General features: G+C 72.5%; 103 protein-coding genes and 1 riboswitch (1 of these 104 running past the window's edge). Of the genes, 44 read left to right on the top strand and 59 right to left on the bottom strand.

The features are described from left to right. On the bottom strand, positions 1–763 hold the 5' portion of the coding sequence (locus tag GRQ65_RS13925) for a sulfatase-like hydrolase/transferase (protein WP_202388096.1). It extends 1,559 nt beyond the left edge of the window; 763 of the gene's 2,322 nt are visible here — the first part of the coding sequence; the start codon lies at positions 761–763; the stop codon falls past the left edge of the window. 123 nt (positions 764–886) lie between these two features. Next, positions 887–1,264, bottom strand: coding sequence for an STAS domain-containing protein (locus GRQ65_RS13920; protein WP_237448263.1), 378 nt, complete (start codon positions 1,262–1,264; stop codon positions 887–889). A gap of 233 nt (positions 1,265–1,497) precedes the next feature. On the opposite strand from GRQ65_RS13920, the gene GRQ65_RS13915 reads away from it, so the two are divergent. From GRQ65_RS13915 to GRQ65_RS13905, 3 genes are all read left to right on the top strand, one after another. Further along, entirely contained in the window at positions 1,498–2,853 is a 1,356-nt protein-coding gene (locus tag GRQ65_RS13915; RefSeq protein ID WP_160878580.1) for a CNNM domain-containing protein, read from the top strand. Beyond that, positions 2,846–3,886, top strand: coding sequence for a CNNM domain-containing protein (locus GRQ65_RS13910; RefSeq protein ID WP_160878579.1), 1,041 nt, complete (start codon positions 2,846–2,848; stop codon positions 3,884–3,886). Before GRQ65_RS13915 ends, GRQ65_RS13910 begins: the two co-directional genes overlap by 8 nt. 196 nt (positions 3,887–4,082) lie before the next feature. After that, positions 4,083–4,790, top strand: coding sequence for a response regulator (locus tag GRQ65_RS13905; RefSeq protein WP_160878578.1), 708 nt, complete (start codon positions 4,083–4,085; stop codon positions 4,788–4,790). 78 nt (positions 4,791–4,868) lie between these two features. Here GRQ65_RS13905 and GRQ65_RS13900 read toward each other — a convergent pair whose 3' ends face one another. Next, complete coding sequence (locus GRQ65_RS13900) at positions 4,869–5,720, bottom strand: glycosyltransferase family 2 protein (protein ID WP_202388095.1); 852 nt, start codon at positions 5,718–5,720, stop codon at positions 4,869–4,871. A gap of 297 nt (positions 5,721–6,017) precedes the next feature. On the opposite strand from GRQ65_RS13900, the gene GRQ65_RS13895 reads away from it, so the two are divergent. Beyond that, positions 6,018–6,266 (top strand): DUF3263 domain-containing protein, encoded by a 249-nt coding sequence (locus tag GRQ65_RS13895; protein ID WP_160878576.1) that lies wholly within the window; start codon positions 6,018–6,020, stop codon positions 6,264–6,266. A 418-nt stretch (positions 6,267–6,684) separates the two neighbouring features. On the opposite strand, the gene GRQ65_RS13890 is transcribed toward GRQ65_RS13895, so the two are convergent. Next, entirely contained in the window at positions 6,685–7,773 is a 1,089-nt protein-coding gene (locus tag GRQ65_RS13890; protein WP_337191727.1) for a potassium channel family protein, read from the bottom strand. Positions 7,774–7,806: 33 nt separating this feature from the next. Beyond that, the gene (locus tag GRQ65_RS13885; protein ID WP_160878575.1) at positions 7,807–8,829 is read right to left on the bottom strand and encodes a YihY/virulence factor BrkB family protein; all 1,023 of its coding nucleotides are present in this window, start codon (positions 8,827–8,829) and stop codon (positions 7,807–7,809) included. A gap of 17 nt (positions 8,830–8,846) precedes the next feature. Here GRQ65_RS13885 and GRQ65_RS13880 point away from each other — a divergent pair, with 17 nt between their 5' ends. Next, the gene (locus tag GRQ65_RS13880; protein ID WP_160878574.1) at positions 8,847–10,541 is read left to right on the top strand and encodes an acyl-CoA dehydrogenase family protein; all 1,695 of its coding nucleotides are present in this window, start codon (positions 8,847–8,849) and stop codon (positions 10,539–10,541) included. 76 nt (positions 10,542–10,617) lie between these two features. Here the strand turns inward: GRQ65_RS13880 and GRQ65_RS13875 are convergent, their stop codons facing one another. Then, entirely contained in the window at positions 10,618–12,000 is a 1,383-nt protein-coding gene (locus tag GRQ65_RS13875) for a cation:dicarboxylate symporter family transporter (protein ID WP_160878573.1), read from the bottom strand. Positions 12,001–12,124: 124 nt separating this feature from the next. Here GRQ65_RS13875 and GRQ65_RS13870 point away from each other — a divergent pair, with 124 nt between their 5' ends. Both GRQ65_RS13870 and GRQ65_RS13865 read left to right on the top strand, forming a co-directional pair. Beyond that, positions 12,125–13,738, top strand: a complete 1,614-nt coding sequence (locus GRQ65_RS13870; RefSeq protein WP_160878572.1) for a sensor histidine kinase — start codon at positions 12,125–12,127, stop codon at positions 13,736–13,738. Next, a complete protein-coding gene (locus GRQ65_RS13865) occupies positions 13,735–14,406 on the top strand; it encodes a response regulator (RefSeq protein ID WP_160878571.1) in 672 nt (223 codons plus the stop codon). The genes GRQ65_RS13870 and GRQ65_RS13865 overlap by 4 nt, the downstream gene beginning before the upstream one ends. Positions 14,407–14,518: 112 nt before the next feature. Here the strand turns inward: GRQ65_RS13865 and GRQ65_RS13860 are convergent, their stop codons facing one another. Beyond that, on the bottom strand, positions 14,519–15,964 hold the full coding sequence (locus tag GRQ65_RS13860) for a glycine hydroxymethyltransferase (RefSeq protein ID WP_160878570.1): 1,446 nt from the start codon (positions 15,962–15,964) through the stop codon (positions 14,519–14,521). 346 nt (positions 15,965–16,310) lie between these two features. Here GRQ65_RS13860 and GRQ65_RS13855 point away from each other — a divergent pair, with 346 nt between their 5' ends. The 3 genes from GRQ65_RS13855 to GRQ65_RS13845 all read left to right on the top strand — a co-directional run bounded on the left by GRQ65_RS13855 (position 16,311) and on the right by GRQ65_RS13845 (position 19,789). Further along, on the top strand, positions 16,311–18,041 hold the full coding sequence (locus tag GRQ65_RS13855) for a nitrite/sulfite reductase (RefSeq protein WP_160878569.1): 1,731 nt from the start codon (positions 16,311–16,313) through the stop codon (positions 18,039–18,041). Between the two features lie 190 nt (positions 18,042–18,231). Continuing rightward, positions 18,232–18,981 (top strand): phosphoadenylyl-sulfate reductase, encoded by a 750-nt coding sequence (locus tag GRQ65_RS13850; RefSeq protein ID WP_160878568.1) that lies wholly within the window; start codon positions 18,232–18,234, stop codon positions 18,979–18,981. Positions 18,982–19,045: 64 nt separating this feature from the next. Further along, positions 19,046–19,789 (top strand): CbiX/SirB N-terminal domain-containing protein, encoded by a 744-nt coding sequence (locus GRQ65_RS13845; protein ID WP_160878567.1) that lies wholly within the window; start codon positions 19,046–19,048, stop codon positions 19,787–19,789. 28 nt (positions 19,790–19,817) lie between these two features. Here the strand turns inward: GRQ65_RS13845 and GRQ65_RS13840 are convergent, their stop codons facing one another. From GRQ65_RS13840 to GRQ65_RS13770, 15 genes are all read right to left on the bottom strand, one after another. Continuing rightward, positions 19,818–20,216, bottom strand: a complete 399-nt coding sequence (locus tag GRQ65_RS13840; protein WP_160878566.1) for a DUF3037 domain-containing protein — start codon at positions 20,214–20,216, stop codon at positions 19,818–19,820. Next, entirely contained in the window at positions 20,213–21,010 is a 798-nt protein-coding gene (locus GRQ65_RS13835) for a HipA family kinase (protein ID WP_160878565.1), read from the bottom strand. The genes GRQ65_RS13840 and GRQ65_RS13835 overlap by 4 nt, the downstream gene beginning before the upstream one ends. Then, positions 21,007–21,855 carry a PPK2 family polyphosphate kinase gene (locus tag GRQ65_RS13830; protein WP_160878564.1) on the bottom strand — a complete coding sequence of 283 codons (849 nt, stop codon included), beginning with the start codon at positions 21,853–21,855 and terminating at the stop codon, positions 21,007–21,009. The genes GRQ65_RS13835 and GRQ65_RS13830 overlap by 4 nt, the downstream gene beginning before the upstream one ends. Before the next feature lie 37 nt (positions 21,856–21,892). After that, positions 21,893–22,393, bottom strand: coding sequence for a phosphoribosyltransferase family protein (locus GRQ65_RS13825; RefSeq protein ID WP_160878563.1), 501 nt, complete (start codon positions 22,391–22,393; stop codon positions 21,893–21,895). Between the two features lie 28 nt (positions 22,394–22,421). Further along, positions 22,422–22,928 (bottom strand): regulatory protein RecX, encoded by a 507-nt coding sequence (locus GRQ65_RS22850; protein ID WP_337191726.1) that lies wholly within the window; start codon positions 22,926–22,928, stop codon positions 22,422–22,424. A 232-nt stretch (positions 22,929–23,160) separates the two neighbouring features. Further along, the gene (recA, locus tag GRQ65_RS13815; RefSeq protein ID WP_160878561.1) at positions 23,161–24,201 is read right to left on the bottom strand and encodes a recombinase RecA; all 1,041 of its coding nucleotides are present in this window, start codon (positions 24,199–24,201) and stop codon (positions 23,161–23,163) included. Positions 24,202–24,403: 202 nt separating this feature from the next. Then, positions 24,404–25,213 carry an S-methyl-5'-thioadenosine phosphorylase gene (locus tag GRQ65_RS13810; protein ID WP_337191725.1) on the bottom strand — a complete coding sequence of 270 codons (810 nt, stop codon included), beginning with the start codon at positions 25,211–25,213 and terminating at the stop codon, positions 24,404–24,406. Then, positions 25,210–25,404, bottom strand: a complete 195-nt coding sequence (locus tag GRQ65_RS13805; RefSeq protein WP_160878560.1) for a DUF3046 domain-containing protein — start codon at positions 25,402–25,404, stop codon at positions 25,210–25,212. Before GRQ65_RS13805 ends, GRQ65_RS13810 begins: the two co-directional genes overlap by 4 nt. Positions 25,405–25,437: 33 nt before the next feature. Then, positions 25,438–25,980, bottom strand: coding sequence for a cupin domain-containing protein (locus tag GRQ65_RS13800; protein ID WP_160878559.1), 543 nt, complete (start codon positions 25,978–25,980; stop codon positions 25,438–25,440). After that, positions 25,977–26,933, bottom strand: a complete 957-nt coding sequence (locus tag GRQ65_RS13795; protein WP_160878558.1) for an amidohydrolase family protein — start codon at positions 26,931–26,933, stop codon at positions 25,977–25,979. The genes GRQ65_RS13800 and GRQ65_RS13795 overlap by 4 nt, the downstream gene beginning before the upstream one ends. A 61-nt stretch (positions 26,934–26,994) precedes the next feature. Beyond that, complete coding sequence (locus GRQ65_RS13790; RefSeq protein WP_160878557.1) at positions 26,995–28,125, bottom strand: methyltransferase domain-containing protein; 1,131 nt, start codon at positions 28,123–28,125, stop codon at positions 26,995–26,997. An 82-nt stretch (positions 28,126–28,207) separates the two neighbouring features. Then, entirely contained in the window at positions 28,208–29,032 is an 825-nt protein-coding gene (locus GRQ65_RS13785; RefSeq protein ID WP_337191723.1) for an ABC transporter permease, read from the bottom strand. Beyond that, positions 29,029–29,853, bottom strand: coding sequence for an ABC transporter permease (locus GRQ65_RS13780; protein ID WP_160878556.1), 825 nt, complete (start codon positions 29,851–29,853; stop codon positions 29,029–29,031). The genes GRQ65_RS13785 and GRQ65_RS13780 overlap by 4 nt, the downstream gene beginning before the upstream one ends. Next, positions 29,853–30,806 (bottom strand): ABC transporter ATP-binding protein, encoded by a 954-nt coding sequence (locus GRQ65_RS13775; RefSeq protein ID WP_439331864.1) that lies wholly within the window; start codon positions 30,804–30,806, stop codon positions 29,853–29,855. Before GRQ65_RS13775 ends, GRQ65_RS13780 begins: the two co-directional genes overlap by 1 nt. A gap of 71 nt (positions 30,807–30,877) precedes the next feature. Continuing rightward, positions 30,878–31,099 carry a hypothetical protein gene (locus tag GRQ65_RS13770; RefSeq protein WP_160878555.1) on the bottom strand — a complete coding sequence of 74 codons (222 nt, stop codon included), beginning with the start codon at positions 31,097–31,099 and terminating at the stop codon, positions 30,878–30,880. Between the two features lie 53 nt (positions 31,100–31,152). On the opposite strand from GRQ65_RS13770, the gene GRQ65_RS13765 reads away from it, so the two are divergent. Next, positions 31,153–35,760 (top strand): ATP-dependent helicase, encoded by a 4,608-nt coding sequence (locus GRQ65_RS13765; protein WP_160878554.1) that lies wholly within the window; start codon positions 31,153–31,155, stop codon positions 35,758–35,760. Continuing rightward, positions 35,760–36,563, top strand: a complete 804-nt coding sequence (locus tag GRQ65_RS13760) for a DNA-formamidopyrimidine glycosylase family protein (protein ID WP_160878553.1) — start codon at positions 35,760–35,762, stop codon at positions 36,561–36,563. Before GRQ65_RS13765 ends, GRQ65_RS13760 begins: the two co-directional genes overlap by 1 nt. Positions 36,564–36,848: 285 nt before the next feature. On the opposite strand, the gene GRQ65_RS13755 is transcribed toward GRQ65_RS13760, so the two are convergent. Together GRQ65_RS13755 and GRQ65_RS13750 are read right to left on the bottom strand one after the other, a co-directional pair. Next, the gene (locus GRQ65_RS13755; RefSeq protein WP_160878552.1) at positions 36,849–37,133 is read right to left on the bottom strand and encodes a helix-turn-helix domain-containing protein; all 285 of its coding nucleotides are present in this window, start codon (positions 37,131–37,133) and stop codon (positions 36,849–36,851) included. Positions 37,134–37,387: 254 nt separating this feature from the next. Continuing rightward, positions 37,388–37,873: a CinA family protein gene (locus GRQ65_RS13750; protein WP_337191722.1), complete on the bottom strand. Its 486-nt coding sequence runs from the start codon at positions 37,871–37,873 to the stop codon at positions 37,388–37,390. A 76-nt stretch (positions 37,874–37,949) separates the two neighbouring features. On the opposite strand from GRQ65_RS13750, the gene GRQ65_RS13745 reads away from it, so the two are divergent. Beyond that, on the top strand, positions 37,950–39,737 hold the full coding sequence (locus tag GRQ65_RS13745; RefSeq protein ID WP_160878551.1) for a glycoside hydrolase family 15 protein: 1,788 nt from the start codon (positions 37,950–37,952) through the stop codon (positions 39,735–39,737). Positions 39,738–39,758: 21 nt separating this feature from the next. On the opposite strand, the gene GRQ65_RS13740 is transcribed toward GRQ65_RS13745, so the two are convergent. From GRQ65_RS13740 to GRQ65_RS13720, 5 genes are all read right to left on the bottom strand, one after another. Continuing rightward, positions 39,759–42,524, bottom strand: a complete 2,766-nt coding sequence (locus tag GRQ65_RS13740) for an ExeM/NucH family extracellular endonuclease (RefSeq protein ID WP_160878550.1) — start codon at positions 42,522–42,524, stop codon at positions 39,759–39,761. Between the two features lie 133 nt (positions 42,525–42,657). After that, complete coding sequence (gene pgsA, locus GRQ65_RS13735; RefSeq protein WP_337191721.1) at positions 42,658–43,299, bottom strand: CDP-diacylglycerol--glycerol-3-phosphate 3-phosphatidyltransferase; 642 nt, start codon at positions 43,297–43,299, stop codon at positions 42,658–42,660. Further along, the gene (rimO, locus tag GRQ65_RS13730; RefSeq protein ID WP_202388108.1) at positions 43,296–44,669 is read right to left on the bottom strand and encodes a 30S ribosomal protein S12 methylthiotransferase RimO; all 1,374 of its coding nucleotides are present in this window, start codon (positions 44,667–44,669) and stop codon (positions 43,296–43,298) included. Before rimO ends, pgsA begins: the two co-directional genes overlap by 4 nt. Before the next feature lie 38 nt (positions 44,670–44,707). Further along, complete coding sequence (locus GRQ65_RS13725) at positions 44,708–46,477, bottom strand: RodZ domain-containing protein (RefSeq protein WP_160878549.1); 1,770 nt, start codon at positions 46,475–46,477, stop codon at positions 44,708–44,710. Then, positions 46,477–49,269 (bottom strand): FtsK/SpoIIIE family DNA translocase, encoded by a 2,793-nt coding sequence (locus GRQ65_RS13720; protein WP_160878548.1) that lies wholly within the window; start codon positions 49,267–49,269, stop codon positions 46,477–46,479. The genes GRQ65_RS13725 and GRQ65_RS13720 overlap by 1 nt, the downstream gene beginning before the upstream one ends. A 91-nt stretch (positions 49,270–49,360) precedes the next feature. Between GRQ65_RS13720 and GRQ65_RS13715 the strand changes: the two genes are divergently transcribed. Beyond that, positions 49,361–49,789 carry a hypothetical protein gene (locus GRQ65_RS13715; RefSeq protein WP_160878547.1) on the top strand — a complete coding sequence of 143 codons (429 nt, stop codon included), beginning with the start codon at positions 49,361–49,363 and terminating at the stop codon, positions 49,787–49,789. Between the two features lie 97 nt (positions 49,790–49,886). Here GRQ65_RS13715 and GRQ65_RS13710 read toward each other — a convergent pair whose 3' ends face one another. The 8 genes from GRQ65_RS13710 to gcvT all read right to left on the bottom strand — a co-directional run bounded on the left by GRQ65_RS13710 (position 49,887) and on the right by gcvT (position 57,812). After that, positions 49,887–52,313, bottom strand: coding sequence for an immune inhibitor A domain-containing protein (locus tag GRQ65_RS13710; protein ID WP_160878546.1), 2,427 nt, complete (start codon positions 52,311–52,313; stop codon positions 49,887–49,889). A 398-nt stretch (positions 52,314–52,711) separates the two neighbouring features. Beyond that, positions 52,712–53,605, bottom strand: a complete 894-nt coding sequence (gene dapA, locus GRQ65_RS13705) for a 4-hydroxy-tetrahydrodipicolinate synthase (protein WP_160878545.1) — start codon at positions 53,603–53,605, stop codon at positions 52,712–52,714. Positions 53,606–53,646: 41 nt separating this feature from the next. Next, positions 53,647–54,120: a dihydrofolate reductase gene (locus tag GRQ65_RS13700; protein ID WP_160878544.1), complete on the bottom strand. Its 474-nt coding sequence runs from the start codon at positions 54,118–54,120 to the stop codon at positions 53,647–53,649. 13 nt (positions 54,121–54,133) lie between these two features. Beyond that, positions 54,134–54,943, bottom strand: a complete 810-nt coding sequence (locus GRQ65_RS13695) for a thymidylate synthase (RefSeq protein WP_160878543.1) — start codon at positions 54,941–54,943, stop codon at positions 54,134–54,136. 23 nt (positions 54,944–54,966) lie between these two features. After that, the gene (locus tag GRQ65_RS13690) at positions 54,967–55,833 is read right to left on the bottom strand and encodes a PhzF family phenazine biosynthesis protein (RefSeq protein ID WP_160878542.1); all 867 of its coding nucleotides are present in this window, start codon (positions 55,831–55,833) and stop codon (positions 54,967–54,969) included. A gap of 138 nt (positions 55,834–55,971) precedes the next feature. Further along, the gene (locus GRQ65_RS13685; protein WP_160878541.1) at positions 55,972–56,304 is read right to left on the bottom strand and encodes a VOC family protein; all 333 of its coding nucleotides are present in this window, start codon (positions 56,302–56,304) and stop codon (positions 55,972–55,974) included. Between the two features lie 132 nt (positions 56,305–56,436). Then, on the bottom strand, positions 56,437–56,691 hold the full coding sequence (locus GRQ65_RS13680) for a hypothetical protein (protein ID WP_337191718.1): 255 nt from the start codon (positions 56,689–56,691) through the stop codon (positions 56,437–56,439). Positions 56,692–56,693: 2 nt separating this feature from the next. Then, positions 56,694–57,812: a glycine cleavage system aminomethyltransferase GcvT gene (gene gcvT / locus GRQ65_RS13675; RefSeq protein WP_160878540.1), complete on the bottom strand. Its 1,119-nt coding sequence runs from the start codon at positions 57,810–57,812 to the stop codon at positions 56,694–56,696. 31 nt (positions 57,813–57,843) lie between these two features. Here gcvT and GRQ65_RS13670 point away from each other — a divergent pair, with 31 nt between their 5' ends. After that, entirely contained in the window at positions 57,844–59,391 is a 1,548-nt protein-coding gene (locus GRQ65_RS13670) for a leucyl aminopeptidase (RefSeq protein ID WP_160878539.1), read from the top strand. Between the two features lie 213 nt (positions 59,392–59,604). On the opposite strand, the gene GRQ65_RS13665 is transcribed toward GRQ65_RS13670, so the two are convergent. Then, positions 59,605–59,973 (bottom strand): hypothetical protein, encoded by a 369-nt coding sequence (locus GRQ65_RS13665; RefSeq protein ID WP_272917690.1) that lies wholly within the window; start codon positions 59,971–59,973, stop codon positions 59,605–59,607. A gap of 70 nt (positions 59,974–60,043) precedes the next feature. Here GRQ65_RS13665 and lpdA point away from each other — a divergent pair, with 70 nt between their 5' ends. The 3 genes from lpdA to GRQ65_RS13650 all read left to right on the top strand — a co-directional run bounded on the left by lpdA (position 60,044) and on the right by GRQ65_RS13650 (position 64,715). Continuing rightward, positions 60,044–61,426, top strand: coding sequence for a dihydrolipoyl dehydrogenase (gene lpdA, locus GRQ65_RS13660; RefSeq protein ID WP_337191716.1), 1,383 nt, complete (start codon positions 60,044–60,046; stop codon positions 61,424–61,426). 73 nt (positions 61,427–61,499) lie between these two features. Then, positions 61,500–63,407 carry a 2-oxoglutarate dehydrogenase, E2 component, dihydrolipoamide succinyltransferase gene (gene sucB / locus GRQ65_RS13655; protein ID WP_160878537.1) on the top strand — a complete coding sequence of 636 codons (1,908 nt, stop codon included), beginning with the start codon at positions 61,500–61,502 and terminating at the stop codon, positions 63,405–63,407. 393 nt (positions 63,408–63,800) lie between these two features. Continuing rightward, a complete protein-coding gene (locus GRQ65_RS13650; RefSeq protein ID WP_160878536.1) occupies positions 63,801–64,715 on the top strand; it encodes a TIGR01777 family oxidoreductase in 915 nt (304 codons plus the stop codon). Between the two features lie 16 nt (positions 64,716–64,731). Here the strand turns inward: GRQ65_RS13650 and GRQ65_RS13645 are convergent, their stop codons facing one another. Next, positions 64,732–65,256 carry a hypothetical protein gene (locus GRQ65_RS13645; protein ID WP_160878535.1) on the bottom strand — a complete coding sequence of 175 codons (525 nt, stop codon included), beginning with the start codon at positions 65,254–65,256 and terminating at the stop codon, positions 64,732–64,734. An 86-nt stretch (positions 65,257–65,342) separates the two neighbouring features. On the opposite strand from GRQ65_RS13645, the gene lipB reads away from it, so the two are divergent. The 3 genes from lipB to GRQ65_RS13630 all read left to right on the top strand — a co-directional run bounded on the left by lipB (position 65,343) and on the right by GRQ65_RS13630 (position 67,844). Further along, positions 65,343–66,077 carry a lipoyl(octanoyl) transferase LipB gene (gene lipB / locus GRQ65_RS13640; protein ID WP_160878534.1) on the top strand — a complete coding sequence of 245 codons (735 nt, stop codon included), beginning with the start codon at positions 65,343–65,345 and terminating at the stop codon, positions 66,075–66,077. Positions 66,078–66,143: 66 nt separating this feature from the next. Next, positions 66,144–67,082: a lipoyl synthase gene (gene lipA, locus GRQ65_RS13635; protein ID WP_160878533.1), complete on the top strand. Its 939-nt coding sequence runs from the start codon at positions 66,144–66,146 to the stop codon at positions 67,080–67,082. Between the two features lie 48 nt (positions 67,083–67,130). After that, positions 67,131–67,844 carry a DUF4191 domain-containing protein gene (locus GRQ65_RS13630; protein WP_160878532.1) on the top strand — a complete coding sequence of 238 codons (714 nt, stop codon included), beginning with the start codon at positions 67,131–67,133 and terminating at the stop codon, positions 67,842–67,844. A 183-nt stretch (positions 67,845–68,027) separates the two neighbouring features. Here GRQ65_RS13630 and GRQ65_RS13625 read toward each other — a convergent pair whose 3' ends face one another. Further along, the gene (locus GRQ65_RS13625; RefSeq protein WP_160878531.1) at positions 68,028–68,912 is read right to left on the bottom strand and encodes an SCO4651 family lipoprotein; all 885 of its coding nucleotides are present in this window, start codon (positions 68,910–68,912) and stop codon (positions 68,028–68,030) included. A 59-nt stretch (positions 68,913–68,971) separates the two neighbouring features. Next, the gene (locus tag GRQ65_RS13620; protein WP_337191715.1) at positions 68,972–69,385 is read right to left on the bottom strand and encodes an RDD family protein; all 414 of its coding nucleotides are present in this window, start codon (positions 69,383–69,385) and stop codon (positions 68,972–68,974) included. A gap of 191 nt (positions 69,386–69,576) precedes the next feature. On the opposite strand from GRQ65_RS13620, the gene glnA reads away from it, so the two are divergent. The 3 genes from glnA (at position 69,577) to GRQ65_RS13605 (ending at position 75,510) form a co-directional block, all read left to right on the top strand. Then, positions 69,577–70,995, top strand: a complete 1,419-nt coding sequence (glnA, locus tag GRQ65_RS13615) for a type I glutamate--ammonia ligase (RefSeq protein ID WP_160878529.1) — start codon at positions 69,577–69,579, stop codon at positions 70,993–70,995. A gap of 132 nt (positions 70,996–71,127) precedes the next feature. After that, entirely contained in the window at positions 71,128–74,301 is a 3,174-nt protein-coding gene (locus GRQ65_RS13610; protein ID WP_160878528.1) for a DUF3427 domain-containing protein, read from the top strand. A gap of 180 nt (positions 74,302–74,481) precedes the next feature. Further along, positions 74,482–75,510 carry an Atu2307/SP_0267 family LLM class monooxygenase gene (locus GRQ65_RS13605; RefSeq protein WP_160878527.1) on the top strand — a complete coding sequence of 343 codons (1,029 nt, stop codon included), beginning with the start codon at positions 74,482–74,484 and terminating at the stop codon, positions 75,508–75,510. 28 nt (positions 75,511–75,538) lie between these two features. Here GRQ65_RS13605 and GRQ65_RS13600 read toward each other — a convergent pair whose 3' ends face one another. Beyond that, complete coding sequence (locus GRQ65_RS13600; RefSeq protein WP_160878526.1) at positions 75,539–76,696, bottom strand: ROK family protein; 1,158 nt, start codon at positions 76,694–76,696, stop codon at positions 75,539–75,541. A gap of 240 nt (positions 76,697–76,936) precedes the next feature. Between GRQ65_RS13600 and GRQ65_RS13595 the strand changes: the two genes are divergently transcribed. The 6 genes from GRQ65_RS13595 (at position 76,937) to GRQ65_RS24065 (ending at position 85,468) form a co-directional block, all read left to right on the top strand. After that, positions 76,937–80,377 carry a glycoside hydrolase family 3 C-terminal domain-containing protein gene (locus GRQ65_RS13595; protein ID WP_160878525.1) on the top strand — a complete coding sequence of 1,147 codons (3,441 nt, stop codon included), beginning with the start codon at positions 76,937–76,939 and terminating at the stop codon, positions 80,375–80,377. Positions 80,378–80,534: 157 nt separating this feature from the next. Beyond that, positions 80,535–81,185, top strand: a complete 651-nt coding sequence (locus GRQ65_RS13590) for a hypothetical protein (RefSeq protein WP_160878524.1) — start codon at positions 80,535–80,537, stop codon at positions 81,183–81,185. Between the two features lie 86 nt (positions 81,186–81,271). Then, the gene (locus GRQ65_RS13585) at positions 81,272–82,507 is read left to right on the top strand and encodes an MFS transporter (protein WP_160878523.1); all 1,236 of its coding nucleotides are present in this window, start codon (positions 81,272–81,274) and stop codon (positions 82,505–82,507) included. Continuing rightward, a complete protein-coding gene (locus GRQ65_RS13580; RefSeq protein ID WP_202388091.1) occupies positions 82,504–83,565 on the top strand; it encodes an LLM class flavin-dependent oxidoreductase in 1,062 nt (353 codons plus the stop codon). The genes GRQ65_RS13585 and GRQ65_RS13580 overlap by 4 nt, the downstream gene beginning before the upstream one ends. Next, entirely contained in the window at positions 83,562–84,416 is an 855-nt protein-coding gene (locus GRQ65_RS13575; protein WP_160878521.1) for an alpha/beta fold hydrolase, read from the top strand. Before GRQ65_RS13580 ends, GRQ65_RS13575 begins: the two co-directional genes overlap by 4 nt. Continuing rightward, positions 84,413–85,468: an asparaginase domain-containing protein gene (locus GRQ65_RS24065; RefSeq protein WP_160878520.1), complete on the top strand. Its 1,056-nt coding sequence runs from the start codon at positions 84,413–84,415 to the stop codon at positions 85,466–85,468. Before GRQ65_RS13575 ends, GRQ65_RS24065 begins: the two co-directional genes overlap by 4 nt. Positions 85,469–85,715: 247 nt before the next feature. Here GRQ65_RS24065 and GRQ65_RS13565 read toward each other — a convergent pair whose 3' ends face one another. Genes GRQ65_RS13565 through GRQ65_RS13555 form a run of 3 tightly spaced genes read right to left on the bottom strand, consistent with a single transcriptional unit; the run spans position 85,716 to position 88,411 of the window. After that, positions 85,716–86,693 (bottom strand): ABC transporter substrate-binding protein, encoded by a 978-nt coding sequence (locus GRQ65_RS13565; RefSeq protein ID WP_160878519.1) that lies wholly within the window; start codon positions 86,691–86,693, stop codon positions 85,716–85,718. Between the two features lie 15 nt (positions 86,694–86,708). Further along, entirely contained in the window at positions 86,709–87,548 is an 840-nt protein-coding gene (locus tag GRQ65_RS13560) for an ABC transporter permease (RefSeq protein WP_160878518.1), read from the bottom strand. Continuing rightward, positions 87,545–88,411: an ABC transporter ATP-binding protein gene (locus tag GRQ65_RS13555; RefSeq protein ID WP_202388090.1), complete on the bottom strand. Its 867-nt coding sequence runs from the start codon at positions 88,409–88,411 to the stop codon at positions 87,545–87,547. Before GRQ65_RS13555 ends, GRQ65_RS13560 begins: the two co-directional genes overlap by 4 nt. 155 nt (positions 88,412–88,566) lie before the next feature. Here GRQ65_RS13555 and GRQ65_RS13550 point away from each other — a divergent pair, with 155 nt between their 5' ends. From GRQ65_RS13550 to GRQ65_RS13525, 6 genes are all read left to right on the top strand, one after another. Next, the gene (locus GRQ65_RS13550) at positions 88,567–89,382 is read left to right on the top strand and encodes an IclR family transcriptional regulator domain-containing protein (protein WP_160878517.1); all 816 of its coding nucleotides are present in this window, start codon (positions 88,567–88,569) and stop codon (positions 89,380–89,382) included. 92 nt (positions 89,383–89,474) lie between these two features. Beyond that, positions 89,475–90,422 carry an acetaldehyde dehydrogenase (acetylating) gene (locus GRQ65_RS13545; protein ID WP_160878516.1) on the top strand — a complete coding sequence of 316 codons (948 nt, stop codon included), beginning with the start codon at positions 89,475–89,477 and terminating at the stop codon, positions 90,420–90,422. Further along, entirely contained in the window at positions 90,419–91,444 is a 1,026-nt protein-coding gene (gene dmpG, locus GRQ65_RS13540; protein WP_160878515.1) for a 4-hydroxy-2-oxovalerate aldolase, read from the top strand. Before GRQ65_RS13545 ends, dmpG begins: the two co-directional genes overlap by 4 nt. After that, a complete protein-coding gene (locus GRQ65_RS13535) occupies positions 91,441–92,994 on the top strand; it encodes an AMP-binding protein (protein WP_160878514.1) in 1,554 nt (517 codons plus the stop codon). Before dmpG ends, GRQ65_RS13535 begins: the two co-directional genes overlap by 4 nt. After that, entirely contained in the window at positions 92,991–95,246 is a 2,256-nt protein-coding gene (locus GRQ65_RS13530; protein ID WP_160878513.1) for a CoA transferase, read from the top strand. Before GRQ65_RS13535 ends, GRQ65_RS13530 begins: the two co-directional genes overlap by 4 nt. Beyond that, positions 95,243–96,034, top strand: coding sequence for an enoyl-CoA hydratase-related protein (locus GRQ65_RS13525; RefSeq protein WP_202388089.1), 792 nt, complete (start codon positions 95,243–95,245; stop codon positions 96,032–96,034). Before GRQ65_RS13530 ends, GRQ65_RS13525 begins: the two co-directional genes overlap by 4 nt. A gap of 44 nt (positions 96,035–96,078) precedes the next feature. Here GRQ65_RS13525 and GRQ65_RS24060 read toward each other — a convergent pair whose 3' ends face one another. From GRQ65_RS24060 to GRQ65_RS13485, 8 genes are read right to left on the bottom strand one after another with little or no spacing between them, the layout of a single operon-like run. Further along, a complete protein-coding gene (locus GRQ65_RS24060; protein WP_160878512.1) occupies positions 96,079–96,870 on the bottom strand; it encodes an IclR family transcriptional regulator domain-containing protein in 792 nt (263 codons plus the stop codon). Positions 96,871–96,911: 41 nt separating this feature from the next. Further along, positions 96,912–98,210 carry a peptidase dimerization domain-containing protein gene (locus GRQ65_RS24055; protein ID WP_160878511.1) on the bottom strand — a complete coding sequence of 433 codons (1,299 nt, stop codon included), beginning with the start codon at positions 98,208–98,210 and terminating at the stop codon, positions 96,912–96,914. After that, on the bottom strand, positions 98,207–99,208 hold the full coding sequence (locus GRQ65_RS13510) for an alcohol dehydrogenase catalytic domain-containing protein (RefSeq protein WP_202388088.1): 1,002 nt from the start codon (positions 99,206–99,208) through the stop codon (positions 98,207–98,209). Before GRQ65_RS13510 ends, GRQ65_RS24055 begins: the two co-directional genes overlap by 4 nt. Next, on the bottom strand, positions 99,205–100,089 hold the full coding sequence (locus GRQ65_RS13505) for an alpha/beta fold hydrolase (RefSeq protein ID WP_160878510.1): 885 nt from the start codon (positions 100,087–100,089) through the stop codon (positions 99,205–99,207). Before GRQ65_RS13505 ends, GRQ65_RS13510 begins: the two co-directional genes overlap by 4 nt. Continuing rightward, entirely contained in the window at positions 100,086–100,298 is a 213-nt protein-coding gene (locus tag GRQ65_RS13500; protein WP_160878509.1) for a hypothetical protein, read from the bottom strand. The genes GRQ65_RS13505 and GRQ65_RS13500 overlap by 4 nt, the downstream gene beginning before the upstream one ends. Before the next feature lie 39 nt (positions 100,299–100,337). Next, positions 100,338–101,243 (bottom strand): alpha/beta fold hydrolase, encoded by a 906-nt coding sequence (locus GRQ65_RS13495; protein WP_160878508.1) that lies wholly within the window; start codon positions 101,241–101,243, stop codon positions 100,338–100,340. Continuing rightward, positions 101,240–102,211, bottom strand: a complete 972-nt coding sequence (locus tag GRQ65_RS13490; protein WP_160878507.1) for a DODA-type extradiol aromatic ring-opening family dioxygenase — start codon at positions 102,209–102,211, stop codon at positions 101,240–101,242. Before GRQ65_RS13490 ends, GRQ65_RS13495 begins: the two co-directional genes overlap by 4 nt. Before the next feature lie 23 nt (positions 102,212–102,234). Then, entirely contained in the window at positions 102,235–103,482 is a 1,248-nt protein-coding gene (locus tag GRQ65_RS13485; protein WP_160878506.1) for a Rieske 2Fe-2S domain-containing protein, read from the bottom strand. A gap of 262 nt (positions 103,483–103,744) precedes the next feature. Here GRQ65_RS13485 and GRQ65_RS13480 point away from each other — a divergent pair, with 262 nt between their 5' ends. From GRQ65_RS13480 to GRQ65_RS13470, 3 genes are read left to right on the top strand one after another with little or no spacing between them, the layout of a single operon-like run. Next, complete coding sequence (locus tag GRQ65_RS13480) at positions 103,745–104,752, top strand: NAD(P)/FAD-dependent oxidoreductase (RefSeq protein ID WP_337191713.1); 1,008 nt, start codon at positions 103,745–103,747, stop codon at positions 104,750–104,752. 34 nt (positions 104,753–104,786) lie between these two features. Then, positions 104,787–105,128, top strand: a complete 342-nt coding sequence (locus tag GRQ65_RS13475; protein ID WP_160878504.1) for a 4Fe-4S binding protein — start codon at positions 104,787–104,789, stop codon at positions 105,126–105,128. Continuing rightward, entirely contained in the window at positions 105,125–105,889 is a 765-nt protein-coding gene (locus tag GRQ65_RS13470; RefSeq protein ID WP_160878503.1) for an SDR family oxidoreductase, read from the top strand. Before GRQ65_RS13475 ends, GRQ65_RS13470 begins: the two co-directional genes overlap by 4 nt. Positions 105,890–105,906: 17 nt before the next feature. Here GRQ65_RS13470 and GRQ65_RS13465 read toward each other — a convergent pair whose 3' ends face one another. The 3 genes from GRQ65_RS13465 to GRQ65_RS13455 all read right to left on the bottom strand — a co-directional run bounded on the left by GRQ65_RS13465 (position 105,907) and on the right by GRQ65_RS13455 (position 108,558). Further along, positions 105,907–106,707 carry a 2-keto-4-pentenoate hydratase gene (locus GRQ65_RS13465; protein ID WP_202388087.1) on the bottom strand — a complete coding sequence of 267 codons (801 nt, stop codon included), beginning with the start codon at positions 106,705–106,707 and terminating at the stop codon, positions 105,907–105,909. A gap of 196 nt (positions 106,708–106,903) precedes the next feature. After that, complete coding sequence (locus GRQ65_RS13460; protein ID WP_160878502.1) at positions 106,904–107,914, bottom strand: CU044_5270 family protein; 1,011 nt, start codon at positions 107,912–107,914, stop codon at positions 106,904–106,906. Continuing rightward, positions 107,911–108,558 (bottom strand): RNA polymerase sigma factor, encoded by a 648-nt coding sequence (locus GRQ65_RS13455; RefSeq protein ID WP_160878501.1) that lies wholly within the window; start codon positions 108,556–108,558, stop codon positions 107,911–107,913. Before GRQ65_RS13455 ends, GRQ65_RS13460 begins: the two co-directional genes overlap by 4 nt. 129 nt (positions 108,559–108,687) lie before the next feature. Here GRQ65_RS13455 and GRQ65_RS13450 point away from each other — a divergent pair, with 129 nt between their 5' ends. Together GRQ65_RS13450 and GRQ65_RS13445 are read left to right on the top strand one after the other, a co-directional pair. Continuing rightward, positions 108,688–108,861, top strand: a complete 174-nt coding sequence (locus tag GRQ65_RS13450; RefSeq protein WP_160878500.1) for a hypothetical protein — start codon at positions 108,688–108,690, stop codon at positions 108,859–108,861. A 99-nt stretch (positions 108,862–108,960) separates the two neighbouring features. Next, on the top strand, positions 108,961–110,940 hold the full coding sequence (locus tag GRQ65_RS13445) for a KUP/HAK/KT family potassium transporter (RefSeq protein WP_160878499.1): 1,980 nt from the start codon (positions 108,961–108,963) through the stop codon (positions 110,938–110,940). On the opposite strand, the gene GRQ65_RS13440 is transcribed toward GRQ65_RS13445, so the two are convergent. The 3 genes from GRQ65_RS13440 to GRQ65_RS13430 form a co-directional block, all read right to left on the bottom strand. Continuing rightward, positions 110,888–111,658: a DUF4118 domain-containing protein gene (locus tag GRQ65_RS13440; RefSeq protein WP_160878498.1), complete on the bottom strand. Its 771-nt coding sequence runs from the start codon at positions 111,656–111,658 to the stop codon at positions 110,888–110,890. The genes GRQ65_RS13445 and GRQ65_RS13440 overlap by 53 nt on opposite strands. Further along, entirely contained in the window at positions 111,655–112,185 is a 531-nt protein-coding gene (locus tag GRQ65_RS13435) for a hypothetical protein (RefSeq protein ID WP_160878497.1), read from the bottom strand. The genes GRQ65_RS13440 and GRQ65_RS13435 overlap by 4 nt, the downstream gene beginning before the upstream one ends. A gap of 106 nt (positions 112,186–112,291) precedes the next feature. Continuing rightward, positions 112,292–113,479, bottom strand: a complete 1,188-nt coding sequence (locus GRQ65_RS13430; protein ID WP_337191712.1) for an epoxide hydrolase family protein — start codon at positions 113,477–113,479, stop codon at positions 112,292–112,294. 73 nt (positions 113,480–113,552) lie between these two features. Between GRQ65_RS13430 and GRQ65_RS13425 the strand changes: the two genes are divergently transcribed. From GRQ65_RS13425 to GRQ65_RS13415, 3 genes are all read left to right on the top strand, one after another. Further along, positions 113,553–114,185, top strand: a complete 633-nt coding sequence (locus tag GRQ65_RS13425) for a TetR family transcriptional regulator (RefSeq protein ID WP_202388086.1) — start codon at positions 113,553–113,555, stop codon at positions 114,183–114,185. Further along, positions 114,182–114,580 carry a TIGR03618 family F420-dependent PPOX class oxidoreductase gene (locus GRQ65_RS13420; protein WP_160878496.1) on the top strand — a complete coding sequence of 133 codons (399 nt, stop codon included), beginning with the start codon at positions 114,182–114,184 and terminating at the stop codon, positions 114,578–114,580. Before GRQ65_RS13425 ends, GRQ65_RS13420 begins: the two co-directional genes overlap by 4 nt. 30 nt (positions 114,581–114,610) lie before the next feature. Continuing rightward, positions 114,611–114,828, top strand: a riboswitch (cobalamin riboswitch). Between the two features lie 39 nt (positions 114,829–114,867). Continuing rightward, the gene (locus GRQ65_RS13415) at positions 114,868–115,158 is read left to right on the top strand and encodes a hypothetical protein (RefSeq protein WP_160878495.1); all 291 of its coding nucleotides are present in this window, start codon (positions 114,868–114,870) and stop codon (positions 115,156–115,158) included. Positions 115,159–115,343 lie beyond the last annotated feature (185 nt).

Raw genomic sequence — 115,343 nt, 5'->3', positions numbered from 1 at the left:
CGTCGAAGCGGCCGGCGTACTTCTCGCGCCACTCCGGCGCCACGTGGAACGGCGCGTGCGTGGCCCCGAGGGCCAGGTAGGTGAAGAACGGCCGGTCCGGCGTGATCGCCTGCTGGTTGGTCACCCAGTCGATCGCCCGGTCGACCAGGTCCTCGGTGAGGTGGTAGCCCTCCTCGGGGAGCTTGGCGGGCTCGATCGGGTGCCGGCCCTGGTAGAGCTGGGGGTACCAGTGGTTCATCTCGGCGCCCATGAAGCCGTAGAAGAAGTCGAACCCCTCCCCGATCGGCCAGCGGTGGAACGGGCCCGCGGTGCTGACCTCGACCGGCGGCGTCTGGTGCCACTTGCCGAAGGCCGCGGTGCTGTAGCCGTTGCCGCCCAGGATCTGGCCGACGGTGCCGGCGCTGGCCGGGCGGTAGCCGTGGTAGCCGGGCTCGGGGGTCGACATCTCGCTCGTCACGCCCATGCCCACCGAGTGGTGGTTGCGCCCGGTCAGCAGCGCCTGCCGCGTCGGCGAGCACAGCGAGGTGACGTGGAAGCGGCTGTAGCGCAGCCCGTCGTCCGACAGGCGCTCGGCCGTCGGCATCTCGCACGGGCCGCCGTACGCCGAGGACGCGCCGAAGCCCATGTCGTCGACCAGGATGACGACCACGTGCGGCGCCCCCTCGGGCGCCGCGACGGGGGCGATGGGCCGCTGCGTGGTGTCGACGTCGAGGGGCAGCCGGGAGCGGTCGCGACCGCCCCTGTTCGGTGTCAGGTCGGGCACGGCTCAGCTGCTCCCCTCGGTGAGGTCGCGGCCCGGTGCCGCGCTGACGACAGCGTGGGCCTTTCGGTGCGTCTCGCGCAACGCGACGCGCGGGGCGAGACGCGAGGCCTGCGAGGGGTGGGCTCAGACCAGCTCGAGGACCGAGAGCGCCTCGGGGAGCGCCTCGAAGACGTCGATCAGGCCGGGCAGCGCGACCATGTCGATCACCCGGCGGGCCTGGCCCGGCGGGCAGACGATGGCGAAGCGGCGACCGTCGGCGCCCGAGCGGCGCCGGGCCGCGATCAGCACCCCGATCGCGGTCGAGTCGAGGAACTCCACCGCCGTCAGGTCCACGACCAGGCTGGGCTGGACGCACACCTCTGGGTCGGTCACGACCGCGCGCAGCTTGGGCGAGGTGGCCACGTCGATCTCCCCGCGGACCGCGACCACGTCGACGCCGCCGTGGCGGCTCAGCGAGACCTCGAATCCGTCGCTGGTCCAGGTCTCGGTCGGGCTGGTCAATGGGTCCTCGGCAGACGCGGGTCGGATGTGGCCACTCGAGCGTACGCCGCGCGGCGCGCTCGCGCGGGCGAACGGCGCAGCTGTGGAACTCCTGTCAGCGCCCGTCCGTTGGTCCCGCACGTGAGGTCATCACGCAGACGAGCGCGCCGTCGCGACGCTCCCCCTCGAAGTACGCGCCCTCCTGAACCCGACCCGCCGGCCGGCGGGGTAACGGTGAGCAGGAGGTGGGGCACGTGAACGAGTGGGTGATGGTCGGGATCGGACTGGTCCTGACCGTGGGGACGGGGCTGTTCGTGGCCTCGGAGTTCGCGCTGGTCAACCTCGACCGGCACGACCTTGAGGGCCGTCGCGACCGCGGCGAGAAGCGGCTCGGCCCGACGATCGGCGCGCTGCGGATCACCTCGACGCACCTGTCGAGCGCACAGCTCGGCATCACGCTGACGACGCTGCTCACGGGCTACACGTTCGAGCCGGCGGTCAGCTCGCTGCTGGAGACGCCGCTCGCGGGTCTCGGGCTCGAGGGCGGGGCCGGGCGAGCCGTAGGCGGCGTCGTGGGCGTGCTGCTCGCGACGCTGTTCTCGATGATCATCGGCGAGCTGGTGCCGAAGAACTTCGCGCTCGCCGTCCCCCGCCAGACCGCCAAGCTGGTCGTGCCGTTCCAGGTCGGCTTCACCACCGTCTTCAAGCCGCTGGTCGTGGTGCTCAACGGCACCGCCAACCGGGTCATCCGCTCGCTGGGCATCGAGCCGCAGGAGGAGCTCAGCGGGGCTCGCTCGGCCGAGGAGCTGACCTCGCTGGTGCGGCACTCGGCCCAGGCCGGCCTCCTCGAGGCCCACGACGCCACGCTGCTCGACCGCACGCTGCGCTTCTCCTCCCTCGACGCCGAGGACGTGATGACCCCCCGCGTGCAGATGACGAGCGTCCCGGTGAGTGCCGTCGCCGCCGACGTCGTGGCGACGTCGCTGGCCAGCGGTCACTCCCGGATGCCCGTGGTCGACCAGGGCCCCGACGACGTCGTCGGCGTCGTGCACGTCAAGCAGGCCTGGGCCGTCGCTCCCGAGGCCCGGACGACCACCTCTGTGGAGACGCTGATGAGCCCGCCTGCCCGGGTCTCGGAGACCACCGGAGCCGAGACGCTGCTGACCCAGCTGCGGGCCGAGGGGCTGCAGCTGGCCGTCGTCACCGACGAGTACGGCGGCACGGCGGGCATCGTGACCCTCGAGGACCTCGTCGAGGAGATCGTGGGCGAGCTCGAGGACGAGTTCGACCGGACCCGCCCCGACGTCGTGCGCCGGGGGCGCTCGGTCGTCTTCGACGCCCAGCTGCGGCCCGACGAGGTGCTCGACCGCGCCGGTGTCGTCGTACCCGAGTCGGAGGAGTGGGACACGGTCGCCGGCTACGTGCTGGACCGTCTGGAGCGGATGCCGGAGGTCGGTGACGAGATCGACCTCGACCACGGCGTCCTGCGGGTCGAGCGGGTCGACGGCCAGCGCATCGTGCGGCTGCGCCACATCCCGGTGACCGACCCTGCCTCCGAGACCGCCTCGGAGACCGTCTCCGACGAGCACGAGGAGGCCGTCCGTGGATGAGTACGTCTGGGGCCTGGTCTGGCTCGTCGTGCTGCTGATCGGCAACGCCTTCTTCGTCGGCGCGGAGTTCGCGGTCATCTCGGCCCGCCGCTCGCAGATCGAGCCCCGCGCCGAGGCGGGCAGCCGGGCCGCGCGCACGACGCTCTACGCGATGGAGCACGCCACCTTGATGCTGGCCACGAGCCAGCTCGGCATCACCGTCTGCTCGCTGCTGATCCTCACCGTCTCGGAGCCGGCGATCCACCACCTGCTCGAGATCCCGCTCGGCGCGACCGCGATGTCACCGGAGCTGATCAGCGTGCTGGCGTTCGCCGTGGCGCTGGTGCTCGTGACCTTCCTGCACGTGGTCTTCGGCGAGATGGTGCCCAAGAACACCGCCTTCTCCGTGCCCGACCGCGCCGCGCTGGTGCTGGCTCCCCCGCTGGTGCTCGTCTCCCGGATCTTCCGCCCGGTGATCGCGGGACTCAACTGGGTCGCCAACACCGTGGTGCGCCTCGCCGGCATCGAGCCGAAGGACGAGGCCAACAGCACCTTCACCCTCGAGGAGGTCGCCGGCATCGTCGAGCAGTCGCAGCGCGAGGGGACGCTGACCGACCACTCGGGCACCCTGGCCGGCGCCTTCGAGTTCACCGACAAGCGCGTCGGCGACGAGGAGGTCCCGCTCGACGAGGTGGTCCTGCTCCCCCACGAGGCGACCCCGCGAGAGGTCCACCAGGCGGCCGCCACCCACGGCTTCTCGCGCTACGTCGTGCAGGACGGCGGCGGCGACCCGTCGGCGTACCTCCACGTCAAGGACGCGATGGACCTCGACGACGCCTTCGACGAGCCCATCCCGGCCAAGCGGCTGCGCCGTCTCGTCTCGCTCTCGCGCCGCACCGAGCTCGAGGACGCCATGCGCCGCATGCGCGAGCACGGTGACCAGATCGCCCGGGTCGTCGACGAGGACACCGGCGCCACCACGGGGCTGCTCTTCCTCGAGGACGTGCTCGAGGTGCTGGTCGGTGAGGTCCAGGACGCCACGTCGAGTCGCTGAGCGGACCCCAGGTCCCACGCGGGACAGCACGACGCCCCTCGACTCGGGGGGCGGTGGTCGAGGGGCGTCGTACTGTCAGGAACAACGTGACGGCGCTCACGGCGTTACTCACCGGTAGGGGTGAACGGCGGCCCGGTCCAGACCAGCGACGGCGCCCGGGGTCGGACGCGGCCCGGCCCCCGGGCAGGATGGGCCGGTGCCCTCGCCTGGAGCCCCGCCGGTGAGCCCCGGACGGGTCCTCGTCGTGGAGGACGAGCCCGCCCTGTCCCGGGCGCTCGCGATCAACCTGCGGGCGCACGGGTGGGAGGTCCTCACCGCCCCCGACGCGCGCTCGGCCCTCGACACGGCCGCGACGGGTCACCCCGACGTCGTCGTGCTCGACCTCGGTCTGCCCGACCTCGACGGCACCGAGGTCATCTCGGGGCTCCGCGGGTGGACCAGCGTGCCGATCGTCGTGCTCTCGGCCCGCCACGACGGCGAGGACAAGATCGGTGCGCTCGACCTCGGCGCCGACGACTACGTCACGAAGCCGTTCGCGATGGACGAGCTGATGGCGCGCCTGCGTGCCGCCGTACGACGGGCCGCCGCGCCCGAGCCCACCGTGGCCCAGGTCCGGGTCGGCGACCTCAGCATCGACCTGGCCCGCAAGCGGGTGCAGCGCGGTGAGGCCGAGGTGCGACTGACGCCCACCGAGTGGGCCCTCCTCGAGCTGCTCACGCGCAACCTCGGCCGGCTCGTGACCCGCGAGCAGCTGCTGCGGGAGGTGTGGGGGCCGGCGTACGTCGGCGAGCACCACTACCTGCGCGTCTACACCGCCCAGCTGCGGCGCAAGCTCGAGGCGGACCCCGCGCACCCGCGCCACCTGCTCACCACCAGCGGGTTGGGCTACACCCTCGAGCCCTGATCGCGCGCACCCTGGAGACGCCACACGGCCCGCCCCCGGGTCGGGGACGGGCCGTGGAAGGCGTGGGAGAGGACTGCCTCAGGCGGCGAAGCGGCTCGAGGTGCTCGAGGTGCCCGACGCGCTCGACGAGGCCTTGGCGACCGCGGGACGAGCGAGCTTGCGCTCCATCCGGCGGATCGAGCGGGTGCGACGCCACTCGGTCATCAGGGTCTTGAGGACCCGGAAGCCGTCCTGGAAGGTGCGCAGGTTGGTCTCGCCGAACATCCGCAGCTTCTCGACCGAGGGGACCTCCGCGATCGAGACGCCGGCAGCGGCGAAGCGGCAGTTGATGAGGGTCTCGATCTCGAAGCCGTCGCCCCACACCATCTTGCCGTTGGCAGGCGCCGCGGTGCGGTGGTCGGGCAGGTCGAGCAGCGGGATCATGTCGGCCCAGAACGCGTTGTAGCCGTAGCAGAGGTCGGTGTAGCGCGTGCGCCAGCCGAGGTTGAAGACGCCGTTGAGGAACTTGTTGCCGAGGTTGCGCAGCGGCGTGATGTCGGCGGAGCCACCACCGGCCGTGAACCGCGAGCCCTTGGCGAAGTCGGAACCGCTCTTGAGGGTCTCGACGAAGCGGCTGATCTCGGCGGGGTCGGCGGAGCCGTCGGCGTCGAACATCACCACGATGTCGCCGGTCACCCGGGCGAAGCCGGCGGCCAGGGCGTTGCCCTTGCCGCGACGGGCCTGCAGCACCGTGATGACGTCGGGCAGCGCGCGGCGGGCGGCCATGACGGTGCCGTCGACCGAGCCGCCGTCGACGAGGATGACCTCGTGGACCTTCGGCAGCTGCGGCAGGACCACCGACAGGTTGAGCGCCTCGTTGAGCGCCGGGACGACGATGCTGATGAGCGGGTCGCGGGTGTTGCGCTCGAGACCGGCGAAGTGCTGCGTCATGTGTGTTACCCCCATGTGCTGACTGGTCCCCCACGGTCCAGCCGATGTGGAGAACGTATGCCCGCTGGGGTGTCCTCTCCAAGTGCTACGCAGAGGTAACAGACACCCTTTCGTCGCAGGTCAGAGGCCCTTTTCGGACGTGTGAGCCCGGTGAAGATGTTGACGGATCGTTGAGTCCGGGAGCCCGGTTTCACTTCCTCTTTACCGGCGCGCGAGACCTGGGTCACCCTGACCTCTCCGGCCTGGACCAGTGGGCCCGGCGCGGACGGGCCTGGTGGCGGTGCGAGGATCGAGCCCATGCCCGACCTCTCCGCGCGCGACCGTGAGGTCCTCGCCTTCGAGCGCGCCTGGTGGAAGCACTCCGACGCCAAGGACGCCGCCGTCCGCGACCGGCTCGCCCTGAGCCCGCAGGAGTACTACCAGGCCCTCAACGCGCTCCTCGACCACCCCGAGGCCCTCGAGCTCGACCCGCTGCTCGTCCGCCGCCTCCGGCGCCAGCGGCTCGTCCGCCAGCGGCAGCGCCAGGAGCGCCGCCAGCACAGGTAGGCCCCGGAGGTCGGTCCCCGGTGGTCGAGCCCGGAGGTCGGTCCCGGTGGTTGAGGAAGGACGAAGTCCTGTCTCGAAACCACCTGCGGCGAATGTGGTTTCGAGACAGGCCTAGCGGCCCTCCTCAACCACCGGGAGGACCGGCCAGCGGCCCTCCTCAACCACCGAGGCGTCGGGCGGCGGCCCTCCTCGACCACCGACGAAGAGACTCAGCGGCCGCCCTCGCTCACCGGGACAGGTGGTTCACGTGACCCGTTCGGGTCATTTCGGCCCCACGGGGCCGCGGGGACTTCCGCGGCACCCACCGGGTCGCTAGTGTTCACCTCGTTGAACCGCTGGTGACCCGAGACTCCAGCGGTTCGACTCATTTCTGGGCCTTTTGCGGCGGACGTCGTCCGCCCCGGCCCCAGCCGTTGCCTCAGTCGTCGTCGGAGGCCAGCTCCTCGTCGTGCGTGCCGGGCCGCGGCGCCCAGGGCAGCTCGCGGGCCGGACGTACGACGACCAGCCGATCGCCGCGCGCCAGCTGAGTGACCACCGGGTCGAAGTAGCGGTAGACCTTCTCGTCGCGCACGACCGCGATGACCTGGTCGGGCAGCGACTGCGGCTGCTTGCCCACCTCCGAGACCAGCAGGTCGCGCTCGGCGACCTCGAGGCCCTCGCCGTAGCTGAGCAGGTCCTCCATCACCGAGCCGAGCGTCGGGGAGATCGACGAGACGCCGAGCAGCCGGCCGACGGCGTCGGAGGAGGTGATCACCGAGTTGGCGCCCGACTGCTTCATCAGCGGGGCGTTCTCGTGCTCGCGGGCCGAGGAGACTATGTAGACGTCGGGGTTGAGCTGGCGCACGGTGAGGATCGCGAGCACGTTGGAGTCGTCGCGATTGGTCGTGATGATGACCTGGTCGGCGTCGGCGACGCCCGCGCGGCGCAGCACGTCGCGGCGGGTCGCGTCGCCGGTCACGACGGCCAGGCCGTCGGCGTGGGCCTCGGCGAGCGCCGTCGCGCCCGGGTCGACGACCACGACCGACTCGCGGTCCTGACCGCTGCTGACGAGCGTCTCGACGGCGCTGCGGCCCTTGGTGCCGTAGCCGATGACGACCACGTGGTGGCCCATGGACTTCCTCCAGCGGGAGATGCGGAACTGCTCGCGGCCCTGCGAGGCGAGCACCTCCAGGGTGGTGCCGATCAGCAGCACCAGGAAGGCGATGCGGGCCGGGGTGATGACGAAGGCGTTGACGAGCCGGGCGGTGTCGCTCGCCGGAGCGATGTCGCCGTAGCCGGTCGTGCTGAGCGTGACGGTCGTGTAGTAGAGCGCGTCGATGAGGCTGACGCGGTTGGCCGGATCGGAGTTGTCGACGTAGCCGTCGCGGTCGAACCAGACCAGCGCCACGGTGCCGACGAGGATCGACAGCGCCAGGAGCAGGCGCCGGGTCAGCTCCCACCACGGCGAGCGCGTCCGCTCGGGCAGGGAGACCCGTCCTGCGCGGGACGGAGCGCTCGCGTCGACCACGGGCGCCAACCTAGGTCATCTCACCCGGTCGTCTCACTCGCGCCCCGCGCGCGAGGCTGCCCGCTCACCGGCGAGCACCTGGTCGAACGCCGCGTTGACCGCCGCGCCGATGAGCACGGCGATCGCCACCACGTAGAGCCACAGCAGCACCGCGATCGGCGCCGCCAGCGGTCCGTAGACCGAGCGCGATCCGGCCGCCGTCTCGGTCAGCACCCAGCGCAGGACGTAGCTGCCGACGATCCACGCCACCAGCGAGAAGACCGCCCCGGGCAGGTTGAACCGCCAGCGGGTCCGCACCGGGACCGAGAGGTGGTAGAGCGTGGCCAAGAAGCAGATGCAGACGACGGCGATCACGGGCCAGTAGAAGACGAGCAGCACGTCGAAGCGGTCGGGCAGCGCGTCGCGGACCAGGCGTGGACCAGCGAGCATGAGCGGCAGCGCCGCCGTGCCGGTGACGAGCGCGAGCACGTAGAGCACGAAGGCCAGCGCCCGCGTCTTGACGATCCCGCGGTCGCCGCCGAGCCCGTGCATGATCGTGATGGTGTCGATGAAGACGTTGAGGGCGCGCGAGCCCGACCAGAGGGCGAGCACGAAGCCCACCGAGATGACGTCGAAGCGACCGCCGCGCAGCACGTCGTCCAGCGTCGGCTCGATCACCTTGTCCACCGCGCGCTCGGTCAGGAAGCGCCCCGACAGGTCGAGGATGCCGTCGCGCATCTGCATCACCTGACCGGGGTCGAACTGGCTGGTGACGTAGCCGATGGCGCCCGCGAGGGCGAAGAGCAGCGGCGGCACGGACAGCACCGCGAAGAACGCCGCCTCCGCGGCGAGGCCGGTCACGCGGTAGCGCAGGCACGAGCTCACGGTGCTCACCACGAGCCGCCAGAGCACCGACCCGGCGCGACTGCCGCGCAGCTGGAGCCCGACGGCGAGGGCCCGGCCGCGCAGCTGCCCGCGGGTCAGCGAGGGCTCGACCCGGGGATCAGCGCTCCGATCAGCGCTGAGACCGGCGCTGAGACCGGCGCGGCGGTCGAGGGACTCCCGCTCCGCGACCATGGACCTACGGTAGGTCCATGGCTCCGCAGAACGCCGCAAGCAGCAGCGGTGACGGTCGTCGCACGGCGTCTCGCCGCGAGGTGCTCAACCAGGCCCCGCCCCTGGTGGGCCACGACGTCGTCGGCGCCGACCTCGCTCTCAGCGAGGCCGTCGTGCGCCACGGCTCGACCGAGACCCTCGACGGGCTGCACGACCTCGGCCGCGAGGCCGGCAGCGCCGAGGCGCGCGAGCACGGACGCCTGGCCAACGAGCACCACCCGCAGCTGCGGGCCTACGACCGCTACGGCCACCGCGTCGACGAGGTCGAGTTCCACCCGTCCTGGCACTGGCTGATGGAACGCGCCGTCGGTCACGGCCTCGCGGCCGCGGCCTGGGAGCGACAGGCCGACGGCGACGCGCACGCCCACGTACGGCGCGCGGCCGGGTTCATGGCGTGGTCCCACACCGAGCCCGGGCACGGCTGCCCGGTCTCGATGACCTACGCCGCCGTGCCCGCCCTGCGCGCCGACGACGCGCTGGCCAAGGAGTGGACGCCGCTGCTCGCCTCGACGGCGTACGACCCCGGGCTGCGCCCGGTCCAGGACAAGCGCGGCGCGCTGTGCGGGATGGGGATGACCGAGAAGCAGGGCGGCTCCGACGTGCGGGCCAACGTCACGCGGGCCGTGCCGCAGTCGGACGGCACCTACACCCTGCACGGGCACAAGTGGTTCACCTCGGCCCCGATGAACGACGTCTTCCTGGTGCTGGCGCAGACCGAGGGCGGGGTGACGTGCTTCGTCGTGCCGCGGGTGCTCCCCGACGGCACCCGCAACCCGCTCGACGTCGTGCGCCTCAAGGACAAGCTCGGCAACCGCTCCAACGCCTCCTCCGAGCTGGAGTTCGACGGCACGGTGGCGATCCGGCTGGGTGACGAGGGCCGCGGGGTCCGCACCATCATCGAGATGGTGGCCGCCACGCGCCTCGACTGCGTCCTCGGCTCCGCCTCGCTGATGCGACGCGCGGTCTCCGAGGCCGCCTGGCACGTCGCGCACCGCTCGGCGTTCGGCTCGCTGCTCGCCGACAAGCCGCTGATGCGCAACGTCGTCGCCGACCTGGCGGTCGAGAGCGAGGCCGCCACCGCGCTCGCGATCCGCCTCGCCGCGGCCGTCGACCGCCTGCACGATCCGCACGAGGCGGCGCTGCGACGCCTGGCGCTGCCGCTGGCGAAGTTCTGGGTCTGCAAGCGCACCCCCGCGATGACCGCGGAGGCCCTGGAGTGCCTGGGCGGCAACGGCTACGTCGAGGAGTCGACGATGCCGCTGCTCTACCGCGAGGCGCCGCTCAACTCGGTGTGGGAGGGCTCGGGCAACGTCAACGCGCTCGACGTGCTGCGAGCCCTCGGCCGCGAGCCCGAGGCGCTCGACGCCTGGATCACCGAGGTCGGTCTGGCCCGCGGCGGCGACGCCCGCCTGGACCGGGCCGTCGACGACACGCTGGGTCTGCTCGGCACCCTGCTCGGTGACCCCGACCAGCTCGAGGTGCAGGCGCGCCGCCTCGCCGGCCGAATGGCCGCGGTGCTCCAGGGCTCGCTGCTGGTGCGGTTCGCTCCGGCCGAGGTGGCCGACGTCTTCTGCGCCTCGCGCCTCGGGTCGTCGTACGACGGCACGTTCGGCGCGCTGGCCGGCGGCGACCTGCGCGGGATCGTCGAGCGAACCACCCCGACCCCGGCCTGAGGTCCACCTGACGACGGCACCGGCCCGTCGCGTTCCCCCCCCAGGGACGCGACGGGCCGGTGACGTGAGCGGTGCGTCAGGCGCGGACAGCCTCGCGCTCGGCCGCCTGCGCGGGCTGCTCGGCGTCGACGTCGTCGTGCAGGTCCTCGTCGTCGAGCATCGTGGTCTCGTCGAAGGGGTCCTGACCGGCGAGGACGCGGTCGAGCTTGTCGCGGTCGAGGCTGTGGGTCCAGTGGCCCACGAGGACGGTCGCGACGGCGTTGCCGGCGAAGTTGGTGACCGCGCGGGCCTCCGACATGAACCGGTCGATGCCGACGATCAGGCCCACGCCGTCGACCAGCTCGGGGCGGTGCGAGCTGAGGCCACCGGCGAGGGTGGCCATGCCGGCGCCGGTGACGCCCGCGGCGCCCTTGGAGGCGATGACCATGAAGACGAGCAGCGAGACCTGCTCCCCGATCGACAGCGGGTCGCCCAGCGCCTCGGCGATGAACAGCGAGGCCATCGTCAGGTAGATCGCCGTGCCGTCGAGGTTGAAGGAGTAGCCGGTGGGCACGACGACGCCCACGGTCGGCTTGTCGACGCCGGCGTGCTCCATCTTGGCGATCAGGCGGGGCAAGGCCGACTCGGAGGACGAGGTCGAGACGATGAGCAGGAACTCGCGGCCGAGGTAGGCCAGGAGCTTGAAGATGTTGATGCCGGTGACGACCTTGAGCAGCGTGCCCAGGACGACGAAGACGAAGATCGCGCAGGTGAGGTAGAAGGCGACCATCAGGATCGCGAGGCTCTTCAGGGCGCCGATTCCGGTCTCGCCGATCACCGCGGCCATCGCGCCGAAGGCGCCGACGGGGGCGGCCCACATGATCATCGACAGCACGCGGAAGACCAGGCGCTGCACGTGCGTGATGCCGCGCAGGATCGGCTTGCCGGCCGAGCCCATCTGCTGCAGGGCGAAGCCGACGAGCAGCGCGACGAACAGCGTCTGCAGGACCGAGCCGCTGGTCAGCGAGGAGAGCAGCGAGTCGGGGATGATGCCGAGGAGGAACTCGGTGGTGCTGCCGTGGCCGGTCGCGGCCAGCTCGCGGCCGGCGTCGACGGCGGCCGGGTCGAGGCGCAGGCCGTCACCGGGCTTGATGAGGTTGCCGACGACCATCCCGATGGCCAGGGCGAACGTCGACATCGTGATGAAGTAGCCGAGGGCGAGGCCCCCGACCCGACCCACCTTGGCGGCGTTCGCGACCGAGCCGACGCCGATGACGATCGTGCAGAAGATGACCGGCTGGATCATCATCCGGATCAGGTCGACGAAGCCGGTGCCGATCGGCTTGAGCTGCTTGGCGAACTCCGGCGCGACGACGCCCACCAGGATGCCGAGCCCCACGGCGACGATCACCGCGATGTAGAGGTAGTGCGTGCGGCTCTTGGGGGCGTGCCCCGAGGCCGTCGAGGTGTGGCTCGCCATGTGTTCCTCCTGCGGTTCTGCGCCGGACCACCCGGCGTGACGTGGGTCTCAGATTGCGTCGTCGTGTGAGGGCGGTCACCGTTGTGGTCGTTGAGTTCGTGAGATCGGTGCCACAATCCCTGGCATGCGACGACGCCCGCGGCTCGGGAGGGCGAGCGAGCTCCCGCTGGCCCGGCAGGTCCTGCTGCTGCAGGTCGGGCTCGTGCTGCTGCTCGTCGTCGGCGCGAGCACCCTGGCGACGTACGACGCGCGTCGGGACGTGCGCACCTCCGCGACCGACCGCGCGCTCGCCGTCGCGCGCGCGGTGGCCGACTCCCCCACCATCGACGAGGCGCTCGCGACGCCCGACCCGAGCGCGACCATCCAGCCCTTCGCCGAGCAGGTGCGCACCGACACCGGCGTCGACTTCGTGACGGTGATGTCGCCCGAGCGGATCCGCTACAGCCACCCCGACCCGGCCAACATCGGCAAGCGGTTCGTCGGCGACGTGGGCGACGCGCCGCAGGGGCGGGCCTTCACGCAGCAGTACACCGGCACGCTGGGGCCCTCGATGCGCGCCGTCGTGCCGGTGCGCGAGGGTGGCGACGGCCCGGTCGTCGCGCTCGTGTCGGTCGGCATCACGGTGCAGGCGATCGACCGCCAGCTGCGCCGCGACCTGACGATCATCGCGATCGCCGCGCTGCTCGTGCTGGGCGTCGGCCTGCTGGGCAGCTGGCTCGTCGGGCGGCGGCTGCGCCGGCAGACCCACGGGCTCGGGGCGCGTGAGCTGACCCGGATGTACGAGTACTACACCGCCGTCCTCGGCGCCGTGCGCGAGGGACTGCTGCTGCTCGACACCTCCGGACGGGTGCAGCTCGCGAACGACGAGGCGCGGCGGCTGCTCGACCTGCCGGACGACGTCGTGGGCCGACGGCTCGACGGGCTCGGCCTCGCCCCGGGCCTCGTCTCGGCCGCCCTCAACCGCACCGCGGAGTCCGACGACCTCTACCTCGCCGGCGACCGGGTGCTGGTGGTCTCGTCCTCCCCCGCCACCTGGAAGGGCGCCGACGTGGGTGCGGTGGTGACGCTGCGCGACCACACCGAGCTGCGGGCGGTCACGGGCGAGCTCGACGCCGTGCGCGGGCTCAGCGACTCGCTGCGCGCCCAGAGCCACGAGTCGGCCAACCGGCTGCACACCGTCGTCTCGCTCATCGAGCTCGGCCGGGTCGAGGAGGCCGTCGACTTCGCGACCGAGGAGCTGCAGGTCGCGCAGCTGCTCACTGACCGCGTGGTCGACGCCGTCGGCGACCCGGTCGTCGAGGCGCTGCTGCTCGGCAAGCACGCCGACGCCGCCGAGCGCGGCATCGAGCTGCGCATCGGCGGCTCGCTCCCGCCGGCCGGCGTACCCGCCCGCGACCTGGTGACCGTGCTCGGCAACCTCGTCGACAACGCCTTCGACGCCGTGGCCGAGCAGCCGCTCGGGCAGCGGCGGGTCGACGTCGAGCTCGGCGGCTCCCCCGGTCCGAACGGCTCCGTCGTCGTCACCGTCGGCGACAGCGGGTGCGGGCTCGACGACGACGCCCTCGCCCACGCCTTCGAGCGCGGGTGGAGCACCAAGGCCACCGGCGGCGGGGCCGGCGCCGGTGGGCGGGGCCTCGGCCTGGCGCTGGTCGCCCAGACCGCCCGCCGCCGCGACGGGAGCGTCGGCACCGGGCGCTCCCCCCTCGGCGGCGCGTCGTTCGAGGTCGTGCTGCGGTGAGCGTGCGAGTGCTCGTGGTGGAGGACGAGCAGACGGCGGCCGAGGCGCATGCGGCGTACGTCGAGCGCGTGCCGGGCTTCGAGCTGGCCGGCGTCGCCCGCTCCGCCGGCGACGCGGCGCGGCTGCTCGACGCCGACCGCGAGGTCGACCTGGTGCTGCTCGACATGCACCTGCCCGACGGGCACGGTCTGGGGCTCCTGCAGCGGCTGCGCGCCGCGGGCCACCGCTGCGACGTCATCGCCGTGACCTCCGCGCGCGACGCGGACGTGGTGCGCGCCGCGGTGACCCACGGCGTCGCGCACTACCTGCTCAAGCCGTTCACCTACCCGACGTTCCGCGCCAAGCTCGAGCAGTACGCCGCCTACCGCGCCTCGGTGGCCGCCGACAGCGACCTCGACCAGGACGGCGTCGACGCCCTGCTCGGCTCGCTGCGACCTACCGCCAGCGCCCTGCCCAAGGGGATGAGTCCCGAGACGCTGCGCGCGGTCAGCGCCGCCCTGCGCGACGCAGACGGCGGGCTGTCGGCGACCGAGGCGGCAGCGGCCGTGGGTGCCTCGCGGGTCACCGTCCGGCGCTACCTCGAGCACCTCGCCGACACCGGGCGCGCCGAGCGCCACCCCCGCTACGGCGGCAGCGGCCGGCCCGAGGTGGAGTACCGCCGGGCCTGACCCGCGCCGCATCGCTGTAACGCGGAGTTGGTGGTGGTCCCGACCCGTTGCAACGGGTCGGGAGGGCCACCAACTCCGCGTTGCAGCTGGCGGGGCGCGGCCGGAGAGGCCGTCAGGCCAGGGTGAGGCCCGGGTAGAGCGGGTGCTTGTCGAGGAGCTCGGCGGAGGCGTCGCGGACCTTGTCGGCCACGCCCTCGGCGAGGGTGTAGCTCGCCTTGGACGGGGTGCCGGCCCTGGTCGTGCCCGGCTGGGTGTTCTGCAGGACGGTCACGATCAGCTCGGCGACGGTGTCGAACTCGTCCTTGCCGAAGCCGCGGGTCGTCAGCGCGGGGGTGCCGAGGCGGATGCCAGAGGTGTACCACGCGCCGTTGGGGTCGGCCGGGACGGAGTTGCGGTTGGTGACCACGCCGGCGTCGAGCAGGGCCGACTCGGCCTGGCGGCCGGTGAGACCGAACGACGACACGTCGAGCAGCACGAGGTGGTTGTCGGTGCCGCCGGTCACGAGGGTCGCCCCGCGCTGCAGGAACCCCTCGGCGAGCGTCTGGGCGTTGTCGGCGACGTCGTGGGCGTAGCTGCGGAACGACTCCTGGCGCGCCTCGGCCAGCGCGACCGCCTTGGCGGCCATCGCGTGCGAGAGCGGACCGCCGAGCACCATCGGGCAACCGCGGTCGACCGACGGCGCGAACTCCTCGGTGGCCAGCACCATGCCGCCGCGGGGGCCGCGCAGGCTCTTGTGCGTGGTCGTCGTGACGACGTGGGCGTGCGGCACCGGGTCCTCGTCGCCGGTGAAGACCTTGCCGGCCACCAGGCCCGCGAAGTGGGCCATGTCGACCATGAGGGTGGCGCCGACCTCGTCGGCGATCTCGCGCACCTTGGCGAAGTCCACCCGGCGGGGGTACGCCGAGTAACCGGCCACGAGGATCAGCGGCTTGAACTCGCGGGCCTTGGCGGCCAGGGCGTCGTAGTCGAGCAGGCCCGTGGTCGGGTCGGTGCCGTACTGCTGCTGGTGGAACATCTTGCCGCTGATGTTGGGGCGGAAGCCGTGGGTGAGGTGGCCGCCGGCGTCGAGGCTCATGCCCAGCAGTCGCTGGTTGCCGAGCTCGCGGCGCAGCGACTCCCAGTCCTCCTCGGTGAGGTCGTTGACGTTCTTCGCCTGCGCCTTCTCGAGCCAGGGGCCCTCGACGCGGTGGGCGAGGATCGACCAGAACGCCACCAGGTTGGCGTCGATGCCCGAGTGCGGCTGGACGTAGGCGTACTCCGCGCCGAAGAGCTCGCGGGCGTGCTCGGCGGCGAGCGCCTCGACGGTGTCGACGTTCTGGCAGCCGGCGTAGAAGCGGTGGCCGACCGTGCCCTCGGCGTACTTGTCGCTGAACCACGTGCCCTGGGTGAGGAGAACGGCGGGCGAGGCGTAGTTCTCGCTGGCGATGAGCTTGAGCGAGCCGCGCTGGTCGGCGAGCTCCTGGCGCGTGGCCTCCGCGATGCGGGGCTCGACCGAGGCGATCACCTCGAGAGCCTGGGCGTAGGCGGAGCTGGTGAGGGCGGCGAGGTCCTGGGCCATGCCGCCAGACTAGGGCTGTTGGCCGGGTCACGCACAGGCGCGTGGCCCGCCCCGGCGGTCCTACGGCCCCCTTGGAACTCAAACGGTCCACATAGCGAGACGTCTGTCTCACATCACGAGATGTCGGTTTGTGGACGGGTGGTCCACGGGCTGAGACTGGTTGACATGGTCACCGCTGCCACCTCCGCGCACCTCGTGGTCCGACGCCACGTGGACCTGATGCGCACCCGCAGCATGATCTGTCGGTCCCGCTGAGCGCCTCGCACCCGCTGCACCTCACGACCGTCCAGCCGACCGCCAGCCCGCGCCGCTCGAGCCGAGCGCGGCACTCCAGCGAAGGACCCGCATGTCCGACCCGCGCTTCAGCGCCACCAAGGCCCAGCACACCGAGATCCCCCGCCCCAAGCGCGGTGAGGGTCAGTGGGCGCTGGGCTACACCGAGCCGCTGAACAAGAACGAGCAGTCGAAGAAGGACGACGACCCGCTCAACGTGCGCGACCGGATCCTCCACGTCTACTCCAAGCGCGGCTTCGCCTCCATCGACCCGGCCGACCTGCGCGGCCGGTTCCGCTGGATGGGGCTCTACACCCAGCGCGCCCCGGGCTTCGACGGCGGCAAGACCGCCACCGTGGCCGAGGAGGAGCTCGACGACTCCTACTTCATGATGCGCGTGCGCTCCGACGGGCGCCTGCTCGACGCGGGCACCGTCCGCGCGCTGGGCGAGGTCGGCGTGGAGTACGCCCGCGACACCGCCGACGTCACCGACCGCGAGAACATCCAGTACCACTGGATCCGCGTGGAGGACGTCCCCGCGATCTGGGAACGGCTCGAGGCCGCCGGCCTCGACACCACCGAGGCGTGCGGCGACTCGCCGCGACCGTTCCTCGGCTCGCCGGTCGCCGGCGTCGCCAAGGACGAGATCATCGACGGCTCCAGCGCGCTCGCCGAGATCAAGCGGCGCTACATCGGCGACCCGGCGTTCTCGAACTTCCCCCGCAAGTTCAAGACCGCGCTCACCGGCCACCCGAGCCACGATGTGGCCCCCGAGGTCAACGACGTCGCCTTCGTCGGCACGGTCCACCCCGAGCACGGACCGGGCTTCGACGTCTGGGTGGGCGGCGGCCTCTCGACCAACCCGATGCTGGCCCAGAAGCTCGGCGTCTGGATCCCGCTCGACCAGGTGCCCGACGTCTGGGAGGGCGTGGCCTCGATCTTCCGCGACTACGGCTACCGCCGGCTGCGCTCACGCGCCCGTCTGAAGTTCCTCGTCGCCGACTGGGGCGTGGAGAAGTTCCGCGAGGTGCTCGAGAAGGAGTACCTCGGCCGCGAGCTCGTGTCCTGCGAGTCGCCCGCCTCCCCCACCGGCCACCGCGACCACGTCGGCGTGCACGAGCAGAAGGACGGCAACTTCTACGTCGGCCTCGCGCCGTCGGCCGGCCGCGTCAGCGGCACCACCCTGGTGGCCCTCGCCGACCTCATGGAGCGCCACGGCGTCGCCGGTGCCCGCCTGACGCCGTACCAGAAGATCGTCCTGATCGGCGTCGCTCCCGACCAGGTCGAGCCGCTGGTCGAGGCCCTCGACGGCATCGGTCTGCCGGCGCGGCCGTCCGGCTGGCGCCAGAACACGATGGCCTGCACCGGCATCGAGTTCTGCAAGCTGGCCATCGTCGAGACCAAGGCCCGCGCCCGCGACCTCGTCACCGAGCTCGAGAAGCGCTTCCCCGGCCTCGACGTGCCGATCACGGTCAACGTCAACGGCTGCCCCAACGCCTGCGCGCGCACCCAGGTCGCCGACATCGGCCTCAAGGGCCAGCTCGTCATGCACGAGGGCCAGCAGGTCGACGGGTTCCAGGTCCACCTCGGCGGTGCGACCGGGCTGCAGGCCAACTTCGGCCGCAAGCTGCGCGCGCACAAGGTGACCAGCGCCGGGCTCGACGACTACGTCACCGTCGTCGTCACCAACTTCCTGGCCGACCGCGCCGACGACGAGAGCTTCGCCGGCTGGGTCGCCCGCGCCGACGAGGCGCTGCTCCGCGGCGACAAGACGCTGGAGCCGACGTCGGAGCCCGCGCCGTGAGCGAGCGCGGTTTCCCGCTGCACTGCCCCTACTGCGGCGAGAGCGACCTGTGGCCGCACGAGGTGACCTCGGACGCGGGTGAGGTGACCTCACCGCACGGGGCCTGGGAATGCCGTGGGTGCCTGCGCGCCTTCTCCCTGAAGATGCTCGGCCTCGTCCGGCCGGGCTCATCGACGCAGGGAGCGCAGTCATGACCGGAGCCGCCACCACCCAGCTCGCCCGAGACAACCGCGCCATCGAGACCGCCGGCCGATCGCCGGAGGAGCTGCGCGAGCTCGTCTCCCACTGGGGTGCCGAGCTCGAGCTCGCCCCGGCCGAGACGATCATCGAGTGGGCCGCCGCGACCTTCGGCGAGCGCTTCTGCGTGACCTCCTCGATGGGTGACGCCGTGCTCGCCGACGTGGCCTCCAAGGTCGTCCCCGGCATCGACGTCGTCTTCCTCGACACCGGCTACCACTTCGTCGAGACGATCGGCACCCGCGACGCCGTGGCCGCGACGCTCGACGTCAACCTGCTGACCATCACGCCCGTGCAGAGCGTGGCGGAGCAGGACGCGGCGTACGGCAAGGACCTCTACAAGACCGACCCCGACCTGTGCTGCAAGCTCCGCAAGGTGCAGCCGCTGGCCGACTCCCTCGCCGGCTACGACGCCTGGGCGACCGGGCTGCGCCGCGCCGAGACCCACAACCGGGTCATCGCGCCGGTCATCGGCTGGGACGCCAAGAAGGGCAAGGTCAAGGTCTCCCCGCTGGCGCGGTGGAGCGACGAGCAGGTCGAGGCCTACATCGTCGAGAACGGCGTGCTGGTCAACCCCCTGGTCTACGACGGCTACCCGTCGATCGGCTGCGCCCCGTGCACGCGGCGCGTCGCTCCGGGCGAGGACGCCCGCAGCGGCCGTTGGGCCGGCACCAACAAGACCGAGTGCGGCATCCACTCGTGAGTGAGCGCCTGAACGTGCTCACGGCGACGCCCGCCCGGCTGGACACACCCGAAGGGAGGCCGTCGTGGCCGCTCCTGCCCTGATCGCCCTGGCCCACGGGAGCCGTGACCGTCGCAGCGCCGCGACGATCAAGGCCCTCGTCGACGAGGTCCGCTCGATGCGCCCCGACCTGCGGGTCGAGGCAGCGTTCCTCGAGCTCTCCAAGCCCGACTTCCACTCCGTCGTGGACCGCCTCGTCAAGGCCGGTCACGACGAGATCGTCGTCGTGCCGCTGCTGCTCACCCACGCCTACCACGCCCGCGTCGACGTGCCGGCCGGCATCGCCGAGGCCGCCGAGCGTCACCCCGGGCTGCGGATCGAGGCGACCTCGATCCTCGGTCTCGAGGCGTCCTTCCTCGAGGTGCTCGACCTGCGCCTGCGCGAGGCCCTGAGCTCGGCGCGGGTGCGCGAGCTCGACGCCCTGGTGCTCGCGGCCGCGGGCTCGAGCGACCCCCTCGCCAACCAGGCCGTGGCCCGTCTCGCCCGGCTCTGGGGCACGCACCACCGCCTGCCCGTGACCGCGGCGTACGCCTCGAGCGTGCCGCCGGCCACGGGTGAGGCCGTGCGGGCCTTCCGCGCCCAGGGGCGTCGCCACATCGCCGTCGCCTCGCTCTTCCTCGCCCCCGGGCTGCTGCCCGACCGGGCAGCCGAGCTGGCGCTCGAGGCCGGTGCCGTCGCGGTGTCCGAGCCGCTCGGCGCGCACCCCAACCTCGCCCGCACAGTGCTCGCGCGGTACGCCGTCGGCGCGGTGGAGCTGGTCCCGGTCTGAGACCGCTGTCCCTCGGTTCAGCCCCGGGTCAGCCGACGAGCCGGCCCAGGAGACGTGCGAGCTCGCCTCCGGGATCGGACGTGACGCCGCCGTGCACGGGTCCGGGCTGGATCACCGTGGAGCGAGGGGCGCGCAGGAACCCGAACCGCTGGGTCAGGCGCTCGGCCCCGGGCGCGCCCGCACTCGGGTGGCCGGCGCAGACCGCCTCGACGAACGCCAGGGACTCACGCACACGCTCGACGTCGAGCGAGGCGTCGAGGGCGTGCAGGCGGGCCGCGTCGACGTGGCACTGCGCCGCCAGGAAGTCGGCCATCCGGCAGTGCAGCACCACCCCGACGTTGAGGAACTCCTCGCGGTCCACGCGCGGCACGCACCGCAGCACGACGTACTCGTAGGCGAGGCGGCGCGGGGCCTCTCCCCCGCTCACGCCTCGCCCGCCCGCGGCAGCCAGGCGTCGCTCCCGAGCCGGGCGTCGAGGAACGCGACGTACGCCGCGCGCACGGCGTCGGGCGTCTCCGCGCCCGGGACCGGCTCCAGCCAGGCGTCGGGCACCGCGGAGAGGACGTCTGCGAACACCTCGGGGCCGAGCAGCGCCCTCAGCTGCGGGTCGAGCGCGGCCAGGTCCGCGACGTGGTCGCGGAAGACATGGTCGTCGACGTTCCACGGCTGGGCGGCGAACCGCTCGGCCGCGCCGTCCTTCTCGAGCGAGCCGCCGGCCCACCCGTGGTGGAAGTAGAGCGAGGCCCCGTGGTCGATGACCCACAGCCGCCCGTGCCACACGAGCAGGTTGGGGTTGCGCCAGCTGCGGTCGACGTTGGCCACGAAGGCGTCGAGCCACAGCACCCGAACCGGGTCACCCGCCGGCTCGTCGTCGGCGGGCACGTGGCCGTCGAAGCCGAACGAGCCGGGCAGGAAGTCGGCCCCCAGGTTGAGTCCGGCGCTGGCGTTGAGCAGGTCCTGGACCTCCTCGTCGGCCTCGTAGCGCGCGATCTCCGGGTCGAGCTCGAGGGCGACGAGGCGCGGGGTCCGCAACCCCAGTCGCTCGGCGAGGCCGGCGACGACGACCTCCGCGACGAGCACCCGCACGCCCTGGCCCGCTCCGCGGAACTTGCAGACGTAGGTGCCGAGATCGTCAGCCTCGACGATCCCCGGCAGGCTGCCCCCCTCGCGCAGCGGGGTGACGTAGCGGGTGACGGCGACGGTGGGCAGCGGCCCGTTCATCCGAGCGGCTTCTCGGACACGAGCCGCCTGCGCTGCTCGTCGACGTCGAAGTCGGCGGCCGGCCACTGCGGGTCGAGGCCGGCGAGCGTCGCGTGCAGCAGGTGCCCGATGGCGAGGTTGCGGTACCACTTGCGGTCCGACGGGACGACGTACCACGGCGCGTGCTCGGTCGACGTGCGCTCGATCGCGATCTCGTAGGCCTCCTGGTAGGCCGGCCAGAAGGCACGCTCGTCGAGGTCACCGGGGTTGAACTTCCAGTGCTTCTCGGGAGCGTCGAGGCGCGCGAGCAGGCGCTCGCGCTGCTCCTGCGCCGAGATGTGGAGCATGCACTTGAGGACGGTGGTGCCCTGCTCGGTCAGGCGGGCCTCGAAGTCGTTGATGGCGGCGTAGCGACGGTCGATCTCCTCGGGCGGGGCGAGCGAGCGGACCCGGCCGATCAGGACGTCCTCGTAGTGCGACCGGTCGAACACCCCGACGTAGCCCGGCTCGGGCGCGGCGCGCTCGATGCGCCAGAGGAAGTCGTGGGCGCGCTCCTCGTCGGTCGGTGCCTTGAACGACGTGATGCGCACGCCCTGGGGATCGACGAGGCCGACGGTGTGCTTGAGGGTGCCGCCCTTGCCGGAGGTGTCCATGCCCTGCAGCACGAGCAGCACGCTGCGGGTGCGCTCGGCGTAGAGGCGCTCCTGCAGGTCCATCAGCGCCGGGGCGAGATCGGCGAGGGCCTGGACCCCTGCGGCCTTGCCGCCGTCCCACCCGGGCGTCGCGTCGGTCGGCACCGCGGCCAGGTGGAAGCCGGCCGGGTCGGCCCGCAGGGACGAGGGGTGGAAGGTCACGTCGTGGGCCACGCTCTCCAACCTAGTAGGACGGGCAGAGAGACCGCAGTCAGTGGGCGAGTCCCCCGCGGCGGTCGACCAGTGGGGGCTGCGAGGACCACGGGAAGTCGATCCAGCGGTCGGTGCGCCGCCACACGTAGTCGGCCTTGACGACGGTGTGCGGCTTCCCGTAGACCACGGCGCTGCGGGCCTCGGCGACGTGGTCGGCGCAGAACTCCTGCACGCTGACCAGGGTGTGACCGGTGTCGGCCACGTCGTCGACGATCAGGACCCGCAGACCCGAGAGGTCGACGGCCTGGGGCGTCGGAGGCAGCATCACCGGCATCTCGAGGCGCTGGTCCACACCGGTGTAGAACTCGACGTTGACCGCGGAGAGGTTCTTGACGTCGAGCGCGTAGCCCAGGCCCATCGCGAGGCCCAGCCCGCCCCGAGCGACGGCGAGCACGATGTCGGGCTCGTAGCCGCTGTCGACGATCTGCTGGGCGAGCTCGCGCACCGCCGTGCCGAACAGCTCGTAGGTGAGGACCTCGCGCTCCGCGGTGGCGTTCACCCCCGCATCATGGCGGGGCGCGGACCGCTCAGTCGACCTCGAGTGACTCGATGCACGCCTCGTCGTCGCCACCGCCGTCGCCACGCCCGGAGTCGGCGAGCTCCTCGCGCACCACCCGGTAGGCCACGCCCGCGCCGTAGCCCTTGCGCGAGAGCATCCCCACCAGCCGACGGGTCGCGGTCGTGTCGTCGAACCGGGCGAGGCTGCGCAGCTTGCGCCGCACCAGGGCTCGCGCGGCCTCCTCCTCGGCTCCGGGGTCGACCTCCTCGAGCGCCTCGCGGACCGTGTCGTCGTCGACGCCCTTGCGCCGCAGCTCCTGCTGCAGCGCCCGCTTGGCCAGCCCCTTGCCCGCCTGACGCTGCTCGACCCAGGTCCGGGCGAAGGCGGCGTCGTCGATCAGCCCGACCTCCGTGAACCGGTCGAGCAGCCGTGTCGCGATCTCGGCCGGGACGTCCTTGGACGCGAGCTTGTCGGCGAGCTCCTGGCGGCTGCGCGCCCGACCGGTCAGCTGGTCGAGCAGGATCGTGCGCGCCACCGACTCGGGGTCGGCCTCGGGTCCCTGGGCGACGCGGTCCGGCGGAGGGGCGTCCCTGCGCTCGGTCCGGCGCCCTCCCCGTGGACGTAGCCCGTGCGCCGTCGTCGGCGTGGGTGCCGATCGAGACGACCGGGCTGCCGGAGCCGACGTGACCCCGTGGGTCCACGCGTCGACTCCGGAAGCGACGTCGCCGAGCCAGTCCGGTGCGGGTCGGTCCTCGGACTTCACCGGCTCAGAAGTCGTCGACGCCGATCGGCTCGGCCAGGGCGTCGTCGGCCACGGACGCACCGACGCCGAGCTTCTCGAGGATCTTCTTCTCAAGCTCGTTGGCGAGGTCGGGGTTGTCGCGCAGGAAGTTGCGCGAGTTCTCCTTGCCCTGCCCGAGCTGGTCGCCCTCGTAGGTGTACCAGGCGCCGGCCTTGCGGACGATGCCCGCCTCGACGCCGACGTCGATCAGGCCACCCTCGCGACTGATCCCCTTGCCGTACATGATGTCGAACTCGGCCTGCTTGAACGGCGGGGCGACCTTGTTCTTGACCACCTTGACGCGGGTGCGGTTGCCGACCATGTCGGTGCCGTCCTTGAGCGTCTCGATCCGGCGCACGTCGAGGCGCACCGAGGAGTAGAACTTCAGCGCCCGACCACCGGTGGTGGTCTCGGGCGAGCCGAACATGACGCCGATCTTCTCGCGCAGCTGGTTGATGAAGATCGCCGTGGTGCCGGAGTTGTTGAGCGCGCCGGTCATCTTGCGCAGCGCCTGGCTCATCAGCCGGGCCTGTAGACCGACGTGGCTGTCACCCATCTCGCCCTCGATCTCGGCCCGGGGCACGAGCGCAGCCACCGAGTCGATGACGATCAGGTCGAGCGCGCCCGAGCGGATCAGCATGTCGGCGATCTCGAGCGCCTGCTCACCCGAGTCGGGCTGGGAGACCAGCAGGGCGTCGGTGTCCACGCCGAGCTTCTTGGCGTAGTCGGGGTCGAGCGCGTGCTCGGCGTCGATGAAGGCCACGATGCCGCCGTTGGCCTGGGCGTTGGCCACCGCGTGCAGGGCGACCGTCGTCTTGCCGGAGGACTCCGGTCCGTAGATCTCGACGACGCGGCCGCGGGGCAGCCCGCCGATGCCGAGGGCGACGTCGAGGGCGATCGACCCGGTCGGGATGATCTCCAGCGGCGCGCGGGTCTCCTCGCCGAGCCGCATCACCGAGCCCTTGCCGAACTGCTTCTCGATGTTGGCGAGTGCGGCGTCGAGGGCCTTGTCGCGGTCTCCAGCCATGGGTCGTGCCTCTCTGTCAGTGACGGTGGTGGTGCGCCTTCGACGCTAGAGCGAGCCACCGACAGCCGTCCCGGACCAGCCGGGGGGCTGTGGAGAACCCATCTACGCGTCGCACCTGTGGAGAGAATCTAGACCGAACACGTGTTCGATCCACACCGACACGCCGGCCCGGGCCGAAACGCCGGTCGGACGAGCGGCCGGATCAGGATCCGGGGATCTCGTAGGAGAGGTCGAGACCGTCGGCCCACGACGAGCACGAGCAGCCGTCGGGGTCGGGCAGGGCGTCGATCGCCGAGGTCAGCAGCCCCGTCAGCCGCTCGAGGTTGGCCTTGAACAGTGCGTAGACCTCGGCCTCGCCGACGCTCTCGCCCTGCTCCGCCCCGGCGTCCATGTCGGTCACCAGCGCGACCGCCGAGTAGCACATCCGCAGCTCGCGGGCGAGGACGGCCTCGGGGTGGCCGGTCATGTTGACCAGCGTCCACCCCTGCGCGGCGTACCACTGCGACTCGGCGCGCGTCGAGAAGCGCGGACCCTCGATGACGACCATCGTGCCGCCCGCCTTCACGTCGGGCGCAGCGCCGAGCAGCGCCCCGCTGACCCGCGGGCAGTAGGGGTCGCCGAACGGCACGTGGGTCGCGCCCGTCTCGACGAACGTCGACACGCGTCCGCTCGTGCGGTCGACGAGCTGGTCGGGGACGACCACGTCGCCGGGCGCGACCTCGGAGCGCAGGCCGCCGACCGCGCAGGGCGCGATGACCTGGCGCACACCGAGCGAGCGCAGCGCCCAGAGGTTGGCGCGCTGGTTGATCCTGTGCGGCGGGAACTCGTGGTGGCGCCCGTGACGAGGCAGGAACGCCACCCGTCGCCCGGCGACGGTGCCGACGGCCACCGGGGCCACCGGGTCGCCGTACGGCGTCTCGACGGCGTGCTCCTCGGCGTCGGTGAGGAAGGAGTAGAACCCGGTGCCGCCGATGACCGCGACGTCGGCGACGGTCTGCACGTCGGCGCTCACTTCTGGGCCGCCGGGAGCTCGAGCGTGCGCCAGACGGCCTCCCAGACCTGCTTCGGCGGGGTGCCGGCGTCGAGTGCCTCCTGCGCCGTGCGGCTGCCGAGCTCGGTGATGGTGACCTGACCGGCCCACGAGCGGTAGTAGGCCGGCCCGAGGGCGTCCTCCATGCGGGACCAGAACTCCGTGTGCCTCACGCGGTCAGCCTAGGCAGACGGTCGAGCGCGGCGTCAGATGGGGCGCAGCTCGTCGGCGTAGGACAGCGAGACCCGCTTGAGCGTGCCGTCCTCGTCGACGCGGTACTGACCCATGCGCCACAGCGGCGGACTGTAGGCGTGCACCGACACCGAGCCCGCCACGGCGCCGTTGAGCCGGTGGATGTGGTCGGGTCCGAAGGAGAACGTCGTCCCACTGCCGACGCGCCGCTCCCGGGCGCCGTCGGCGAGCGTGAGGTTGTTCTCGACCAGCTCGCCCGCCACCACCGACACCGCACCCGAGGAGACGTCGTGGTCGTGCCAGCCCGTGTCGTTCTCCGGCGTCCAGCACAGCAGCCAGACGTCGACGTGGCTGTCGCGCAGGAGCGAGACGTAGACCCGCTCCTCGCTGTCGAACGCCACGTGGTGCGCCCACTCCTCGGAGTGGGCCGCGACGTGCTCGGCCAGCCGCGCCAGCTCGTCGGGGGTCAGGTCGCGGTCGGTCGCCACCCCGGCACGCGCCGTCCAGTCGGTGACCGGCGCTCCGGCGGGACGGGTCCGGTCGAGCTCGACGGTCATGCCGCCTCCTTCCGCAGCCCCGCGCGGGGGCCGTCCTCGGTGTCCCTGGCCTGCTCGCCGAGCAACCGGGCGGGATTGGTGATGTGGACCGCCCGGGTGGCGGCCTCGCCGAACAGCTCGGCCACCGGCTCGGCGTAGGGCCGGTCCGAGCCGAGCACGAGGGCGTCTATGCCGAGCACGCGCACGACGGCGTCGAGGGCACGGGGCCCGTAGCCGGAGGTGTCGACGAACAGCCCGGCGTCGACCGGTCCGGCCGTGCCGCCGCGGATGACGTGTCGCTCGTGGTGGACGGGCGCGAGGCCCGCGGCCGCGGCGAAGACGACCCGCAGGGCGGGGAAGTCCGCGCGGACGGCGGCGGCGTGCCAGCCCCACCAGGCGGCGTTGAGCTGGGCGGTGTAGCCGGTGACGGCAGGCCACCAGCCCGGCACGTCTCGGTCGCCGACGCTGCGCGGCACCGGACCCGGATGCACCAGGACCGGCACGTCGGCCGCCTCCGCGACGGCGAGCAGCGAGCCGGTCCGCTCCCACGCGCCGGGTGTCAGCAGCTGGGTCGCCGGGAGCTGCAGGCCGACGAAGCGAGGATCGCGCAACAACCCGGCCAGGTCGTCGAGGTCGGCGTCGACCGCGGGCACCGACGCCCAGGCGCGGAAGTGCTCCGGCAGAGCGGCGACGCCGCGGTGCCAGGCTCGGACCAGCGGCGCCGCGTCGCGGACCGGGAGCGCCTCGATGCCGAGCGGCGCCGACAGGCTGACGCACGCCGCGCCGACTCCTGCCTCGTGGTCGACGTCGACCCGCGCCTGCGCGTCGTGCGCGGTCGGGTCGACGACGTACGGCGGCTCGCCCTCGGTGTGCAGGACCCAGCCGCGCAGGTACGGCGGTCGCGTGCGGGCCCGGAGCCGGTCGACCAGCTCCTCGGGCCAGATGTGCTGGTGGACGTCGGTCGCGTGCGTCATCACCCAGCCTCCTCTCAAAGTCATGTAACTCGGTGGACTTGAGAGAGTATTAGAGCAGACGTCAGCCGTCCCCGCGACGCGACGCGCGGATCGTGAGCCACGGTTGCCCGTCGGAGCCCTCACTGCGGCGCACGGCGGAGACGTCCCAACCGGCGCCGTCGAGGACGGCGCGCAGCTGCTCCTCGGTCCAGAAGGTGAACCACCGCGGCGCCCGGACGCGGCCGTGCACCGACCACCGCTCGCCGTGTCCCTCCTTGAGGCCGAGCAGGAGCTCTCCGCCCGGCCGCGTGGCGCCCGCGAGGCGGCCGAGCACCAGCGGGAGGTCGTCCCGGGCGACGTGCAGCAGCGAGGCCTGGGCCCAGACCCCGTCCCACGGGCCGCCGAGGTCGTCGGTGAGCGGGTCGAGCACCACCGCGTCGTGCCCCTGCTCGACCAACCGCTCCACGAAGCCCGGCGACACGTCGGTGCGGCGCACCCGCAGCCCCCTGGCCTCCAGCGCCCGGGCGTCACGCCCTCCGCCGCTGCCGATCTCGAGCACCGCTCCCCTGGCGCCCACCCGGGCGGCGAAGCTGTCGAGCTCGACCGCGTGCTCCTCGAGGACCCTCGCCGTGACCTCGGCGTAGGCCCCCGCGTCGGCGTCGTACGCCGAACGCGTGGCCTCGACCGCCAGCCGGCGCACGTCGTGGGCGTGGTGCACGACGTCGTGGAGGTGGTAGCGCGCCAACGTGTCGACCGTGAACACGCTGCCGTTGGAGCGGCGACCGCGACGGCTCCAGGTCGACTCGTCGGCGTCGCGCAGGGCGTCGTACGCCGACCCGGCGGCCTCGGCCGCCTCGAGCACCTCGGGCCCGACGACGGCCGGGTCCTGCCGGTCGTAGCCCTCCTCGACGGCCGTCGCGTCCTGGTCCCAGTCGGCGAAGGTCGGGTCGTCCTCGGCGAGCAGGAGCGCCAACCGTCCGGCCATCGTCCGGTGGACGTCGCGGACGTGACAGGCGTACTCCAGCGCCGACCAGGTCGAGTCGTCAGGACGGCGGGTGGCCCGCGGGAGCGCCAGCACGGCCGTCCAGCCGAGGGCGTCGGCACGCAGGAGCTCGCCGATGCGGCGTCGGTCGACCGCTGCCGCGTCGTACCCGCAGTCGGGGCAGGGCTCGTGCAGCACCCAGGTCCAGTCCTTGACGTCGGGCTCGATCACGCTCCGATCGTGGCAGCGCGCTCAGGCCCCGACGAGCGAGATCCCGCCGCGCGCCGTCGACATCGCGCCGCGTGGACCGCGGTCAGGTCAGCAGCAGGCGGTCGAGCCGTCGCCGTACGACCCACAGCCCGAGCAGTCCCATCGCCAGGAGGTAGACCACCGAGACGCCCGAGGCCCAGGTGATCGAGCCCGTCGTGAGCTCGCGGCACAGCACGACCCCGCGGTAGAGCGGTGTGCACTCGACCAGCCAGCGGATCGCGGGAGGGTAGGCCGTGACCGGGAAGAAGGTCGCCGAGAACAGGAACAGCGGAAGCTGGACCAGCGTGATCAGCTCGAAGTCCTGCCACGAGCGCATCCAGGTCGTCAGGGCCATGCACACCGCGCTCGCGGCGAAGCCGATCAGCACCGTGGCCGGGAACGCCAGCAGCGCCCACCACGAGTGCACCAGCCCCATCGCCGTCATGATGACGAGGAACGCCGCGGCGTACGCCGATCCGCGCAGCTGGCTCCACAGGATCTCGCCGCGCGCGACGTCACGGGTGCTGAGCGGGGTCGCGAGCATCTGGTCGTAGAGCTTGACGAACTTGAGCTTGAAGTAGGTGTTGAAGGTCGCGTCGATGAGGGCGCCGTTGAGGGCGGACGCGGCGAGCATCCCGGGGGCCACGAACTCGGCGTAGGGGATCTCGCGGCCGTTGAAGGTGAAGGTGTCGATGAGCGCGCCGACGCCGATGCCGATCGACAGCAGGTAGAAGAACGGCTCGAGGAAGCCGGTGAGGAACAGCTTCCACGCCTGGCGGTAGACGACGTAGTTGCGGTGCACGATGAGCGCGGCGGCCCGCACGGGGCCGAGCGGTCGCACGTCGGCCGGGGTGGCGCCCGAGGGGCCCAGCCGGCTGGTGGCGCTCACGAGACCAGCCTCCGCTCGAGCCCGGTCACGGCCCAGCGCCACCCGGCGAGCAGCAGCACCGCGAGCACCGCGACGTTGACGCCGGCCAGCCACCACGTCACCTGGTCGAGGGCGAACATCCGCGACAGGTTCACGCCGTGCCACAGCGGCGTGCACCGCGCGACCCAGGCACCGACCTCACCGAGGTTGGCGATCGGGAAGAAGGCGCCGCTGAAGAGGAAGAGCGGGAAGACCCCCAGCCGGAAGAGCACCCCGAACCCCTCCTCGGAGCGCAGCCGTGCGCTCACGCCGTAGACCCAGACGGCGAAGGCCATGCCGACGAGCAGCTGAGCGCCGAACGCCGCGAACGGTCCCCACCAGGAGCCGTAGACGCCGAACGGCGCGAGGACGAGGTCGTAGACCGCGCACGTGGTGGCGAGGCGGAACAGCACGAAGAGCAGGTGGGCGCCGACCAGGTCGCGGCACTGGAGCGGGGTGGCCAGCATGGAGTCGTAGATGCGCTGCCACTTGACCATCCCCATCACGGGATAGGTCGTCTCGCCGACCGCGGTCTGCATCGCGTGGGCGGCGATCAGACCGGGCACGACGAACCGGAAGTAGGACGTCGCGCCCTCGAGCACGTCGGGGTCGCCGTCGATGAACCCGCCGAGCAGCACCCCCATCGCCAGCACGTAGAACAGCGGCGTGGCGAAGGAGCTCACGACCGAGCCGCGCCAGGTGCGCCGGTAGACCGTGGCCCAGTAGTCGACCTGGCGTCGCAGGGCCTCGCCGCGCGTCAGGGTCCCCGGGGTCGCCGTCGAGGCTGTCGTCGCAGCACTCATCAGTCGACCAGCGTCCGGCCGGTGAGGCGCAGGAACACGTCCTCGAGGGTGCTGCGGCGCACCAGGGTGGCGACCGGGCGCAGCCCGCGCGCCTGCACCGCCGCGACCACGGCGTCGCCGTCCTCGCTGTAGACCAAGAGGCGGTCCGGCAGCACCTCGACCCGGTCGCCGAGGTTGGCCACCTGCGCGGCCAGCGCCTCGTGGGTCTCGCCCTCGCGCGCGATGCCGAAGCGCAGCTCGGCGACCTCACGTGTGGAGTGCTCACGGATCAGGTCGAGCGGCGAGCCCTCGGCGACGATGCGGCCCTTGTCCATCACCACCAGTCGGTCGCACAGCTGCTCCGCCTCGTCCATGTAGTGCGTGGTGAGCACGAGGGTCACGCCGGCCTGCTTCAGCCGGAAGAGCCGGTCCCACAGCACGTGGCGCGCCTGCGGGTCCAGCCCCGTCGTCGGCTCGTCGAGCAGCAGCAGGTCGGGGCGGTTGACCAGGCTGCGGGCGATCGTCAGGCGACGTTTCATGCCGCCGCTGAGGTCGTCCACCTTGGCGTGGGCCTTGTCGGTGAGCTGCACGAACTCCAGCAGCTCGTCGGCCCGGGCGCGCACCTCCTCGCGAGGCAGGCCGAAGTAGCGCCCGTAGATGAACAGGTTGTCGAAGACGTCGAGCTCGGTGTCGAGGGTGTCGTCCTGCGGGCACACGCCGAGGCGACCGCGGATGGCCGGGCCGTCGGTGGCGGGGTCGAGACCCAGGATCCGCAGCTCGCCCCCGCTGACCGGGGAGGTGGCCGCGATCATCCGCATCGTGCTGGACTTGCCGGCTCCGTTGGGCCCGAGGAACCCGAAGGCCTCGCCGCGCCGGACCTCGACGTCGATGCCCTTGACGGCCTCGAAGTCGCCGAAGGACTTGGTCAGCCCGCGCGCCGAGATCATCGGCTCGCTGCTCTGGTCGGTCACCACGCCCAGGACCCTAGGACGCCGGACCGACAGTGCGCATCAGCAGCGCACCAGGCCGCGCATCAGGCAGCGGATCAGGCGCCGGAGCCGACCTCCGGGTCGGGGGTCTGCGCCGACTCGTCGCGGGTGCCCTCGGGATCGTCGGTGCGCTCGTCGGACTCGGCGAGGATCTCGGCGGCCTGGGCCTCCGGGTCCTCGCTGCCGGCCGCCGCCTCCTCGGGCAGCAGCTCGGCGCGGGTGTCGACGCGGGGGTCGTCGCTGGTCTGCTCGCTGGTGTGCTCGGGGGTCTCGCTCATCCCTCCACCCTAGGAGGAGCAGCGTTGTCGGTGGCGTCGGCAAGACTGGACGGGTGAGCGCACCCTCCCCCTCGACCAGCGACGTGCTGAGCCGCTTCAGCGAGCCCACGCGCACCTGGTTCGCGGCGGCGTTCGCCGCACCGACCCCCGCGCAGGCCGGGGCGTGGGAGGCGATCGGTGCGGGTCGCAACGCACTGGTGGTGGCACCGACCGGCTCGGGCAAGACGCTCTCGGCGTTCCTGTGGAGCCTCGACCGGCTGCTCACGCAGGAGCGACCGGCCGACAAGACCAAGCGCACCCGCGTGCTCTACGTCAGCCCCCTCAAGGCCCTTGCGGTCGACGTCGAGCGCAACCTGCGCAGCCCGCTGACGGGCATCCGCCACACCGCCGACCGGCTCGGCCAGCCCGTCCCCGAGGTCACCGTCGGCGTCCGCTCCGGCGACACCGCCGCCGGAGACCGGCGCAAGCTGGTGACCCAGCCTCCCGACATCGTCATCACGACGCCCGAGTCGCTGTTCCTGATGCTGACCAGCCAGGCCCGCGAGGCCCTGCGCGGGGTCGAGACGGTCATCGTCGACGAGGTGCACGCCGTCGCCGGCACCAAGCGCGGCGCCCACCTGGCCGTCACCCTCGAGCGGCTCGACGCCCTCCTCGAGCGCCCGGCGCAGCGGGTCGGGCTCAGCGCCACGGTGCGCCCGCTCGAGGAGGTCGCGCGCTACCTCGGCGGCAGCGCTCCGGTCGAGATCGTCGCGCCGCCGTCGACCAAGGAGTGGGACCTGACGGTGGTCGTGCCGGTCGAGGACATGACGGCACCGGAGGCCTACGACGACTCGCGCGGCAGTGGCGAGGGCAGCGGCGGCGGCGGAAGCGAGGACGACTTCGCCGACGAGCCCCGACGGGCCCAGTCGATCTGGCCGCACGTCGAGGAGCACGTGGTCGACCTCATCGAGGCGCACCGCAGCACGATCGTCTTCGCCAACTCTCGGCGCCTCTCCGAGCGCCTCACGGCCCGGCTCAACGAGATCGCGGTCGAGCGCGCGACCGGGCAGCGGGTGCTGCCCGGCCAGAGCCCGGCCGAGGTCATGGCCCAGGCCGGGCAGAGCACCGGCGCCGAGGCGCTCATCGCCAAGGCGCACCACGGGTCGGTCTCCAAGGAGCAGCGGGCCGTCATCGAGGACGACCTCAAGCGCGGGCGGCTGCCGGCCGTCGTCGCGACGAGCAGCCTCGAGCTCGGCATCGACATGGGGGCCGTCGACCTCGTCGTGCAGATCGAGTCGCCGCCGAGCGTGGCGAGCGCCCTGCAGCGCGTCGGTCGAGCGGGCCACCAGGTCGGCGAGGTGAGCCGCGGCGTGCTGTTCCCGAAGCACCGCGGCGACCTGGCCCAGACGGCCGTCGCGGTGCAGCGCATGCGCGCCGGCGCGATCGAGTCGATGCGGGTGCCGACCAATCCCCTCGACGTCCTCGCCCAGCAGGTCGTGGCGGCGACGGCCATGGAGGCGTGGGCCGTCGACGACCTCTTCGAGCTGTTCAAGCGCACGGCGAGCTTCGCGCAGCTCCCGCGCTCGGCCTACGACGGCGTGCTCGACCTGCTGGCCGGTCGCTACCCGAGCGACGAGTTCGCCGAGCTCCGTCCGCGCATCGTGTGGGACCGCGTCGCCGGCACGCTCACCGGTCGCCCCGGCGCGCAGCGGCTCGCGGTCACCAGTGGCGGCACGATCCCCGACCGCGGCCTGTTCGGCGTCTTCCTGGTGGGCGGCGAGGGTCCCGGCCGCCGCGTGGGCGAGCTCGACGAGGAGATGGTCTACGAGTCCCGGGTCGGCGACGTGTTCGCCCTCGGCGCCACGAGCTGGCGCATCCAGGACATCACCCACGACCGGGTGCTCGTCACCCCGGCGCCCGGCGTCCCGGGCAAGCTGCCGTTCTGGAAGGGCGACTCGCTGGGCCGGCCCGCCGAGCTCGGCGCGGCGGTCGGCGCCTACACCCGCGAGCTCGCGGCGCTGCCGAAGGCCAAGGCGGAGGCGCGCGCCCGCGACGACGGCCTCGACGCCTATGCCTCCGGCAACCTCGTGACCTACCTCCACGAGCAGCTCGAGGCGACCCAGGTGCTCCCGAGCGACGCCACGATCGTCGTGGAGCGGTTCCGCGACGAGCTGGGCGACTGGCGCCTGGTCGTCCACTCGCCGTACGGCACCCCGGTGCACGCTCCGTGGGCCCTGGCGATCAACGCCCGGCTGCGCGAGCGCTACGGCATCGACGGCCAGGCCGTCGCCTCCGACGACGGCATCGTGATCCGGATCCCGGACACCGACATGGAGGCGCCTGGCGGCGAGCTCGTGGTCTTCGAGGCCGAGGAGATCGAGCAGCTGGTCACCCAGGAGGTGGGGGGCTCGGCGCTGTTCGCCGCCCGCTTCCGCGAGTGCGCCGCCCGCGCACTGCTGCTGCCGCGCCGCGACCCCGGTCGCCGCAGCCCCCTGTGGCAGCAGCGGCAGCGCTCCGCGGCGCTGCTCGAGGTCGCCAGCAAGTACCCGTCGTTCCCGATCGTGCTCGAGGCCGTGCGCGAGTGCCTCCAGGACGTCTACGACCTCCCCGCACTGGTCGCCCTGATGCGCTCGGTCGACACCCGTCAGGTGCAGGTCACCGATGTCGCCACGCCGAGCCCCTCGCCCTTCGCGCGCAGCCTGCTGTTCGGCTACGTCGCGCAGTTCGTCTACGAGGGCGACTCCCCCATCGCCGAACGCCGGGCCGCTGCGCTGTCGCTCGACCAGGGGCTGCTCGCCGAGCTGCTCGGTCGCGCCGAGCTGCGCGAGCTGCTCGACCCCGACGTGCTCACCGAGCTCGAGCAGGAGCTGCAGCGGCTCACCCCCGAGCGCCGTGCCCGGGGGGCGGAGGGGGTCGCCGACCTCGTGCGGCTGCTCGGTCCCCTGAGCACCGAGGAGATCCAGGCCCGCTGCGTCGAGGGCGTCGACGCCGCCGAGGCCCTGGCGGAGCTGGCCGCCACCCGCCGTGTCGCGTCGGTGCGCGTCGCCGGCCTGGACTGCTGGGCCGCCATCGAGGACATCGGGCGCCTGCGCGACGGGCTCGGCGTGGCGGTGCCGCCCGGCACCCCGTCGGCGTTCACCGATCCCGTCGAGGACCCGCTCGCCGACCTGGTCTCGCGCTTCGCCCGCACGCACGGCCCGTTCACGACCGACCAGGTCGCCGACCGGCTCGGTCTCGGCCAGGCCGTCGTGCGACACACCCTGCAGCGCCTCGGTGGGCAGGGACGCATCGTCGACGGCGAGTTCCGACCGGGCGCCAGCGGTTCGGAGTGGTGCGACGCCGAGGTGCTGCGCACCCTGCGGCGACGCTCACTGGCCCGGCTGCGCAAGGAGGTCGAGCCCGTCCCGCCCGCGGCGCTCGGCCGCTTCCTGGGCGCCTGGCAGCACGTCACCACCGGGCGGCTGCGCGGGGTCGACGGCGTCCTCGCCGTCGTCGACCAGCTCGCCGGGGCGCCGGTGCCGGCGAGCGCGCTGGAGTCGCTGGTCCTCGCCGCCCGGGTGCGCGACTACGAGCCGTCCTACCTCGACGAGCTGACGACCTCCGGTGAGGTGAGCTGGGCCGGGCACGGAGCGCTGCCCGGCTCCGACGGCTGGGTCTCGCTCCACCTCGCCGACACCGCCCACCTGACCCTGCCCGAGCCGGCGCCGTTCGAGCACAGCGAGCTGCACCAGTCGGTGCTCGACGCGCTGGCTCCCGGCGGTGCGTGGTTCTTCCGCCAGCTGGCCCAGCAGCTCGGCGTCTCCGACGACAAGGCGCTCAGCGCCGCCCTGTGGGAGCTCGTGTGGGCCGGGCGCATCACCAACGACACCCTGAGCCCGCTGCGTGCCCTGGTGCGCGGCTCCGGCGGCAGCCACCGCACCCGCCGCGGGCCGACGCGACCGCGGATGGCCTCGACCACCGGCCGCGGCCGGGTCCCGCTGCGCACCGGACCGCCGGAGACCGCGGGTCGGTGGGCGGTCCTCCCCGAGGTCGACACCGACCCGACCCGTCGGGCGCACGCGGCTGCGGAGCGCCTGCTCGACCGGCACGGGGTCGTCATCCGCGGAGCGGTGGTCAGCGAACGTCAGCCCGGCGGGTTCGCGGCCGTCTACAAGGTGCTCTCGGCCTTCGAGGACTCCGGTCGCTGCCGCCGCGGCTACTTCGTCGAGGGGCTGGGCGCAGCGCAGTTCGGCACCGCCGGGGCCATCGACCGGCTGCGCACCTTCGCCGAGCTCGACCCCGACGCCAAGCCCGAGGCGGTCTGCCTGGCCGCGACCGACCCGGCCAACCCGTTCGGCGCCGCACTCCCCTGGCCCGACAAGGACGCCGACGGCGGTGGGCACCGCCCCGGACGCAAGGCCGGCGCCCTCGTGGTCCTCGTCGACGGCGAGCTGACGATGTACGTCGAGCGCGGGGGCAAGACGCTGCTCACCTGGCCCGGCCCCGAGGGCCAGCACGACCGGCTCGGCCCGGCCGCGCTCTCGCTGGCCGAGGCCGCGCGACGCGGCAACCTCGGCCGACTGACCGTCGAGAAGGCCGACGGCGAGGCGCTGCTGGGCTCCGGGTCCACGCCGCTGCGCGAGGCCCTCGACGCGGCCGGGTTCGTGGCGACGCCCCGCGGCCTGCGGCTGCGGACCGGCTGATGCCCGAGGGCGACACCGTCTTCCGGGCGGCCCGGCTGCTCGAGCGCCACCTCGGCGGCCGGGTGCTGACCCGCACCGACTTCCGCGTGCCGCAGCACGCGACGGTCGACCTCGCCGGCGCCACGGTGTCGAGCTCGGTGTCGCGCGGCAAGCACCTGCTGACCCGGCTCGACCACCCCGCGCAAGGCGACTGGACCCTGCACACCCACCTCAAGATGGAGGGCGCCTGGCGGGTCCTCGACCACGGCCGGCGCTGGCCGCGGCCCGCCCACCAGGCGCGGGTCGTGCTCGAGACCGAGCAGGCCGTCGCGGTCGGGTTCTCGCTCGGGATCGTCGAGCTGGTGGCGCGCAGCGCGGAGCCCGACGTGGTCGGCCACCTCGGCCCCGACCTGCTCGGCCCCGACTGGGACGAGGACGAGGCGCTGCGCCGCCTGCGCGAGGAGCCCGACCGCACGGTCCACGAGGCGCTCCTCGACCAGACCAACCTGGCCGGCATCGGCAACATGTACGACGCCGAGCTGTGCTTCACCAGCGGCCTCCACCCGCGCACGCCGGTCGGCGAGGTGCGCGACCTGCGCCGACTGGTGCGGCGCGCGCGTCAGATGCTCGACCTCAACAAGGAGCGGGCAGTGCAGAGCACCACCGGCGACCTGCGCGAGCGCGAGCGGATGTGGGTCTACCGTCGCGACCAGGCGCCGTGCCGACGCTGCCGCACCCCCATCGCGGTCGACCAGCTGGGGCCCGCCGGGCGCGAGCGCGCGATCTACTGGTGCCCGTCGTGCCAGCCGGCGCCACAGGTGTGACCTGGCGCCCACGGGTTCATTCGAGACGGCCAGCCAGCCCGACGTCGTGATCCGCACGTCGGAGCTGGTGGGCGGGTCGAGACTCGACGACGAGCCTCCTGGCGGTGGTTGAGGAAGTCGCGCTGGCGACTGTCCCGAAACCACGTGACGTGTGAGTGGTTTCGAGACGGCGCCAGCGCGCCTCCTCAACCAGCGACTGTCCTGTCCTGCTCCTCGACCAGCGACGGGATCCAGCCGGCCAGGGCGAGGCGGCCGGAGAAGACCCCGGCGACTTGATCGGTCGGATCAGGCGGCGCTGGGGACGACGTCCGGTCCGGTGACCGGAGCGACGAGCGACTCCTCGAGCGCCACGAGGTCGGAGACCTCGCGCAGCACGATCGAGAGCGGCATGTCGAGGGCCGCGCAGAGCGAGGCGAGCAGCTCGGAGGAGGCCTCCTTCTGTCCGCGCTCGATCTCGGAGATGTAGCCCAGGCTCACGCGCGCCTCGGCCGAGACCTCGCGCAGCGTCATCCCACGGCGCATCCGCTGGGCGCGCAGCACGTCGCCGAGCAGTCGGCGGAACAGCACCATGCGCGTCTCCCTCGTCGGACCCCGGGAACCGGGACGTGGTCGCAACGCTACCGGAGCCCCGGTTCTTCCCGTGGCGCATCCACAGCGCGGGCGCGGGTGGTGCGGGAAGTGCTGGTCAATGGGGGTGGATGTCAGCGTCGTCCCGGTGCGTGCACGAGTGGTGCCGACGAGGGAGCCGTGCCGGAGGCACGGCGACCGAGGAGAAGCCGCTCGGGTGCGTGCTGGGGCGGGGCTGACGCCGCCCCTGCCGTTGATCAGCGCTTCCCCAGCTGGCCGGTGAGCAGGCCGAGCGCCTCCCGGCAGGTCGCGGCCTGGATCTCGGCACGCTCACCCGACAGCTCGAGCCGTACGGCGGTGGGCCCCTCGGGACCCGCGATGCCGACGTAGACCGTGCCGGGTGGGTGGCCCTCCTGCGGGTCGGGACCGGCGACCCCGGTGGTCGCGAGCCCCCACACGGCCCCGGTCACCGCGGCCACCCGAGCGGCCATGGCCGAGGCGCAGGGGGCCGAGATGACGCCGTGGCTCTCGACGAGCTCGGCCGGGACGCCGAGGACCTCGATCTTCACCGAGGTCGCGTACGACACCACGCCCCCGACGTAGGACCGCGAGGCGCCCGGCACCGCCGTGAGCAGCGCCGCGAGCTGTCCGCCGGTGAGGGACTCGGCGGTCGCGACCGTCTCCCCTCGCAGCTGCAGCAGCTCGTGCACCCTGACCGTCGGCTCCGGATCCACCTCGTCCACGACCCGACCCTAGGACGCATGAGCCAGCCCGTGTGTCGTCTCACCCCGCTGGGTGCGCTTCTCTACGCTCGCGGACATGGCCCTGCCCATCGAGGACTACGCCCTCATCGGCGACCGTCGCACCGCGGCCCTGGTCGGGCGCGACGGATCGATCGACTGGCTGTGCCTGCCGCAGTTCGACTCCCCCGCCTGCCTGGCCGGACTGCTCGGCACCGATGACCACGGCCACTGGCAGCTGGTCCCGGACGGCATCTGGACCTCGACCCGGCGCTACCTCGGCGCCTCCAGCGTGCTCGAGACGACGTTCACGACGGCGACGGGCGAGGTCACGCTCGCCGACCTGATGCCGCGCGGCGACGGCCGGGCCGACGTCGTGCGCAAGCTCAGCGGCGTGCGCGGCACCGTGCGGATGCGCCACGAGTGGCGCGTGCGGCTCGACTACGGCCTGATGAAGCCGTGGGTGCGCCGGCTCACCGTCGACGGCGAGCGCGTGATCACCGCGATCGGCGGGCCCGACCAGCTCGTCCTGCGCGGGCCGCGCCTGCCGGTCGCGCGCGACGGCTCCCACAACGACGAGTTCGACGTGCACGAGGGCGACGAGCTGGTCTTCTCGATGACGTGGTTCCCCTCCTACGTCCAGCCCGAGGGCCTCGGTCCGGCCGCGGACCAGGTGCTGCCGACGGTCGCCGACGACGAGGCGTGGCTGGCCGGCTCGCCGCGCGACGTCCCGCACGCCGACGTCGTCGCCCGCTCGCTGCTGACGCTGCGGCTCATGACCGACGAGGTGACCGGCGGCATCGTCGCGGCGCCGACGACGTCGCTGCCGGAGGACTTCGGGGGCGAGCGCAACTGGGACTACCGCTTCTGCTGGCTGCGCGACGCCGCTCTCACCCTCGGCTCGCTCGTCGACGCGGGCTACACCGAGGAGGCGGACCTCTGGCGCCAGTGGCTACTGCGCACCATCGCCGGAGACCCCGCGCAGATGCAGATCATGTACGCCGTCGACGGCTCGCGGCGCCTGCCCGAGACCACGCTCGACCACCTGCCCGGTTACGCCGACTCACGACCCGTGCGCATCGGCAACGGCGCCGTCGACCAGGTCCAGCACGACGTGCTCGGAGAGGTGATGGAGGCGCTCGCCAAGATGCGCGAGGCCGAGGGGTCCGGTGGGCACCCCGACCACTCGTGGCCCCTGCAGCGCGCCCTCGTGGAGGAGCTCGCGACGCACTGGCGCGACCCCGACAACGGTCTGTGGGAGATCCGCGGCGAGCCCCAGCAGTTCACGCACTCGCGGGTGATGATCTGGGTCGCCGTCGACCGGGCGGTGCGGGCGATGGAGGAGTTCGACCTGCCCGGACCACTGACCCAGTGGCGGGAGCTGCGCGAGGACATCCGCGCCGACGTCCTCGAGCACGGGTTCGACGCCGAGCGCGGCTGCTTCACCCAGCACTACGCCACCACCGAGGTCGACGCCTCCCTGCTCCAGCTCGCCCTCGTCGGCTTCCTGGAGCCCGACGACCCCCGCCTGCTCGGGACCGTGCGGGTGGTCGAGGAGGAGCTGCTGCGCAACGGCCTCGTGCTGCGCTACCGCACCAAGAGCGGCGTGGACGGCCTGAGCGGCGACGAGCACCCGTTCCTCGCCTGCTCGTTCTGGCTCGTCTCGGCGTACGCCGTGATCGGGCGCGTCGACGACGCCGTGGCGCTCTTCGACCGCCTGGTCGGACTGGTGAACGACGTGGGGCTGCTCTCGGAGGAGTACGACCCGGTCGGGCAGCGGATGGTCGGCAACTTCCCGCAGGCCTTCAGCCACCTCGCGCTCGTGCAGGCCGCGCTGCGACTGCGCGACGCGGGCGTGCGGGGCTGACCCGCACCCCCGCGTCGACGCTCAGCGCCGCACGCGCAGCCTCAGGGTGGCCGAGCTCGGGAGGACGGTGCTGCTGCCGGAGTAGGTGACGACGACCCGCTTGGCCCCGGCTCGCGCGAACCGACCGAGTCGCACCGTGGCGGTGCCGCCGGTCAGCGTGACCGTCCGGGTCCGCTGGCCGCGCACCCGGACCGTCACCGTGCCGGTGACCGCGGCGGTGCTGCTCACGCTGATCGAGAGCTTGGCGCGACGCCCGTCGACCCGCAGCCGCTTGCCCACGGCCTTCACACCGGTCGTGGAGCGGACCGCCAGCGCCGGGGTCGTGCCGGTGCCGGTGCCCGTGGCGGGCGTCGACGCGGCAGGCGCGCGGAGGCCGACCACCTCGGGGTTGTGGTCGGAGGCACGGTAGGGCGTGCCGGGCTCGAAGAGCTGGGTCGTGTTGCCGTTGTAGCGGGAGTACTCCAGGGCGACGGGCTCCTCGGCGTTGATGTCCCACACGTCGACGCCGGTCACCATGGCCCGCGCAGCCGCGTTGGCGAAGACGTGGTCGAGGGAGCCGGCGAGCCCGCCGAAGAAGTAGGACCAGTCACGGCCCGGCGCGGTGGTCGACTCCAGGTTGGTCCAGCCGGAGCCGGTCAGCTCCTGCACCGGGTCCTCCTGGGTGTAGGCGTTGAAGTCACCGGTGAGGAAGACCGCGGCGGTGCCGCGCTCGGCGGCGAAGGCCTTCGCGAAGGCGTCGAGCGCCCGGGCCTGCGCCACGCGCTCGACGTTGCCGGCGCCCTGGCCGTCCGGGTCGGGCGTGCCGGAGCGCTTGGACTTGAAGTGGTTGACGACGACGCTGAAGGTGTCGGTGCCACCACGCCGCAGGAAGGCCTGGGCCAGCGGCTCCCGGGCGTCCGCGAACGCGGCCGAGCCGGTGAGGACGCGCGAGGTGCCGATCGGCGACACCTCGGCCGGGCGGTAGATGAAGGCCGTGCGGATGACGTCCTGCTGAGCCACCGGCGGCAGCTCGGAGGCGGGAGGGGACGGCACGTAGGCCCACGTGCCGGCGCCGGCGGCGGCGTTGAGAGCGGTCACCAGGGCGACGACGCCAGCGTCGCGGTCCTGGCCGAAGTGGGCGGAGTTCTCGATCTCCTCGAGCGAGACGACCGAGGCCCCGAGTCGGTTGATCGCGCTGACGATCTTGCCGCGCTGGCGCGTGAGGTTGGCCTGGTCGGCGGCCCCGCGGGGGCCGTCCGGCGCGCACTCGTCGACGGTGGTCGGAGCGCCGTCGCGGTCGCGGTAGTAGCTGCACGAGCGGCCCGACGCGGCGGCCTGCCACTCGACGCCGGTCGTCGGGAAGAAGTTCAGCACGTTGAACGTCGCGAGCCGGATGTCCCCGCCCACGGCGGCCGGCGCGGCGGTGCGCGTGTCGGCGAAGGTGGCCGTGGCCGAGCCGGCGCCCGTGATGCGGCGCACGGGCTGGAACTTCCACAGGTCGTTGCGGTACTCCAGCACCACCGGGCCGGTGAAGGTCACCGGCGCACCGGCGCGCACCGGGGTGGTCGGGGTCAGCCAGCTCAGGGGCGTGTCGACGTTGGCGGCGTTGCGGAAGTCGATCGAGGCGCCGTCGTCGAGGGTGATCCTGCGGCGGGCGTTGTCGGCGGCGACGGCCTCGTCACCGCTGCCCTGGGCGTCGGCGACGTCCGTGGGCTGCAGCAGCGGCGTGGTGCCCGCGGCGAGCCCGATCTCGCCGTACTGGTCGGTGGCGTAGCTGTCGGTGACGGTGAACGGGCCCTGCGGCGCGACGAGCTCGCCCTCGTGGGCCTCCTTCTCGGCCTCCGTGTCGAGCTCGGTCCACGGCACCGACAGCGGCGTGACGGCCGGCAGCCCGGGGCTGACGGGAGCCGCCGCGCCGGAGAGCGTGATCTGCGTGCTGCCGTTGAACTCGCTGACGCGGCCGGCGACCTCGACCGAGGCACCCCGGAAGGGCACGTCCGCGGGCTGCAGCCCGGGGGCGTAGACGAAGACCGCGTCGGAGCCCGGGGTGTCGGGCGCGCCGCCGGTCTGGAGGTAGAAGCCGGCGTAGCCGCCGGTCGGGTAGCGCGCGGTCACGACACCCTGGGTCGAGACGGTGCGACCGACGAGCGGCGACGTGGCGCCGTCACCCTGGATCTGCGCGATCGTGTACGGCGTGGGGCGGGCCGGTCCGGCCGCGCCCGGGGTGGGCTGCGCCTCGGTGAAGTCGGCGGCGTTGTCGTCGGTGTCGGGGTCGCCCTCGTAGCGCTGTGCCGAGAGCGTGGCCGACAGGTCGACGCCGGTGTTGCGGGCCTCGAAGACGGTCGCTGTCGAGCCGTAGCCGACCAGGTCGACCGCGACCGTGCCCGAGCGCAGCTCGACCGTGCCGCTCGTCGAGCTCATCGAGACCGCGGGCGCGGCCACCTTCGCCGGGGTCGGCAGCGCGGCGCCGTTGGAGCCCGCCGCACTCATCTGGACGAGGTAGCGGCCGCCGGGGGCCACCGTGCCGCCGTCGAGGGCGACCGTGCCGCCGACGGACCCGCCGGCGCTGCGGTAGACCAGGCTGAGGCCGTCGAGGCTCGCGGTGGTGGCGCCGAGGTTGCGCAGCTCGACGAAGTCGGCGGCGTACGACGCACCGGAGTTGCCCCCGGCGCCGTACACCTCTGCCACGACGAGGCCGCTGCTGGCCGCCTGCGCGGGCGCCGAGGCCGCGATCGCGGGCAGCCCCGCCACGGCGAGTGAGAGGACGAGGCCGCGCAGGGCGCGCGCAGTCAGGGACGATCTGGTCACGATGGAGCTCCCGAGAGTGTGTGACGTGGTCGGGCCGACCCTAACCCCGTCCGCCGACAGTCGAGGACTGCAGTCACCAGCGGGGCTGCGATCCTCGACTGTCGAGGCCCGGAGCCTCGTGGCCGTCCCCGCCTCAGCGCGACGGTGCGGCGGAGGTGAGCTGGTGACGCTCGGTCCAGACCCGCCAGAAGAACTGCGCGCCGCTGACGATCGTGAGCACGACGGCGAGGGCGAGGCAGACCTGGGCGACGTAGAAGAGGACGTCGCCGGGGGTCTGCAGCCAGCCGGGCAGGTCGGGGTCGCGCATCGGCAGGACCAGGCCGCCGAGGGCGACGACCTGCAGGGTGGTCTTGAGCTTGCCGAGCTGGTCGGCGGCGATGACCATGCGACGCAGCACCGACAAGCGCAGCAGCGTCACCGACCACTCCCGGATCAGCACCACGATCGTGACCCACCACCAGATGTCGCCGATGACCGAGAGGCCGACGAAGGCCATGCCGGTCATCGCCTTGTCGGCGATCGGGTCGGCGATCTTGCCGAAGTCGGTGACCAGGCCGCGTGCGCGGGCGATGTCGCCGTCGATCTTGTCGGTGATCATGGCGACCGCGAAGATCACGTAGGCCACCGTGCGCCACACCGCCGAGTCGCCGCCGTCGACGAGCAGCGCGGCGCCGAAGAACGGCACCAGCACGATGCGCAGGGTCGTGAGCAGGTTGGGCAGGTTGAAGTTGCTCACCGGGGTCGGCGCAGGCGGCTGCACGGGATCCTGGCTCACAGCGGCGCCGCCACGAGGTCGACACCCTCGGACGCGATCACCCGGGCGCGCACGACGTCACCGACCTCGGCCCTGCGGATCAGCTCGGTGGTGCCGTCGACATCGGGGCCCTGGAACGCCGCGCGGCCGTAGACCGCCACGTCGGTGACCTCCTCGACGAGCACGTCGACGACCTCGCCGACCCGCTCCTCGGCGCGCTGGCTGGTGAGCTCCTCGACGAGGTCGCCCAGGTGGGCCACGCGGGCGCGGATCTCGTCGTCGCCCAGCTTGTCGTCGTACGACGCGGCCTCGGTGCCGTCCTCGTCGGAGTAGCCGAAGACGCCGACCACGTCGAGGCACGCGTCGACCAGGAAGTCGCACAGCGTCTCGAAGTCGGCCTCGGTCTCGCCGGGGAAGCCGACGATGACGTTGGAGCGGATGCCGGCCGTCGGTGCGAGCGTGCGGATGCGCTCGAGCAGCCCCAGGAAGCTCTCGGGGTCGCCGAAGCGCCGCATCCGGCGCAGCACGGCGTTGCTGGCGTGCTGGAAGGACAGGTCGTAGTACGGCGCGACGCCGGGCGTCGAGGCGATGGCCTCGAGCAGGCCGGGCCGCAGCTCGGCGGGCTGCAGGTAGGACACGCGCACCCGCTCGACGCCCTCGACGGCCGCGAGCTCGGGCAGCAGCGTCTCGAGCAGGCGCAGGTCGCCGAGGTCCTTGCCGTAGGAGGTGGAGTTCTCGGAGACGAGGAACAGCTCCTTGACCCCGTCGGCGGCGAGCCAGCCGGCCTCGGCGAGCACGTCGTGAGGGCGCCGGCTCACGAAGGAGCCACGGAACGCCGGGATCGCGCAGAAGGTGCAGCGCCGGTCGCAGCCCGAGGCGAGCTTGAGCGGCGCGGTCGGACCGGTGGTCAGCCGCGAGCGGACCTGCTCGGGGACGGGCGGCCGCTCCGCTTCTCGCGCCGCCTGCCGGTCCACCGGCGAGATCGGCAGGAGCTTGCGGCGGTCGGCGGGCACGTGCGGCGTGTGCTGCTCCCCCGCCACGATCGCGCGCAGCCGGGCCCCGATGTCGGGGTAGTCGTCGAAGCCGAGCACCGCGTCGGCCTCGGGCAGCGAGTCGGCCAGCTCGGCGCCGTACCGCTCGGCCATGCAGCCGACCGCCACGACCGAGCTCGGCCCGGACCCGTCACCGGTCTTGAGGTCGGCGGCCTCGAGCAGCGCGTCGACGGAGTCCTTCTTGGCCTGCTCGACGAAGCCGCAGGTGTTGACCAGGACCGTGTCGGCCTCGGCGGGATCCTCGACCAGCCGGAACCCGTCGGCGGCGAGCCGCCCGGCGAGCTCCTCGGAGTCGACCTCGTTGCGTGCGCACCCGAGGGTGACGAGGGCGACCGACAGCTGACTCACTCGGTCGAGTATCGCAGGCGGGCGCGCAACTACCGAACCGTGAAGACGTCCTGGGCCGGCTTGCCGGTCTGACCCAGCGCGCCGTGCTCCTGGCCGTCGACGGTGATCTCGGTGGAGCCGTCGGAGGACTGCACACGCACCGGCGGCGAGACCTGCAGCGTGCGGGCCTGACCGAAGGCGAGCGAGCCGGTGAACACGACCTTGCCGGTGCCGTCGCGCACGACGACCCGGGCACCGCCGCCGGCGGCGGAGACCACGACCGGCACGGGCGCCGCCGTCTTGGTGCTGCCCGACGTGAGGCCCGCCGAGCCGTTGGCCAGGCTCGGCGCGGCCGGCGAGACCGCCGCGGGCTCGTCCATGATCAGGCGGGCGACCGACCACGCGAGCACGACCGTCATCACCGCGGCGACGAGGACCGACCAGTTCGGGCCGCCGCGGGTGCCGCGGATCGGCTTGCCGCGCCCGACGGCCAGCTCCGCCTCGAAGACCCGGCGGGGGTCGATGGGCGCATCGGCGTAACGCTCGTCGTACTCCGCGAGCAGCGGCGCCGCGTCGAGGCCCAGCACTCGGGCGAGGGTGCGCAGGTGGCCACGGGCGTAGAAGTCGCCACCGCACGGGGCGAAGTCGTCGAGCTCGATCGCCTCGATCACGTGCGGGCGGATGCGGGTGCGCTCGGCGAGCTGGTCGACCGACAGCCGCAGCCGGGTGCGCGCCGCGGCGAGCTCGGGGCCGATGACGGGGTCGACCACGGGCAGGTCGGCGAGGTCGCCGATCACCTCGGTGGCGGCGTACGGCGCGACCGGGGCGGCGGTCTGCGCCGGGATCGCCAGGGGCTGGGTGAGCTCCGGCTCCGGGCGCGGCGAGGCCGCGACGTCGGCGCGTACGGCGCGGCTCGGCTCGCGCGCGGGCGCGGGGGTGGCGCTCGCGACGACGCGCGGGAGGGTGTCCTCCGGCTCGTCCGAGGGCCGGGCGGCGGGTCGGGCGAAGACCGACTCGGCGGTGTCCTCCACAGAGCCGTCGACGGCGGCGCGCTCCGCGGTGGAGTCGTCCTCGTAGTAGTCCGACAGGTCGCCCGCCGGCGCCTCCTCGGCGACCGGCGGCACGACCTCGACGATCTCGCAGCGACCGGCGGCCAGCGCGCTCAGCGCTCCGGTCAGGTCGCGGCGGGCGCCCCGCACCCGGGTGGTCAGCCCGAGCGGCACGGCGAAGGGCGCACCGAACATCTTGTCGGTGAGACGGGCGTGGCGCTGGCCGGCGGGACCGAGGAGCGCGAGCTCGCCGTCGACCTCACGCGGGAAGAGCGTGAGGCGCCCGTCGCGCAGCAGCCCGCGGCGCGGCAGGTGCTCGACCTCCTCGAGGTCGCTCCACGCCATCCCGCGCCAGGTGCGGCCGAGCCGGATGCGGATGCCGTGCGAGTCGGCGACCAGCAGCGGCATCCGGGAGTCGAGGAAGCTGAACACGAAGGCCCAGGTCAGCGCGGCCAGGCCGAGGCACAGCGCCCAGTCGACGAACCCCCCGCCGCCCGTGGCGGTCGCGGCACGCGCGAAGTAGGCCGCGGAGAGCAGCGCGCTCAGCGCCGCGACGAGGAGCGAGAGCACGCCGTTGCGGCGTACGACGACCTCACCGGCCTCGGGCTCGTCGTCGTGACCCTCGGCGCGCTCTGGGTCGGCCGCACGGTCCGCGGCAGGGTCGCCCGCACGGTCGGGCACGAACTGCCAGCTCGCGTCGGGACGCTCGTCGAGCGCGATCCGGTCGGCGTCCGTGGGCTCGGTCGTCTCGGTGCTCATCTGGTCGGTCATCACAGCTCCCCTTGCAGCGTCATGATCACGGCGTCCACCTCGTCGGGCTTGACCAGCACGTCACGCGCCTTGGACCCCTCACTGGGTCCGACCACGCCACGGCTCTCGAGGATGTCCATCAGCCGGCCCGCCTTGGCGAAGCCGACGCGCAGCTTGCGCTGCAGCATCGAGGTCGACCCGAACTGCGTCGACACGACGAGCTCGACGGCCTGGATGACCAGCTCGAGGTCGTCACCGATGTCGTCGTCGAGCTCGCGCTTGCTGGCGGCGGGCGCGGTGACGTCCTCGCGGTACGTCGGCTCGAGCTGGGTCTTGGTGAACTGCACGACCGCGGCGATCTCGGCCTCGGTCACCCACGAGCCCTGCACGCGGATCGGCTTCGAGGCACCCATCGGCAGGAACAGCCCGTCGCCCTGGCCGACCAGCTTCTCCGCGCCGGGCTGGTCGAGGATGACGCGGCTGTCGGCGAGCGAGGAGGTGGCAAAGGCCAGGCGCGACGGCACGTTGGCCTTGATGAGACCGGTCACGACGTCGACGGAGGGTCGCTGGGTCGCGAGCACCAGGTGGATGCCCGCGGCGCGCGCGAGCTGGGTGATGCGCACGACGGCGTCCTCGACGTCGCGCGGGGCGACCATCATGAGGTCGGCGAGCTCGTCGACGATGACCAGCAGGTAGGGGTACGGCGAGAGCTCGCGCTCGCTGCCCGGCGGCACCTGCACCTTGCCGGCCCGCACCGCCTTGTTGAAGTCGTCGATGTGGCGGAACCCGAAGTTCGCCAGGTCGTCGTAGCGCATGTCCATCTCGCGCACGACCCAGGCGAGCGCCTCGGCGGCCTTCTTGGGGTTGGTGATGATCGGGGTGATCAGGTGGGGCACGCCCTCGTAGGCGTTGAGCTCGACCCGCTTGGGGTCGACCATGATCATCCGCACCTCGTCGGGCGTGGCCCGCATGAGCACCGAGGTGATCATCGAGTTGATGAACGACGACTTGCCCGAGCCGGTGGCGCCGGCCACCAGCAGGTGCGGCATCTTCGCGAGGTTGGCGACCACGAAACCGCCCTCGACGTCCTTGCCGAGCCCGGCGACCATCGGGTGGTGGTCGGAGCGGGCCGTGCCCGAGCGGAGCACGTCGCCGAGGGAGACGATCTCCTTGTCGAGGTTGGGGATCTCGATGCCGATCGCAGACTTGCCGGGGATCGGGCTGAGGATGCGGACGTCGGCCGAGGCGACGGCGTAGGAGATGTTCTTCGACAGCGCGGTGACCTTCTCGACCTTCACCGCCGAGCCGAGCTCGACCTCGTAGCGGGTGACCGTCGGGCCGCGGGTGTAACCGGTGACCTGGGCGTCGATGCCGAACTCGTCGAGCACGGTCGTGAGCCGGTCGACGATCTCGTCGGAGGCCTTCGACTTCGCCTTGTGCACCGAGCCGGGCTTGAGCAGCTCGTTCTTCGGCAGGTGGTAGACGACGTCGCCCGAGAGGGCGAGCTGCTCGACGCGGTCGGGCAGCGGCGTGTGCGGCGGCGGCTCGAGCTCGGCGCTGGTGTCCTCGACCTCGGCGACCGGCATCGCGACCGGCATCGCCACCGGCACCGGGGTCGCGGCCGGCTCCGGGTCGACCCAGGCGTCGATCGAGGGCTCCTCGACCACAGGCAGCGAGGCGGCCGAGGGCTGGGTGTCCTCGGCGGTGGTGTCGCGCCGCTTGCGGCGCTTCTTCATCTCGCGGTCCTCGAGGATCGGCGTGTCGTACGCCGGGTCGCCCATGAGCGGGTCGATCTCGTCGAGGTCGCGCTCCTGGCGGCGGTTGCGACCCTTCGGCTTGAGCGCCTCGGTCATCTCGTCGTCGTAGCCGTCACCGTCGTAGCCGTCGTGGTCGTCGTGGTGACGGCCCAGCGCGCGGTCGCGGATCTCGGCGAGGCGCGCCGGCACCTGGTAGAGCGGGGTGCCGGTGATGACCAGCACGCCGAAGAACGCGACGAGCAGCAGTACCGGCACGACGACGTACGGCGTGCGGAGCAGGTCGAGCAGCAGCGAGGACGTGACGTAGCCGATGGCGCCGCCACCCTCGCGCAGCGGTCCGGCGTCGCCGCGGACGGGCTGCGGGTTGCCCTGGGCGATGTGGACCGTGCCGAGCGCACCGAGGGCCAGCGCGCCCCAGCCGATGACCTGACGGCCGGCCGGGCCGTTGTGGATCGGGTCGCGCAGGTTGCGCCAGCCGACGACGGCGAGCGCGAGCGGGACGAGCCACCCGACGGTGCCGACGGTGCCGGTGACGGCGACGCGGACCGCACCCATGACGGGGCCGCCGAGCTGGAACCACACGGCCGCGGCGCTGACGAGGGCCACCGCGAGCACGAAGAGCCCCACACCGTCGCGGCGGTGCTCGGGGTCGAGCTCGCGCGCGCCGTGGCCGATGCCGCGGGCCACGGCACCGACGCCGTGGGCGACGCCGAGCCACACCTGCACCAGACCGCGCAGCACGAGGTCGAAGAGCCGCGCGATCGGTCCGCGGCCGGTGCGCACCGCACGCGGCGCCGGGCGGGTGGCCGGGCTGCGGCGCGCGGTGGACTTCTTGGCGGTCGTCTTCTTCGCGGCGCCCTTGGCCGCCGTCTTGCGCGTGGGGCCGGTCGCGCGCGCACGGGCAGCCGGGCTCGCGGCGCGCGTGGTGCGGCTGGTGGAACGCGTGCTGCGGGCTCGAGCAGTGTCGGAACGGTCCTTGCCGGGGGGCCCGGAGGCCTTCGACGAGGAGGTGCCGCCACTGCGCGAACCCGCCGGGGAAGACGTACGGGTCGCCATGGTCCCAACTTAGGCCCTCAGTCACTCCAGTCACACGAACCTCACGAGTGCGTGTCGGGAGCCGCGGCGGCCCGTCCTACGTCGGACCGGCATGACGTCTCGGGTCCGCACCACCGTCCTGTCCCCGCTGCTGTCCCCTCTGCTGGTGGGCGCCGTCCTCGGCGTCGGCCTGGGCGCCGCCGGCTGCGGTGACCGGGACGCTCCGGCGGGCACCTCTGCCGACGTGAGCACCTCCTCCGACCCCACTCCCCCACCGACGCTCCCCACGCTCGCACCGCCGACCGCACCGCCCAGCTCGCCGTCGGACGGCTTCACCAAGGTGCGGCTGAGCGGCGTCGTCTCCGTCGAGCCGGCAGGAGTCCTGCTGACGGACACCAATGGCGTGAAGTGGCTCCTGGTTGGCGTCGATCTGGAGCCCGGCACCCAGGTCACGGTCACCGGCACCGCGGTGAAGGGCAGCGACCCCGGCCCCGGTGAGCCCGTGCCGCTCCAGGTGACCGACCTGAGCGTCGCCGACTGAGACGGGCAGGGACGGGCCGGGACGACGAAGGGGCCGGGAGCTCTCGCTCCCGGCCCCTCCTGTTCAGACCTGCGTCAGACCTGCGTCAGGACCTGCCTCAGTAGACGCGGATCGTCATGCTGCTGTTGCCCTGGTTCAGCACCTTGATGCGGACGCCGGCACCGGCGACCTTCACACCGACCCGCTCGAGACCGGCGGCCGCGAACGGCGCGTAGTACCGGTTGGGGTTGGTGTCGTCGAACAGGGGCTGAGCGTTCTGTCCGCGGACGTAGCTCGCCTTGCCGTTCACGTGGAGCGTGAACGAGTCCGACTTCTGCAGGGAGAACGGCGCGTCGTAGTTCTGGATGCGACCGCGCCACGGCACGCCCTCGAGGTTGTACATCACCTTGGGGTTGGCGTCGATCGGCAGCACCAGACCGCCACCGGGGTGCACGCTCGTGTTGTTGTCGGCGTACGAGGTGTCCCAGTAGTTGACGAGCAGGCCGTCCTGGTAGGGGAACTTCTCGGCGAAGTCCGGCTTGGCCGGGAACCCGAAGTTGTAGGGCCCGGTCTTGAGGTACTTGTCGTAGCTCGTGTAGGAGCGGTAGCTCGCCAGGTAGAACTGGTCGTAGGCCTGGGTGAAGCCGGAGCCGATCGACTGGAAGCCGTCGAGCGTCCACCCGTTGGGCGAGGTCTCCGCGCCGTCCTCGAACACCGTCTGCGAGCCGGAGACGACCTTGATGTCGTCCACGAAGATGCCCGCCCAGCCGAGGTCGGGGTCGTTGCCCTGCACGCCACCGTCGGTGGCGTAGCGGACGCGGAGCCCGATGTTCTTGCCGGCGTACGGCGCGAGGTCCCAGCTGGCGGCCTTGTAGGTCGGGCTGGTGCCGTCGATCCCGGCGGCGCCGTCGGGGTCGAGGGCCGACTCGTCGAGGGCGACCCAGTTGCCGGAGCCCGCGGGGCTCTCGACCTCGATGAAGGCGTAGTCGTAGCCCTCCTCGATGTTGTAGGCCGCCTTGAGGCTCAGCGTGCCGCCGGCCGCGGGCACCGAGATCGTGCGCGACATGGACGAGTCGTAGTTGTCGCCCTGGCCGCTCCACCACTGCTTGGAGCCGGAGGCGGGAGCGATGAGGTCCGTGGTGACCTGCTTGTCGGGCAGCACGACCGCGACGCCCTGGGGCTTGGCGGAGTTGTACTCGTGGGGGCCGAGGTCGATCTTCTGCTTGTCGCCCGCGACGACGGTCTCGTAGTCGAGCCAGCCGAGCTGCAGCTTGTCCCACACGCCGAGGTCACCCGGGTGGGTGCCGAGGCCCTGGTCGCCGGTCGCCGAGAGGCGGCTCTGCGCCATCAGCGTCCACCAGCTCACCGGGTTGTCGCCCGAGGCCTGGGTGTCGTAGTGGTCCGGCAGACCGAGGTCGTGGCCGTACTCGTGGGCGATCACCGACAGGCCGCCGTTCTCGGGGCCGACCGTGTAGTCGCCGACCCAGATGCCGGAGTTGCCGATCTGGTTGCCGCCGAGCTTGTTGAACGACGGACCGGTCACGCCCTCGTTCTGGTAGTTGGCGTACCAGCGGTGGCTCCAGATGGCGTCCTCGCCCTGGTACGGGTCGCCGTCGGCCTCGTCGCCGCCCGCGTGGACGATCTGGAAGCGGTCGATGTAGCCGTCGGGCTCGTTGAAGTCGCCGTCACCGTCGAAGTCGTAGCGGTCCAGCTTGTCGTAGGTCGCGAGGTCCGCGGCGATCTGGGCGTCGGTGCGACCGGCGGCCTTCTGCTTGGCGTTCCAGGCGTTCATGCCGTCGGTGATGAGGGCCCACACGTTGGCGCAGGCACTCGAGGTCACGGTGCACGGGCGACCGTCGACGATGCCGTTCAGCGAGCGGCCGTAGCGCGCCTCGTTGTAGGGCACCTTGACGATGTCGGTGACCGAGCCCGAGATGGAGTAGCGGCCCGAGGACTGCTTCTCGTAGTAGGTCTTCAGCGACTCGACGTTGCTGCCGGTGCCGAAGTACAGCTTGTTGTAGTAGGCCTTGTTGTAGTTCGGCTGCCAGCCGGTCGAGTTGTCGTCCGCGGCGGGCTTGGGGATCTCGTTGAAGAGCGGGCCGTTGAACCGCGACGGGCCCGGCGTCCCCGGGACGGTGTCCTGGTCGGGGAAGTTCGGGTGACGCTGGTTGCCGAACTCCACGAGCAGAGTGAAGACCCGGTCGGTCTTCTCGTTGGCGAGCGGGACGTACTGGTCGACCTCGCCCTGGCCGTTCGGGCCGGGCTTCTTGCCGACCTTGACGACCTCGGCGCCGGCGATCTTGCGCGCCGCCTTGTCACCGCTGATGACGTCGGCGACCGCGTCCTGCCGCATCTCCGCCTGCTTGTCGGCGAGCGGGTTGGGCAGCGCGTCCGACTTCACGGCCGGGTCGGTCTTGGTCTTGGCCTTCTTGGCCTTGATGGCGTGGTCGGCCGCACTGACCGCCTCCGCCGGCACGACTGCGGCGCTGGTGGCACCGAGTCCCGCCACGAGTGCCAGGCACAGCCCAGCGTTCTTGAACCTCACGGAAGAGGGTTCCTTTCGATCCCGAGATGATTGAAGTGCCGCGCTCAACGGCAGATGCCCGAGCGCATCCACTCCTCCGTCCCGAGGACCCTAGGCCGTCCTCCCATCTTTGTGAAGGGCCGAAGATCCGGCGGTTTCCGGACCCGTCGGCGGGACGCCACCCGGCGTACGTCGGTGCGTCACCGCACGTCCTGTGACGCGTGTGACTGGTGTGAAAGCGGGCCCGGGGTTTCGAGACGGTCGTTGCACGACCTCCTCAACCACCGGCGCCGGTGGCGAGCGGGAGACGCACCCCCGGTGGTCGAGGAAGGACGAAGTCCTGTCTCGAAACCACGCCTGCCCGGTGGTTGCGGAAGGACGAATTCCTGTCTGGAACCACTCCCGCCGAGGTAGACCCCTCAGAGCAGGCCGGAGGCCTCCAGGCCGGCGCGCAGTGCGGCGACCTCGTCGTCGTCGAGCGGGACGAGCGGGCCGCGGACCCGGCGGTTGTCGAGGACGCCGAGCAGCTCGAGCCCGGCCTTCGCGGTGGTCGCGCCGTAGTTGGCCACGCCCATGACGGCGTCGATCGCGGGCAGCAGGCGGGTGAAGACGGCGAGCGCCTCGGTGTGGTCGCCGCGGTCCCAGGCGTCGATCATCGCGCGGGTCTCGTCGCCGGCGACGTGGCCGACGACCGAGACGACGCCCGCGGCGCCGTGAGCGAGCCAGGCGAGGTTGGCGACGTCGTCGCCGGAGTAGACGGCGTAGCCCATCTCGCGCAGCCGGACCCCGCGCGCGAGGTCGCCGACGGCGTCCTTGACCGCCACGACGGGCTCGAGCTCGATGGCCGCGGCGTAGGTGTCGAGGGCGATGGTGGTGCCGACCCGGCTCGGCACGTCGTAGAGCATCACCGGCACGTCGGTGGCGGTCGCGACGCTGGTGAAGTGGTGGAGGATGCCGCCCTGGCTGGGCTTGTTGTAGTACGGCGCCACGAGGAGCAGGCCGTCGGCGCCGACCTTCTCGGCCTGGCGCGCGAGCTCGACCGAGTGGCTCGTGCTGTTGGTGCCGACACCGGCGATGACGGTGGCGCGGTCGCCGACGGCGTCCTTGACCGCGGCGAGGATCTCGCCGTCCTCGGGGACGGTGGTGGTGGGCGCCTCACCGGTCGTGCCCGACACGACGACACCGTCGTGGCCGTGGTCGACCAGGTGGGTCGCGATGGCCGCGGTGGCGTCGAGGTCGACCGAGCCGTCCTCCTTGAACGCCGTCGCCATCGCGGTCAGCAGGCGGCCGAAGGGGGCGTCGACGGAGCTCATGGGTCCATTCTCCTACAGCGAGTGACCCGCGCGGCGACGGCTCACCCGCGGACCCAGAACACCCGGTCGTATCCCTCGTGGTGCTCGCGGTGCTTCTCGATCCACTGGCGCCGGTCGAAGTCGGGGTAGAAGACGTCACCCTCGGGCTCGAGGTCGATCTCGCTGATGACCTGCTCCTTGGCGAACGGCATCGCCGCGGCGTAGACCTGACCGCCGCCCACGACCGAGACGTCGCCCGGCAGCGTGGTCGCCAGGGCGAGCGCGTCGGTGAAGCTGTGCGCGACCCGCACGCCCTCGGCCGACCAGCCGCGGTCGCGGGTCAGCACGATCGTGGAGCGACCGGGCAGCGGCCGCCCGATCGACTCGTACGTCGTACGCCCCATCACGAGGACGTCGCCCATCGTGAGCTCCTTGAACCCCGCCTGCTCCCCGGGCACGTGCCAGGGGATGTCGGGGCCGTTGCCGATGACGCCGTTGCGGGCGACGGCGGCGACGAGGACGACGCGCTTGGTCATGGGAGTCCGCTCCTCAGACCGCGATGGGCGCCTTGATGGCGGGGTGGGGGTCGTAGCCGACGAGCTCGACGTGCTCGAGGTCGAAGGCGTCGATCTCGGTCACGCTCGGGTCGAGGCGAAGTGTGGGCAGCGGTCGCGGGTCGCGGGTGAGCTGCTCGCGGGCCTGGTCGAGGTGGTTGGTGTAGAGGTGCGCGTCGCCGAGGGTGTGCACGAAGTCGCCGACCTCGAGCCCGACGACCTGGGCGACCATGTGGGTCAGCAGGGCGTAGGAGGCGATGTTGAACGGCACGCCGAGGAAGACGTCGCCCGAGCGCTGGTAGAGCTGGCAGCTGAGCCGGCCCGGCCCGTCCGCCTGCGGCGCGACGTAGAACTGGAACATCGTGTGGCAGGGCGCGAGCGCCATGTCGGGGACGTCGGCGACGTTCCAGGCGCTGACCACGTGCCGCCGCGAGTCGGGGTCGGCGCGCAGCTGCTGGAGCACCTGCGCGACCTGGTCCACGTGACGGCCGTCGGGGGCCGGCCACGAGCGCCATTGGTAGCCGTAGACCGGACCGAGGTCTCCGTCCGCGTCGGCCCACTCGTCCCAGATCGTGACGCCGCGCTCCTGCAGCCAGCGCACGTTGGTGTCGCCGCGCAGGAACCACAGCAGCTCGGCGAAGACCGACCGCGTGTGCACCTTCTTCGTCGTGACCAGCGGGAACCCCGCCTGCAGGTCGAAGCGCATCTGGTGGCCGAAGACCGACAGCGTGCCGGTGCCGGTGCGGTCGGACTTCTCGACGCCCTCGTCGAGGATGCGCTGGACGAGGTCGAGGTACTGCTGCACGCCCCGACCCTAGTCCTCGCCCCTCACGCCCCGAGGGACACCTCGCCGCGCACGGTGGTGTGGGTCGCACCACCCACCCACACCTCGTCGCCGCGCCGCTCGACGTGCACGCGGCCACGCCGTCCGAGCACCGTGCCCTGCGCGGCGACGTACGACGCGGGCAGGGCCCTGCCCGCGAGCCACTGGCCGACGCCGGCGTTGAGGCTGCCGGTGACGGGGTCCTCGCCGATGCCGTCGCCGGGCACGAACGCCCGCACCTCGACGTCGTGGTCGCCGCCCTCCGCGGTCGGCCCGACCACCCCGATCTCCCAGCCGTCGAACGCCGCGTTGTCGGGCCGGAGCGCGAGCACCGCGTCGGCGTCGCGCAGCAGCACCCCGACCCAGCCGGGGCCGTTGTCGATCCACGCGCTGTCCACGACGTCGTCGCGCTCGATGCGCAGCACGCGGACCACGTGGTCGAGCTCGGCGTCGGTGAGCGGGCCGTCGCGCAGCAGCGGCGGCGCGGAGAAGGCGAGCCGCTCGCCGCGGCTGATGGTGACGAGCCCGGCGCCGCACTCCTGGACGATGGACTCACCGCTGCCGTCACCGCGCGGCACTCCCCCGGCCTCGAGCCACGCGTGGGCCGAGCCGAGCGTCGGGTGGCCGGCGAACGGCAGCTCGCGGCTCGGCGTGAAGATCCGCAGCCGGTAGTCCGCCTCGTCGGTCGTGGGCTCGAGCAGGAACGTCGTCTCCGACAGGTTGGTCCACCGCGCGAACCGCTGCAGCTGCTCGTCGTCCAGTCCGTCGGCCCCGTGCACCACCGCCACCGGGTTGCCGTTGGTGCCGTACCCGACCCCCTCACCCTCCCCCGACCCGAAGACGTCGACCTGGGTGAAGCGCAGCGCAGTCATGCGCCCATCCTGCCGGTCCAGGACGGTGGTTTCGAGACGGTCGTTGCACGACCTCCTCAACCACCGATCGCGGTGCCGGGACCGCTGACGTCGGTGGTTGAGGAAGGACGAAGTCCTGTCTCGAAACCACTCCAGCGATCACGCGCTCTGGTCCACCACGCAGAAGAGCGTGCCGTCAGGGTCGGCGAGGACCACGAAGTCCGCGCCGTCGGGGTAGTCCCACGCGGGCCGGGTCGCCCCCAGCCCCACGAGCCGCTCGACCTCGGCCTCCTGCTCGGCGGCGCTGTCGACCCAGAGGTCGAGGTGGGTGCGGTCGCTGCGGTCGAGGTGCAGGTGGGTGGCCTCACCACCGTCGACGGGTGCGAGGAAGTCGGGGTTCGCCCCCGCCTCCCAGCCCAGTGCCGCACTCCAGAACGCCGCACCCCGGCTCGTGTCGGAGGTGTTCAGGACGATGGCACCGAGTCGCAGCATCCGTCGACCGTACGGCGAGGAGTGGTTTCGAGACAGGCCTAGCGGCCTTCCTCAACCACCGTGACTCGACCACCGCTGGTTGAGGAGGTCCGCTAGGACCGTCTCGAAACCACCCGCACTGGGCGCAGGAAGTCAGGCGCTGAGCGACATGGGCCCGTAGACGACCCGGTCGTGCTCGAGGAGCGTGACGGCGGCGACGTCGTGCTCGGCGAGCTCGGCCCAGATCTCGCCGACCCAGGACTCGGCGTCGCCCTGGGAGGCGAAGCGCTGGTCGGCGTACGGCTCGGGGACCTCGACGACGCCGCCGGAGGCGTCCTCGAGGCGCCACCACCAGGGGCGCTCGGCGGCGGTCGGCGGGCGGAAGGTCGGGGGCTGGTCGGGCAGCACGCTCAGGACTCCCGCACCTTGGTGTCGACGAACGGCGGCTTGCTGAGCTGGAAGACCTCGCGGCGCCCGCGGACGTCGACGCCGACCTCCGCCTCGGCGTTGACCGAGCTCGAGACCAGCGCCAGGCCGACGCCCTTCTTGAGCGTGGGCGAGAAGGTGCCGGAGGTGACCTCGCCGACGAGCACGTCGGGGGTGAGCGAGACGCCCATGTGCGGGCGCGGGATGGCGCGGCCGGTGGAGACGATGCCGCGCAGCACGCGGCGCGGGCCCTCCTCGCGCTCCTTGAGCAGCACCTCGCGGCCCCAGAACGCCTCCTTGCCCCAGCCGACCGCCCAGCCCAGGCGGGCCTCGTTGGGGGTGGTGTCGAGGGAGATGTCCTGGCCGTGGAGGGGGTAGCCCATCTCGGTGCGCAGGGTGTCCCGGGCACCGAGGCCGCACGGCGTGACGCCGAGGTCCGCGCCGGCGGAGAGCAGCGCGTCCCACAGCGCGACGGCGACCTCGTTGGCGGCGATGAGCTCGTAGCCGCGCTCGCCGGTGTAGCCCGTGCGGCACACCACGACGCCCTGCTGCGAGCCGTGGTCGCCGGGCGCCTCGGCCTCCACGAAGGTCATGTAGTCGTGGCCGGCGGGCAGACCGACCGCGGCGAGCAGCTCGTCGGAGCGGGTGCCCTGGACGGCCAGCACGACGTAGTCGCGGTGGCGGTCGCTCACGGTCACACCCTCGGGCGCGGCCTCGGCGAGGCGGCGCGCGACCTCGGCGGAGTTGGCGGCGTTGGGCACGAGCAGCACGCGCTCGTCGGTGTGGAGGTAGACGATCAGGTCGTCGACGATGCCGCCGGTGAGGTCGTCGCAGCACAGGGTGTACTGCGCGGTGCCGTGGGTGATGCGGCCGAGGTCGTTGCTCAGCGTGCGGTTGACGAAGTCGGCCGCGCCGGGGCCGGAGACGACGACCTTGCCGAGGTGGCTGACGTCGAAGACGCCGACGGCCTCGCGCACGGCGGTGTGCTCCTTGACCACGCCGGTGGGGTACTCCAGCGGCATCGACCAGCCGCCGAACTCGGCGAACTTCGCACCCAGCTCGGTGTGCCGCTCGTGCAGCGGAGAGGTCAGCAGGCCGTCCATGCGGCGAACCTACCCTGACTATCCTGCGTCGGTGAGCACCTACACCCTGCGCAACGCCAGCCCCGCGAAGACCCGCTGCGATGCCGTGGTCGTCGGGGTGGTGCAGGCGGGCGCCGGGGGCAGGGGCGTCCGCGCCGCGAAGGGCGGTCTCGAGGTCGCGCCGGGCGGTGAGGACGTCGCCGCGGCGTACGGGCGGACGTTCCGGCCGATGCTCGCCTCGCTCGGCTTCTCCGGATCGGTCGGCGAGATCGCCAAGCTGCCGACCGGCAAGACCCTCAACGCTCCGCTGCTCGTCGTGGTCGGGCTCGGCAAGGCGGGCGCGGACGGCCCGACCCCCGCCGTCGTACGCCGCGCCGCGGGTGCCGTGGCCCGCGCGGTCACCAACTCCGCCTCCGTCGCCCTGGCGCTGCCGACCGGCTCGGCCGCGCTGGTGCGCGCCGTGACCGAGGGGTTCGTGCTCGGCGGCTACACGTTCACGACATACAAGAAGCAGGCCGAGGACGACAGCCGCCGCCACCCCGGCGAGGTCGTGGTGCTGAGCGCGGGTGCGCGCCGCAAGGAGCTGCAGCAGGCCTTCGACGAGGCGCTGGTCGTCACCGAGGCCGTCGCCGCCACCCGTGACTGGGTCAACACCCCGCCCGGCGACCTCACGCCGCCGGCGTTCGCCGACGCCGTCGTCGAGGCGACGAAGGCCGTCACCAAGGGTCGCGGCGCACCGAAGATCGAGGTCACCGTGCTCGACGAGCAGCGCCTCGCCGAGCTCGGCTGCGGCGGCATCCTCGGCGTCGGCGGCGGGTCGGCCGCCCCGCCCCGCCTGGTCGAGCTGAGCTGGTCGCCGCGCAACCCGGTCGCCCACGTCGCCCTGGTCGGCAAGGGCATCACCTTCGACTCCGGCGGTCTCACCATCAAGCCCGCCGGCTCGATGAAGGAGATGAAGTCCGACATGGCCGGCGCCGCCGCCGTGGTGCAGGCGACGCTGGCGATCGCGCGCCTCGGGCTGCCGGTGCGGATCAGCGCCTTCGCACCGATGGCCGAGAACATGCTGTCCGGCGCCGCGATGCGCCCCGGCGACGTGCTCACGACCTACGACGGCACGACGGTGGAGATCTCCAACACCGACGCCGAGGGCCGTCTCGTGCTCGCCGACGCGCTCGGCCGCGCGGTCGAGCAGCAGCCCGACGTGATCCTCGACGTCGCGACGCTGACCGGCCACATGGTCGTCGCCCTCGGCGACAAGATCGCCGGCGTCATGGGCTCACCCGACGTCGTCGACGCGGTGCTCGCGGCGTCGCGGACCGCCGGCGAGGAGCACTGGCCGATGCCGCTGCCCGAGGCCATGGACGAGCGGGTCCACTCCAGCAGGATCGCCGACCTCGCCCAGCACGACTGGGTGCGCTGGGGCGGCGGGCTGTTCGCGGGGGCGTTCCTGCGCGAGTTCACCGGTGGCCTGCCCTGGGCCCACCTCGACATCGCCGGCCCGTCGTACAACTCCGGCGGCGCCTCGGGGCACCTCACCTCCGGCGGCACCGGCTTCGCCGTCGCCACGCTCGTCGACTACGTGCGGGCCCTCAGCGCCTGAACCGCGCTCCGCTGGTTGAGGAAAGACCGAGTCCTGTCTCAACCAGCGGAGCTGGTTGAGGAAGGACGAAGTCCTGTCTCGAAACCATCCGCCGCGGTGGAGTGGTTTCGAGACGGTCGTTGCACGACCTCCTCAACCACCGTGTCGACGGTTGAGACCGGTGGTTGAGGAAGGACGAAGTCCTGTCTCGAAACCACCTGCCGCGATGGCTGGCTAGAGCCCGCCCTCGAGCTTCTTGCGGCGGTTGTAGTCGCGCATCCGCTGCGGGATGCCGACGACGGCGGCGTCGTACGACGGCACCTGGTGGCGGTTGCAGAACTTGTGGGCCCACTCGACCGACGGCACCCGGCGGCGGGTCCACTCGCCGTCGTGGGCGACGAGCAGCAGCGTCACGTCGCTGACGGCGGTGCGCGGCTCGACGAACCCCTCGACGCCGCGGCGCTCGGTCACGAACTCCGACAGGTGCTCGTGGTCGAGCGAGTCGGAGGCGCGCACCCGGGTCGAGCCGGTGCGGAAGCCGTCTCGCGCGGGCGCACTCATCCGCGTGCGCGACCCGCGCCGGAAGCGGTCCAGGAACGACATGGGAGCAAGTGTGCCTGGCCGGTCCACGGGGTGGTGTGGCGTCCCGTCGGGCAGGTGGGAGGATGGCGCCGTGGTCGATGTCGACGTCCTCGTCCTCGGTGCGGGATCGGGTGGGTACTCCTGCGCCCTCCGCGCAGCCCAGCTCGGGCTGAGCGTTGCGATCGTCGAGAAGAACCGCCTCGGCGGCACCTGCCTGCACATCGGCTGCATCCCGACCAAGGCGCTCCTGCACGCCGCCGAGGTCGCCGACCTGGCCCGTGACTCCGAGCAGTTCGGCGTGCGCGCCAGCCTCGAGGGCGTCGACATGCCGGGCGTCAACGCCTACAAGGACGGCGTCGTGCAGCGGCTCCACAAGGGCCTCACCGGCCTGGTCAAGAGCCGCGGCATCACCGTGATCGAGGGCGAGGGCCGCCTGACCGGCCCGCGCGAGGTCACCGTCGCCGGCGAGCGTCACACCGGTCGCCACGTCGTGCTGGCCACCGGCTCCTACCCCCGCACCCTGCCCGGTCTCGAGATCGACGGCGAGCGGGTGCTCACCTCCGAGCAGGCGCTGCGCCTGGACCGCGTGCCCGCCTCGGTGGTCGTGCTCGGCGGCGGCGTCATCGGCTCGGAGTTCGCCAGCGTGTGGCGCAGCTTCGGCGCCGAGGTCACGGTCGTCGAGGCCCTCCCCCGCCTCGTGGCGCTCGAGGACGAGGCGTCCTCGAGGGCGCTCGAGCGGGCGTTCCGCAAGCGCGGGATCACGGTGCGCACCTCCACGTCGTTCCGCTCCGTCGAGACCACCGCGTCGGGCGTCCGCGTCACCGTCGAGTCCGACAAGGGCGAGGACACGGTCGAGGCAGAGCTGCTGCTCGTCGCCGTCGGCCGCGGTCCCGTCACCGACGGGCTGGGGTACGACGAGCAGGGGGTCACGCTCGAGCGCGGCTTCGTCGTCACCGACGAGCGCTGCCGCACCGGCGTCGAGGGGTTGTGGGCCGTCGGCGACATCGTGCCGGGGCTCCAGCTCGCGCACCGCGGCTTCCAGCAGGGGATCTTCGTCGCCGAGGAGATCGCGGGCCTCGAGCCCGCCGCGATCGACGAGACCACGATCCCCCGCGTGACCTACTCCCACCCCGAGGTGGCCTCCGTCGGCCTCACCGAGGCCCAGGCCGTCGAGCGCCACGGCGCCGACGCGGTCGAGTCGCTGACCTACGACCTCGGGGGCAACGGCAAGAGCCAGATCCTCAAGACGCAGGGCTTCGTCAAGCTGGTGCGCACCACCGACGGCCCCGTCGTCGGGGTGCACATGGTCGGCGACCGGGTCGGTGAGCTGATCGGCGAGGCCCAGCTGATCTACGGCTGGGAGGCCCACGCCGAGGACGTCGCCCCGCTGGTGCACGCCCACCCCACGCAGAACGAGGCGCTCGGCGAGGCCCACCTCGCGCTCGCCGGGAAGCCGTTGCACGCGCACTCCTGAGGCGCCTGCCCTAGGTTCGTACCACCACGATCGTCCGTCCGACTCCCAGAAGAACACGACCGAAGGAACTGCATTGGCCACCGAAGTGAACCTGCCGGCACTCGGCGAGTCCGTCACCGAAGGCACCGTCACCCGCTGGCTCAAGCAGGTCGGCGACACGGTCGCCGTCGACGAGCCGCTGCTCGAGGTCTCCACCGACAAGGTCGACACCGAGATCCCCTCGCCGATCGCCGGCACGCTGCTCGAGATCAAGGCCCAGGAGGACGACACCGTCGAGGTCGGCGCGGTCCTGGCCGTGATCGGCGACGAGGGCGAGTCGACCGGTGACTCCGGCTCCGACGACACCGACACCGCCACCCCCGAGGCGCAGCCCAAGGACGAGGCGGAGGCCGAGAAGAAGGCCGAGCAGGAGCAGGAGATCGTCGAGGAGACCGGCGAGCTGCCCCCGGGCGACGAGACCCCCGAGTCGGAGAAGCCCGCAGCTGCCTCCTCGGGCGGGTCCTCGAGCGGCTCGAGCTCTGGCGGTTCCGGTGGGGGCGACGCCACCTCCGTGACCCTCCCCGCGCTGGGCGAGTCGGTCACCGAGGGCACCGTCACGCGCTGGCTCAAGCAGGTCGGCGACGAGGTCGCCGTCGACGAGCCGCTGCTCGAGGTGTCCACCGACAAGGTCGACACCGAGATCCCCTCCCCCGTCGCCGGCACCCTGCTCGAGGTCAAGGTCCAGGAGGACGAGACCGTCGAGGTCGGCGCCGAGCTCGCCGTCATCGGGTCGGGTCAGCCCGCCGAGTCCGGCTCCTCCGAGCCCGAGTCGGAGCCCGAGCCGGAGCCGGAGCCCGAGCCGGAGCCCGCCCCGAAGGCGGAGGAGAAGCCCGAGGCCAAGACCGAGTCGACGCCCGCCCCCGAGCCCACCAAGGAGCAGGAGGGCGCCGTCGAGGCGGAGGCCGAGAAGCCGAAGTCCGCGCCCCAGGGCCAGGCCGCCCGCGACGACGCATCCAGCGCTTCGGGCTCGTCGTCGAGCCCGGCCGGCGACGACGCGTCGTACGTCACCCCGCTCGTGCGCAAGCTCGCCGCTCAGAACGACGTCGACCTGTCGACCGTCACCGGCTCCGGTGTCGGTGGCCGCATCCGCAAGCAGGACGTCCTCGAGGCCGCCCGCGCCCAGAAGGACGCCGCGGCCGCCGCCAGCCAGTCGGCCGCTCCCGCAGCCGCCCCGGCTGCGTCGTCCGGCGCCTCGGCCCCCAAGCAGGCCGACCCGGTCACGCCCGACCAGCGTCGTGGCACCACCGAGAAGATCAGCCGCCTGCGCAAGATCATCGCCGAACGGATGATCGACTCGCTGCAGACCTCGGCCCAGCTGACCCAGGTCGTCGAGGTCGACGTCACCAACATCGCGCGGCTGCGCGAGGCGACCAAGGCCGACTTCCTGGCTCGCGAGGGCGTCAAGCTCAGCTACCTGCCGTTCTTCGCGAAGGCGGCGATCGACGCGCTGAAGCAGCACCCCAAGCTCAACGCGACGATCGACACCGACGCCGGCGAGATCACCTACTACGACCGCGAGAACCTCGCCTTCGCCGTCGACACCGACAAGGGGCTCATCACCCCCGTCGTGCGCGACGCGGGCGACCTCTCGGTCGCCGGTCTGGCCAAGAAGATCGCCGACGTCGCCGAGCGCACCCGCACCAACAAGATCGGCCCCGACGAGTTGTCCGGCGGCACCTTCACGATCACCAACCTCGGCAGCGTGGGCGCCCTGTGGGACACCCCGATCATCAACAAGCCGCAGGTGGCGATCCTCGGTCCGGGCGCCGTCGTCAAGCGCCCCGTCGTGATCGACGACCCCAACCTGGGCGAGACGATCGCGGTGCGCCACATGGTCTACCTCGCGCTGACCTACGACCACCGCCTGGTCGACGGCGCCGACGCCGGCCGGTTCCTGCAGGAGGTCAAGAAGCGCCTCGAGGCCGGGGCCTTCGAGGTCTGAGCCTCACGGTTCCACGCACCACCTGGCGGCGCCCGCCCTCCTCGGAGGGTCGGGCGCCGCTGGCGTCTCCGGCGGTCGAGGAGGCGCGCCGGGGACCGGACCCCGCGGTGGTTGGGGAGGCGCGCCGGCCACCGGACCCACGGTGGTTGAGGAGGCGCGCCAGCGCCGTCTCGAAACCACCCGGCCGCGAGAGTGGTTTCGAGACAGGACTCCGTCCTTCCTCAACCACCGACGGCGACAGGACTCCGTCCTTCCTCAACCACCGACGGCGACAGGACTCCGTCCTTCCTCAACCACCGACGGCGACAGGACTTCGTCCCTCCTCAACCACCGACAGCGACAGGACTTCGTCCTTCTTCAACCACCAGCCACGACTGCGGGTACTGCTCCCCCGTGGCCCACGTCCTCCTCGCCGGCGCGTCCGGCTTCCTCGGCACCCACCTGCGCAAGGCGCTAACCACGCGCGGGCACACCGTCACCGCGCTCGTACGCCGCCCCGCGAAGGGCAGCGGCGAGTCGACCTGGGACCCCTACGCCGACACCTACGACCGCAGCGCGGTCGCAGCCGCCGACGTCGTCATCAACCTCGCCGGTGCGCCGACCCTCGGCAACCCGCACTCGGAGAAGTGGGCCCGCGAGCTGCGCGAGAGCCGCGTGACCACGACCCGGGTGCTCGCTCGCGCCGTGGCCGAGGCGGGCGCCGAGCGCGGCAGGCACCCGGCGTTCCTGGCCGGCAACGGCATCTCCTACTACGGCGACCACCGCGACCTCGGCGACCCGGTGCTCGACGAGAGCGCCGAGAGCCGCGGCGACGCGCTGCTCACCTCCGTGACCCGGGAGTGGCAGGACGCCGCCGACCCGGCCGTCGAGGCGGGAGCTCGGGTCTGCATCCTGCGCACCGCACCGGTGATGGACAAGCAGGCCCCGCCGCTCAAGCAGCTGCGCCTGCTGTTCCTCACCGGACTGGGCGGCAAGCTCGGCGACGGCCGACAGCACATGGCGATGGTCTCGCTGCGCGACTGGGTCGACTCGGTCGTCTTCCTCGCCGAGCACGACAGCGCCTCGGGCCCCTTCAACCTGTGCTGCGCGCAGACCCCGACCAACGCGGAGTTCACCGAGGCGCTCGCCGCCCAGGTGCACCGCCCGTCGTTCGTCGCCGCGCCGGCGTTCGCGATCAAGGCCGGCGCGGGGCGGATGGCGCCCGAGCTGCTCGGCTCGCTCAACGTCGTGCCCGCCGCTCTGCAGGCCAGCGGCTACACGATCCAGGACCCCGACGTCACCGCCGTGCTGCGCACCGCGCTGGCCTGAGCCTGGTCGCACCGGGTCACAGGGTCCGCACCGAGGCGACCAGCCAGGTGCCGTCGCGCATCCGCAGCTCGACCTGTCGGGTGGTGGCGGCGTCGGACGGCAGTGGCTGCTCGACGCCGCCCCCGACGGCGACCGCACCGGCGAGGCGGTCGGTGACCTCGAGCCGCCAGCGGTCGGGCGTACGCCGCAGCTCGCGCACCGCGAGAAGCTGGGTGCTCATCCCGGTGACGACGAGATCCCGCTCCACCCAGGCGCGCAGCATCGCCACGTCGCGCCGCCCGGCCGACGCACCCGGGACGTAGAGCGCCGCGAGCGCGTCCAGGTCACCCGCGGCCCAGGCCGCGGCCCGCGCGGCGTCCCACTCCCGCAGCACCTGCGCAGCCGGTGCCTCCGCAGGCTGCACCGCGACTTCTGCGGCGACCGGTCGCACGACGGCCCGCGGCACCGGCTCGGGCCGCAGCAGCCCGACCGCGCTGACCGCGCACGCCACGACGCCCACCAGGGCGAGGCAGAGCGCGAGCGGCACGGGGCGTCGGGTCATGGCCCCGAGTCTGGCCCGGAACGAGGCGCTCCCGCTGGGCTCATCCACAGGCCTCCGCGCACGGCCTCGGGAGTAGCCTCGAGCCCGTGCTGAGCGGATGCGAGTTCGAGGTCATCGACGAGCCGATCGACTACCTCGAGGCCTGGGAGCTGCAGAAGCGCATCCACGCCGAGGTCGCCGACGGCGAGCGCCCCGGCACCGTCCTGCTGCTCGAGCACCCGCCGACCTACACCGCCGGCAAGCGCACCGAGCCCCACGAGCACCCCGCGGACCCCGGCGGCGCGCCGGTGATCGACGTCGACCGCGGCGGCAAGATCACCTACCACGGCCCCGGCCAGCTGGTCGCCTACCCGATCGTCCGGCTGCCCGACCACGTCCAGGTCGTCGACTTCGTGCGCCGCCTCGAGGAGGCGATGATCGCCACCTGCACGGCGTACGACGTCACGACGGCCCGCGTGCCCGGCCGCTCGGGCGTCTGGCTGAAGGCCGACGAGCTGCGTCAGGAACGGAAGATCGGCGCCATCGGGCTGCGCGTCAGCCGCGGCGTCACCATGCACGGCATCTCGCTCAACTGCGACGTGACGCTCGACTGGTACGACCGGTTCGTGCCGTGCGGGATCAGCGACGCGGGCGTCACCACCCTGAGCCTCGAGACCGGTCGCGACGTCACCGTCGCCGAGGTCCGCCCGGTGCTGACCGAGCGGCTCGACGAGATGCTCGCGTGGGCGCCGTACGTCCCGACGCCGGACTACGACCCCAAGCCGGACCCGGCCAAGAAGGCCCCGCAGCAGCCGCGCATCGAGCTCGTCCGCCCCAGCTGATCCCGCGCTGATCCCGCCCTTGACGCGGACTGCGGCGAGCCCACGCCCCCGGCGTACGCTGGACAGGTGACTCAGGTGGCACCCGACGGCAGAAAGCTCCTCCGACTCGAGGTCCGCAACGCGGAGACCCCCATCGAGCGCAAGCCCGAGTGGATCAAGACCCGCGCCAAGATGGGCCCGGAGTACAAGCACCTGCAGAGCCTGGTGAAGTCCGAGGGCCTGCACACGGTCTGCCAGGAGGCGGGCTGCCCCAACATCTTCGAGTGCTGGGAGGACCGCGAGGCGACGTTCCTCATCGGCGGCGACCAGTGCACCCGGCGCTGCGACTTCTGCCAGATCGACACCGGCAAGCCGCAGCCGCTCGACCGCGACGAGCCGCGCCGCGTGGCCGAGTCGGTCCAGACGATGGGGCTGCGCTACGCCACCATCACCGGCGTCGCCCGTGACGACCTCGAGGACGGCGGCGCGTGGCTGTACGCCGAGACCGTGCGCGCGATCCACGAGCTCAACCCGGACACGGGCGTCGAGAACCTCATCCCCGACTTCAACGGCCGCCCCGAGCTGCTGCGCGAGGTGTTCGAGTCGCGCCCCGAGGTGCTCGCCCACAACGTCGAGACCGTCCCGCGCATCTTCAAGCGCATCCGTCCGGCGTTCCGCTACGAGCGCTCGCTCGACGTGATCACCCAGGCCCGCGACTTCGGCCTGGTCACCAAGTCCAACCTCATCCTCGGCATGGGCGAGACCCGCGAGGAGGTCAGCCAGGCGCTGGTCGACCTGCACGGCGCCGGCTGCGAGCTGATCACGATCACGCAGTACCTCCGCCCCTCGGTGCGCCACCACCCGGTCGAGCGCTGGGTCAAGCCGGAGGAGTTCGTCGAGCTCGCCGCCGAGGCCGAGGAGATCGGGTTCTCGGGCGTGCTGTCCGGGCCGCTGGTGCGTTCGTCGTACCGCGCCGGGCGCCTGTACCGTCAGGCGATGGACGCCCGCCAGGGCGCCGCGGTCTGAGCACCGCACCACCCCGCCCCACCTGAGCAGATAGGCAGCGCCGCCCGCATGGCCAAGGAGACCACCGAGCCCGACAAGATGGGCCGCGTCCAGCAGTTCCGCGAGACCTACCGGATGACCAAGAAGTCCGATCCCGCGATCGGGCTGTGGGTGTGGGGCTCGTTCGCCGTCATCGGCGCGCTCGGCTTCTTCGTCTTCTACGTCCTGCTGCCCGGCAGCGGGGTCCTCAGCCTCGTGCTGGCGATCGTCGGCGCGCTGCTGTTCGGCACCCTGGCCGCGCTGATCATCTTCGGCCGGCGCGCCCAGAGCGCGGCGTACCGGCAGATGGACGGGCAGCCCGGCGCCGCCGCCGCGGCCCTGCGGATGCTGCGCCGCGGCTGGAAGTCCGACGTCGCCGTCGCCTTCACCAAGCAGCAGGACGTCGTGCACCGCGTCGTCGGCCCGCCCGGCATCGTCCTCGTCGGCGAGGGCAACCCCAACCGGCTGCGCCAGCTCATGGCCACCGAGCGCCGCAAGCACGAGCGCGTCGTCTCCGACGTGCCGATCCAGGAGGTCGTGTGCGGCAACGGCGAGGGCCAGGTGCCGCTGCCCAAGCTCGTGCGCCACGTCCAGAAGCTCGGCCGCAAGGTCAAGCCCGCCGAGATGACCGACATCCTCAACCGCCTCAAGGCCCTCGACGCTCAGCGCTCGGCCCTACCGATCCCCAAGGGCCCGATGCCGACCTCGATGAAGGGCCAGCGCGGCAACCTCCGCGGCCGCTGACCATCAGTGGTTTCGAGACGGTCGCCAGCGCGACCTCCTCAACCACCGGGGCCTCGACCACACGGTGGTTGAGGAAGGACGAAGTCCTGTCTCGAAACCACGCTCGCCGAACCACCCGCACGTACGACGACGCCGCGGTCCCGATCGGGACCGCGGCGTCGCTGCGTCGTACGACGGGATCCGTCAGCCGGCGGTGGAGCCGCCCAGGCTCGGCATCTGGGTGACCTCGCTGGCGGGCGGCGCCTCGATGTCGACGTCGGTGCCCCAGTCGTCGAAGGTGCCCGACGTGGTGCCGACGGTGCTGCCCAGGTCGGCGGAGAACTTGCGGATCAGCCCGTCCTGGTCGAACCACATCTCGTACTCCACCGTCGCCGGCAGCCCCGAGGAGCCCTGCGCCTCGGCCGGCAGGTCCTTGAGCAGCGTCGCGGTGTCGACGGAGGCGGTGTAGTGGTCGAGCTCGTCGCCGTCGACGTCCTCCTCGCCGACATACGTCGCCGACTGCACGCCGTCGACGAGCTTCTCGAGGCCGGCGGCCGGGTCGAGCTGGTCGCCGAGCGCGCCGAACGGGCTGTTGGGGTCGTCGAGCGGGACCTCGACCCACTTGTCGCCGCCGAGGGCCGAGGACTTCAAGTAGAAGGTGTTGTCGACGAGCGTGATGTCGATGTCGCCCATCTGCGCGATGGTGGCGGTCATCTTCACCGCGGGCGGCTCGGACTCGTAGTCGACCTGGCCGGTTCCGGAGAGGCCGGCGGCGCCGCCGGAGGTGTCGATGGTGACGTTGGCGGTGGTGGCGTCGTCGAGCGCCTTCTTCACCAGGCCGCCGAACTCCTCAGCGCTGATCTGCTCCCCCGCCTCAGCGTCGGGTGCGTCGCTCTCCGAGTCGCTCGAGGCCTCGTCGGACGGGCTGGTGCTCGCATCGGCGCTGGCCGAGCTGCTGGAGGTGTCGGTGGAGTCGGAGGCGGTCGAGTCGTCGTCACCGCCGCAGCCGGCTGCGGCCAGCAGGGTCAGGGCGGCGGCGCCGGCGGCGACGGACCGCTTGAGGCGTCGGGTGGTCAGTCGAGCAGTCACGGAAAGCTCCTCGGGTCGGGGGCGTGCGGGGGTTGGACGCGCGAGGCGACCCAGAGGTTCTACCGCCCTCCGAGCGCGTGAAACGTCTGGAGCGTGACGACGGCGCTGCCGGCGGCGACGTCGTGCAGCCCGCGCCCGTCGGGGCGGTAGACCAGCGGCGGGATCACCAGGGCGATGAGGACCTGGCGCAGCAGCGCCTTGAGCGGCGGGATCGGCCGCGGGTCGCCGTTCGCTCGTACGACGCGCAGCCGGGTCGCGACCTGGCCGAACGAGCCGCCCGTGGTCGCGGAGAACAGCGCCGACTCGAGGACGAAGACGACGAGCACGTAGAAGCCGGCCGCCTGGTCGCCCGACCAGCGCTCCACTCCCCCGAGCAGCAGGATCACCACGAGGGTCGAGGCGAACCAGTCGACGATCAGCGCGCCGATGCGGCGCGCCCAGCTGGCGGTCTCGAAGGAGGGCTCGGTCTGCACGGGCTCCACCCTCTCAGGCGGGTCGCAGACCGGACCTACTGTTACACCCCCGAAACAATCTCGATATGGTCGGGAAACTGCCCGTCCATAAGTTCGAGGGGTCTCTGGCGCAGCTCCGCGACCGGGGTCCCACGACAGACTGTCGGTCCTGCTCGGCTCCTCTGCGCAGCCGGTGCGACCAAGGAGGATGCATGTTCCAGAACAGCGACGAGCTGCTCAAGTACATCAAGGACGAAGGCGTCGAGATGGTCGACGTGCGCTTCGTCGACCTGCCCGGCATCGAGCAGCACTTCACCGTTCCGGTCTCCTCGTTCGACCAGTCCGTCTTCGACGACGGTCTCGCCTTCGACGGGTCCTCGATCCGTGGCTTCCAGGCGATCAACGAGTCCGACATGGCGCTGTTCCCGGACCCGAGCACGGCGTTCATCGACCCGTTCCGCACCGCCAAGACGCTGAACCTCAGCTTCTTCATCCACGACCCGATCACGGGTGAGGCCTACAGCCGCGACCCGCGCAACATCGCCCGCAAGGCGCTGGCCTACCTCTCGACCACCGGCATCGCCGACACCGCGTTCTTCGCGCCCGAGGCGGAGTTCTACATCTTCGACTCGGTCCGCTACTCCACCGACGCCAACGAGGGCTACTACCACATCGACTCCGTCGAGGGCTGGTGGAACTCGGGCCAGGAGGGCGACAACCGCGGCTACAAGACCCGCTTCAAGGGCGGCTACTTCCCCGTCGCGCCGTACGACCACTACGGCGACCTGCGCGACGAGATGGTCAAGAACCTCGAGTCCTGCGGCCTGCTCGTCGAGCGCGCCCACCACGAGGTCGGCACCGCCGGCCAGGCGGAGATCAACTACCGCTTCGACACGCTGCTCAAGGCCGCGGACGACGTGATGAAGTTCAAGTACCTCATCAAGAACACCGCCTGGGAGGCCGGCAAGTCGGTCACCTTCATGCCGAAGCCGATCTTCGGGGACAACGGCTCGGGCATGCACATCCACTCCTCGCTCTGGAAGGACGGCGACCCGCTCTTCTACGACGAGACCGGGTACGGCGGCCTCTCGGACATCGCCCGCTGGTACATCGGCGGCATCCTCAAGCACGCCCCCAGCCTGCTGGCCTTCACGAACCCGTCGGTGAACTCCTACCACCGCCTGGTCCCCGGCTTCGAGGCCCCGATCTCGCTCGTCTACTCGAGCCGCAACCGCTCCGCCTCGGTCCGCATCCCGATCACGGGCTCGAACCCCAAGGCCAAGCGCGTCGAGGCCCGCTTCCCCGACCCGTCGGCGAACCCCTACCTCGCCTTCTCTGCCCTGATGCTCGCCGGTGTCGACGGCATCAAGAACAAGGTCGAGCCGCCCGCGCCGATCGACAAGGACATCTACGAGCTGCCGCCGGACGAGATGGCCGAGATCGACCAGGTCCCGACCTCGCTCGGTGCCGTGCTCGACGCCCTCGAGGCCGACCACGACTACCTCACCGAGGGCAACGTGTTCACCCCGGACCTGATCGAGACCTGGATCTCCTACAAGCGCGAGCACGAGATCGCTCCCGTGCAGCTGCGCCCGCACCCGCACGAGTTCGAGCTGTACTACGACATCTGAGCCACTGGGCCCATCTGATCGGCGGACCGCCCGCGACCTGCACCTGCAGGTCGCGGGCGGTTCTGCTTCTGGCGAGCGAATGAGGACCTAAGCTCGCCACCTCTGCAGCGTCGAGCGTTGGACAGGAAGCTGATGGCCCAGGACCCACTGCGCGCGGGACTGCGAGATGAGCTCGTCACCGAGGAGCTGGAGCGCCTTCTTCAAGGGGTCGAGCGAGCGACGTACGGGGCTGATGCGCTGACCGCGAGCGACGCGGTCGAGCGGCTCGGCAAACACCTGCTGCGGGTCGCTCGCCGCATGCGTACGCCGCGCGATACTGCCAGCCTGGAGGCTGGGGTCGAGGCCGTGAACCGAGCCATCGACGCACTCGACGACGACTTCGCGGCCGACCGTGTGAGTCTTCCTCCCCGTCTGCTGAAGGGCATCAGCCCGGATGCCGGCCTCACTGGCGGTGCACTGCCCGCCCACCCGACGATCCCGCTCACGACCAGCGAGCTCCTCGTCAACGGGGCGGGCGAGCCCAGCTTCGGCGCAGTCCTGCGGGAGGAGATCCGCTGCGCGGAGGAGGTCGACCTCATCTGCGCCTTCGTCGGCTACACCGGGTTCCAGCCGCTGAAGGAGGAGCTCCGCGCTCTTCGTGAACGAGGCGGACGGGTGCGCGTCATCACGTCCACCTACCTGGGCGCGACAAGTGCCAAGGCACTCGACGAGCTGGTGAAGCTCGGGGTCGAGGTCAAGGTCAACTACCAGGGTCAGTCGACGAAGCTCCACGCCAAGGCGTGGCTGTTCCGCCGACCAGGTGAGCTCGACACCGCCTGCGTCGGTTCCTCGAACCTCTCGGATGCGGCGCTGTACTCAGGGCTCGAGTGGAACGTTCGACTGGCGCGCGCCGATGCTCCCGGCGTCTTCGGCCGCATCCAGCCGATTTTCGAGAGCTACTGGCACGCGCCTGTGTACGAGACCTACACCCTCGATGACCGCGACCGTCTGGACGCCGCGCTCCTCGAGGCGAGGGGCTATTCGCAGCGCGCCATCAGCAAGACGGCGCAGCGCACCATCGACGACCTGAACCAGCGCCTTGAGGAGGCGTACGCCGAGATCTCCCTGCAGCCGAAGCCCCACCAACGTCACGTCCTCGAGACGCTCCAGCACCGGCGGTCGTCGTTCGGCGAACATCAGCACCTCGTCGTGGCCGCGACAGGGACGGGCAAGACCGTGATCGCCGCCCTCGACTACGCGCGCCTGTGCGACCAGCACGACACACGGCCGCGGCTGCTCTTCATCGCTCATCGCGAGCAGATCCTGGAGCAGGCGCGGGCGACCTTCCGCCGGGCACTGCGAGACCCCGGCTTCGGCGAGCTGCTCACGGGCAGCGCGGCGCCACCAGCGGTCGACCACTACGTCTTCGCGATGGTGCAGACGCTGCATCGACGCCTCAGCACTGTGCCCAGCGATCACTACGACGTCGTCTACGTCGACGAGGCCCACCACAGCACAGCGTCGTCGTGGCGCGAGGTCGTCGAGCACCTCGCACCCCGCGAGCTCGTCGGACTCACCGCGACACCCGAGCGGACCGACGGCATGGCCATCACCGACCTGTTCGGTGGCGGGTACACCACCGAGCTCCGACTGTGGGAGGCCGTCGACGACCAGCTCCTCGCACCGTTCGAGTACGTCGGGGTGGATGACGGCACCGACCTCCGCACGCTGTCGTGGCGCGCCGGGGACTACGCGATCGGCGATCTCGCCGACCTCTACACCGGGGACCACGAGCGAGTACGCCTCATCGTCGAGGCCGTGCACCGCTGGGTCGACGTGCCCGCGCAGATGCGGGCGCTGGCGTTCTGCGTCTCGGTCGAGCACGCGAGGTTCATGGCCCAGGAGTTCACCCGCCTCGGCTTCCGAGCTGAGCACCTCGACGGCGATCACGACCAGGCTCACCGCGACGCGGTCCTCGGTCGGTTGCGGGCCGGTGAGCTGCAGGTGGTGTCCAGCGTCGACGTTCTAGGCGAGGGCATCGACGCACCGGACGTCGACACCGTGCTGCTGCTCCGACCGACCCAGAGCCCCGTGCTCTTCGCCCAGCAACTGGGGCGGGGTCTTCGTCTGTCACCGGGGAAGTCGTCCTGCCTCGTCCTGGACTTCATCGGTCAGCACCGCGCGGAGTACCGCTACGAGGAGCGGTTCCGCGCCCTCATCAGCCCACAGCACGGAACTCTGCGCGAGCAGGCCGAGCAGGACTTCCCGTTCCTGCCGGCCGGCAGCTCGATCACCCTCGAACGGGTGGCCCGTGAGCGCGTGCTGGCGCGCCTGAAGGAGGTCACGCCACGAGCCGGACTGACCGGACTGGTCAAGGATCTGCGGCGCACCCGGTCCAGGACGCTCACGGACTTCCTAGAGGAGACCGAGCGATCGGTCGAGCAGTTCTACGCCGTCGACCAGCGCAAGATGTCGTGGACTCGACTGCAGCGCGAGGCCGGCGGAGGCGACGTGCCTCCCGCACCAGGTGATCCGGAGCTGCGGCGGGAGGAAGCGGACCTGCTACGACGCATCGGGTTCCTCCAGCACGTCGCAGACCCGACGCGCGTCGACACCTGGACGACGTGGCTGGGCGCGGACCAACCGCCGGACGAGAACGGACTGACGCGGTCCGAGTCGCGGTTGGCCATGCAACTTCTGCACCTGCTCGGCACCACCCCTACGAGCATCACGGAGGGCTTCGCGCAGCTGTGGCGCCACGTCTCGGTCCGCGACGAGATCTGCGAGCTGCTGTCACTCACCCGCGCGAAGCAGGATGCGACGGCGTCTGCACTCTTCGGACTCGACGATGTTCCGCTCATGGCGCACGCGCGCTACACGCGCGCCGAGGTCTTCGCCGCCATGGGGATCAGCACAGTCGACAGACCGAAGGAACACCGCGAGGGTGTCTACTTCGCGGCAGACCTGCGCACCCAGCTGATGTTCGTGACGTTGAACAAGGACCATCCGTCTTTCGCCTCGCACATCCAGTACAGGGACCATGCCCTGTCGGCCGACCTCTTCCACTGGGAGACGCCCAACAACTGGCGACAGACCACTCCGTCGACACTGAAGTGCATCGGCGCCGGTCCTGACGCGTCCGAGCACCGTCTGCTCTTCGTGCGCGAGCGGAGCCAGGGCGGGATCGAGGGCACCTTCCGCTTCTTCGGGCAGGTCGACCAGCACGGCGAGCTCGAAGGTGAGCGGCCCGTGGCCATCACCTGGCGGCTGCGGCAACCCCTCCCGGAGATCGTGTTCGAAGCGACCAGCCTGCTGGCCACGGGCTAGAGGCCCGGTCGATGGAGCTCCGGGGTGGTTTCGAGACGGTCGTTGCACGACCTCCTCAACCACCGACCACGACAGCCCCTCCCTTCCGACGCGCCCGTCTTGATGAATCTTCAACTAGCGGAATGCTGCCGCACCTGCGAGCGTTGCGACGGCAACCACCCACCACCTCCGGAGGTCCCCGTGCACGTCGGCATCGACAGCTTCGTCTCCCGGGTCACCGACCCGTCCACCGGCCACGTCGTCGGGCCGGCGGAGCGGATGGCGCACCTGCTCGAGGAGATCGAGCTGGCCGACAAGTCGGGGCTCTACTCGTTCGGGATCGGTGAGCACCACCGCGAGGAGTACTACGACTCCGCGCCGCCGGTGATCCTCGCCGCGGCGGCCGCGCGTACGACGAACATCCGGCTCGGCAGCGCCGTGGCGGTGCTGAGCGCGGCGGACCCGGTGCGGGTGTTCCAGCAGTTCGCGACGCTCGACCTGATCTCGGGTGGGCGCATCGACCTCGTGGTTGGACGGGGCTCGTTCATCGAGTCGTTCCCGCTGTTCGGGCTCGACCTCAACGACTACGACTCGCTGTTCACCGAGAAGCTCGACCTGCTCCTCAAGATCCGCGAGTCGGAGCACGTCACGTGGTCAGGTCAGCACCGCGCGCCGCTGAACGGTCAGGGCGTCTACCCGCGCCCGGTGCAGGAGCAGTTGCCGATCTGGATCGGGGTCGGCGGCACGCCGGCGTCGTTCGCTCGCGCTGGCGCGCTCGGGCTGCCGCTGATGGTGGCGATCATCGGTGGGGAGCCGCGCCAGTTCGCGCCCCTCGTCGACCTCTACCGCCGCGCGGGTGCGCAGGCCGGGCACGCGCCCGAGCAGCTCCAGGTCGGGCTGCACGTCTTCGGCTACGTCGGCGAGAGCCACGAGCACGCGGCCGACACGATCTACCCGGGGTGGAACGAGATGTTCACCTCGATCTCGCGCGAGCGCGGGTTCGCGCCGCCCAACCGGGCGCAGTTCAATGCGACCAGCGGTCCGGACGGCGCGTTCTTCCTCGGCGACCCCGACGAGATCGTCGCCAAGCTGGGCCGGGTCGCCGACCAGCTCGGCGGCGTCGACCGGGTCTCGCTGCAGATGACCAACCCGCGCCTGGCCCACGAAGACCTGCTGCGCGGCATCGAGCTGCTCGGCACCGAGGTCGCGCCGCGGGTCGCCGACCTCTGAGGTCAACGTTGGAGGTCAGTGTCCGGGCTCAGCGGGCCGGGGTCGGCAGCATCATCGTGGCGAGCTGCAGGGCCCCGGTGAGCTCCGACTCCTCACCGAGCTCGGCGGCAACCACGCGGACCGCAGCGGCGCAGGCCGGTTGAGCGTCACGCAGCAGCGTCTCGCGCACGGCGTCCAGCAGCCGCGGGGTGCCACCGCCGAGCTCGCCGCCGATCACGATCGCGCCTGGGTTGAGCAGGTTGCAGATGTTGGCCAGCACCTCGCCGAGGATGCGGCCGGCCCCGTCGATGACGCGCCAGGTGAGCACGTCGTCGGCGTCGAACCTCAGAGTCTCCGGGTCCTCGGTCGGGTGGGTGTGCGCGATCTGAGCGCGGACCGAGCTCACCGACACCACCGCCTCGAGGCAGCCGCGGTTGCCGCAGCGGCACAGCTCGGTGTGGCTGCGCAGCTGGGTGTGGCCGATCTCGCCGGCCACGCCTGAGGCCCCACGGTAGGGCTCGCCGCCGATGACCATCGCGGCTCCGACGCCGTGGGAGACCTTGACGTAGAGGAAGTCGCGCACGCCGCGACCGGCGCCGCACGCGAGCTCGCCGTACGCCCCGAGGAAGGCGTCGTTCTCGACGTGGACGCGGCACCGCAGCCGCCGGCTCAGCTCCGCCCCCGGGGAGATGCCGACCCAGCCCGACAGGATCGACGGGCTCCGCAGGCGCCCCCCGGCCGTCTCCACCGGCCCGGGGATCCCCGCGACGGCGAGCCTGGGCGCCGCGACGCCGGCCGACGAGACGAGCTCGCGCACCATGCCGGCAGCCAGGTCGAGAGCCTCCTGAGCCCGACGGTCGACGTCGAAGCTGCGCCGTGACCGCGCCAGCACTCGCCCCGTCGCGTCGGCGATCGCCACCTGCAGGTGGTTGTGGCCGAAGTCGACGCCGGCCACCACCGAGCCGTCCGCCGCGACCCGCAGCAGCTTGGCCGGACGGCCGCTCCCCGAGCCGGGGCCCGGCCCGGGTCCCTGCACCTCGACGACGAGACCGTCGTGGATGAGGGCCCCGACGGTGTTCACCACAGTGCTGCGTGAAAAGCCCGAGAGGTCGCACAGATCGCCGCGGGTGACGTCCTGGCGCTGCCGGATCAGCCGGAGCAGCGACTCACGGGCCTGGGCCCTGGACGCACGCGCCACCTCGGTCATGGATCGGACCGTACGGGCAGGTGCGAGAGCCGGTCAATGACCCGTCTTTATCGGTATGACGGTGCACCGAAAACGTTTCATTTCCACCCCTCGATTCAATTGACAGAGTTGAAAAGCGGCACATAGTTTCCAGGAGTCCGCTGTGACGGTCGTCTCTGCAGAGCACCTCGTCGGGGAAGCCCGAGGTGCTGGTCCTGCACGCCCGTTGCGGCACGTCCCCCTGTCTGAAAGGACAACTCTGTGCTCTCACGCCCTCCGTCTCGCCGCGTCCGCGGCCAGGCGGCCCTCGCCACCGGGGCGATGCTCGCCATCGCCCTGGCCTCGCCCCTGATCGGCGGTGCGCAGACCGCTCTCGCGGCCGACGCCCCCGCCGCCTCCGGTCCGCAGTCCCCCGCGATCGCCAGCAACGCCCCGAACACTGCGACCGTCAATTGGCTGGTCTCCCAGCTGTCCGTCGCCGAGAAGCTCACCCTCATCCGGGGCGGCACCGACCCCGACCAGCACGGTGAGGCCGGCTACCTCGCCGGTGTCCCCCGCCTCGGCATCCCGGAGATCCGCCACGCGGACGCCATGGGCATCAACACCCGCAACGACGCGACGTCGTTCCCGACCCGCCTGGGCCTCGCCTCGTCGTTCGACCGCGAGGACTACGTGCGCCTCGGTGAGCAGGTCGGCAAGGAGGGCCTCGCCAGCGACGTGGACCTCGTCTACGGCCCGCAGGTCGACGTAGCGCGGTTCCCGTCGTGGTCGCGCAACATGACGACGAACGGCGAGGACGCCTACGTCTCCAGCCAGTTCTCGGAGACCGAGATCCGCGGCATCCAGAGCCAGGGGCTGCTGTCCCAGGTCAAGCACGTCTCGCTCTACGACGGCCAGAACCAGAACGTCCCCTCCCTTGTCGGCCCGCAGGCGGCCCACGAGCTGTTCCTCGCCCCCGCCCAGGCGGCGATCGAGGACGGCGAGGTGTCGTCGGTGATGTGCTCCTACGCGACGTTCCAGATCGTCACCGAGCAGGGCAAGTCCGACTACGCCTGCTCCAACTCCAACCTCAACAACAACATCGTCAAGACGCTGTACGGCCTGAAGGGGTTCATCACCTCCGACTACGGCGGCAGCAAGGCCCCCTCGGACCTCATCGCCGGCATGGACAACGAGTTCTCGACCTCGAACTTCACCGCCGCCCGGCTCCAGCCCTACGTCGACCCGACCTCCTCGACCTACGACCCGGCGTACGCCGCCCGCCTCGACGACGCGGTGTCGCGCATCCTCTACCAGTACGAGCGGTTCGGGCTGCTCGACAACTCGAAGATCCCGGCGGCCTACCGCTCCCCCGTGGCCCAGCACGGCGACGTCACCAACAACCCCAACACCACCAACGTCGACAAGGCCGCCGGCATCGTCGTCGCCCGCGAGCTGGCCGAGGACGCCGGCGTGCTGCTCAAGAACGACGGCGGCGCGCTGCCGCTGTCGAGCACCGGCACCGTCGCCGTGGTGGGCCCGACGTCGACGCTGCTGCCGAGCAGCCCCGGCGGCGAGCGCGCACGCGGCTTCGGCGACCGCAACAACCTCACCCCGCTCAAGGCGATCCAGACCGAGGTCGGCACCGCCAAGGTCACCTCGGCGCCCGGCGTCGACTGGATCGGCACCACCGTGCCGACCGCCAACCTGCAGACGACCAACGACAGCGCCGCTGCTCCGGGGCTCACCCTGACCGGCACCGACGCGAACGGTCAGGCGATCACGCCGAGTGTCGTCACGACCGTCGACGGCAAGCAGACCAACCTCGCCAAGGGCGGCACCTACACCTGGTCCGGCTACCTCAACGTGCCGACCGCCGACACCTACCAGCTGCTGCTGCAGCGCTCGTACGGCTCCGACAGCGGCAACGCGGCGGCCTTCAACGGGGGCGTCGCCCCCGAGGGTCGCGGCGGCGGCGCTGCGTCGAACATGACGCTCAGCGTCGACGGCACGGCCCGCACCATCGCCAACCCGGGCAGCAACATCCTGCCCAACGACTTCCCGGACGGGCAGGTCGCCTCCAACGGGCAGTACCTCGGCAAGGACAACCGGGGCATCGCCCTGGACCTGACGCCGGGGCTGCACCAGGTGTCGTTCACCTACACCCCGGCCGTCACCAACGCGACCGCGCCGACGATGCGCTTCGCCTGGGCACCGCTGAACCAGAACATCGCGAAGGCGGCGCAGGCGGCGCAGACCAACGACAGCACGGTCATCTTCGTCGACGACTCCGGCGCCGGCACCGCCCAGGGCGGTGGCGACAACTCGTCCACGACCGCGGCCGTGAAGTCGCTCAGCGCGAGCCAGGACCTGCTCGTGAACACCGTCGCCCAGGCCGCCCACGCGGCCGGCCACAAGGTCTCGGTCGTCGTGAACTCCGGCGCGGCGATCGCCATGCCGTGGGCCGGCAGCGTCGACGCGATCCTCGAGATGTGGTACCCGGGTCAGGAGGGCGGCACGGCCACCTCGAACCTGCTCTACGGCAAGGCCGACCCGTCGGGACGGCTGCCCATCTCGTTCCCGAAGGACAACGACTCGACGCCGTTCAGCGGTCGTCCCGAGCGCAGCACCGGCTCGCAGGCCGCCGACGAGACGACCCCGAGCATCAAGTGGACCGACGGCGTCAACGTCGGCTACCGCTGGTACACCGACCCGACCGCGAACCCGACGGGGATCAAGCCCCAGTTCGCGTTCGGCTACGGACTGTCGTACACGACGTTCGGCTACTCCGGCCTCTCGGCCAAGCCGACCACCGACGGCGGTCTCGACGTCACCATGACCGTCAGCAACACCGGCTCGCGGGCCGGTGGCACCTCGCCGCAGGTGTACGTCGGCCCGTCGCCCGACCTCGCGGCGCCCGTGCGTGACAGCCACGGCATCGTCGTCTCGGGCTTCGAGCAGTCGGCACGCAAGCTCGTCCAGTTCGACCACGTCGACCTCGCGGCCGGCCAGTCGAAGACCCTCACCCTGCACGTCGACGTCCAGGAGCTCTCCGCCTGGGACTCCGTCGCGCAGCGCTGGGTGGTCGGCACAGGCAACCGCAGCATCATGCTCGGCGCCGCCTCCGACGACATCGAGCAGACCGTGACGACCGACGTCCGGACCGGTCTGGCGTCGCCGAGCATCACCGCCCAGCCGGCGGCCACCCGCACCGCCGAGGTCGGGGAGGCAGTGATCCTCACCGCCGCCGCGTCCGGGACGCCCGCACCGACGGTGCAGTGGCAGCGCAGCCAGGGCGGCTCGTGGATCGACATCGCCGGGGCCACCGGGACGTCGTACGCCTTCACCGCGACCCCGGGTGACAACGGTGTCCAGTTCCGCGCCGTGTTCAGCAACGAGCTCGGGACCTCGATGAGCAGCGCGACGACCGTCAAGGTCACCCGCGACGCCCTCACGGCGCCGAAGATCAAGAAGGGCAAGACCAAGAAGAAGGGCAACAAGCTGGTCCTGAAGTGGTCGCCCGCGACCCCGGCCTCCTCGGTCGGTGGTTACCGCATCCTCGACGGCACCGAGGTCGTCGACGAGGTGTCGGCCAGCGCCACCAAGGCCACGATCCGGCTCGGCAAGGGCAAGCACCGGATCCGCGTCGTCGCCGTCGCCGTGGACGGCCTCGTGACCGGAGGTGACGCCGCCTCCGCCCCGGTGAAGGTCACGCGGAGGTAGCCCTCCCGTCCCTGCACCACCTGCAGCACCCGAGGTGCTCCCTGGCGTCCGCGCCAGGGGGCACCTCTGCGTCTCCATCGGGCGTCGCAGGAGCCTGGGCAACGCCCGCGGCGCGCGGGATGATCAGGCCCCCACCCCGTCGCACCCAGGAGGCCCCGTGCTCGCTCACCGTCCGTCCATCCGCTGGGTCGTCGCCCTGCTGATCGCTGCCCTGCTCGTCGCGGTGGGCGCCACCGCCACCGCGGCCCCCGCGGCGCGCCTGACCCAGGCCAAGGTCAAGAAGATCGCCACGAAGGTCGCGACGAAGGTCGCCAGCAAGGTCGTCGACCAGCGGGCCGGCACCCTCTCGGTCGCCCGTGCCGCCTCGGCCGACACGCTCGCCGGCGCCGGGCCGGCGGCGTACCTCGACCGGGTCGCGAGCGGCGTCGTCCGTTTCGACTCGGCGATGCCGAGCGGCAAGACCGAGATCCTCGCCCCGGTGTCCGTCACCGTGCCGGCAGGCGTGTCGTTCGTGCGGGTGACGGCGACCGCGAACTTCTCCGGCAGCGGCAACATCGCCATCTTCGTCGTCCCGGCCGCCACGCCCTGCGACCTGCTCGCCAACGACACCGCCTACGGCAGGCCGTACCTCCAGATCAGCAACGGGCTCGGCCAGCTGGTCGCCGACACGGTCGTCCCGGTGACCGCCGGCACCCAGTCGTTCCACCTGTGCGGCAGCCTCGACCCCGGAGGCAACGCTCGGATGGCCTACCGCACGCTCGTCCTCGAGACCGTGGCGAGCGGGGCGGGCGGCAGCGCGACCCCCTGACCCGGCAGACACAGGTCTCACCGGACGGGTTCCGCCGCACGGGACAGCTGCGGACGGAGGGAGCTCGGGCGGGCTAGGAACGCAGGGTGCCCGTCACCCCCCTCTCCCCGTCGACCCCGGCACGGGTCCGGCAGCGGCTCAGCGGGGCGATCGCGGCGATGGTGTCGGCCGCGGTGCCGCCGTTCCTCGTGGCGGTGCTGGCGGTGCAGATCGACCGCGACATCGGCTTCTCGACGGTGCAGCTCGGCGGCGGAGTCGCGGCGTACTTCTTCGTCTCCGCGCTCGGCTCGCCGTGGGCCGGCCGGCTCGTCGCGACGTACGGCGCCGCGCGGCCGCTGCGGATCGCGACCCTGGCGTGCACGGTCGGGCTGCTGGCCGTGGCCGCCGCGCCGGCGGGATGGGCCGTCGTCGCCGCGCTGGCCCTGCTCGGGATCGCCAACGCCGCCGCGCAGCCGGCGGCGACCCACGTCATCACCGGCATCGAGCTGCCGCGCACCCGGGCGACGGCGTTCGGGCTGGTGCAGTCGTCGATCCCCGCCACCACGCTGCTCGCCGGCGTGGTGCTGGCGGCGTTCCAGGACCAGTCGTGGCGACTCGCCGTCGTGCTGGTCGCCGCCCTGACCCTGGCCGCGCAACTGCCGCTGAGATGGGTCAAGGATCCGGAGGCACCGCCGGTGGCGGCACAGGTCGAGCCGCCGACGCGCCGAGGGGGCATCGAGCAGGACCGCGCGCGCGGTTTCGTCGCGCTGATGGCGGCCACGGGGTTCTTCGTCTCGCTCGCCTCGACCTGCCTGCCGTCGTTCCTGGTGGTGACGGGGCTGCTCTACGGTCTCTCGCCCTCGCTGGTCGCAGGGGTGCAGGTCGCGGGCAGCCTCACCTCGATCCTGGTCCGGGTCGTCGCCGCGTCGACCGGCGCGTCGATGAGCGGCGCCGGCAACGTCGCCGGCGTGGTGCTGCTCGCGAGTGCGGGCGCGCTCGGCTTCGGGCTCATCTCGACCGGCTCTGCCGCGGCCTTCGTGGCGGGCTCGCTGCTCGCCTACGGCTGCGGGTGGGGATGGAGCGGGCTGTTCAACCTCAGCGTCACCCGCGCGGTGCCGCACACAGCCGCCGCGTCGACCGGGGTGACCCAGGGCGGCATCTTCCTGGGCGGGTCGATCGGTCCGCTGGCGTTCGCCGGGGTCGTCCACGGATCGGGCACCCAGCTCGCCTGGGGACTGGCCGCCGTGTCGGCGTGCGTCGCCAGCGCGTGCGCTCTCGCTGCGCGCCACCGGTGGACGCGGCCCGTCGTCGTGCACCACCGTCTCGGAGAGGAACCCACGTGAGGCCCGAGCCCGTCAGCGCCCCTCCACCCAGGCCGCAGCTCGCGCTGCGGGTGCCGCCCTGTGCGCCCGTCGGCGACATCGCCGCCTTCGTCCGCGAGGTGGAGGACCTCGGCTTCGACCGGGTCTACGTGCCCGACTCGCAGCTGCTGTGGCGAGACCCGTTCCTCACCCTGCACACGGCGGCGCAGGCCACCGAGCGCCTGGTCCTCGGTACGGCGGTCAGCAACCTCGTCACGCGTCACCCGAGCGTGGTCGCCGGGCTGGTGCGCACCCTCGGCGAGACCGCGCCCGGCCGCATCCACCTCGGCGTCGGCGTCGGCAACAGCTCGGTGGAGCCGGTCGGGCTGGCCCCGAGCCGGCAGGCGGAGCTGCGCTCCGGGATCGCCCAGGTGCGCGGGCTGCTCGCCGGCGAGGACGTCGCCTTCGGCGACCGGGTCGCCCGTCAGCGCGACCCCCATCCCGGGATTCCCGTCTATCTCGCCGCGAGCGGCCCCAGGAACCTCCAGCTCGCCGGGGAGATCGCCGACGGCACGATCGTGCTAAGCGGGATCTCGGACGCGCTGCTCGAGCGGTCCGTCGCCCTGGTGCGCGAGGGCGAGGAGCGCGCCGGCCGCCCGTACGGCTCCAGCGACGTCGTCGTCAGCGCCTTCGCCGCGGTGACCGACGACGTCGAGCGCGACGCCCGGACGCTCAAGCCCGTGCTGGCCGCGATGGCCCAGCACGGCGGCCGCGCGGCGCTCGAGACGGTGGGCATCCGCGCCCAGGTGCCTGCGCACGTGCCCGAGATCTACCCCGACCTGGTGCACGCCGAGGACTGGCCCGCCGCGGTCGAGAGGTGCTCGGAGTGGATCAGCGATGCCGACGCGCTGCGCTACGCCCGGGAGTTCTGCCTGTTCGGCAGTGCCGCCGAGGTCGCCGCGGGCATCGCCCGCGCCGCCGCCCGAGGAGCGTCGACCGTCTACCTGCAGCACGTCGGCTCCTACGACCTCCCCCGCCGACTCGCCGACGACGTCGCCACCTCGGTGGCCCCCCTGCTCACGAAGGAGCCCGTGCTGTGACTACCTCCCCCAATGCCGCCGACCACCTCGTCAAGGACTACGTCGACTCGCGCTTCGGTCAGCTCCACGTCGTGGAGACCGGCGCCGCCGCCCCCGGCGATCCCGCCGTGCTGCTGCTGCACCAGACCCCGCGCTCGTGGGACGAGTTCCGCGACGTGCTGCCGCTGCTCGGCGCCCGCACCCGCACCGTCGCCATGGACACCGTGGGCTTCGGTGCCTCCGCGAGGCCGAGCGAGCCGATGAGCATCGAGCAGTTCGCCGACGGCGTGGAGGACGTCCTGGACGCCCTCGGCCTCGACGACGTCGTCCTCGTCGGCCACCACACCGGCGGCGTCGTCGCCGTCGAGGTCGCCGCCCGTCGGATCGAGCGGCTGCGGGGGCTCGTGCTCTCCGGGACGCCGTACGTCGACGAGGCGCGGCGGGAGCGGGTCGCGGCGTCCGGGGCCCACGTCGACCACGTCGAGCGCACCGCCGACGGCGACCACCTGCTCCAGCTCTGGGTGGGCCGCGAGCGGTTCTACCCGGCCGGGAGGACCGAGGTGCTCGAGCGGGTGCTCGCCGACGCGCTGCGGGTCATCGACCGGGTCGACGAGGGCCACCACGCCGTCAACGCCTTCCGCATGGAGGACCGGATCGGCGCGATCGGCTGCCCGACGCTCGTCGTCTGCGGAGCCCTCGACGGCTTTTCGCTGCCCGACGTGCCGCGGCTGCTGTCGGCGCTGCCGCACGCCGAGCAGCGAGTGCTCGCCGGCACCGGCGTGCCGTCGGTCGACGACCAGCCGGCGGAGTTCGCCCGGGCCGTCCTCGACTTCCTGGACTCCCTCGCGCAGGCGCGCCCGGGACGGCCGTGATCGCCACCGCGGGACGCATCCACTGGCTCGCGCTCGGCGGGACCATCCAGTCGCTCGGCCAGGACCCGCTCGACATCGACCGCTACCACCTCGGCGGGGGCACGCTGCGTCCCGCCGAACTGATCACCCCTGTCTCCGAGCTGGTCGGCGAGGTGACCTCGGAGGAGCTGCCGCTCTCGCCGAGCCACGACATCACCCCCGAGTCCGTCGTGCGCCTGCTCGGCCGGATCCACGAGCTGCGAGCCTCGGCCTCGGCCTCGGACAGCCCACCGGTCGGCTTCGTCGTCACCTGTGGCTCCAATGGCATGGAAGAGCTGGCCTACCTGCTGTGGCTGCTCCACGACGGGCCTGAGCCCATCGTCGTGACGGCCGCGATGTGGCCTCCCACCGCGGTCGGCAGCGACGCCCTCAGCAACCTCGTCGGCGCCATCGCCGCCGCCCGTGTGCGGCCGACCCCGGGCCCCGCGAGCGGTGCCGCGGCCCGGCGTACGCCGGTGCTGGTGTCGACCGACGGTGCCGTGCTGCACCCGGTGTCGTCGTTCAAGACCCACACCTCGCGCCGCGACGCGTTCCGCGCGTCGGCCGCACCCGTCGGGACCGTCTGGCCCGGCGACCAGGTCGCGCTGCGCTCGGGCACCACGACCTCCCCGCTCGCGGGAGCGCGCCTGCTCGAGGCGCTGCCGCGCGTCGACATCGCCTACTCCCACCTCGGTGCCGACGGACTGGTCGTCGACGCCGCCGTGGCCGCCGGTGCGCGCGGCATCGTCTGCGCCGGGATGGGTGCAGGCTTCGGCGCCCCGGACGAACGACGAGCCGTCGTCGCCGCCCTCGACGCGGGGGTCGTGGTGTGCCAGGCGTCGCGGACGCCGTTCGGCGCCGTGGCCCTGCCCGCACGCACCTCGCTCGACGAGCGGCTCCTGCTCGGCGGCCGCCTCACCCCGCAGAAGGCGCGCCTCGCGCTCTGCGTCGGTCTGGCCGCCGGGCTCGACGCAGCCGCGCTCCAGGAGCTGTTGGACACACCTCCGCTGCTCGAGGGCGACCTCGGGGGCTGAGCCGGGAGTCCCACCGCAGGCGTGGTCTCGAGAAACTGTGCAACCTCCTGGTCCGAGAGTCGACGCACCTCGGCGCTGGTCGAGCAGTGGTCGGCCAGGACCGTGCGCTCGTTGCTCGACCAGCGACGCGGAGCCCTCCGGCCACAACGGGCGGTCAGGCGACGGCCCGGAAGACCCGACCACCGCGGGGCGGAACGCAGCAGCGCCCGCCCCCGGGAGGGGACGGGCGCTGTGAGGGAGGAGGAGGTCAGTTGTCCTTCTCGTGCTCCTCGTACCAGCCGAGGAGCAGCTGGGTGTCGAAGTCGGGGAGGGACTCGACGGCACCCGAGTCGACGAAGAACTGGGCGCTGTCCTTCGCCTGGGTGACGTCGGCGTCGGTGATCCCGCGAACCGTGAACTCCAGGTCCTGGAAGATCGTGGTCGTCTGGTCGGCGGGCACCTTGATGGCGTCCTCGGTGATCTCCGCGGCCTCCTCCGGGTCGTCGACGATGAACTCGTCGGCCTCGGCGATCGCCGCCAGGACGCCGGCGGCGGCCTCCTCGTTGTCCGCGAGCCACGTCTCGTCCGTGACCATCCACTGCGAGTAGCTGAAGTCGAAGTCGCCGATGCTGCCCACGATCTCGCCCCCGGACTCCTCCGCGGCGCGGCTGGCCCAGGGCTCGTAGATGACGGTGCCGTCGACGTCGCCGCGCTGCATCAGGGTCGGTACGTCGGGCGGGGTGGCCGAGACCAGCTCGACGTCGTCGGGGTCGACCCCGACGCTCTCGAGGTAGCGGACCGTGGCCAGCGTCGCGACGCCCGGGACCGCGGCCATCTTGGTGATCTGGCTGGGGTCGGTGATCCCCTTGCCCAGCACGACCTTGATGTAGGTGGACGACTCCTCGAACGACGCCAGAGCGCGCAGCCCCGGGTTGGCCCCCATCAGCGTCAGCGTGGTGGCGTCGGACTGGGTGGCCATCTGGGCCTGGCCGGCGATGAGGGCCTGGGTCGGGGCCGGACCGCCCTCGGTGGTGACGTACTCGACGTCGACGCCGTGGTCCTCGAAGAAGCCCTTCTCCTTGGCGACGTAGATCGGGGAGTACGACGGGTCGACGCCGGTGGCGATCGTGACAACGGGCCGCAGACCGCCGCCTCCGCTGCCGCCCTCGTCCCCGCCGCAGGCGGCCAGACCGCCCGAGACGACCACCGCCGCGGCGGCGTACGCCAGGGCCTTGCGTGCAGACATGTTCATTCCTGTCTCTCAGACCCGGACGCCGTAGTGGCGCAGGGCGGTGCTGGCGACGAACCGGATGGCCCGGTCGCAGAGGAAGCCGAGGACGCCGAGCGCGATGATCCCGACGAAGATCCAGTCGATGCGGCCGAAGTTGCGCGAGGTCCAGATGAGCGAGCCGAGCCCGCTCTGGGCCGCCACGATCTCGGCGGACACGATCGTGAGGAAGCTGTTGCCGAGCGCCAGCCGGGCGCCCGTGACGATGGTCGGCACCGTCGCGGGGAGCACGACCGACACGAAGGTCTGGCGGCGCGACGCCCCCAGGCTGGCCGCCGCGCGCAGCTTGGACTCCTCGATGCCCAGGACGCCGGCGATCGTGTTGATCGTGACGATGAAGACCGAGGTGTAGAAGATCAGCACGATCTTCGAGGTCTCGCCGATCCCGAACCACGCGATCGCGACGGTGACGAAGGCGATCGGGGGGATGAAGCGGAAGAACTCGATGTAGGGGTCGAGCAGGGTGCGCACCAGCTTGACGCGGCCCATGAGGATGCCCAGAGGCGCGCCGACGAGGATGCCCGCCGCCCAGCCGAGCCCGATGCGGCGCAGCGAGACCAGGCAGGACTCGATGAGGGTGCCGTCGCGGGTCAGCTCGACCGCGGCGCTCCACGTGGTCGCCGGCGAGCTGACGAGCGCCGGACCGAAGTACGACGCGAGGCCCTGCCAGGCCAGGATCCCGACCACGAGCGAGGCCACGGGGTAGCCGACCCGCTGGGCGATGGTCCGGCCCCGGGCGGCCCCTCGGCTGGGGCGAGGTGTGCGTGCGGTGGCGCGCGAGGCGGCCGGTGCCGTCGTGACGGGGATGGTCATGCGCGGACCTCCTGCTCGGGCGTGCCGGTCGTGCCCGCGGTCGGCAGGCCGAGGGACTTGGCGACCTCGGCCGTGATGTCCTCGCGAATGGCGTGGCGCAGCTCGACGAACGCCGGGGAGTCGACGTCGCGGGGCCGCGGCAGGTCGACCTGGTAGGTCGACTTGATGCCGGCGCTGGGACCGGCGGTCATGACGACGACACGGTCGGCGAGCACGATGGCCTCGTCGATGTCGTGGGTGACGAAGACGACCGTGCTCTGGCGCTGGCGCCAGATCCGGTCGAGCTCGACCTGCATCACGGTGCGGGTCTGGGCGTCGAGGGCGCCGAACGGCTCGTCCATCAGCACGATCTCGGGCTCGTTGGCCAGCACCCGGGCGATCTGCACGCGCTGGCGCATGCCACCCGAGAGCTGCGGGGGCCGCTTGTCGGCGTGCTGGGCCAGCCCCACCAGCCGCAGGTGCTCCTCGACGATCTCGGCGCGGCGGGCCTTGTCCACGCCGCGCATCCGGGGACCGAAGGCGATGTTGTCGGAGACGGTCAGCCAGTCGAAGAGCGCGTCCGAGCTCTGGAAGACGACCCCCAGCTCGGGACAGGGCCCCTTGATGGCGTGGCCCTCCATCTCGATGACACCGTCGCTGGGCGGCACGAAGCCGGCCATGACGGACAGCAGCGTGGACTTGCCGCAGCCAGAAGGGCCGAGGAGGCAGACGAACTCGCCGTTGCGGACGTCGAGGTCGACCCCCTCGACAGCGGTGAAGTCGCCGAAGGTGATGCCGACACCGTCGAGGTGCAGTGCCGGTGCGGGGCGGGCCGGAGGGACCGCTGTGGTTGCCGTCATCGGCACCTCGCTCTGGATGGTCATGGGGCTCCAGGGGTCGCGGGAGCGCGCTCCCGGCGGGCGTGGACGAGCTCCGTCGCTCGTCGGGTTCGCTGGGCGGACCGGTCCGGTAGGTCAGATCACACCTAGGTGCGGATCGTTGTAGCCCGACGTCGAGCCCGAGCGGAAGGACCAGTCCCGTGTCACGGAACGCCCCCGAGCGCGACAGCTCGAACATGCTGGAGAAGTCGCTGCGCATCCTGCAGGCCTTCCGACCAGGTGATCGCGGTCTGCGTCTGATGGCCCTGGTGCAGCGCACCGGCATGCCCAAGTCGACCGTGCACCGGTTGGTGTGCGAGCTCCTCGACCAGGGGTTGCTCGCCGACGACGGCGAGGGGGCCTACTCCCCCGGGATGACGCTCTTCGAGCTCAGCAGCCTGGTCCCCGCGATCGACCACCTGCGCGTCACCGCGCAACCCTTCTTGCAGGACCTGCTGCTCGCGACCCGGCAGACCGTGCACCTCGCGGTGCGCGACGGGCTCGATGCGGTCTACGTCGACAAGATCCACGGTCACTCCGATCTCGGGCTCCCGTCCCGGCTCGGCGGTCGGCTCCCGCTGCTCTGCACCGGGATCGGGCGCAGCCTGCTCGCCCACGCGCCGGTCCGGGTGCAGCAGCAGGCGCTCGCGCGGCCCACCCGACGCCTCCTCGACGGGCGTCTCCTCGACGCCGAGCGGCTCGCCCTCGAGCTCGCCGAGATCCGTCAGGCGGGACTCGCCTTCGAGCGGGGCGAGATCGCGGCCGGCCAGGCCTGCATCGCGAGCCCGGTGCTGGTCGCGGGTGAGGCGGTGGCGGCGATCTCGCTGTCGGTGCAGGTCCACCACTTCAACCTCCCGGCCCTGGCCGGGACCGTCCGGATGGCCGCCTCGCGGCTGGGGCAGCGGCTCGCCGAGGAGCCGGCCGCCGACCCCGGAGCCGCCGAGGACGTCCGGGCCGCGGAGCGCTGCGCAGTCTGACGGCGGTCCGAGCCGAGATATCGGTGAGCGGAACGGCGCTGTACCCCCCGGCGTCGGCGCTCGTCCATCGTGACAACAGGAAAGGAGTCGCAATGTCGCGCACCAAGGTCGCCATCATCGGGTCCGGCAACATCGGGACCGACCTCATGATCAAGGTCATCCGCACGTCCGAGCACCTCGAGATGGGAGCCATGGTCGGCATCGACCCGGACTCCGACGGGCTCGCCCGGGCCGCCCGCATGGGCGTCCCCACGACGCACGAGGGGGCCGCCGGGCTGCTCGAGCTGCCGGGCTTCGACGAGATCGGGATCGTCTTCGACGCCACCTCGGCGCGGGCGCACGTCGCCAACGCCGAGCTGCTCGCGCCGTACGGCGTGCGGCTGGTGGACCTCACCCCCGCCGCGATCGGGCCCTATGTCGTCCCGGCGGTCAACCTCGAGGACCACCTCGACGCCGAGAACGTCAACATGGTCACCTGCGGCGGTCAGGCCACGATCCCGGTCGTCGCCGCGATCTCGCGGGTCGTGCCGGTGCCGTACGCCGAGATCGTCGCCTCGATCTCGAGCCGCTCCGCCGGGCCGGGCACGCGGGCCAACATCGACGAGTTCACCGAGACCACCTCGGCCGCCATCGAGAGCGTGGGCGGCGCGACCCGGGGCAAGGCGATCATCATCCTCAACCCCGCCGAGCCGCCGCTCATCATGCGCGACACGGTCCTGGCCCTCGTCGCCGCGCCGGAGCCGGACGAGCGCGAGCGGGTCGTCGCCTCGATCGAGAAGATGGTCGCCGATGTCGCGGCCTACGTGCCCGGCTACCGGCTCAAGCAGCAGGTGCAGATCACCGAGCTGCCGGCCGACCAGCCGCTGCGCACGCTCGTGGACGCGGCCGCGCCGGTCCCGACCCACCAGGTGTCGGTCTTCCTCGAGGTCGAGGGCGCCGCCCACTACCTCCCGGCGTACGCCGGCAACCTCGACATCATGACCTCGGCCGCGCTGCAGGTCGCCGAGCGCATGGCTGCGCAGCAGGAGGTCCCCGCATGAGCACCCCCGTCTTCGTCCAGGACGTCACCCTGCGCGACGGCATGCACGCCGTGCGGCACCGGATCGGCACCGGCGACGTGCGTCGGATCGTCCGGGCGCTCGACGACGCCGGCGTCGACGCCATCGAGGTCGCACACGGTGACGGCCTCGCGGGCTCCTCGCTCAACTACGGACCCGGCTCGCACTCGGACTGGGAGTGGATCGAGGCGGCGGCCGACGTGCTCACCCGGGCCCGGCTCACGACGCTGCTGCTCCCGGGCGTCGGCACCATCGAGGAGCTGCGCCACGCCCACGACCTCGGCGTCCGCTCGGTCCGGGTCGCGACGCACTGCACCGAGGCCGACGTGTCCGCCCAGCACATCGCGGCCGCCCGGGAGCTCGGGATGGACGTGTCGGGCTTCCTGATGCTGTCGCACATGGCACCGCCGGAGCAGCTGGCCCAGCAGGCCCGGCTGATGGAGAGCTACGGCGCGCACTGCGTCTACGTCACCGACTCGGGCGGTCGTCTCACGATGGGCGAGGTGCGCGACCGCGTCACGGCGTACCGCGACGTCCTCGACGCCGACACCGAGATCGGCATCCACGCCCACGAGAACCTCTCGCTCTCGGTCGCCAACTCCGTCGTCGCCGTCGAGGCGGGCGCCGTCCGCGTCGACGCCTCGCTGGCCGGGCACGGCGCGGGCGCAGGCAACTGCCCACTCGAGGCGTTCATCGCGGTCGCCGACCTGGTCGACTTCGAGCACCGCTGCGACCTGTTCGAGCTGCAGGACGCCGCGGACGACCTCGTGCGCCCGCTGCAAGACCGACCCGTGCGCGTCGACCGCGAGACCCTGACGCTCGGCTACGCCGGCGTCTACTCCAGCTTCCTGCGGCACGCGGAGCGCGCCGCGGAGCAGTACGCCGTCGACGTGCGCGACATCCTCGTGGTCTGCGGCGAACGCCGCCTCGTCGGTGGCCAGGAGGACATGATCGTCGACATCGCGCTCGACCTCGCCGCCGCGCAGCAGGGCCGGTCCGCGTGAGCGCCGCCCGGTCGTTCGCCGAGGCGGTGCGCGACCGGGCCGAGCTCGATCCCGACGCCGAGCTGGTCTGCCTGGTCGGCGGACCGAGCTGGAGTGCGGGACGCCTGTGGGGGCGGGCCTGCGAGCTCGCCGCCGGTCTGGCCGCTCAGGTCGGCCCAGGTGACGCGGTGCTCACCGCGGTCGAGCCGAGCCCGGAGACGGTCGCCCTCACGACGGCGCTGTCGATGCTGGGCGCGGTCGAGGTGGCGTGCCCGTCCGAACACGGGCCGCGGGACGTGCGGCGACTGGCTCGGGTGAGCAGGAGCCGTCTCGCGGTGGTCGACCCCGTGCACCTGACCGAGCACCTCGAACCCGTCGTCCTCGCGTCGACGCCCGTCGTGGTGACCAGGGCCGTCGCGGGCCACCTGAGCCTCGACGACCTCGCCGCGCACCCGCAGCCGCTCCCGCGCCACGACCCGCACCCGGGCACACCGGCGCTCGCCGTGCCGACCTCCGGCACCACCGGACGCCCCAAGATCGCCCTGCTGCCCAACGGGGCCGCCCTCGGCCAGGCCCGCCGCGTGCAGCGGGCGATGGGCTACGACGACCACGACGTGGTCCTAAGCGTCTTCCCCTGGCAGCACATCAACGCCCGGCACGCGGCGTTCCTGCCCGCAGTGCTGGGCGGAGCGCGGTCGGTGGTCGCACCGCGCTTCTCGGCGAGCCGGTTCTGGGCCGACGTCACCGCGGAGGGCGTCACGGCGTTCAACTTCATGGGAGCGGTCTGCGCGATCCTGCTCCGCCGTCCGCCGGGTCCGCTGGACCGCGCTCACCTCGTCGAGCGCGCGTACGGCGGGCCCGCGCCCGCGTGGCTGGTCGAGCAGGTCGCCGAGCGGTTCGGCGTCGAGCTGCGCCAGGCCTACGCCTGCACCGAGCTCGGCGACGTCGCGACCACCGGAGACCAGATCAGGCCCGGCGCGGCCGGCCGGGTCGTGCCGGAGTACGACGCGCAGGTGCGAGACGAGCACGACCGCACCGTGCCCGACGGCACGGTCGGCGCCCTGGTCGTGCGCCCGCGCGAGGAGCACCTCACCTTCGCCGGCTACCTCGACGACCCCGCGGCGACCGACGAGGCCTGGCGCGGCGGCTGGTTCCGCACCGGCGACCGCGCCCGGCTCGAGGACGGCTGGCTGTGGTTCGAGGGGCGCGGGACCGACGTGATCCGTCGGCGCGGGCTCAACATCAGCGCGGCGAGCGTCGAGGACGCCGTCGCGGCCTACGACGGCGTGGCCGAGGTCGCGGCCGTGGCCGTGCCGTCCGAGCTCACCGAGGACGAGGTGCTCGTCGTGGTCGTGCCGACCCGTCCCGACCTCGACCCGGCCGCCCTCGTGCGGCACTGCCGCGGCGTGCTGCCCCGCCACGCGGTCCCCCGCTACGTCAGCGTCGAGGACTCGCTGCCCCGCAACGCCAACCACAAGGTCCTGCACGCCCGGCTGCGCGACCGCGGCCTCCCGCCGACCGTCTGGGACGCAGAGCGGTCCCCGTCCGCCACTCTCCAGGAGAACCCGTGACCAGGCCCTCCCCGGCGCCCCTGCGCGTCCTCGACCTGACCGACGACCTCGGCGCGCACGCGGCGCGACTCTTCGTCGGCACCGGTGCCGACGTCGTACGCCTCGAGCGCGCGGGGACCGGCGCCGCGCGCTCCCGCGCCGAGGAGCTCCACTGGCACGCGGGCAAGCGGGTGCAGCGCATCGCTGACGAGGCGGTCCTGGACGCCCGGATCGCCGAGCTCGCGGCCGGCGCCGACGTGGTGCTCGAGTCGGGGCCGACCAGCCGACTGCGCACGCCTGCGCTGCGCGAGGCCGACCCGTCCGTCTGGGCCGACGTGGTGCACGTCCTCGTCACACCGTTCGGGCGCACCGGGCCCCGGCGCGACTGGCTCGCCGACGACGTGGTGCTCAGCGCCGCCGGCGGGATGGCATGGCTCGGCGGCGACCCCGGCGCGGCACCCGAGCCGCCGCCGCGGCAGCAGGCCGAGCAGCTCGCCGGGGCCCACGCGGCCATCGGCGCGTGGCTCGCGCTCCTCGCCCGGGACCGCACCGGCTCGGGCCAGCTCGTGGAGGTCTCGGCCCAGGAGGCCGTGGCCGCGACGCTCGAGACGGGAGCCATCGCCTGGATCCACGGCCGTTCCGTGCCTGGGCGCACCTCGGGCATCTACGGCCACGTGGCCCACCGGGTCTTCCCGGCCGCCGACGGCCACGTCGCCGGCGGCTACTCCGGCAGCCCTCGCATGTGGGACGACCTGCTCGCCTGGATGGTCGAGACCGGCGAGGCCGAGGACCTCGCCGAGCCGCAGTGGCAGGACGGCGAGCACCGCTGGTCCGGACGGCCCCACGTCGACGAGGTCGTGGCCCGCTTCGCCGCGCGCCGCTCGGTCGCGGAGATCGCCGAGCAGGGACGCACCCGCGCCCTGCCGTGGGCCGAGGTCGCTCCGCCCTCGCGGCTCGTCGAGAACCCCCAGCTGGCCCACCGAGACTTCATGGTCGAGATCGACGCACCGGAGGGCCGGCTGCACGACGTGGGCCTGCCGTTCGAGTCGCCCGCGCTCCCCCGGCCGGTGCGGCTGGCGGCACCCGCCGACCTCCCCGCCGGGGCCGGCTGGGCTCAGGGACGGGCGCCGGTGACCACGCGCGTGCCGCGCCCCGGCACGCCTCGCCACGGCGGAGCGCTCGAGGGCGTGCGCGTGCTCGACCTGACGTGGGTGCTCGCCGGGCCCTACGTCACCAAGACCTTCGCCGACCACGGCGCCGAGATCGTCAAGGTCGAGTCCTCGCAGCGCAAGGACCCCACCCGCTTCGCCCCCGGCATGCGGCTGCGCCCCGGTGCGTCGTACGACGACAGCGGCTACTTCCTCAACTTCAACCGCGGCAAGCGCAGCCTCGCGCTCAACCTGCGCACCTCCCGTGGACAGGAGCTGCTGCGGGCGCTCGTGCCGCACGTCGACGTCGTGGTCGAGAACTTCAGCCCCGGCGTCCTCGCCAGGTGGGACCTCGCCTACGACCAGCTGCGCGACCTCAACCCCGAGGTCGTGCTCGTCTCCATGGCCGGGGTCGGCCAGGACGGTCCGTGGCGCTCCGCGGTGACCTTCGCCGACACCCTCGCCGCGATGTCGGGGCTGACCTACGAGACCGGCAGCGCCACGCGTCCGCCCCAGGGGCTGACCTTCGGGTTGGGCGACATGGTCGCCGCGAACGCCGCGGTCGCGGCCGCCCTCGAGCGGCTGCACCGCGGGGAGGGTGGGCACGTCGACCTGTCGCAGCTCGAGGCCATGGCCGCCGCCCTAGGGCCGGCCGCCCTGGAGGCGGAGCTCGGTCAGACCGTCCGGCCGCGCAGCACCGTGATGCGCTGCGCCGGCGAGGACCGCTGGCTCGCCGTCGGCGCCTGCCCTGCCGACGAGCTCGACGCGGCCGTGCGCGCGCTCGGCGCCGGCTCGCTCGCCGACCTCGCCGCTGCATCCGACGCCGACGAGCTCGCCGGGCGGCTGCAGGCCCTCGGCGTGCCGGCGTACGCCGTCCGCGACGGTCATGACCTCGTCGAGGTCGACCCGCAGCTCGCGGCCCGAGGCTTCTACACCCCGCTCGACCACCCGATCGCGGGCCCGGTGCTGCACGAGGGGCTCGTCGAGCACCTCGAGGCCACCCCCGGGGCGCTGCGCACCCCTGCTCCGCTGCTCGGTCAGCACACCGAGGAGCTGCTGACCGAGCTGCTCGGCCTCGACCCGGCCGAGCTCAACACCCTGCACGAGGAAGGCGTCCTGCAGTGACCGACCGATCCCGCACCAGCTCTCACACCGGTTTCCGCATCGAGAGGGACGGCCCCGTCGCGACCGTCGTCCTGGACCACGGCCGGATCAACGTCGTCGACCCCGAGCTGATCGAGTCGCTCGTCGCCGGCCTGCCGGAGGTGCTCGACGACCCGGAGGTGCGCTGCGTCGTGCTGCGCGGCAAGGGCCGCATCTTCGTCGGCGGTGCGAACCTCACCGTGATGCGCCGCCTCGATCCCGAGACCTACCGCGCGATGCGCCGGTGGGTCGACGTGCAGCGACTGCTCGAGCTCGCCCCCAAGCCGGTCGTCGCGGCCCTCAACGGCCACGCCCTCGGCGGCGGCGCCGAGCTGGCTCTCGCCTGCGACCTGCGCATCCTCCACGCCGACGCGACGTTCGGCTTCCCCGAGACCGGCCTCGGCATCTTCCCCGGCGCCGGGGGCTCCCAGCGGCTGCCCCGGCTGATCGGACCGCACCGCGCCAAGCGGCTGATCTTCGACGCCACGCGTCTCGACGCCCAGCGGGCCCTCGCCGAGGGGTTGGTCGACCTCGTCGCCGGCGACGACTTCGACGAGGTCGTGGCCCGCGAGGCCACCCGCCTCGCCGCCCTGCCGACCGCGACGCTGGGGCTCGTCAAGCGCGTCATCGACGCCGGCACCGGGCTGCCGATCGACGAGGCGATGGCCGTCGAGGAGCGCTACGTGATCGCCAACCTCGAGCTGGACGACGCGGCCGAGGGCATCCAGGCCTTCCTCGACAAGCGGCGCCCGGAGTTCACCGGCCGCTGAGGCGGCGTACCGAACGTCGCGGACTGTAGCGACGGGCGGTCTGCTCAGTTGACGGAGCGGTCGAGCGCGACCTTGCGGCTGACGGCGGTGAGCGCCGCGGCGAACTGTCGCGCGTCGGCGCGGAACGTCGGCGCGGTGATCGACAGCGCTGCGAGGACGAGTCCGGTGGGTCCCACGATCGGAACCGCCACCGAGCAGTAGCCGACCGTGACCTCCTCGAACTCCGTGGCGAAGCCGTCCGCGCGGACCCGCACGAGCTGGTCGCGCAGCAGCTGCGGGACCGACACCGTCATCGGCGTGACACGCTCCAGCCCGGCGGCGACCACGGACTCCACGACCGCGGGGGTGGCGTGCGCCAGGAGCACCTTCCCGGTGGCGGCGGCGTGCGCCGGCATCCGCCCGGCGATGCGGGAGGGCTTCGTGGCCTGCGGGGTGCCGACGACCTTCTCGAGGTAGACGATGTCCAGTCCGTCGAGGACGGCGAGGTGCACGGTCTCCTTGGTGGCGCGGCACAGCGACTCCATGTAGGGGCGCACGGCGTCGCGCAGGACCCGGAACCGGGGCACGCGGCTGCCGAGCTCGAAGGCGCGCAGCCCGAGGCGGTACTCCTGGCCCGACCGCTCGAGCATGCCCCACTCGACCAGCTCTTGGTTGAGCCGGTGCACCGACGGCTTGGAGATCCCGGTGCGGCGCGAGATCTCGGTCAACGAGAGGTTGACGTCGTCGAGGGCGAAGCACTCGAGGATGAGCCGCGCCTTGCCGAGGACGCTGTTGGCGCCGTCACCTTGGCCCGCACCGTAGGAGCTGGCCGCACGGTCCCGGGGGTCTGCTGGCACGGGCTCGCGCTCCTCGCGTGGGGGGGTCGGGTCGTGCCCCCTCACCCCGCGTGGCGGGGCAGGTCGAGCACGGTGCGCACCAGTATCTCGCCCAGCCTGCGCATCTCCCCCAGGTGGACCAGGTTCATCCCGAGCGTGAAGTCGACGTCCTCGCCGTGCGGGCCCCGCGCGACCTTGGGCATGCCCACCCGGGCGGTCGGGACGCCGCGCATCCGCAGGACGTTGGCGTCGGTGGCTCCGCTGTTCTGACCGATGGCCACGTGCGACCCGCCACTGACCGCCTCGAAGGCCTCAGTCGTCGCGCGGACCACGGCAGCGCCGGGGTCGGTGCGGCTCGCCGGGACGTAGGCGACCTGGGTGACGGTCACGTCCTGCGCACCCAGCTCGGCGGCGCTGCGGTCGACCTCCGCGCGCACCTCACGGACGACCTCCGGGCCGGTCTGCTCGGTCGTGAGGCGTACGTCGAGCCGCAGGCGCACGCTCGCGGGGGTCGCGGCCGCGAGCCGGTCGGAGCCGCCGTGGATCCCGGCGACGATGCCCTGGGGGCGCATCGTGCCGTGCTCGTGGCGGGCGGCGTACTCCCCGAACCACGCCTCCAGACGCACGGCGAGCTCTCCGGCCAGCGCGACGGGGTTGCGGTAGGGCATCCGGTGCCGGCTGCCGACATAGGTGTGGTGGCCGGGCACGGTCACGTCGATCCACACGAGGCCGACCTCCTCGTGGGAGACGGTCCACCCCGGCTTGGTGATGACGGCGTGGTCGGTGGTGAAGCCCCGCTCGAGCAGGAACGCCACACCGACCCCGTGTCCGGTGTTGCGCCGACCGGGCGAGCCTGCACCCTCGACCTCGAACGACGGCATGCCGCCGGCGCCGAACCCGCCCACGAGGTCGCCGGGCGGTGTGACGCCCGCGGCCGCGAAGGCCTCGAGGACCGCCATGACGACCGCCGCGTGACCCTTCGGGTTGCCCGCCGCGAGGCCCTGGACCAGGTCGCCGTGGACCCTCGCCCGCGGCAGCGCGTCGAGGCGAGCCGTGGGCATCGCCCAGGGCACGTCGAGCGCGGGGTCACCGGTGGTGAAGGTGTCGATCGGCGCGTAGAGCAACAGTGACGGGCCGGCACCGCCGCCCAGCACGCCGACGGCGTTGGCCTGCCGCTCGTCGAGGTCCTGCACCTGGGCCGGGACGCCATGCGCTGACAGCCGCTCGGCGATCCACGCGGCCAACGGGCCCTCTCCCCCCGTCGGGCTGGGCACGTCGACCACGCCGGTCACGAGCTCCAGCAGCCGCTCACGGGTGAGGTGGCGCAGGACCGGCTCGAGCCGCGGGTCGACCCTGCTCACGGCAGGACGACGCCGCGTCCGCGCAGCCTGCCCTGCGACAGCAGCTCGACCGCGCGACCGGCGTCCTCGAGCGCGAACTCTTCGACGTGCAGCGAGAGCTCACCGGCGACCAGCAGCTCGGCGAGCTGCGGCGCCAGGGCACGGCCCTCAGCGTCGCGGCGGATCATGTTGACGGGCAGCATGGCCACGTCGTCGAGGAGCCAGTTCGACAGCTCGAGGGACACGTCGGTGCCGCCGACGTAGCCGATCAGCGACGCGCGACCGCCCGCTCGCACGAGCTTGAGCCGCGCGGGGAGCTCGGCGCCGCCGACGGTGTCGACCAGCAGCGTGCCCGGCCGTTCCTTCCCGAACGCCGCCAGGGCCTCGGCGTCGGAGGTGACCAGCGCGTCGACACCCTCGGGCAGGGCAGCGGCCTGCTCGGCGTCCAGCACCAGCGCGGTGACCGTGGCACCCGCACGCAGCGCCAGCTGGACGACGACCGACCCGACCGCGCCGGCGGCACCTGCGACGAGCACGTGCTCGTCGGCAGCGTCGACACCTTCGATCCAGCTGCCAAGCCGGCCCACGGCGTGCAGGGCCGTGTGGGCGGTGGTCGTCGGCACCCAGAAGGTCGCGCCGAGCTGGGGGCTGAGCCCGTCGGCGACGGGCACGAGCACCTTCGACTTCACGACGACGTACTCCGCCCAGGTGCCGGCCCGCAGCATCCCGAGTCCGCCGCCACGCAGGACCACGCGCGTGCCGGGCTGGAGCGAGTCCGACTCGACGACGGTGCCGCAGCCCTCCACACCGCCGGTGTAGGGCAGCTCCGGCTTGATGCCGAAGGTGCCGCCGGCGACCGTCACGTCGAGGTGGGCCACGGCGGCCGCCTCGACACGCACGAGGGTCTCGCCGTCACCCGGGGCGGGCCGCTCGACCTCCTCGACGACCGGTGGCTGGCCCCAGGCGTGGACACGGGCCGCGCGCATGGTCGCCGTCGTGGTCGGCATCGCGGTGCTCACCGGACGGGGTGCTTGGCGAGGAAGTCCAGGCTGATCTGGTTGTACTTCTCGGCCTGCTCGTGCTGAGGCCAGTGGCCGCAGTCGTCGAGCAGCACCAGCTCCGAGCCCGGGATGTGGTCGTGCATGGCGCTGGCCTCGGGCACGTCGCCGAAGGGGTTGTTGCGCCCCCAGACGATCAGCGTCGGCACGGTGATCTGCGCGAGGTCCTCGGGGTTGAGGATGTTGCGCAGCCGGGTCTCCATGTCCTGCAGCGAGAGCAGGTTGCCGATGCCGGCCACGAAGTCGGGACGGTGGTAGATCTCGTGGCGCACCGCCACGAGCTCCTCGGTGGCGTTGACCGGGTCGGCCATCAGCAGCCGCATCCGCTTGCGGGTGAGCTCGATGTCGTCGGTCTCGACCGCGCGCCGGGTGCTGGTGCGGATGCGCTCCATCACCTCGGGGTTGGCGACCGTCCCGCCCGCGCAGAGCAGCTGCAGGCTCGCGACCCGGTCGGGGTCGTCGATGGCCAGCCGGCCGCCGACCCAGCCGCCCAGTGACTCGCCACCGATGTGGGCCTTCTCGACGCCCACGGCGTCGAGGTAGGCGACCAGGTGGTCGCGGTACTTCGGGATCTCGTAGGGGAAGTCGGGCTTGCCGGTGTAGCCGTGACCCAGCATGTCGATCGCGTGGACCGTGTACTTCTCGGCGTGTGGGCGGATGTTGCGGATGAACGCCTCGAGGTGACCGCTCGTGCCGTGCAGGAAGACGATGGTCTCGGGTCCGTTGCCCGCCTGCAGGGAGCGGGTCGGCACACCACCGGCGTCGACCCAGGAGAGGGAGAACGGCTGGTCGGCCAGCTCGGTCCAGATCGTGCTGCTCGGGCGGATCGGGTGGTCGCTCATGGCAGGGCGTCTCGCTTCTCGAGTCGGGCGTCGTCGGTGCCGGCCGGGGCGGTCGGCACGGGACGGTTCTGGTTGATCCGGATCACGCGGGTGTTCACGTGGGTGCTGATCTCCGGCAGCACGGCCTGGTGGGTCGCGAGCCGGCGGCTCGCCGCCGCCAGCGCGCACACACCGAGGCCGGCCGCACCGATGCTGAGGAAGGTCTTCATCTGGGTCCTTGGTCGTGAGTACGTCGCGAGGGCGGCGCGTCAGCGGTGGGCGGCAGCGGCGAGGAAGCCGTCGACGACGGCGTGGTAGGCCCCGGGGCGCTCCTCCTGCAGGTGGTGCGACACGTGGTCCATCACGTGGAGGTTGCCGCGCGGCACCATGCGGGCCAGCATCATCGGGTAGTCGGGGGTGAGGAAGGCGTCCTCACGGCCCCACATGAACAACGTGGGCGCCTGGACCCGGCCGAGCTGCTCGGTGAGGTCCTGCCAGTCGCCGCGCGGCGAGTCCGACATGGCGGCCAGCTCGCGCTCCTCGGGGTCGAGGCTCTGCGCGTATCGCATGTCGAGGGTCTCCTCGGGCAGCCGCTCGGCGTCGTACCACTCGAGACGGGTGATCAGCGCGCGCATCTTCTCCTTCGTCGGGCCCTCGCCGCCGTAGTAGGCGTCGCGGGCGGTGCGTCCGCGGTGGCCGCGCTCGGGCAGAGGAGCGAGCGGGCCGTAGAAGACCGGCATCGACCCGGTGATGACCAGGGAGCGCACCCGCTCGGGGTGGAGCGCCGCGGTGTTGAGGGCGATCGTCCCGCCCCAGGAGTTGCAGACGAAGTCGGCCTGCTCGACCCCGAGCTCGTCCATGAGCGCGACCGTCTTGGCGGCGTGGAAGTCCCACATAGGTCCGCTGATGCGGCACTTCTCCGACTTTCCGTACTGCAGGATGTCGACGAGCAGGCAGCGCCGGTCGCGCTCGAAGTACGGCGCCACGGGGCCGAAGTCGCTCCACGCCGTGCAGCCGGGGCCGCCGCCGTGGAGGAAGATCGTGTCCGGCCCGGAGCCGAGGTCGTGGTAGTGGTAGTCGACCCCGTCGGCCTCGACGAACCGGCTCTCGGGGACGGGGCCGGCGGCCGGGGAGGTCAGGTGCTCGCTGGTCGCGGTGTTCAGGCCAGTGCTCATGCGACGGCTCCTGCCGATCCGGTGGTGGGCGCACTGCTGGGTTCGATGACGGCGACGCCCATCCCCGTCAGCCACTCGGGCATGGCGGCGTAGGCGAGCGCCTTGCCGGGGGCGAAGCCGAGGGCGGAGATCATGGTCATCCAGGTGCGCAGCTCCTGCCCGCCGTTGCCGGCGACCTCGAGGATCTGCTCGGTGGTCAGCTCGGCGTAGCGGCGCATCTCGCCCTTCTCGAGGTCGGCGAGGAAGCGCTCGTCGAACTCCTCGAAGATGGTGGGCTGGGCGGCGACGATGATCTCGCGGCGGCGGGTGTCGTACTTCTCCCACTCCCCGCGCCCGTTGAGCCAGGCCTCGACGAGGAACTCCTCGTCCTCGTTGCCCGGGTCGGTCCAGTCGCTCGGCCACGGGAGCTGGTGGGACAGCCCACCCGAGGCGACGACGACGACCCGGCGGTCACCGCCGATCCGCTCGACGGCCGCGGCGATGTTGGCGCCGAGCTCGACGACGCGCGGCATCGTCGGCAGCGGTGGGGCGAAGACGTTGACCACGAGCGGGACGACGGGGACGTCGATGCCGTCGAGCAGCCACTGGATCGCGTGCGCCTGGCCGTGGTCGATCGTCTGGCGCGCCGAGATCGCGACCTCGGTGCCGGCGTTGACCAGCTCGGTCGCGAGCGCCCGGGCGAACTCGGGGTCGGTGCGCTGCGGCCCCTTCGGCGTACCACCGTCACCGGCGGCCACGACCTCGCCGACGCCCATCGTGAACGGCGGGATGAGGTCTAGCCAGAAGCCGCGGAAGTGGTTGGACCCCACGAGCACGACGACGTCGGGCCGCGCCTGCTCGATGCGGTCACGGGCCGCCTTCAGCCCGTCGCGGAACGCCTCGGCGCGCTCGGTGTGCACCACCTTGTCCCAGTGGGTGTTCATCAGCGTGGAGTGGGAGGCCCCCACCCCGAGGACGATCTGTGCCATGTCCGGACTCCTCAGGTGGGTGGTCAGGCCGACGGCTCGGGCACGGTGATGCCCTTCTCGGCGAGCTCGTCGATGCGGTCCTCGGTCGTGTCCTCGGCGAGCTTGCGCCACTGCAGCAGCGCGTCGTCGGGCCGGTAGAGCTTCTCCGGCGGCGCGTCGGTCACCTCGACCATCCACTTGTCCTGGCCGGAGAACTGGCCGTGGAAGAGCCAGCGGATGGCGCCGAGGTACTTGCCGTAGAACGGCAACGTCCTCAGGCCCTTCTCGAAGTTGGCCATCACGCCGACGTAGAGGTGGTTGTCGGCGTCGGTCGGGACGTAGAACTCGTAGTGGATGAACGTCGGGTAGGCGATGCGCAGGACGCCGGGCATGCTGACGCTCGCGAAGCCGGGGAACTCCTGGGCCGCGATCACCGGGTTGGTCTCGCGGTGCGAGCCGGTGTTGCCGATGTTGGTGGTCTGCTTCGGGGGCTTCATCTTGTACCAGGCCTGACCGGTCCACCGACCAAGTCCCGGGAAGTCGGCGTCCCAGAACTGCTCCTCCTGCACGCGGTAGATCCAGCGACCGCGCTTGACGATCTTGGTGGTGTTCCACACCGGCATCGCCTTGAAGAGCCGCCACAGGGCGGTGCGGTGGAGGTACTTCGCGTGGCCCTCGTCGTAGCCGTTCTCGCAGGCGAAGCGCCAGTTGCCCTCGCGGGGCTGGATCCGCGCACCGAGCACGGCCGCGTTGTCGACGAGCTCCTCGGGGAGCTGCTCGTCGATCGGGTGCGGCTCCTCGCCGTCGCCGACGAAGATCCACACCATGCCGAGGCGCTCCTCGACGTGGTAGACGGGCTGGGTCACCTTGCCGCAGATCGGCGACTGGGGCCCGTCGGTGATGGCGGCCTTCAGCTCGCCGGACTCGAGGTCGAACGTCCAGCCGTGGTAGACGCAGGAGATGGTGCCCGGGAACTGCTTGTTGCCGTAGCTCAGCGGCACGCCGCGGTGCGGGCAGCGGTTGTCCATCCCCCGGATCCTGTCGCCGTCGCGGATGACGAAGATGTCCTCGCCGAGCAACTTGACGCGCACCGGGCGCTCGCCGACCTGGTCGGCGAACACGACGGGGTACCAGTAGCCGCGGAAGCCCGCGTCGGCCGCCTGGTAGTGCGGCCAGCTCGACCAGTCCTGGCGGCCGGGCAGCCTGGGCTGCGGCTTGGGCGCCTTCTGCGCCCGGGCCCCAGGTGCCGGGCGGTCGGCGGTGGCCGGCTGGGCACCAGCGGTCTGCGTCATGTCTGCTCCACGTCTCGTGCGCGGTGGTGCGCGTCGGATCGGTGCTGTCCTGGTCGGTGCGGGTCGCACCCGGCGGCCGGCACTCGGCGGCCGGGGACCGTCCCGGGAGCAGCACAGCACCGCCGTCGGGGCCGGACAACCGCGCTGGTTCGCCTGGCGAAATCCCGCCTCCGGTTCCGGTGAGCGAATCAGGGCAGCGGCGCAGGCGGGACGTGTCGTCCTAGGTTCGCGACGATCCAGCCACCTCACCCGAGGAGCCACCGTGGCCACCACGACCCCGACGCCCCCGACTCTCGAGACCGACGTGCTCATCGTCGGCGCCGGCCCCACCGGCCTGTACGGCGCCTACTACGCGGGCTTCCGAGGACTGTCGACGGTCGTCGTCGACGTGCTCCCGCAGGCCGGTGGACAGGTGATGGCGCTCTACCCGGAGAAGGAGATCCGCGACGTCGCGGCACTCCCCTCGATCCGGGGGCGCGACTTCGTCGCCAACCTCGTGGAGCAGGCCGGTGCCTTCGACCCGACGTACCTCCTGGGCCGCCAAGCGGTCTCGCTGGTGCACGAGGACGGCGAGCCGGTCGTCACCCTCAGCGACGGCACCGTCGTGCGGGCTCGTGCGGTCGTGCTGACCGCGGGCATCGGCACGCCGACCCCTCGCCCGCTGCCGACGGGCGAGGAGTGGCTCGGCAGCGCGCTGTCCTACTTCGTGGTCGACCCGACCGTCCACGTCGGGCAGGACGTCGTCGTCGTCGGCGGCGGGGACAGCGCCCTCGACTGGGCCGACGCTCTCGGCACCATCGCCCGCTCCGTGACGCTGGTGCACCGCCGGGCGGCGTTCCGCGGTCACGCGGCGACCCTGGAGCGGGTGCGCAACGGCGCCACGACCGTCCACACCGACACGGAGGTCGTCGCCCTCGAGGGCGACCTGGCCTCCGGCCGCCTCGAGAAGGTCGTGCTCGAGACCAAGGCGGGCGAGCAGGTCGTGGTCGCCGCCGACCACGTCATCGCCGCGCTCGGCTTCATCAGCGACCTCGGTCCGCTCCGCGAGTGGGGCGTCGAGCTGTCCGGCCGGTCGGTCGCCGTCGACCGCGCCGGTCGCACCAGCCTGCCGCGGGTCTACGCCGCGGGCGACCTCACCGACCACCCGGCCAAGGTCAAGCTCATGTCGGTCGGCTTCGGCGAGGTCGCCACCGCGGTCAACCACGTGGCCGTCGACCTCGACCCCGACCTGACCCTCTTCCCGGGTCACTCCACCGACGGCGCCGCGTGAGCCCGTCCGTCCCCACCACTCACTTGGAGGTCTCGTGACCTACGTCATCGGAGCCAACTGCATCGACGAGATCGACCGCTCGTGCATCGAGGTCTGTCCCGTCGACTGCATCTACGTCGGCGACCGCAAGAGCTACATCAACAGCAACGAGTGCATCGACTGCGGCGCCTGCGAGGTCGAGTGTCCCGTCGACGCGATCTTCGTCGACCGCAAGGCCCGCAAGGACCCCGACCTCGCGACGTTCATGGAGGACTCGCGTGCCTTCTTCGACGCTCCTCTGCCCGGTCGCGACGCACCGCTCGGCGACCCCGGCGGTGCGCAGAAGGTCGGCGACGTGGGCGTCGACACCACCATGGTCGCCGACTGGTCGGCGTGACCTCGCAGCCGCCGGCCGACGGGCCGGTCCTGGTCACCGGCGGCACCAGCGGCATCGGCCTGGGCATCGCCACCGCGCTCGTCCGGGCCGGTCGTCCCGTCGTCGTGCTGGGCCGCGACCCGGCCCGGTGCGACGACGCGCTCGAGGCCCTGGCCGCGCCCGACCTCGCACGCGCCGTCGCCGGCGACACCGTCGACACCGCGGCGCTCGCGCGCGCCGTACGGCTCGCGGAGTCGGAGCTCGGGCCGCTCACCGGCCTCGTGACGGCAGCCGGGCGACTGGCGCGCGGGAGCGTGGTCGACCTGGCGGCCGACGAGCTGCGCGCGGCCTTCGAGGTCAACGTCGTCGGCACGTGGCTCGCCGTCCAGGCCGTGCTGCCCGGGATGCTCCACCGCAGCCTCGGGCGCATCGTCACGATCGGCTCCGTGCTCGGCACCGTCGGTGCCCGCGAGCGCGGTGCGTACGCCGCCACGAAGGGTGCGGTCGCCGCGCTGACCCGCAGCCTCGCCCTCGAGGTCGCGGGGACCGGCGTCACGGCCAACTGCGTCGCACCCGGCCCGACGCGCACCCCGATGAACCAGGACCAGCACGGCGTGGGCGCCGACCCGGCCGTCGAGGAGGCGTTCAGCCGCCAGGTCCCGCTCGGTCGCTGGGGCACCCCGTCCGACGTCGCGCACGCGGTCCTGCCCCTCCTCGATCCCGAGGCCGGCTGGACCACCGGGACGGTCCTGCACGTCGACGGCGGCTACACCGCGCAGTAGCGTCCGGCGCTCGCCCGTCAGGCGAAGGTGACGCTCACCGCGCCGAGGCCGCTGATCTCAGCGGTGACGACGTCGCCGGAGGACACCGCGACCATGGGTCCCAGGGCTCCGGAGAGCACGACCTGACCAGCGCGCAGCGGGTCGCCGAGCTCACGCGCCGTGCGCGCCAGCCAGGCGAGGGCGAGGTACGGGTCGCCCATGCACGCACGGCCGGTGCCGGTCGAGGCCACCTCGCCGTTGACGCTCATCGACATCTCGACATCGGCGGGCGCGATGTCGCCGCGGGCGACGCGATGCGCGCCGAGCACGAACAAACCGCTCGAGGCGTTGTCGGCGACCGTGTCGCCGAAGCTGATGTCCCAGTCGCGGATCCGGCTGTCGACGATCTCGAGCGAAGCGACCGCGCTCTCGACGGCCTGCGCGGCGCGGGCCGCGTCGATGTCGTCCACGTCGAGGTCGTCCGCGAGGACGAAGGCGACCTCCGCCTCGACCTTGGGCTGCAGCAGCCGCCCGGCGGGCACGGTGGCGCCGTCGGCGACCTCCATGTCGTCGAGCAGCACCCCGAAGTCGGGACGGTCCACGCCGAGCTGGCGCTGCACCGCCTCGGCCGTGAGACCGATCTTGCGCCCGACGACCCGGGCACCTGCCGCGACGCGGCCGGCAACGAGCTCGCGCTGGACGGCGTACGCCGCCGCGACGTCGGTGCGTCCGATCAGGTCGCGGACGGGCTCACAGGGACGCCGGTCGGCCGCGGCGGCGCGCAGCCGCGCGACGGCCTCGGCGACGGCGGTCATGGAGGGGGCTGCGGGGGTGGTCATCGGGACGCTCCTGGACGAGGTCGGGGCAGCAGGACGCGGCCAACCTAGGCCGCAGACGACGACGGCGGCCTGGATGCAGGTCCGGTGACCGGACCGCCGGGCCCCGCGGGACCACGGTGTGACGGGCGGCCCCCGGCGACCGTCGCGGTCATCGTCGTCCGCACCTGGGGAACTCGGCTCGGACGCCGCCCCGCGCTCAGGTGAGTGCGTCGGCCGACTCACCCGGTGCGACGCCGAGCTCGCTCGCGACGCCCCGCTCCTGTATCGCGGTGGCGCCGAAGAGCGTCATCGCCTGAGGGTCGGAGGACGGGCCGGGGAGGTACCACCGCACCCCGAGCGGCACGGCCGAGCCGGGCTCGAACACCCAGACGGTGGTCGTGCCGAACCGCTCGTCGGTGCGGGCGATGCCGAACCCGCGACGGCCGATCGCGTCCTGCACGTCGTCGATCAGGCGTACGCCGTCGAGCCGGGTGACCGCCTCGAAGAGCGCGCTCGCGAGCTCGGGGGGCACGAGGTTCTCGGTGACGATGTCGCCGATCCGGTCGAAGGCGTACTGCTCGGGGCTCTGCTCCGACCCGAACGGCTGCCGGCTCTCCAGCTCGGCGACGATCCGGTCGGGGTCGGTCGGCAGGTCGTCGATCCACGCGTACGTCGGGCGGTCGGGTCCCGGGGCCGATGCCCGGCCGGCGCCCGACAGCGGCCAGTCCTGGCCGAACTCGCGGATCAGGCCGGACGCGGCGGGGCGCTCCTGCTGCGACAGCCAGATCTCGCGCTCGTGCGGTGCGCCGAGCTCGACCCCCTCGCCGTAGGCGCCCTCGTTGGAGATCACCGTGCTGCGCACGTAGACGAAGTCGTCGGCCCCGACCCGTGGGGTCGTCGACGCGAGGGCGACCGTCGCCAGCCCCTGGAGGGCCCGGGCTGCCGCAGGCTCCGCCCGGACCGGGAGCGCCGCGGGGCGGGTGTCGGGTCGGGAGGTGACGAACGGGACCGCGACGAGGCCGAGCACCGCGAGGAGGCAGGCGGCGACGAGCGCCGCGGGGGCGACGTCGCGCCAGGAACGCCGCGGCCCGGCCGCCCCCACCACCGCCTCCACCACGGCGGCCTCGAGCCGCGCCCGGTCCACCGGCGCGAGCGGCGCGGGGTCGGGCCGCAGGGCGAGGGTGCGGAGCTCGGACAGCAGCTGGTCGTCGAGCACAGGGTCGTTCATCGGGGCTCCTCGAGGGCGGGGCGGGCGTTCAGGACGGGGCGCGGCCGGGGCGGTGGGCCGTGCGCGGGTTCGGCGGGGTCGGTCAGCTCGCGCAGCCGGGCACGCGCCCGGAAGAGGCGCGAGCGCACCGTCCCCGCGCTCACCCCCAGCGCCCGGGCCGCCTCCTGGGGCGTGAGCCCGGACCACACGCAGAGGGCGAGGACCTCGAGCTCGCGCGGGCGCAGGTGGGCGACGGCCCGCTGGGTGCGGTCCAGGCGCGCCGCCCCGTCGAGCCGCGCCGTGACGTCGTCAGCGATGTCCGGCGTGTCCGCGAGGAGCCGGTGACCGTGGCGGGAGACGAAGGAGAGCTGACGCCGGCGGCCCCGCGTGGCGTTGAGCGACTGGCGCGCGGCGATGCCCATCAGCCAGGGTCCGAGCGACTCGTCACCGGTGTGCAGGGTGTCGCGGCGCCGCCACGCGGTCAGGAACGTCTCGCCGGTCACGTCCTCGGCGAGCGCTGCGTCGGCGCACAGGGACGCGGCCAGCCGGTGGACCTGGTCGGCGTAGGCACGGAACAGCTCGGTGAAGGCCTCGACGTCTCCGGCCCGCAGGCGCTCGCGCCACTCCCGGGCTCGCCCCGGCTCGTCGTGCTGGTCGGACCTCATGGTGGTGACTGTCCGCTCCTGCGGGTGCGTTGCGTGTCCGGCGCGACCCAGTCTCGCCGGACCCCGTGCTCGGCGGCCGGTCGGGTACCGACCACGAGCCGGGACCTGCCCGGCGACGAGGAGGCAGCGATGAGCCAGGGTCACGACGAGCAGCAGTCCGGACAGGGCGAGCAGCGCGAGGACCTCGACGACCAGCAGCGCGAGATGGCCGAGATCGACGAGCAGCTCGACGCCGAGGCCGACGGCGAGGGTCTCGCCGCCGAGGCCGGTCGGATCGAGGAGAACGGGATCTCCCAGGGGTGAGCGGCCCCGCCCTGCGGTCCAGCTGGCAGAGCATCAAGGTTCCGTCAGGGAGTGCGCCGCATGCTCCGTCCGGCCGGGACTGACGTCTAGGTTCGCGACGTGACGACGACCCCGGGGGCTCCGGCTCCTGCCGACCCCTCCCCCGAGCCGACCCCGGAGCCGGCCGCGGACGCGAGCCCGCAGCGGTCCGCCAGCCCCGCCCGGGCCGCCCTCACCCTCGGTGCGCTCGGCATCGTGTTCGGCGACATCGGGACGAGCCCGATCTACACGATCCAGACCGTCTTCGACCCGAGCGACCCGCACCCGGTGGCGGTGCGCGACCCGGCGGTCTTCGGGGTCGCGTCGCTGATCTTCTGGACCGCGATGATCGTGGTGACGATCAAGTACGTCCTGATCGTGCTGCGCGCCGACAACGACGGCGAGGGCGGCATCCTGTCGCTCACCACGCTGCTGACCCGCGACGGCGCCCCCGGGTCGGCCCGCACCAAGATCGCGCTGACCGCGCTGGGGCTCTTCGGCGCCTCGCTGTTCTTCGGCGACAGCATGATCACCCCGGCGATCTCGGTGCTCTCGGCCGTCGAGGGACTCGAGCTGGTGCAGCCCGGGTTCGCGACGTTCGTCGTGCCGATCACCGTCGTGATCATCGTGCTGCTCTTCCTGGGTCAGCGCGTGGGCACGGCCAAGGTCGGGCGGCTGTTCGGTCCGGTCATGCTGCTGTGGTTCCTCAGCATCGGCCTGTGCGGGATCTACGGCCTCAGCCACGACCCCAGCGCGCTGCGCGCCCTCTCCCCGACGTACGCCGTCGAGTTCCTGTTCGGCGACTTCGGCGAGGCCTTCTTCTCCCTCGCGGCCGTCGTGCTGGCCATCACCGGCGCCGAGGCGTTGTACGCCGACCTCGGTCACTTCGGGCGTCCGCCGATCGCGCGGGCGTGGCTGGTGATCGTGTTCCCGGCCTGCACGCTGAGCTACCTCGGGCAGGCCGCGCTCATCCTCGACGACCCCCGCAACGCGCGGGCGCCGTTCTTCCTGATGGTGCCCGACCCGCTGCTCATCCCGCTCGTCGTCCTCGCGACCGCCGCGACCGTGATCGCCTCTCAGGCCGTCATCACCGGAGCCTTCTCGGTCTCGCGCCAGGCGGTGCAGCTCGGCTACCTGCCCCGGCTGCGCATCCTGCACACCTCGACCAGCGAGGCCGGGCAGATCTACGTGCCGTGGATCAACTGGGTGCTCATGGTCGCGGTGCTCGTGCTGGTCGTGACCTACCAGAGCTCGTCGGCGCTGGCCTACGCGTTCGGGATGGCTGTCGTCGCCACCATCAACATCGGGACGGTGCTGCTCGCGTGGTACGCCCGCACCCACTGGCACCTGCCGCTGCCGGTGGTGCTCGCCGCCGTGGTGGTCTTCAGCTCGCTCGAGCTGCTGCTGCTCGCCGCCAACATGACCAAGCTCGCCCACGGCGCGTGGCTGCCGCTGACCATCGCGCTGCTGGTGTTCCTCACCCTGATGACCTGGCGTCGGGGCCGCGAGCGCGTCACCGAGAAGCGCAACGCGGTCGAGGGGTCGCTGCGAGACTTCGTCGACGAGGTGCACGAGAGCGAGCACACCGTCCGCATCCCCGGCACGGCCGTCTACCTCAACCGCGACAAGGAGACGACACCGCTGGCGATGCGCACCAACGTCGAGCACAACCACGTGCTGCACGAGCACGTCGTGGTCCTCACGATCGAGACGCTGCCGGTGCCCGTCGCGCCCGACGACCAGCGGATCGAGGTCGACGCCCTCGGCTGGACCGACGACGGCATCGTGCACGTCACCGCGCGCTACGGCTACGCCGAGAGCCCCGACGTGCCCGACGCGCTGCGGCAGGCCCGCCGGGTCAGCGACGAGCTGTCGATCGACCCGGAGGAGACGTCGTACTTCGTCTCGACCATCGAGCTCAAGGTCGGCGACTCCCCGGGCATGCCGCAGTGGCGCAAGCGGCTCTTCGTGGCGACCGCCGGCATCGCCTCCGACGCCGCCGACTACTTCAACCTCCCCCGGGACCGGACGCTGCTCGTCGGCTCGGTGCTGGAGGTGTGACGGGCGCGGCGAGGTCGGCCAGGGTCACGGCCACGAGCCGCTGCTCGAGGGTGGGCCACACCGCGTGCGAGGCCGAGGTGAGCTCGAAGCGGCCGACCACCTCGCCCGCCCGCACCACGGGGATGACGGTCACGTCGTCGACCGGCAGGCCGGCGCGGCGGACGTCGAGCACGCGGCCGGCCCGGCGCACCTCGCCGTCCTGGTCGAGCTGCGCGCCGGCGCGCGGCGGACCCTCGACGTAGCGGCAGCGCTCGACCCCGAGCACGTCGGCGATCTGCTGCGAGACGGAGGTCAGCGTCGCACCGGACGTCGCCTCGCCGCGCGCGACCGTCGTCGCGGCGCGGACCACGCCGCTCAGGTAGCCCTCGCGACGACTCGCGTCGGCCTGGCGTCGCCGCCCCCAGAGCACGATCTCGGTCAGCGCGAGCCCGACGAGCATGAGCAGCACGGCCGTCTCGACGTCGTCGCGCTGCGCGATGGTGAACGTCCGGAACGGCGGCAGCCAGAAGAAGTCGAACCACGCCGCCGCCGACAGGGCCGCGACCACGCCCGCCACCCTCGAACCGCCGGCCGCCACGGCGACGACGAGCACGACCATCACCAGCACGGCGTTGACCGCGCTGACCTGGTCGCGGGCCAGCGAGAGCAGGCCGCTGACCGCGGGAGGTGCGAGCAGCCCGGCCGCGAGCAGCGCGGAGCGCGCCGTCGCGGGGCTCATGCGGCCCTCGAGGCGTGCCGCGAGGCCTGCAGCAGCACCGCGGCCAGGACGCCGCAGGTCTCGACCACGCTCGAGGCGTCGCGCCCGCCGTGGTCGGCGACCTCGAACAGCGCCGCGCCGCAGCCGCGGTAGGCCGGGTCCATCACGGGCCCGGCCGGACCAGCGAGCAGCTGCTGGAGGCGGCGGCCGCCGGCGTCGAGGAGCACCGCGACCTCCATCCGCCGCGCCGGGGTGAGCTCGACGGCGTCGTCGGCCCGGACCACCTGCCGCGCCAGGTCGTCGACCAGGTCGCCCACCCGCGAGACGTCGGCGACGAACTGGAGCTGGGCGCAGAGCTGGGGTGCGGGGACGAACGGTCGCGCACGGAGCTCGTCGGTCGCCGCCCGCGCCAGGTCGCGGCGCACGGCGGAGGCGGCGAGGACGCTCCGGGCCCGGCCGAGGTCGTCGTCGAGGACGGCGTGGAGCACGTCGCGGAACGCGCTCGCGGTCTCACGGAGCAGGTGGTCGAGGTCGGCGGTGATCTGCACGCCTCCGAGCCTGCTCCCGGCGTACAGCGGCCGGGGCCGGTCTTGACGCAACCCTGACGGCCGGCGAGGAGATACTGACGGACCCCTGCCGTGCGCGCCGGCGAGCTCAGCGCAGGGCGCGGAACGTCGTACGCAGCTCACCGGTGAGCAGCTCGGGCTCCTCGAGCGCTGCGAAGTGCCCGCCGCGCGGCGGCTGTCCGTAGTGCAGCACCGTGGGGTAGCGGCGCTCGACCCAACGGCGCGAGGCCCGGACCTGTTCACCGGGGAAGACCGAGAAGCCGGCCGGCAGCGGGCTCGGCCCGGTGGCGGCGTACGGCTCGCGACGGGCTTCCCAGTAGAGGCGGGCCGCGGACGCCCCGGCGTTGGGCAGCCAGTAGAGCATCACGTCGTCGAGGACGTCGTCTCGATCGACCTCCGAGTCGGAGACGTCGTCGAAGAGCGTGACGATCCAGGCCAGCAGCGCGACCGGCGAGTCGGCCAGCGCGTAGCCGATGGTCTGCGGGCGGGTGGCCATCTCGCGGGCGTAGGCGTCCAGCGAGGTCTGGTAGCGCTCGGCCCGCGCGATCATCGCCCGCTCCTCAGCGGTCGCGTCGGCCATCTCCTCGGGGGTCGGGAACACCATCGGCAGGTTGACGTGGGTGCCGACCAGACCCGCAGGGGCCAAGGCGCGCAGCGCCTCGACGACCGCCGAGCCCCAGTCACCGCCCTGCGCGACCCAGCGGTCGTAGCCGAGCCGAGGCATCAGCTCGGCCCACGCGGCGGCGATCCGACGCGGGCCCCACCCCTCGGACGTCGGCGCGCCGGAGAACCCGAAGCCGGGCATCGAGGGCACCACGACGTGGAAGGCGTCCTCGGCGCGCCCGCCGTGCGCGACCGGGTCGGTCAGCGGGCCCAGCAGGTGAGCGAACTCCAGCACCGATCCCGGCCAGCCGTGGCACAGCATCAGCGGGAGTGCCCCCGGCTCGGGTGAGCGCACGTGGAGCAGGTGCACGTCGACGCCGTCGATCGTGGTCACGGAGGAACCGGCGGCGTTCAGCACGGATTCGGCGCGACGCCAGTCGTAGCCGTCGGCCCAGTACGCCACCAGCTCCTGCAGCCGGTCGAGCCCGGGGCCCTGGTCCGAGGCGGTCTCGCGGTCGGGCCAGCGGGTGTCCGCCAGGCGGCGGCGAAGGTCGGTGAGCCGGTCCGGCGCGACGCGGATCGGGTGCGGGCGGACGGTGGGGGCGTCGTGGTGCGCGGCGACGTCGCGGGCGCCGTCTGCAGAGGTGGTCGAGGGGTCCTGGGCGAAGGTCACGGCACGACGGTAACCCAGAAACGGAATACCAATTCAACTTGGAAGTGACCGTTCCGTTTGTCATGCTGGACTGGTGCCCGAGACCCCACTGCGGCGTGACGCCGAGCGCAACCGGCAGCTGCTGCTGAGCCACGCGGGCGAGCTCATGGCCCGCGAGGGTCTGGGGGTGACCTACGAGCAGATAGCCCGGGCCGCCGGCACCGGGATGGGCACCGTCTACCGCCGCTTCCCCGAGCGCAGCGACCTCGTCGACGCCCTGTTCGCCGAGCACATCGACGCCGTGGTCGGGCTCGCGCGCGAGGCTTCGGCGTACGACGACGCGTGGGAGGGGGTGTGCTGGTTCATGGTCCGGCAGTTCGAGCTCGAGCGCGACAACCGGGCCCTGGGCGAGCTGCTGCGCGGAGGCGGCCAGTCCTCCGAGCTCGTCGCCCGCGGGCGACGCGAGATCACGCCGCACGTCACGGGCCTCGTCGAGCGCGCGGTCGCCGCAGGTCAGCTGCCACCCACGACGGGCGCAGGCGACCTGGTGCTCGTCCACCTGATGGTCGGCGCCGTCATGGACGCCACCCGCGGGAGCGACGACCGACTGTGGCGCCGCGCCCTCCACACCGCCCTGGCCGGGGTCCGCACGGCGACCCACGCCGAGCCGCCGTTCCCCGACACCGCCATCGACCGGCTCTACGGCCCGACCGAGGAGACCCCGTGACCGACCTGCCCCCCGCACTCGTCGAGGTGCTGCGCGAGCGCGCCCTGTGCTTCGTCACCACCCTCATGCCCGACGGCTCGCCGCAGGTCACCGAGACCTGGGCCGACACCGACGGCGAGCACGTGGTGATCAACACCGTGACGACCCACCAGAAGACGCGCAACGTCGCCCGCGACCCTCGCGTGGCCGTCGCGATCGCGGACCCGCAGGCCCCGGCGCGGTACTGGGCCGTGCGCGGCCGCGTCGTGGGGACCACCACCGACGGCGCCCGCGAGCACATCGACGCGCTCTCGCAGCGCTACCTCGGGCGGCCCTATCCCGGCTTCGGCGGCGGCGCCTCGGACCGCGTGGTGCTCACCGTCGCCGCCGACACGGTGCACTCGCCGCAGGGCTGAGCCCGCCGGTCCCTCGCACAGCAGCGGCACCTACGCTGGCCCAGCTGAGGTTCGCCCGGTCCACCGGACCGGGCGTCGCAAGAGGGAACCCCGTGCGAGTCGGGGACTGCCCCGCAGCGGTGAGTGGGAACGACGGGAGTCATCGGCACTGGGCTGGCCACAGCCTGGGAAGCGACACCCCGAGGAACGACGGCAGCCGGTCGTCAGCGCCCGCGAGTCCGAAGACCTGCCTCGGCCCCGGGACCTCCCGTCCCGGGTCCACGACGAGCTCTCGAGGGATGAGCGCGATGGCCGACGCACGGCACCCCACCCACCCGTCCGGACCTCCCCGGATCGTCCCCGGACGGACCGCGGCGACCGACCAGCTGGCGGCGTTCCTGACCGACCGGCTGCGCGAGGAGCTCGCCGCCCTGCTCGAGCGCGGCGGCAGCACCGCCGCGATGCTGGCCGTGCTCGACGAGCAGCTTCTCGGGCTCGCCGACGGGCGGCTCCCCGAGCCGCGGGAGCTGCGGCTGCTGCTGTGGGCGTACGGCGGGCACCCCGACTACGACCCGGCCTGGACCGACCTGTTGCGCTGAGGGCATCGGTGGGGGTGGTTTCGAGACAGGACTTCGTCCTTCCTCAACCACCGACACCTCACCACCGGTGGTCGAGGAGGCCGGCTACGGCCGTCTGGAACCACTCGACCGAGACAGTGGTTTCGAGACTGTGAGTCTCTGGTCATCGCCCCGGTGGGGGTGATCGGATCGGGGCTGGTGGCCGC

It is taken from the genome of Nocardioides flavescens (assembly GCF_009823805.1).
GTDB classification, from domain to species: Bacteria; Actinomycetota; Actinomycetes; order Propionibacteriales; family Nocardioidaceae; genus Nocardioides; species Nocardioides flavescens.
This window is presented reverse-complemented; position numbering and strand designations above follow the sequence as displayed.

What these genes read in the sequence shown, in the direction of transcription:
- GRQ65_RS13900 (WP_202388095.1), bottom strand. Translation starts at nt 5,720, where the DNA reads ATGACGCAGCACTTCGCCGGTCTCGAGCGCAACACCCGCGACCCGCTC.
- GRQ65_RS13895 (WP_160878576.1), top strand. Translation starts at nt 6,018, where the DNA reads ATGCCCGACCTCTCCGCGCGCGACCGTGAGGTCCTCGCCTTCGAGCGC.
- GRQ65_RS13885 (WP_160878575.1), bottom strand. Translation starts at nt 8,829, where the DNA reads ATGGTCGCGGAGCGGGAGTCCCTCGACCGCCGCGCCGGTCTCAGCGCC.
- GRQ65_RS13880 (WP_160878574.1), top strand. Translation starts at nt 8,847, where the DNA reads ATGGCTCCGCAGAACGCCGCAAGCAGCAGCGGTGACGGTCGTCGCACG.
- GRQ65_RS13875 (WP_160878573.1), bottom strand. Translation starts at nt 12,000, where the DNA reads ATGGCGAGCCACACCTCGACGGCCTCGGGGCACGCCCCCAAGAGCCGC.
- GRQ65_RS13870 (WP_160878572.1), top strand. Translation starts at nt 12,125, where the DNA reads ATGCGACGACGCCCGCGGCTCGGGAGGGCGAGCGAGCTCCCGCTGGCC.
- GRQ65_RS13860 (WP_160878570.1), bottom strand. Translation starts at nt 15,964, where the DNA reads ATGGCCCAGGACCTCGCCGCCCTCACCAGCTCCGCCTACGCCCAGGCT.
- GRQ65_RS13855 (WP_160878569.1), top strand. Translation starts at nt 16,311, where the DNA reads ATGTCCGACCCGCGCTTCAGCGCCACCAAGGCCCAGCACACCGAGATC.
- GRQ65_RS13850 (WP_160878568.1), top strand. Translation starts at nt 18,232, where the DNA reads ATGACCGGAGCCGCCACCACCCAGCTCGCCCGAGACAACCGCGCCATC.
- GRQ65_RS13835 (WP_160878565.1), bottom strand. Translation starts at nt 21,010, where the DNA reads ATGAACGGGCCGCTGCCCACCGTCGCCGTCACCCGCTACGTCACCCCG.
- recA (WP_160878561.1), bottom strand. Translation starts at nt 24,201, where the DNA reads ATGGCTGGAGACCGCGACAAGGCCCTCGACGCCGCACTCGCCAACATC.
- GRQ65_RS13800 (WP_160878559.1), bottom strand. Translation starts at nt 25,980, where the DNA reads ATGACCGTCGAGCTCGACCGGACCCGTCCCGCCGGAGCGCCGGTCACC.
- GRQ65_RS13795 (WP_160878558.1), bottom strand. Translation starts at nt 26,933, where the DNA reads ATGACGCACGCGACCGACGTCCACCAGCACATCTGGCCCGAGGAGCTG.
- GRQ65_RS13780 (WP_160878556.1), bottom strand. Translation starts at nt 29,853, where the DNA reads ATGAGTGCTGCGACGACAGCCTCGACGGCGACCCCGGGGACCCTGACG.
- GRQ65_RS13770 (WP_160878555.1), bottom strand. Translation starts at nt 31,099, where the DNA reads ATGAGCGAGACCCCCGAGCACACCAGCGAGCAGACCAGCGACGACCCC.
- GRQ65_RS13760 (WP_160878553.1), top strand. Translation starts at nt 35,760, where the DNA reads ATGCCCGAGGGCGACACCGTCTTCCGGGCGGCCCGGCTGCTCGAGCGC.
- GRQ65_RS13755 (WP_160878552.1), bottom strand. Translation starts at nt 37,133, where the DNA reads ATGGTGCTGTTCCGCCGACTGCTCGGCGACGTGCTGCGCGCCCAGCGG.
- GRQ65_RS13745 (WP_160878551.1), top strand. Translation starts at nt 37,950, where the DNA reads ATGGCCCTGCCCATCGAGGACTACGCCCTCATCGGCGACCGTCGCACC.
- GRQ65_RS13725 (WP_160878549.1), bottom strand. Translation starts at nt 46,477, where the DNA reads ATGACCGACCAGATGAGCACCGAGACGACCGAGCCCACGGACGCCGAC.
- GRQ65_RS13720 (WP_160878548.1), bottom strand. Translation starts at nt 49,269, where the DNA reads ATGGCGACCCGTACGTCTTCCCCGGCGGGTTCGCGCAGTGGCGGCACC.
- GRQ65_RS13715 (WP_160878547.1), top strand. Translation starts at nt 49,361, where the DNA reads ATGACGTCTCGGGTCCGCACCACCGTCCTGTCCCCGCTGCTGTCCCCT.
- dapA (WP_160878545.1), bottom strand. Translation starts at nt 53,605, where the DNA reads ATGAGCTCCGTCGACGCCCCCTTCGGCCGCCTGCTGACCGCGATGGCG.
- GRQ65_RS13700 (WP_160878544.1), bottom strand. Translation starts at nt 54,120, where the DNA reads ATGACCAAGCGCGTCGTCCTCGTCGCCGCCGTCGCCCGCAACGGCGTC.
- GRQ65_RS13690 (WP_160878542.1), bottom strand. Translation starts at nt 55,833, where the DNA reads ATGACTGCGCTGCGCTTCACCCAGGTCGACGTCTTCGGGTCGGGGGAG.
- GRQ65_RS13685 (WP_160878541.1), bottom strand. Translation starts at nt 56,304, where the DNA reads ATGCTGCGACTCGGTGCCATCGTCCTGAACACCTCCGACACGAGCCGG.
- gcvT (WP_160878540.1), bottom strand. Translation starts at nt 57,812, where the DNA reads ATGGACGGCCTGCTGACCTCTCCGCTGCACGAGCGGCACACCGAGCTG.
- GRQ65_RS13665 (WP_272917690.1), bottom strand. Translation starts at nt 59,973, where the DNA reads ATGTCGTTCCTGGACCGCTTCCGGCGCGGGTCGCGCACGCGGATGAGT.
- GRQ65_RS13645 (WP_160878535.1), bottom strand. Translation starts at nt 65,256, where the DNA reads ATGACCCGACGCCCCGTGCCGCTCGCGCTCTGCCTCGCCCTGGTGGGC.
- GRQ65_RS13630 (WP_160878532.1), top strand. Translation starts at nt 67,131, where the DNA reads ATGGCCAAGGAGACCACCGAGCCCGACAAGATGGGCCGCGTCCAGCAG.
- glnA (WP_160878529.1), top strand. Translation starts at nt 69,577, where the DNA reads ATGTTCCAGAACAGCGACGAGCTGCTCAAGTACATCAAGGACGAAGGC.
- GRQ65_RS13610 (WP_160878528.1), top strand. Translation starts at nt 71,128, where the DNA reads ATGGCCCAGGACCCACTGCGCGCGGGACTGCGAGATGAGCTCGTCACC.
- GRQ65_RS13600 (WP_160878526.1), bottom strand. Translation starts at nt 76,696, where the DNA reads ATGACCGAGGTGGCGCGTGCGTCCAGGGCCCAGGCCCGTGAGTCGCTG.
- GRQ65_RS13565 (WP_160878519.1), bottom strand. Translation starts at nt 86,693, where the DNA reads ATGTCTGCACGCAAGGCCCTGGCGTACGCCGCCGCGGCGGTGGTCGTC.
- GRQ65_RS13560 (WP_160878518.1), bottom strand. Translation starts at nt 87,548, where the DNA reads ATGACCATCCCCGTCACGACGGCACCGGCCGCCTCGCGCGCCACCGCA.
- GRQ65_RS13555 (WP_202388090.1), bottom strand. Translation starts at nt 88,411, where the DNA reads ATGACCATCCAGAGCGAGGTGCCGATGACGGCAACCACAGCGGTCCCT.
- GRQ65_RS13545 (WP_160878516.1), top strand. Translation starts at nt 89,475, where the DNA reads ATGTCGCGCACCAAGGTCGCCATCATCGGGTCCGGCAACATCGGGACC.
- dmpG (WP_160878515.1), top strand. Translation starts at nt 90,419, where the DNA reads ATGAGCACCCCCGTCTTCGTCCAGGACGTCACCCTGCGCGACGGCATG.
- GRQ65_RS13505 (WP_160878510.1), bottom strand. Translation starts at nt 100,089, where the DNA reads ATGAGCGACCACCCGATCCGCCCGAGCAGCACGATCTGGACCGAGCTG.
- GRQ65_RS13500 (WP_160878509.1), bottom strand. Translation starts at nt 100,298, where the DNA reads ATGAAGACCTTCCTCAGCATCGGTGCGGCCGGCCTCGGTGTGTGCGCG.
- GRQ65_RS13495 (WP_160878508.1), bottom strand. Translation starts at nt 101,243, where the DNA reads ATGAGCACTGGCCTGAACACCGCGACCAGCGAGCACCTGACCTCCCCG.
- GRQ65_RS13490 (WP_160878507.1), bottom strand. Translation starts at nt 102,211, where the DNA reads ATGGCACAGATCGTCCTCGGGGTGGGGGCCTCCCACTCCACGCTGATG.
- GRQ65_RS13485 (WP_160878506.1), bottom strand. Translation starts at nt 103,482, where the DNA reads ATGACGCAGACCGCTGGTGCCCAGCCGGCCACCGCCGACCGCCCGGCA.
- GRQ65_RS13465 (WP_202388087.1), bottom strand. Translation starts at nt 106,707, where the DNA reads ATGACCACCCCCGCAGCCCCCTCCATGACCGCCGTCGCCGAGGCCGTC.
- GRQ65_RS13460 (WP_160878502.1), bottom strand. Translation starts at nt 107,914, where the DNA reads ATGAACGACCCTGTGCTCGACGACCAGCTGCTGTCCGAGCTCCGCACC.
- GRQ65_RS13455 (WP_160878501.1), bottom strand. Translation starts at nt 108,558, where the DNA reads ATGAGGTCCGACCAGCACGACGAGCCGGGGCGAGCCCGGGAGTGGCGC.
- GRQ65_RS13450 (WP_160878500.1), top strand. Translation starts at nt 108,688, where the DNA reads ATGAGCCAGGGTCACGACGAGCAGCAGTCCGGACAGGGCGAGCAGCGC.
- GRQ65_RS13440 (WP_160878498.1), bottom strand. Translation starts at nt 111,658, where the DNA reads ATGAGCCCCGCGACGGCGCGCTCCGCGCTGCTCGCGGCCGGGCTGCTC.
- GRQ65_RS13415 (WP_160878495.1), top strand. Translation starts at nt 114,868, where the DNA reads ATGGCCGACGCACGGCACCCCACCCACCCGTCCGGACCTCCCCGGATC.